The sequence below is a fragment of the Streptomyces xanthochromogenes genome (assembly GCF_014650455.1).
GTDB lineage: Bacteria > Actinomycetota > Actinomycetes > Streptomycetales > Streptomycetaceae > Streptomyces > Streptomyces xanthochromogenes.
This window is the reverse complement of record NZ_BMUZ01000013.1, coordinates 170,616-285,083: the sequence shown is the minus strand read 5'-3', so window position 1 is coordinate 285,083 and position 114,468 is coordinate 170,616. Positions and strand designations below refer to the sequence as shown.

Below are 114,468 nucleotides of genomic sequence, written 5' to 3'. Positions count from 1 at the left end.
ATGTCGTCGACCGCGCGGGCCGCGGCGTGCAGGGTGTCGAGCGAGCCGGGGTCCTGATAGTCGATCCGCAGCAGCAGCTTGCCCGCGTCGAAGCCGAGCCGGTCCAGGTCCTGGGCGCGGTGGCCGGTGAAGCGGTCGTCGAGCTCGAAGGCGGCGCCGGCGAGGCCGCCGCGGTTCATGGAGCCGATGACGACCTTGTCGTCGAGGGCACCGAGCAGCAGCAGGTCCTCCAGGACGTCGGCCCCGGCCAGCACGCCGTCGACGCCGGGCCGCGACAGGGCGAGCCGGAGCCGGTCGAGCAGATCGCCCCGGTCGGCCATGGCGAGCCCGTCGCCGCCGACACCGAGCGCGCCCCGGGCCGGATGGTCGGCGGCGATCACCATCAGCCGCCCGCCGTCGCCCCGGAGCAGCGGTCTGCGCACCCGGCGGGCGGCGGCCTCGGCGACGGCCCCGGGATGCCGGGCCCGGATCGCCGCGAGCCCGCCGGGCCCGAGGGCGGCGCTCACGCCCGGCCCCCTTCCAGGACGTGCTCGACCTCGGCGGGGAAGGGCATGGCGGCGGAACAGGCGAGCCGGGACGCGACGATGGCCCCGGCGGCGTTCGCGTACCGCATGACGCGTTCGAGCTCCCATCCGGCGAGCAGCCCGTGGCAGAGCGCCCCGCCGAACGCGTCCCCCGCGCCGAGTCCGTTGACCACCTCGACCGGCACCGGCGCCACCTCGGCGACGGTGCCGTCCCGGTGCACGGCGAGCACCCCTTCGGGCCCCTGCTTGACGACGGCGAGCTCGACGCCGGCCCCGAGCAACGCCTGGGCAGCGGCCCGGGGTTCACGCTCGCCCGTGGCGACCTCGCACTCGTCGATGTTTCCGACGGCGACGGTGGCGTGGGCGAGGGCGGCGCGGTAGTGGACCCGGGCTTCGGCCGGGGCAGTCTCGGCCGTGCCCTTCCAGAACATGGGCCGCCAGTCGAGGTCGAAGACGGTGAACGAACGAGAGCCGCCCCGGGCGGGTGCAGTGCCCCGCGCCCGCAGCGCCGCCAGCGTCGCCGTCCGGCTCGGCTCCGCGCACAGGCCCGTCCCGGTGACCCAGAAGATCCTGGCCGCCCGGATCGCGTCGAGGTCCAACTCCCCTTCCCACAGCTCCAGATCGGGCGCCTTGGGCAGCCGGTAGAAGTACAGCGGGAAGTGGTCCGGCGGGAACACCTCGCAGAAGGTGACCGGAGTGGGCAGCCCGTCCACGGGAGTGACCCAGCGCGCGTCCACCCCGAACTCGCCCAGTTCCTTGCGGAGGTAGTCACCGAACGGATCGCGCCCGGTACGCGTGACGACCGCGACGCGGCGGCCGAGCCGGGCCGCGGCGACGGCCACGTTGGAGGGCGAGCCGCCGAGGAACTTCCCGAACGAGTCGACCTCGGCGAGCGACACCCCGGTCTGCAACGGGTAGAGGTCGACCCCGATCCGGCCCATCGTGATCAGGTCATACGGAACCTCGTCCATGCACGTCCCCTCGGATCGCCGGCCGGACAGCCGGACAGCCGGACAGCGGAGTCGCTGATCGCCCGGTCGCCGGATCGCCGGTGACCCCAGGTCTAGCCGCCCGCTCCCGCCCCTGTCAATCTTTTGTCCTTACATTCGGACGTGGCCTTGACACCCTTCCCGGGCCCCCGGAAGGCTGGTCCCATGACGACGGCGAAGACCCGCATCCGGATCGGTTCGGCTCCCGACTCCTGGGGCGTCTGGTTCCCCGACGACCCTCGCCAAGTCCCCTGGCAGCGCTTCCTCGACGAGGTCTCGGGCGCCGGCTACCGGTGGATCGAACTCGGACCGTACGGCTATCTGCCCACCGACCCCGCGCGCCTCGCCGAGGAGACCGCCGCACGGGATCTGCGGGTCTCGGCCGGGACCGTCTTCACGGGGCTGCACCACGGTCCGTCGGTGTGGGAGAAGACCTGGGCGCACGTCTCGGACGTGGCCGCCCTCACCCGGGCGACCGGCGCCCGCCATCTCGTCGTCATCCCGTCCTTCTGGCGCGACGACAAGAGCGGCGAGGTGCTGGAGAACAGCACCCTGACCGCCGCACAGTGGCGTGATCTCGCCGGTCAGACCGAGCGCCTGGCCCGCGAGGTGCGCGATCGCTACGGCCTGCGCGTGGTCGTGCACCCGCACGCCGACACCCACATCGACAGCGAGGAGAACGTGGCCCGCTTCCTGCACGCCACCGACTCCGACCTGGTCTCGCTGTGTCTGGACACCGGGCACTACGCGTACTGCGGCGGAGACAGCGTCAAGCTGATCGAGACGTACGGGGAGCGGATCGGCTACCTCCACCTCAAGCAGGTGGACCCGGAGGTCCTGGCCCAAGTCCGCGCCGAGGGAACGCCGTTCGGGCCCGCCGTCGCGCGGGGCGTGATGTGCGAGCCGCCCCGGGGCGTGCCCGCGCTCGAACCGGTGCTGGCCGCGGCCCAGGACCTGGACGTCGACCTCTTCGCGATCGTCGAGCAGGACATGTACCCGTGCGACCCGGACCGGCCGCTGCCCATCGCCGAGCGCACCCGGGCGTTCCTTCGCTCCTGCGGGGCCTGACCGACCCCGGCCTCCCCACGACCCGCCCAGCACCCCGCGCCCCCGCGCGGGGTGTCGCCCGGCACCCCGCGGGCCCCGCCGGGCGACACCCGCGTTCACTCGTTCGCACCAACCGCCCTTTTCGTCACGTGCGTTACAAGGGTCTCCCTCCCGTCACACATGTCTCGATTACGCGGGTCTTGCGTCACAGGCGGTCGACAGGAGTCCCCCGGGCCTCACTCTCTGTCGTTCAACGGGCACAGGCTGAGTGATCGCCAAGCGTTGGCGCCGCAGCTCCCCCGACGACCGTCCGGCCGCCGCTGCGACGCACGCAGGGAGGTGCCTTACATGACCGACCGAAGGCTCTGGTCCTACAAGGAAATCGCCGCACACATCCGGGTGCAGCCCGACACCGTGCGCTCCTATCGCAAACACGGACTCCTTCCGGCCCCGGACCTCGTGGAGAACGGCAAGCCCTACTGGTTCGCGGACACGATCCGCACCTGGGTCGCCCGCCGCCCGGGCAACCGGGGCCGCCGCACCGACTGAGGGGGGTGCGCACCGGGGGCGGCGATCGCGTCGTTATCACCACGAAACGCCCCCGGCCGCGACCGCGTCGGTCGCTTTATACCCCCTAGGGGTATAACCTGGGGAGCGTGAGGGCGCCCCGGCCTCCCCGTGGCCCCCTCATGCACCATGGATTCGTACGCCCGTGAAGAGGAGAACGCCATGACCGCCGAGACCGAGACCACCGTCGCCGCGACCGGTTCCTGCTGCTCGCCCGCCGGTGGCTGCCACGGCGACGGGGTCGCCGACGTCCAGGTGGGCGCCGTCACCACCGTCTACAAGGTCTCCGGCATGAGCTGTGGCCACTGCGAGGGCGCGGTGTCCGGCGAGATCTCCGAGATCGAGGGCGTCGACTCGGTCAAGGCCGTCGCCGCCACCGGTGAGGTCACCGTGGTCTCGGCCGCCCCGCTCGCCGAGGAGGCGGTCCGCGCGGCCGTCGACGAGGCGGGCTTCGAACTGGTCGGCCTCGCCTGACCGGAGCGCGCCCCTTCGCTCACCCCTCGGGCCGCACCCGCCCGGCTGCCCGCCGGCACCGTGCGGCCCGGCCCGCTTTCTGGAGCCACCCGTGCAAACCCCCGACCCCGCCGCCCCCGCCCCGCACATCGAACTCGCCATCGGCGGAATGACCTGTGCGGCATGCGCGTCCCGTATCGAGAAGAAGCTGAACCGGATGCCGGGGGTGACGGCGACGGTCAACTACGCGACGGAGAAGGCGCGGGTCGCCTTCGGCGAGGGCGTGGAGGTCGACGACGTGATCGCCACGGTCCGGAAAACGGGCTACACGGCGGAGCCCACCCCGCCCGCACACCAACCCACCCCGCCCGACCGGCAACCCACCCCAGCCAGGCAGCAGCCCACCCCACCCGTATGGCAACCCACTTCAGCCCGTCCGGCGTTTGAGGACGAGCGCCCTTCAGGCGCGAACGGGGTCCGGGGCGGAGCCCCGGCAGCCACCGACCCGCAGACGCCGACGCCGAGCAGCACCCCGCACGGGCAGCGCACCCCACAGGAGCAGCCCACCCCGCACGGGCAGCGCACCCCACAGGAGCAGCCCACCCCGCACGGCCAGCGCACCCCGCAGGAGCAGCCCACCCCGCAGAGGATGCCCACCCCGCAGGGGGAGGCAGGGGCCCCGGCCACGCTCAGGACGCGGCTGAGGGTCACGGCCCTCCTCTCCGCGCCCGTCGTCGCGCTGGCGATGATCCCCCCGCTCCAGTTCGACAACTGGCAGTGGCTCTCCCTCACCCTCGCCGCTCCCGCCGTCGTCTGGGGCGGCCTCCCCTTCCACCGCGCCGCGTGGACCAACCTGCGGCACGGCGCCGCGACGATGGACACCCTCGTCTCCACCGGCACCCTCGCCGCGTTCGGCTGGTCGTTGTGGGCGCTGTTCTTCGGCACCGCCGGCCTGCCGGGCATGCGGCACGGGTTCGGCTTCGGCACCGGCCGCGGGGACGGCTCGGGAACCATCTACCTCGAAGTCGCCGCCGGAGTCGTCACGTTCATCCTGCTCGGCCGCCACCTGGAGGCCCGCGCCAAGCGGAAGTCCGGGGCCGCCCTGCGGGCCCTGCTGGAGCTGGGCGCCAAGGACGTCGCCGTGCTGCGCGAGGGCGCCGAACTGCGCGTGCCGGTGGGCGAGTTGCGCACCGGCGACCACTTCGTCGTCCGGCCCGGCGAGAAGATCGCCACGGACGGCACCGTCGTCGAGGGCGCCTCCGCGGTCGACGCCTCGATGCTGACCGGCGAATCCGTCCCGGTGGACGTGGGAGTGGGCGACCCCGTCACCGGCGCCACGGTCAACGCGGGCGGGCACCTGGTCGTCGAGGCGACCCGGGTCGGCGCGGACACCCAACTCGCCCGCATGGGGCGCCTGGTGGAGGACGCCCAGAACGGCAAGGCCGAGGCGCAGCGCCTCGCGGACCGCATCGCGGGCGTCTTCGTGCCGGTGGTGTTCCTGATCGCGCTGGCCACCCTGACCGGCTGGCTGCTCGCCACCGGTGATGCCACGGCCGCCTTCACCGCGGCCGTCGCCGTACTGATCATCGCCTGCCCGTGCGCACTCGGCCTGGCCACCCCGACCGCCCTGATGGTCGGCACCGGGCGCGGTGCCCAGCTCGGCATCCTGATCAAGGGCCCGGAGGTGCTCGAATCGACCCGCCGCGTCGACACCGTCGTCCTCGACAAGACGGGGACGGTCACCACGGGCCGGATGAGCCTGGCCGAGGTCCACACCGCCGACGACGTCGAGGAGAAGCAACTCCTGCGCCTGGCCGGGGCCCTGGAGTACGCGTCGGAGCACCCCATCGCCCGCGCGATCGCGTCCGGCGCCGAGGACCGGGCCGGCGCGCTGCCCGACACGGAGGACTTCCGCGCGCTGCCGGGCCGGGGCGTGGAGGGCGTCGTGGAGGGCCACCGGGTGTACGTGGGGCGGGACCGTGACCTGGTACTGCCACCCGGGCTCGCCGCGGCCGGGAGCGCGGCCGAGGCCCGGGGGCGTACGGCCGTCGTCGTCGCCTGGGACGGGGTGGCCCGGGGCGTGCTCGCCGTGTCGGACACCGTGAAGGAGACCAGCGCCGAGGCCGTCGCCCGACTGCGGGCCCTCGGGCTGACCCCGGTGCTGCTCACCGGCGACCACCGCACGGTCGCCCTCGCGGTGGCCGCGGAGGTCGGCATCGCGGCGGACGACGTCCACGCGGAGGTCCTGCCCGAGGACAAGGCCGCCGTGATCGAGCGCCTGCAGGGACAGGGCCGTACGGTCGCGATGGTCGGCGATGGCGTCAATGACGCGGCCGCGCTCGCCATCGCCGATCTGGGTCTCGCCATGGGTACCGGCACGGACGCCGCGATCGAGGCCGCCGATCTCACACTCGTACGCGGTGACCTGCGGGTTGCCGCGGATGCGATCCGTTTGTCCCGGCGCACCTTGGCCACCATCAAAGGCAACCTTTTCTGGGCATTCGGCTACAACCTGGCCGCCGTGCCGCTGGCCGCCGCGGGCCTGCTGAATCCGATGGTCGCGGGCGCGGCTATGGCGTTCTCGTCCGTGTTCGTGGTAACCAACAGCCTACGGTTGCGTTCCTTCACCTGACCTCCACAAAGAGATCTAGATCACAGAGGTTTTGAGGTAACCATCGGGAGGGGTCGGGAGTCTAAGTGTGCGATGCCGCGGATGTCTTGGGGGACGTCCATGGAATGTCTTGGGGGACGTTCCAGGCAACGCGTTGGCCGGGGCACGTACGTCGGGAGCTTTGAGCGGCCCACCCGACAGGTACGTACCCCGGCAGACCGCCTAGACCCCCGGCCGGATCCCGTGGGGGGAATCCGCACCGGGAAACAGGGAAGCGCCCCGACTGCCAACCCGTGGGGGGATTGGCAGCGGGGCGCTTTCCGACTTTCTGGCGCCGAACCGCCCGGGCGTCAGCCGAACCACCCCGGCGTTCCCGGGAGTTCGGCCGCGACCGGCGGGTCAGCGATGTGTCACCGGAGGGTCAGCGGCCCTCGACCGGCACGAAGTCACGCAGCACTTCACCCGTGTAGATCTGACGCGGGCGGCCGATGCGGGAGCCGGGCTCCTTGATCATCTCGTGCCACTGGGCGATCCAGCCCGGCAGGCGGCCGAGGGCGAAGAGGACCGTGAACATCTCGGTCGGGAAGCCCATGGCGCGGTAGATCAGACCCGTGTAGAAGTCCACGTTCGGGTACAGGTTGCGCGAGACGAAGTAGTCGTCGCTCAGCGCGTGCTCTTCCAGCTTCAGCGCGATGTCGAGCAGCTCGTCGGACTTGCCGAGGGCCGAGAGGACATCGTGCGCGGCGGCCTTGATGATCTTCGCGCGCGGGTCGAAGGACTTGTACACCCGGTGGCCGAAGCCCATCAGGCGGACGCCGTCCTCCTTGTTCTTCACCTTGCGGATGAAGGAGTCCACGTCGCCGCCGTTGGCCTGGATGCCTTCCAGCATCTCCAGGACCGACTGGTTGGCGCCACCGTGCAGGGGGCCCCACAGGGCGCTGATGCCCGCGGAGATCGAGGCGAACATGTTCGCCTGCGAGGAGCCGACCAGACGCACGGTGGAGGTCGAACAGTTCTGCTCGTGGTCCGCGTGCAGGATGAGCAGCTTGTCGAGCGCCGAGACGACGACCGGGTCAAGCTCGTACTCCTGCGCCGGCACCGAGAACGTCATGCGCAGGAAGTTCTCGACGTAGCCGAGGTCGTTGCGCGGGTAGACGAAGGGGTGGCCGATCGACTTCTTGTACGCGTACGCCGCGATCGTCGGCAGCTTCGCAAGCAGCCGGATCGTGGACAGGTGACGCTGCTTCTCGTCGAACGGGTTGTGGCTGTCCTGGTAGAACGTGGACAGCGCGGAGACCACCGAGGACAGCATCGCCATCGGGTGGGCGTCCCGCGGGAAGCCGTCGAAGAACCGCTTCACGTCCTCGTGGAGCAGCGTGTGCCCGGTGATCTCGCTCTTGAAGCTGGAAAGCTCGTCGACCGTCGGCAGCTCGCCGTTGATCAGCAGGTACGCGACCTCGACGAAGGTCGAGCGCTCCGCCAGCTGCTCGATCGGGTACCCGCGGTAGCGCAGGATTCCCTGCTCGCCGTCCAGGTAGGTAATGGCGGATTTATAGGCGGCGGTATTGCCGTATCCGCTGTCGAGGGTGACCAGTCCGGTCTGGGCTCGGAGCTTCCCGATGTCGAAGCCCTTGTCGCCGACGGTGCTGTCGATCACCGGGTAGGTGTACTCGCCATCGCCGAACCGCAGTACTACAGCGTTGTTCGCGTTCTCGCTCACGTCATCCCTCACCGACGTAGTGCCTCTTCTTCGAGGTGCCCTGACTGTCTCTACCATCCCCCATTTGGCTCAGCAGAGTGCACTCGGGGTCGCCCATTGGGCTTATTCACGGCACTCAGTGCCGTCAACCTGCTCATCCTGCCCCCTTCGCCCCGGTTAGGAAAGTCCGGGGTGAGGTTTCACACCAAAGTGCCCCCTGCCAGCCGGTGAGCCAGTGCGGTAAAGCGCCTGCCTGCGGAAACGGTACGCACCGCCTGACCGATCGCCCTGCGGGACCCCACCAGGACGACGAGCTTCTTGGCCCGGGTCACCGCCGTGTAGAGCAGATTGCGCTGGAGCATCATCCAGGCGCTGGTGGTGACCGGGATGACGACGGCCGGGTACTCGCTGCCCTGGGAGCGGTGGATCGTCACGGCGTAGGCGTGGGACAGCTCGTCGAGCTCGTCGAAGTCGTACGGCACCTCCTCGTCCTCGTCGGTCAGGACCGTCAGGCGCTGGTCGTCGAGGTTGAGCGCGGTGACCACGCCAACGGTGCCGTTGAAGACGCCGTTGAGGCCCTTCTCGTAATTGTTGCGAATCTGGGTGACCTTGTCGCCGACGCGGAACACCCTTCCACCGAACCTTTTCTCCGGCAGGTCGGGCCGGGCGGGTGTGATCGCCTGCTGGAGCAGGCCGTTGAGGGTGCCGGCACCGGCCGGCCCGCGGTGCATCGGGGCGAGCACCTGGATGTCGCGGCGCGGGTCGAGCCCGAACTTCGCCGGGATGCGGCGGGCCACGACGTCGACGGTGAGCCGGCCCGCGTCCTCCGTCTCGTCCTCGACGAACAGGAAGAAGTCGTCGAGGCCCGAAGTGATGGGCGGGGAGCCGGAGTTGATGCGGTGGGCGTTGGTGACGACGCCGGACTTCTGTGCCTGCCGAAAGATCCGGGTAAGACGCACGCTGGGGACGGGACCGCCCTCGGCGAGCAGATCGCGCAGCACCTCGCCGGCACCGACCGAGGGCAGCTGGTCGACGTCACCCACCATCAGCAGATGGGCGCCCGGGGCCACCGCTTTGACCAGCTTGTTGGCGAGCAGCAGGTCGAGCATGGATGCCTCATCGACGACGACCAGGTCCGCGTCCAGCGGCCGGTCCTTGTCGTACGCCGCGTCGCCGCCCGGCTTCAGTTCGAGCAGGCGGTGCACGGTGGAGGCCTCGGCGCCGGTCAGCTCGGCCAGGCGTTTGGCGGCCCGCCCGGTCGGCGCGGCGAGGACGACCTTGGCCTTCTTGGCGCGGGCCAGCTCCACGATCGAGCGGACCGTGAAGGATTTGCCGCAGCCGGGGCCGCCGGTGAGCACGGCGACCTTGCTGGTCAGCGCCAGCTTCACGGCCTCCTGCTGCTCGGGGGCGAGCTCGGCGCCGGTGCGTGCGGCCAGCCAGCCGAGCGCCTTGTCCCAGTCCACCCCGGCGAAGGACGGCATCCGGTCCTCGCCGGTCCGCAGCAGCCGGCCGACCTGGGCGGCCAGCGACAGCTCGGCGCGGTGGAACGGCACGAGGTAGACGGCGGCGACGGGCTCGCCCCCGTCGGGCCCCGGGACCTTCTCGCGCACGGCCCCCTCCTCGGCGATGAGCTCGGCGAGGCACTCGATGACGAGCCCGGTGTCGACCTGGAGCAGCTTCACCGCGTCCGCGATCAGGCGCTCCTCGGGCAGGAAACAGTGCCCCTGATCGGTGGACTGGGACAGCGCGTACTGCAGGCCCGCCTTCACCCGCTCCGGGCTGTCGTGCGGGATGCCGACGGCCTGGGCGATCTTGTCGGCGGTGAGGAATCCGATGCCCCAGACGTCGGCGGCCAGCCGGTAGGGCTGGTTCTTCACGACCGAGATCGAGGCGTCCTCGTACTTCTTGTAGATGCGCACGGCAATGGAGGTGGAGACCCCGACCCCTTGCAGGAAGACCATCACCTCCTTGATGGCCTTCTGCTCCTCCCACGCGGCGGCGATCTTCTTGGTCCGCTTGGGCCCGAGCCCGGGGACCTCGATCAGGCGCTTCGGGTCCTGCTCGATGACGTCGAGGGTGTCGGCGCCGAAGTGCTGGGTGATGCGGTCGGCGAAGACCGGGCCGATGCCCTTGATTAGGCCGGAGCCGAGGTAGCGCCGGATGCCCTGGATGGTGGCGGGCAGCACCGTCGTGTAGTTCTCGACGGTGAACTGCTTGCCGTACTGGGGATGGGAGCCCCAACGGCCCTCCATCCGCAGCGACTCCCCCGGCTGCGCGCCGAGCAGCGAGCCGACCACGGTGAGCAGATCGTTGCCGCCGCGGCCGGTGTCGACCCGCGCGACGGTGTATCCGCTCTCCTCATTGGCGTACGTGATCCGTTCGAGGACCCCCTCCACCACCGCCGCACCCGTGAGACTGGACATGCCCCCGACGCTACCGCCCCGCACTGACACCCCGGACAACACGGCTTCGGCGCAAGGGAGTCGGGGGTGCGGCGGGGGCCGGCCGAAGAGGCCCGGGAGACCTGAGAGGCCGGAGAGGCCCGAGAGGCCCGAGACGCGGCAGGGTGCTCAGAGGGCTGAGGGGGCTGAGGGGGCTGAGGGGGCTGAGGGGGCTGAGGGGGCTGAGGGGGCCTCGCGGGCCCACATTCGAAGGTCCGGTCCACCGGACTCACGGGGTCCGGTCCACCGGGGGCACGGGGTCCGGTCCGCCGGATGCGAAGGAGACCGGTCCGCGCAATTCAATTCAAGGGGGCCCGGTCCGTCGACCGGGCCCCTCGATTTCCCTCCCCGTCAGCGCTTCCCGAAATCCCCCCGGATCCCTCCCCTGAAGCACCGACGCCCCTTAGACCTCCGTCACCCCGGAAGGGTTGCACGACTGCGAGCGGTAATTTTTCCGGAGGTCCCGCGTACGCTCACCGCCCGCTCGACATGCCGACGAAGCGGGCCGAACGTAGCGTTTGCGGCATGAGCGACAATCCCTCCCCCACTCCTGATGGCGGCCCCTCGCAGCAGTCCTTTCACCAGGACGTCATGGACGAGCTGGGCGACGACGGACTCCAGCAGATCGCCGGACTGCTCGGCACGGACGCGGCGGGCGCGCAGGACGTGGTCGGCACGACGATGTCCGCGCTGTCGGGCGGGCTGCCCCCGGACACTCAGGAGGAGGTCCGCCAGGCGGTGGCGGAGGCTCCGCCGGAAGAGGCCCCCCTGCAGGGGGTGGCCACGCTGGGCGGCGGGCTCGGCGGCATGCTGAGCGGCGGTCTCGCGGCCGGGGTCCTGGCGAAGGTGGCCCGCCCGGTGGCGAACGCGGTGGCCAAGAAGACGGGTCTGCCGCCGGCCACGGTGGCCAAGGCGCTGGAAGTCCTGCTCCCGGTCGCGCTGGCCGTCCTGACCAAGCGGGCGGCGTCGAGGCCCACGGCATCCGGGGCGGCACCGGGTGCGGCGCCGGGCACGTCACCCGGCCCGGCCTCGGGCGCGAACGCGGGCGGCCTCGGCGACATCCTGGGACAGATCCTGGGCGGCGCGGGCAAGAAGTAGCGCGGGCGTCGGCGGGAAGCCGCCACCCGCGACGGGTCCTGGCCGGTACGCCGTGGCCGGAGTGGCGCGGCGCACCGGCCAGGACCGGTAAAGCTTCTCAGCCCGTTCCGCGCAGGAACGCGTCACCGTGTGCCGCGATGTGCGCCTCCACGGCCGCTAGGGCCAGCTGCGTGTCGGCCGGCGTGCCGCCCGTGTGCCGCTCGGCGTAGTACGCCGCGCCGAGCCGCTTCAACAGGTCGTTGCCGGCCCGCTGCTGCTGGACCTCGTCCACTTTCTGCTTGCCCTGGTTGAGGGCGCTCTGCGCCTGCTCCTTGGCCCGGTCGAGAAAACCTGCCATGACCGCCTCCGTTCGTGATCGTGCCCCGTCGTGCCATCACTTCCCCCATCCCTGCCGCACATGCTCCTGCGTACGCCCGATCGGTCCCGCGACCGGCAAGGGGCACCCCGCACCCCGTCTCGCACACCCGCGCGAATACCCTGACGCGCATGCCCGCCCCCGCCCGCCTCAGGGCCCACTCGCGTCACACCGTCACCGCGAAGGCATCCGTGCTGGCCCTCGGCGTCCTGCTGGCTTCCACCGCGTGCTCCGGGTCGCCGGCCGCCGCCCCCGCAGCCGTACGGTCCGCCCCGGCGGGCCCCGAGGCGGCGGTCGCCGTCACGGCCCAGCCCACGCCAGACCTGCCGCCGGGGACGATCACCCTCGCGTTCGGCGGGGACGTCCACTTCACCGAGCGGACGGCACCCCGTCTGAACGCGACCCCGGCGGACCCGGCCCTGGGCCCGATGTCCAAGACCGTCGCGGCCGCCGACTTCGCGATGGTCAACCTGGAGACCGCCATCACGACGCGGGGCGCGGCGGAGCCGAAGCTGTATCACTTCCGCACCCCGCCCAAAGCGCTGACCGCCCTTCAGGCGTCGGGCGTGGACGCGGTGTCGATGGCCAACAACCACGCCGTCGACTACGGCCCCGCGGGCCTGGCCGACACCCTCGATGCCGTGCACCACGCCCCCATACCGGTGCTCGGCATAGGCGCGAGCGAGGCCGAGGCGTACAAGCCGTACGTCAAGAACATCCGCGGGGTGCGGCTGGCCGTGGTCGCCGCGAGCCAGGTGATGGACCTGACGAACGACAAGTTCCGCGCCGGGCCGAGGAAGCCGGGCATAGCGTCCGCCCTGGACCAGGCGAAGCTGATCGCGGCGGTGAAGCGGGCGAAGGCGGAGGCGGACGTCGTCGTGGTGTACCTGCACTGGGGCACCGAGGGGCAGTCCTGCCCGGGCCCCGAGCAGAAGTCCATCGCCGCGAAGTTGTCGGCCGCGGGGGCTACGGCGGTGGTGGGTACGCATGCGCACGTGATGCTGGGGTCGGGGATGCTGGGCAGGTCGTACGTCAACTACGGCCTGGGGAACCTGCTTTGGTACGGGACGTCGCCCTACCCGCGCTCCAACGACAGCGGGATCGCGACGCTGACGATCGCTCATGGCAAGGTCGTGAAGCAGGCCTTCGCTCCTGCGGTGGTGGACGGCCGGGGGGTTCCGATGCCGCAGTCCGGGGCGGCGGCCAAGTCCGTCACGGACCGGCTGGCCTCCCTGCGGGGCTGCGCGGCCCTGTCCCCCGGGCCACAACCCTGACCCCTGGGGCTCCGCCCCAGACCCAGGGGGGTTTGCCCACCCGCCCGCCCGTCACTCGGGGTTGGTTGGTTCCGGCCCCTGGGGCTCCGCCCCAGACCCCTGCGGGGGCTCCGCCCCCTGCACCCCCGTTCGCGCCTAAAGGGCGCTCGTCCTCAAACGCCGGACAGGCTGTAGGTGCCCCAGCACCGAGCCTTTCAGGGGCGCGAGGAACTGCGCGGGAACCCACCACGGTGCGAGGCCGACGATGGGTTTTTTGGGGGCGCGGGGAACTGCGCGAAAAGCGACCACGGTTCGCAGCCGAAAAGGGGGGTGGGGGCGCAGCCCCTGGAAGCCGACCCACCCCCGGAGGGTTGCGGGAAGGGGCGGGGAGGGGCAAACCTCCGCCCCGGAAGGGGCACCCAGCGGCAGACCCGGGGCCCCAGGGCGTTGGCCCCCGGGGCCCGGGGCGCAGCCCCAGGCGGTTGGCCCCCGGGCCCAGGCCGCAGCCCCCACGGGGTTGGACCCCGGGGCCCGGGGCGCAGCCCCAGGGGTTGGCTGTGGCGGGTGGTCAGAGGGCGCGCGGCGCCGCCGTGGAAGCCCGCACCATCAACTCCCCGTGCACCGTCGCGATCCCCCCGGGCGGAGCCGGTTCGAGGCCGAGGGCGAGCCGGCCCGCCCGAGCCCCCGCCTCGTACAGAGGCAGCCGGACGGTCGTCAGCGCCGGCACCGCATCCGCGCTGAAGGGCAGATCCACGAACCCCGCCACCGAGACGTCCCCGGGGACGGAAAGCCCCCGGTCCCGCAGCGCCGCACACGCCCCCAGCGCCACCGTGTCGTTGGCGGCCACCAGCGCCGTCAACTCCGGCTCCCGCCGCAGTAGTTCGAGCGCCGCGTCGTATCCGGACCGGCGGTCGTACGACCCGTGCACCACCCGCGCGTCCAGCGTGCGCGCGAGGCCCGCCGCCTCCAGGGCGGCCCGGTGGCCCTCCAGGCGGTGCCGGGTCGTGGTGCGTTCCGTGGGACCGGCGACGTAACCGATCCTGCGGTGACCGAGGCCGATGAGGTGCTCGGTCAGGCGCCTGCCGCCGCCGCGGTTGTCGAAGGCGAGGGTCGCGGTGACGCTGTCGCCGGGCAGCGGCGGCCGCCCGCACAGCACGATGCGCGTCCCCGCGTCCGCGAGCCGCGCGAGCTTCGCCCCGACGGCCGCCTGGTGCGCGGGGTCTTCGAGCGCCCCGCCCGTCACGATGACGGCGGCCGCGCGCTGACGCTGGAGCAGCGTCAGATAGGTGAGTTCGCGCTCCGGAGAGCCCCCGGTGTTGCAGATGACGGAGAGCTTCTCTCGCGCCCCCCGCTCCTCGCCGATCGCCGCCTGGGCCGCCCCGGCCATGATGCCGAAGAACGGGTCGGCGATGTCGTTGACGAGGATGCCGACCAGGTCGGACGTGGCCGCGGCGAGCGAACTCGCGGGCCCGTTCAGGACGTAGTCCAGCTCGTCGACCGCGCGCAGCACGCGTTCCCGAGTGGCCGCCGCCACCGGGTAGTTGCCGTTGAGGACGCGGGAGACGGTCGCCGGGGACACCTGGGCCCGGGCCGCCACGTCCGCCAGGGTCGCTGTCATCTCTGCCTCCGCACGGGTCGGGCCGCGTTCGCACCGTTCAAGCTTTCGGCCTCTTGTCCGAGGCACTGTGCGCAGGCTAGCGTCCTGCCCAGTAGAAAGCGCTTGCTATCAGCATTCTCCCAGGTTCCGGGCGCCTTCCGCCTAGCCATGCCCGCCCGCGCACCACCGGGCACACCCCGTACCAGCTCGCCCCCGGAGGGATCACATGACGGAACGCAGGACCGTGCGGATCGCCATGAACGGCGTCACCGGACGCATGGGTTACCGCCAGCACCTCGTACGATCCCTCCTCGCCCTCCGCGAGCAGGGCGGCCTCGACCTCGGCGACGGCAGCACGCTGTGGCCCGAGCCGGTCCTGGTCGGCCGGCGCGAGCACGCGCTGAAGGCGATGGCCGACCAGCACGGCCTGACCGAGTGGTCGACCGATCTGGACGCGGTCCTCGCCGACCCGTCCGTCGACATCTACTTCGACGCCCAGGTCACCTCCGCCCGCGAGGAGGCGCTCGGCAAGGCCATAGCGGCGGGCAAGCACATCTACACCGAAAAGCCCACCGCCACCGGCCTGTCCGGCGCGCTGGACCTGGCCCGGCTCGCCCGTGCCGCCGGCGTCAAGCACGGCGTCGTGCAGGACAAGCTCTTCCTGCCGGGCCTGCTGAAGCTGAAGCGCCTGATCGACGGCGGCTTCTTCGGCCGCATCCTGTCCGTGCGGGGCGAGTTCGGCTACTGGGTGTTCGAGGGCGACTGGCAGTCGGCGCAGCGCCCGTCGTGGAACTACCGCCGCGAGGACGGCGGCGGCATCGTCGTGGACATGTTCCCGCACTGGGAGTACGTCCTGCACGAGCTGTTCGGCCGGGTCACTTCGGTGACCGCGCACACCGCCACCCACATCCCGCGGCGCTGGGACGAGCGGGGCGAGCCGTACGCGGCGACCGCCGACGACGCCGCGTACGGGATCTTCCAGCTGGAGGGCGGCGCGGTCGCCCAGATCAACTCCTCCTGGGCGGTACGCGTCAACCGCGACGAGCTCGTCGAGTTCCAGGTGGACGGAACGGAGGGATCGGCGGTGGCCGGACTGCGCAACTGCCGTGTCCAGCACCGCAGTTCGACACCCAAGCCGGTGTGGAACCCGGACCTTGCGGCCACCGAGCGATTTCGCGAGCAGTGGCAGGAGGTGCCGGACAACGACACGTTCGACAACGGGTTCAAGGCGCAGTGGGAGCTGTTCCTGCGGCACGTAGCGCTCGACGAGCCGTACCACTGGGACCTGCTCGCCGGGGCCCGCGGCGTCCAGCTCGCCGAACTGGGCCTGCGCTCCAGCGCGGAGGGCCGCCGCCTCGACGTTCCGGAGGTCGCGCTGTGACGCTACGGCTCCCGTCCCCGGACGGCACGACGAGGCCCTACGAGCCCCGCCCGACGCCGCTCACCCTCTCCCCCGGCCCAACTCCCCGCTCCCGTACGGCCTTTTCGGCGGCGCACGTCGTGGCGGACCCGTACGCGGACGTCTCCCCCGACTCCCCCGCGGCCGTCGACTGGGAGGCGACGCTCGCCTTCCGCCGCCACCTGTGGTCGCACGGACTCGGTGTCGCCGAGGCGATGGACACCGCCCAGCGCGGCATGGGTCTGGACTGGCCGGCGGCGGCGGAGCTGATCCGGCGAAGTGCCGCCGAGGCCAGGGCGGTCGGTGGGCTGATCGCGTGCGGAGTCGGGACGGACCAGCTCGGGCCCTCCGCCACGCTGCCCCAGGTGTGGTCGGCGTACGAGGAGCAGCTCGCCCTGGTCGAGGGCGTCGGGGCCCAACCGATCCTGATGGCCTCGCGGGCCCTGGCCGCGGCCGCCCGCTCCCCCGAGGACTATGCGGCGGTCTACACCGACCTCCTCCGCCAGGCGTCCGAGCCGGTGATCCTGCACTGGCTGGGCCCGATGTTCGACCCGGCGCTCGACGGTTACTGGGGCTCGTCCGACCTGGACGAGGCGACGGAGACGTTCCTGAAGGTCATCGCCGCGCACCCCGACAAGGTCGACGGCATCAAGGTCTCCCTCCTCGACGCCCGCCGCGAGGTGGCTCTGCGGCGTCGCCTTCCGGACGGCCTACGGTGCTACACCGGCGACGACTTCCACTATCCCGAACTGATCGCGGGCGACGAACAGGGCTTCAGCCACGCCCTGTTGGGCATCTTCGACCCCTTGGGCCCATTGGCGGCCGAGGCGGTCCGCGTACTGGACAAGGGGGACACGGCCGCCTTCCGCGCTCTCCTCGACCCGACGGTGGACCTGTCCCGCCACCTGTTCGCACCTCCAACCCGCTTCTACAAGACGGGCGTTGTGTTTCTGGCCTGGCTGTCCGGCCACCAGTCGCACTTCACGATGGTCGGCGGACTCCAGTCGGCGCGGTCGCTGCCGCATCTGGCACGGGCGTACGAACTGGCCGACGGGCTCGGCCTGTTCCCCGATCCGGCACTGGCCGCAGCCCGCATGACATCCCTGCTGACCGTATCCGGAGTCCCCCAATGACCCCTTCGACGCCTCCCCTGTCATCGCGCTTCAGCATCAACCAGATGACGGTGAAGCAGCTCTCCCTGCCGGAGCTCGTGGACGCGTGCGTACGGCTCGGGGTGCGCGGGGTCGGCCTGTGGCGGGAGCCGGTGGCGGACTACGGGCTCCAGGCATCGGCGAAACTGGTGCGGGACGCGGGGCTCGACGTCACCACGCTGTGCCGCGGCGGCTTCCTCACCGCCGTCGAACCGGCCGCCCGCGCCGCCGCCCTCGCCGACAACCGCGCCGCGATCGACGAGGCGGCCACCCTGGGCACGGACACGCTGGTCCTGGTCTCGGGCGGGCTCCCGGCCGGCTCCAAGGATCTCGCGGGCGCGCGGGAGCGGGTGGCCGAGGCGCTCGCCTCGCTCGGACCGTACGCCGCCGCGCGGGGGGTGCGGCTCGCGATCGAGCCGCTGCATCCGATGTTCGCCTCGGACCGCTGCGTGGTGTCCACGCTGAACCAGGCGCTCGATCTGGCGTCGGCCTTCCCCCCTTCCCAGGTGGGGGTGGTGGTCGACACGTACCACGTGTGGTGGGACGACGCGGCGCCGGGAGCGGTGGTGCGGGCGGGGGCCGCCGGGCGCATTCACGCCTTCCAACTCGCGGACTGGGTAACGCCGTTGCCCGCGGGCGTGCTGAACGGCCGGGGCCAGTTGGGGACGGGGTCCATCGACCTGGCGTGGTGGGCCTCGCTCGTCGAGCTGGCGGGGTATGCGGGGCCGGTCGAGGTCGAGCTGTTCAACGACGGGTTGTGGGCGGGGGACGGGGTCGCCCTCCTGGCCGACACGGCGTCCCGCTTCGCGCAGATCCTGGACTAGCCCCAGCCCCGGCCGGTCACCCCGCCCCGCGCCCCCGTGCGAGGGGTCGGATGCTTCGACCTCCTGGGGCTCCGCCCCGGGCCCCGGTTGTCTGCCCCTCCCCACCCCTTCCCGAAACCCTCCGGGGGTGAAGTGGGGTGGGCGGCCTTTCCGGGGGCTGCGCCCCCGGGCCCCCTGGTTCGGCTGCGGACCGCGCATGGCCGACCGCGCAGTTCCCCGCGCCCTTGGCGGTACCGGTGCCGGTCGGCGTTGGCGTCTTCGGCCTGCTCCCGGCGCCCCCAAACCCCTCTTTCGGCCTCGCACCGTGCGGGGCCGGTCGCGCAGGTCCCCGCGCCCCTGGGCGGTACTGGTGCCGATCGGCGCCGGCAACTTCGGCCTGCCCCCGGCGCCCCTAGCCGTACCGGCACTGGGGCACCTTCAGCCCGTCATGGGGGTCCCCCCTGGCCCTTAAGGCCTTGGGGGAGATTGAGGACGAGCGCCCTTCACGCGCGAACGGGGTCTGGGGCGGAGCCCCAGCACTCGACCAGTAGCCGGACCACACCCCCCGGAGGCCCCGCGGCGCAGCCGCAGAGTGTCACAGTGGGAAGGGGCGGGGTGGGGAAAGAATCCCCCAATCGAAAGGACCCGCACTATGACGCACAGACTCGCCCTCTCCACCCTCGGCCTCCCCGGCATGCCCATGCCGGACGTGGCCCGGCTGGCCGGCGCCTCCGGATATCAGGGCGTCGAGCTGCGGGCCCACCCCGAGGAACCCGTACACCCCGGCATCGGCGCACATGAACGGGCCTCCGCGAAAAGGGAGTTCGAGGCGCACGGCATCGAAGTCCTCACCGTCGCCGGCTACGCGAGGGTCACCCACCCCCTGGCCCCCCACGAGCTGCCCGAGCTCGTCCGCCTCGCCCACGACCTGGGCGCGAGCTACGTCCGCGTGTTCCCCGGCGGCGAGGGCACCCCGGATGCCGACGAAAGGGCCGTACAACAGCTCACCCGGGCCGCCCAGTTGGCGGAGGACAGCGACGTACGCATCCTCCTGGAGACCCACGACTCCCACCGCACCGGCGCGGCCGTGTCCGCCCTGCTCGACCGCGTGAACCGGAACGGGGTCGGCGCGATCTGGGACGTCATGCACACGTGGCTCGGCGGCGAGCCCCCCGCCGAGTCGTTCGCCCACCTCGCCCCCCACCTCGGCTACACGCAGGTGAAGGACATCGCGTCCGCCGAGGACACCACGCCCCTCCCCCTCGGCACCGGCGTGCTCCCTCTCGCCGAGTGCGTAGCCCTGCTCCCGGCGGACGGCTGGCTGTGCTGGGAGTACGAGAAGCGCTGGTACCCCGAGGCCGACCCCTTCCCGGAGCTGCTGGCGGCGGGCCGGGAGTACCTGGCGGGGCTGACCGGGGCGTAGGCCCTTGCCGCGAGCGGCGTCGCGGCGGTGTTCAGCCGCCGTCCAGGTCGCCCGCCCCGTGCAACCGGGCTTCCAGGTCACCCACCCAGGCGTTCGCCCGGACACGCAGGCTGGTCAGCTGCTCGGGGCTGAGACCGTAGTCGGTGAAGTCCTCGTCATCCCACCATTCGGCTCCGGCCAGACGGTCGCGGAGTTCCTGGAGGCTGACCTCGAAGCGAGCGTGGCGACGGCCCGGGCTCTCGAGTTCCGCGTTGGTGCGATGTCCCGAAGCCGCATGGACATCGATCAAGTCCCTGACCGCGCCACGGCCCGCGAGGGCCCGCACCTTGGTACCGATCACGTCGTCGAACGCCAGTACCGGCCCATGCTCGATGACGGCCGGGGGAGCCCAGAACGCCTCCTTGAGGATGTTCACCTCGCACTCCGCCCCGGTCGGGGGATCCACGGCGATGAGCCGACCGGACAAGGCTCCCGTCTCGATCTCGCGGACTTCCCAGCCACGCTGTGCAAGACCCTCGCCGACCGTCTGGACAATGTCCGCGAGGGGGCCGGGCTCTCCGTTGCCAGGTCGAGGTCCTGGCTGAGGCGGTCGACCAGGCCGTGCGCCTGGACTGCGTACCCGCCGGTGATGACCAGCGGGTAACGGGTGCCGATGGCGAGGACATCCGCCAGGAGCCGCCGGTGCAGATCGGTCAGGTTCACGCGGCCCGCACAGCTCCGGCCGCGACCAGCTCGGGGAAGGCGGCTTCCCAGACGTACCGGATCGGACGGCTGATCAGGGTGCGCAGCACGGGCCATTGGGCGATGAGCGAATCCCGGTTCAGGAAATCGATCAAGTCCTGGTACTGCCCCTCGGCGAGGACCGTGCGATACAAGCCCATCCGCGATTTGAGCCCGGCCAGGTCGTAAGAACAACGGCCCGACCACACCACGTGCAGCGGCAGCTCGACCGTGCCGTGGTCGGGGCCGGCCAGATCCTCCAAGCGGGCGGGCAGCCGCTTGGCATACTGCTCACACAGCGGCTCGAACGCGTTCGCCACCGGGAAACGAGAGGAAACCTCAGCCATCCCGTCAGTTTGGACCGAGGGGATGGAAGGGGTCACCTCGAACGTTCCAGCCCCCGCCCCGGGACCGCCCCTCCGAGCGGACGCCGCCCCCCAGCCAGGACGGCTCGCCGTGGGTCGGGCATACCCGGCGCGCCCCTCCCGGACCGAGTCGGCCGCACCAGCGACGTGAGCGCCACCCCGCCCACCAGGAGCGCCGCCGCACCCCACCGCAGCGGCGTCACCGGCTCCCCGAGCAGCACCGCCGCCGAGGACATCCCGAACACCGGGACCAGCAGGCTGAAGGGTGCCACCGACGACGCCGGGTAGCGGCGCAGCAGCATCCCCCAGGCCCCGAAGCCGAACACCGTGCTGAGCCACGCCACGTACACCAGCGCCCCCGCCCCGCTCCAGTCGAACCCGGCCAGCGCCTCGGCGTCCCGCTCCGGCCCCTCGAAGAGCAGGGAGAGGGCAAGCAGCGGGAGTACGGGGACGACGGACACCCACACCATGAAGTTCAGCGCGTCGGGCGGGGCCGCCCTGCGGGTCAGGACGTTCGAGGCGCCCCAGCACGCCGCCGCCCCCACGGTCAGCGCGAAGCCGAGCAGCGGCCCGCCCGAGCCCTCGTCCACCCCCGCCAGCACGATGCCCGCGAGCGCCACCACCATCCCCAACAGCCTTACTTTGCTGGGCCGTTCACCCAGCACGGCCATCGCCACGACCGCCGTGAAGACCGCCTGCACCTGAAGGACGAGCGACGAAAGACCGGCCGGCATCCCCTGGCTCATCCCGATGAACAGCAGCCCGAACTTCCCGACCCCGAGCACCAGCCCCACGGCCACGACCCACTTCCACGCGACCTTCGGCCGCCCCACGAAGAACACGGCGGGCAGCGCCGCGACCAGGAACCGCAGGGCGGAGAACAGCAGCGGCGGGAAGTGGCCGAGGCCCACGTCGATGACGACGAAGTTGATCCCCCACACGGCGGCGACGAGCACGGCGAGGGCGATGTGTACGGGACGCATGCGTCGAGGATCACGGTCCCCGACCATTCAGCACCAGCGCGGATTCGTTGATGATGAGCGGAAGCACTGCTTAATCGTCACCGTCACGACATCCGGGAGGACCCGTGCTCGACCTGGCCCGGCTGCGCGCACTGCACGCGGTCCACGTGCACGGCTCGGTCGCCGCCGCTGCCACAGCACTCGGCTACACCCCGTCCGCGATCTCCCAGCAGATCACCAAGCTGGAACGCGAGACCCGTACGACGCTCCTCGAACGCCGGGGCCGGGGCATCGCTCTCACCGACGCCGCTCTCCATCTGGCCGCCACGGCAAGGGAGTTGATGGCCATCGTCGAGCGCGCGGAGACCGCGCTCGAAGAGCGGCGCGGCCTGCCCACCGGGGTGCTCACGGTCGGCGCGTTCGCCACGGCCGCGCGCGGACTCCTTCCGCAAGCCCTCGCCGCCCTGGCCCGTGAACACCCCACCCTGGAAACGCGGTTGTCCGAAGTCGATCCGCACGTCTCCGTCGACCTCGTGGCCAAGGGCATCATCGACCTGGCCGTCGCCCACGACTGGGACATCGCCCCGCTGCCCGCCCCCGAGGGCGTCGAGTACGCGGCCATCGGCGACGACCACTGCGACGTACTGGTCCCGGAGGACCACCCCCTCGCGTCCCGCGCCGTGATCCACCGCTCCGACCTCGCCCAGGAACCCTGGATCTGCCAGCCGCCCGGCTCGGTCTGCCACGACTGGCTCGTCCGCACCCTGCGCGCCGACGGGCACGAGCCGTATCTGCGCCACCAGGCCGCCGAGTACCACACCCAACTCGCCCTGGTGTCAGCCGGTTTGGGCATAGCCCTGATACCGCGCCTGGGCCGGGGCCCACTCCCCGAGGGCGTAGTGGCCCTACCCCTCGACCCGGCCCCGACCCGCCGCCTCTACGCCCTGTGGCGCACGGGCGCGGCCCGCCGCCCCGCGATCACGGCGACGGTCCACGCCCTCCACGACGCCTGGGCCCGGCTCAGCGACTGAGGGCCCCCGCACCATCGCGTGCCGTCGGCGACGCATCCGACGCAGCCTCCGCTTGCCCCGTGACACAAGGAGTCCGATGTCCAAGCTCGTAGTGCTGCCAGGCGAAGGCGTAGGTAACGACCTCAACTGGTCGGCGACGAGCGCACTGTTCGATGACATCGTCGCCTTCATTCACCGGCGAGTCCGGGACGAGCGTGCGGCAGAGACAGTCACCACGCAGGCAGCATCCGGCTGCCTGTTCCTGGCAGAGCTGCCTGAACGTGTCCTGGCGGAGGTTCTCGCCGGGCTGCGCGATGACCTGCCCGCATACGTGAATGAGGTGATCTATCCCCCGGCAGCAACCCTCGCAATGGACTATCCAGAAATCTTCATCGCACGCGCCAAGTCCCTTGCTTGTCTGGCGGATCTCAGCATCGCTTTGCGCGGAGACGTGGACTCAAGCAGCCGTGGCTCCGAACAGGCCTCCGCAGTAGTCGCCCACGCAGAGCCCGGTATGCCTTTGCGGGGACGACTCCTGTATCAGGACGATGGAAACGTGGAATTCGTCTGCGCCCCGGAGGGCCGCACCGACAAGTCGGCGCGCACCGGATCGGACGGATCCGTGAGCCTGCGCATCGGCTCACTCCAGCTCGAAGTGGGCATCACAACCCGCCAGGTGCTCTACGCCCGGGGATACAGCCCGCGTGAGTCCTGGAACGCGGCAAGGTTCGACCTCCCGGACATGCCGCCCGGCGTGGTGTTCGCCGAACCCGACCGCCCCTTCGTCCCCGGTCAGCCCGTCGCGCTGGATCGCACGGAGGAATGGCCGATCGACCACGACGTCCGCTCGGGCTGGCTCCGCATCTCCGCACCCGGCAATGAAGGCAAAGGCACTCTCACACTGATTGCCGATGGCATCGCAGTCGGCACCTACGCCGAGGAGATCGTCTCGGTGTGGCTGCATACCGGTCCGTAGCCACATGGGGCGCACCGCGTGCACGGGAGAGGGGCAGGCAGGGGCATGGAGGCACCTCGTCGCTCTTCCGGCCTGGCTCCGGAGGCAAGCACCTCACGCGCGTAGGCCTCTGTCTGGAGGATTCCCGGCACCAGTTTCGCCGCGTAGTCGTGAATCACGGTCGTCTGGCCCTCGAACTCCAACGCCTCCGCGAGGGGTTGTCCTCGATAGCCACGACACCAACTCCCTTTCTTGCAGCACCCGTTGTCACCCTCAGTGCACTATCCAGCGCACGGAACACGACCCCAAGCTGTGAGCGATTCGACACACACGGGCGTACGTCGCCCACACCGGGACGGACGTGTACGGGCCCGGAAAGGTGATCGGCACGGACGGTGACTGGCGGCGCGTCCGGTTCGTGTACTTCGTCGCGACGATCGCCGCGCGTGATCTGCGCACCGCCTCCGCCCAGGAGGAGGGACAGGTGCGCGCATGGCTGGCGGAGAAGGCGGTCCGGCATGGGGGGCGCTGGTAGCGGGGCCGGCGCTCGCGCTGCGGGTGTCACGGGACGGCGGGCGGACGTGGGAGCCGTACGTCATGCCCCGCCCGGCACTGGCGGAAAGAATTTCGGCGGGGCTGTCACATTTCGAGGCCCTGCTCGGTCAGTGCAGTGAAGGCGAACGGAAACGCCGCCCACTACACACAGGAGCCACCGCCATGCAGGCACGTATGACGAACCCCGTCCAGGTCATCCCCAGCGCCCTGCCCGCCGTCCTCGGCGTGCTGAAGGCCGCGAAGGAGGGCGGGGTGGACGAGTCCACGCTGGAGCTGGTGCACCTGCGGGCCAGCCAGATCAACGGGTGCGCCCCGTGCATCGACCAGGGGGTGAAGCAGGCCCGCAAGGGCGGGGTGAGCGAGGAGAAGCTGGCCACGGTCGTGGCCTGGCGCGAGGCGCCGTACTTCACGGACGCCGAGCGCGCGGCCCTCGCCCTGGCCGAGGCCTCGACCCGGCTCGCCGACCGGCCGGACGCCGTGTCCGACGAGGTCTGGGACGAGGCCGCCCGGCACTACGACGAGAAGGGGCTCGCCTCACTGGTCCTCATGATCGGCGTGACCAACCTCTTCAACCGGCTCAACGCGACCACGCGGCAGATCGCAGGGGCGGCCTGGTAGTCCAGGGCACCGTGCGGGGGGAGCGATGCGCGCCACGGGGGTGTGCCGCATCGCCCCGCCCGGCACCCGCCTCCGACGCCGGTCCCCACGCCTCGACGCGGCTCGTGCGCATAGCCTTGACTGACAATAACTTTCCGGATATCGGTTCGGTTTGGAAGTTTCTTCCATTTCCTGGTTTCCCCGGGTACCACCGCCGGAAGGAGCGCACGTGCAGCACCGCACCTCAAGACGCAGCCTCCTGACCACCAGCGCCGCCGTGGCCGCCATGAGCGCCCTCGGCCCCCAGCTCCCCGCCCGCGCGTCGGATGCCGTGGGCGCCGACCGCCGCCTCCGTGCGCTCATCGCCCGCATGACGGTCGAGGAGAAGATCGGGCAGCTCTTCGTCACACGGGTCTACGGGCACTCCGCCACCGCCCCCGACCAGGCGGACATCGACGCCAACCTGCGCGAGCTGGGCGTGCGCGACGCCGCCGAGCTGATCGCGAAGTACCACGTCGGCGGCATCATCTACTTCAGCTGGGCGCACAACACCCGCGACCCGCACCAGATCGCGGACCTGTCCAACGGCATCCAGGCCGCCGGACTCGCCCAGCGCGTTCCGCTGCCGCTGCTCATCGCCACCGACCAGGAGCACGGCGCGGTGTGCCGGGTCGGCGCACCGGCCACGCTCTTCCCCGGCGCGATGGCGATGGGTGCGGGCGGGTCGACGGAGGACGCCCGCACGCTCGGGCGCATCTCGGGCGCCGAGCTCGCGGCGATCGGCATCCGGCAGGACTACTCCCCCGACGCGGACGTGAACATCAACCCGGCCAACCCGGTCATCGGCGTACGGTCGTTCGGCGCGGATTCCGCCGCCGTGGCCCGTATGGTCGCGGCCGAGGTGCGCGGCTACCAGGACTCCTCGGTCGCGGCCACCGCCAAGCACTTCCCCGGGCACGGCGACACCAGCGTCGACAGCCACACCGGGATTCCGGTGATCACCCACACCCGTGAGCAGTGGGACCGGCTCGACGCGCCGCCGTTCCGGGCCGCGATCGCCGCCGGGATCGACGCGATCATGACGGCGCACATCCAGTTCCCCGCGCTCGACCCGAGCAATGACCCGGCCACCCTCTCCCGCCCGATCCTCACCGGCATCCTGCGCGAGCAGCTCGGCTTCGACGGGGTCGTCATCACGGACTCGCTCGGCATGAAGGGCGTACGCGACAAGTACGGCGACGACCGGGTGCCCGTACTCGCCCTCCTGGCGGGCGTCGACCAGCTTCTCGATCCGCCCAAGCTGGACGTGGCGTTCAACGGGGTGCGTTCGGCGGTGGCGAGCGGCGAGTTGAGCGAGGCCCGCCTCGACGCGTCGCTCCTTCGCATCCTGCGGCTCAAGGAGCGCCGGGGGCTGTTCGCCCGGCCGTACGTCGGTGCGCGGGGCGTGGACCGTACGGTCGGAGTCCGGGCACACCTGGCCGCCGCCGACGGGATCGCCGAGCGCACCACGACCCTGCTCGCCAACCCGCGCGGGCTGCTCCCGCTGTCCCGGCGCAGCCACCGCCGGCTCCTGGTCGTGGGCGCCGACCCGGACTCCCCTTCCGGCACGACCGGCCCGCCCACCCAGGTCCTGGCCCGCGCCCTCACCGAACTCGGCTTCCGCACCACGGTGTTGAGCACGGGCACGCTGCCGTCCCAGACCCAGATCGACGCGGCGGTGCGGGCGGCTTCCGACGGGCAGGACGCGGTGCTCGTCGGCACGTACAACGCGGGGGCGGGCGGCGCGCAGAGCAGGCTGGTGGCCGCGCTCGGCGCGAGCGGGGTGCCGGTGGTCCACCTCGCGCTCCGCAATCCGTACGACATCGCGTACCTGAGCGGGTACGCGGCGTCGCTCGCCACGTACTGCTGGACCGATGTCGAACTCCGGGCGGCGGCAAGGGTGTTGGCGGGGCGGGCTCGTCCGCGCGGCCGCCTCCCGGTCGCCGTCCCCCGGGCCGACGACCCTACGCGCGACCTCTACCCGATCGGTCACGGCCTGACGTACTAGGCGTACGCCGGGAACCCGGCGCACCACCCCCAAGTGACCCAAAGCCCCCCGGCTGCCTGGCATGTGCCCGCCCCGCCGGGACAAGCTTGAGTCGTATCAGGGGGGAAGTATGCATACGTTCCGTTGGGCAGGATTGGTGTGCCTGTTGGTGCTCGTGGTGGTCGGGTGCCGGGGTGCCGGGCCGGTGGCCGAAAGCATGCCCTCACCGACGTCGGCGCCGAGCCCCGCGCCGACGTTCCTCGACACCGGCGGATGTGCCGCCCGCGAGGGCGCGGCGAACTCGCCGGCCTTCCTGGAGGTGTCCTGCACGAGCGAGCGGGCGGCGGCGAGGGTGCTGGTGCGGCGATCGGGGGCGGTGGTGGCGGGGGCGGCCGTCGACTGCCCGCTCGCCACGGACTTCGTGCTGTACCTGTCCGAGGGGGCCCCGGCCGTTCGGGGCTACGCCTGCATGCGGAACCTTGAACCCCCGCATCCCGGTGACCCCGGGGCCGGGGGCGGGCCCTTCACGGTGGTCGGGGACTGTGTGTACGCGGCGGGTTCCGACCAGGTTCGGGAGACGCCGTGCGACGGGTCGGGGTCGCATGCGCCCCAGCACAGGGTGGCGACGGCGGTCGCCCGCCGGGCGCTGTGCCCGCCGTCCACCACGCTGTACGTCCAACTGACCGGCCCCCAGCCCCCGGTGGGCTGCGCCCGGCGCGCCTAGCCCGCCGGGGGCGGTGCACTGGGGCTCCGCCCCAGACCCCGGTTCGTCCCCCACCCCGCCCCTCCCCTAGACCCTCCGGGGGTCAAAAGACCCTGGGGGCTCCGCCCCCAGACCCCCGTTCGCGCCTGAACGGCGCTCGTCCTCTAGCGCCGGACGGGCTGAAGATGCCGGTGCGGGCCGGCACCAGTACCGCTAGGGGCGCGGGGAACTGCGCGACCAGCCACGCACGGTCCACAGCCGAACGGGGGCCCTGGGCGCAGGCCCGGAAGCCCGCCTGTTCCCATTCCCCCGGAGGGTTTCGGGAAGGGGTGGGGCGGGGCGAACTCCCGGGGTCCGGGGCGGAGCCCCAGGAGGTTACGGGCGCAGGGCCGCCGCCCGGTTCAGCGGGGTCGCGTCCAGCTTCGCGTCGTACGGCGCCTGCGGCTTCGCGGGGGCCGGGCTCAGGCCCGCCCAGCGCAGGATCGCGGACGTCGCCGCGGCCTTCTGCGTGGCCGGCAGCAGGCCCACCTTCGAGCCGTGGTTGCCGCCCGGGACCGTGTACACGTAGGAGTCGCGTGCTCCCGAACCGAGAGAGAACCGCTCGGCACCCCACGGGTCGTTCTGGCCGTACACGTACAGCATGTGGTCGGCGTGGTGCTTGACCCACGCGTCGACGTCCGGCATCGCCCACGGCTGGAACCGCATCGGGATGTCCCGCGGCACGAAGTTGCGCGGCGGCTGGTAGCCGTAGCGGCTCAGCTTGCCGAGCCAGGGCTGCTTGATGGTGGGCGAGCCCAACTGCGTACCGGCCTGGTAGTAGTACGCCGTGTACGGGGCGAGGCCCTGGTCCGTGTAGAAGGAGTAGCCCGAGATCGTGTCGATCGAGTCCCAGATCGCCTGGTCGGTGGCGTGCGCCGCGTCCGCCGGGATCGTGGAGCACTCGGCCAGCAGGTGGTACTGCCAGAAGCCCCAGACGTAGTCGAGCACGACCGCCTCGTAGGCCTTGTCGAGGGAGCCGACCGTCGTGAAGGTGTAGCCGTTCGCGGTCGCGTACTCCTGGTACTTCTTCTCCAGGGACGTCCGCCGCACGAGCGCCTCGCGCTGCACGCCCTCCAGCTTGTCGCGGCACTCCTTGGTGCCCACGGTCCTGAAGAACCGGTCGTAGGCCGAATCCTCGTTGTTCACCACGTCGTTGGGGGCCACGTATGCGACGACCCCGTCCATGTCACGCGGGTAGAAGCGCTTGTAGTACGTGGCCGTCATGCCGCCCTTGGAGCCGCCCGTGGTCAGCCAGTTCTTCGAGTAGATCGGCTTCAGGGCCCGGAAGATGGCGTGCTGGTCGCTCGCCGCCTGCCAGATGTCGTCCTTGGACCAGTCGGTGGGCTGCGGCCGGGACTGCGGGAAGTAGCGGTACTCGACGGAGACCTGGTTGCCGTCGACGATCTGCGTCGGCTCGCTGCGGCTGGGGTTCGTCGAGACGTCGTAGCCGCTGGTGTACATCACCGTCGGGCGGTCGGTGTCCTTGTGCAGCAGGGTGAACCGCTGCTGGAAGGTGGCCCGGCTGTACGGGTTGTGGTGGTCGACCGGCTGCGTGATGGAGAGAACGAAGTAGCGGTAGCCGGTGTACGGCTTCTCTTCTATGAGACGTATCCCGGGTATCGCCAGGATGCGGTCCTTGATGTCCGGCTCGGCGGCGGTGGCCGCCCCTGCCGTGGCTCCCGTCGCGGTCAGCGTGCCTATCAGCACGACCAGCGACAACAGCCATCTGAACGCCTTGCGCATTCACACTCCCCTGTGGGGCCCCTGTGGGCTCGGAACGTGGCCTCGCGAACCTAGCGGTGTCAACACCGGCCCCGCCAGACCCAGTTGTTCCCCACGGGTGGCCTTCAGCGGCCGGTCAGCAGACCCAGCCCGTCTGCGCCGAGCCGCCACCCGCTATCGCGCCGGTGGCGCGGACACAGCGGCTGCCCGCGTGCACGGTGACGGGGCCCGCCAACTGCGTATAGGCGCCGGAGTCACCGGCCGGGGCGCTGCCGCGGGCCTGGATCGTGACCGACATCCGGCGCCGCGTCCCCGGGTTCTTCGCGGCGGTCACCGCGCACGCGTACCCGTTGCCCTTGTAGAGGCGCAGCTCCCCCGCGCCGAACCCCACCGCCTTCACCGGCCGCCCCGCGCACGGAGCCGCCGCGTCCGCGCTGCCGCCGGCCGGCCCGAACACGACCAGGCCGCCCGCCGCCGCGAGCACGGCCAGCACGGGCCCTGTGCGCCCCTTACCGCTCACCCCACCGAACACGCTTGCACCCTTCCGTCACGTGCGCGTACGTGGGGTGGGACGCGGTAAGTCGTCCGACGGTTCTCCGGTGCGGGTGCGCGTCCGGTGCCGATCGCCGACGGCACGCCGTGGGGACCGTTCGCGCAGTTCCCCGCGCCCCCAACCCCCTTTCGGCCTCGCACCGTGCGTGGCTGATCGCGCAGTTCCCCGCGCCCCCAACCCCCTTTCGGCCTCGCACCGTGCGTGGCTGATCGCGCAGTTCCCCGCGCCCCCAACCCCCTTTCGGCTGCGGACCGTGGTCGCTTCTCGCGCAGTTCCCCGCGCCCCTAACCCCGTTTTCGTCCGCGGGCCGTGCGTGGCTGGTTGCACAGTTCCCCGCGCCCCCAAAAAAACCCGTCGCCGGCCTCGCGCCGTGGTCGCTTTTCGCGCAGTTCCTCGCGCCCCTGAAAGGCTCGGTGCTGGGGCACCTACAGCCTGTCCGGCGTTTGAGGACGAGCGCCGTTCAGGCGCGAACGGGGGTGCAGGGGGCGGAGCCCCCGCAGGGGTCTGGGGCGCAGCCCCAGGGACCGGAACCAACCAACCCCGAGTGACGGGCGGGCGGGTGGGCAAACCCCCCGGGGTCTGGGGCGGAGCCCCAGGGGGTTGGGGGTCAGCGGGCTGCGAGCGGCTCGTCCTCGGGCTCGGCTTCGCCGATGAACGTGCGCCACAGCCGCGCGTACTTGCCGTCCAGGGCGAGGAGTTCGTCGTGCGTGCCGTCCTCGGCGACGCGGCCGTGGTCCATCACGATCACCCGGTCCGCGCGGGCCGCCGTGGTGAGGCGGTGCGCGACGACCAGCGTCGTACGGCGTCCGGTGAGCCGCTCGGTGGCCTGGTTGACCTGGGCCTCGGTCGCGAGGTCGAGCGCGGCCGTCGCCTCGTCGAGCAGCAGGACGTCCGGGTCGACGAGCTCGGCGCGGGCCAGCGCGATCAGCTGGCGCTGCCCGGCGGAGAGGTTGCGGCCGCGCTCGGCGACCTCGTGCAGATAGCCGCCGTCGAGCGTGGCGATCATGTCGTGGGCGCCGACCGCGCGGGCCGCCGCCTCCACCTCGGCGTCGCTCGCGTCGGGACGGCCGTAGGCGATGGCGTCGCGGACCGTGCCTTCGAAGAGGTACGCCTCCTGCGGGACGACGCCGAGCCGGTGCCGGTAGGCGGTGATGTCCAGGTCACGCAGGTCCGTGCCGTCGGCGGTGACCCTCCCGCCTGTCGGGTCGTAGAAGCGCGCCACCAGCTTGACGAGGGTGGACTTGCCCGCGCCGGTCTCGCCGACGAACGCGACGGTCTGCCCGGCCGGTATGCGCAGGTCGACCCCGCTGAGCGCCTCCTCCGGCTCGTCGGCGGAGCCGTACGCGAAGTCGACGTTCTCGAAGGCGATCTCGCCGCGCAGCGAGAGCACGTCGAGCGGCTCGGTGGCCGCGGCCGTGGACGTCTTCTCGCGCAGGAGTTCCTGGATGCGCTTGAGGGAGACCGTCGCCTGCTGGTAGCCGTCGAAGACCTGCGAGAGCTGCTGCACGGGGGCGAAGAACAGGTCGATGTAGAGCAGGTAGGCGACGAGCGCGCCCGTGGTGAGGGTGCCGGCGTCGACCCGGTGCGCGCCCACGATCAGCACGGCGGCCGCCGCCACCGACGACAGGAGCTGCACGAACGGGAAGTACACCGAGATCAGCCACTGGCCGCGCACCCGCGCCTGGCGGTAGTGGTCGCTGCGCCCGGCGAACCGCGCGGAGCCGTCGTGCTCGCGCCGGAACGCCTGCACGATGCGCAGGCCCGACACGGACTCCTGGAGGTCTGCGTTGACGACGCTGACCCGCTCGCGGGCCAGTTCGTAGGCCTGGACGCTCTTCTTGCGGAAGACGTACGTGCCGACGACGAGGAACGGCAGCGTGGCGAAGACGACGAGCGCGAGCTGGATGTCGATGACGAGCAGCGCCACCATGATGCCGAAGAACGTGACGACGGAGACGAACGCGGTGACCAGGCCCGTCTGCAGGAACGTGGACAGCGCGTCGACGTCCGTCGTCATACGGGTCATGATCCGGCCGGTCAACTCCCGTTCGTAGTAGTCGAGTCCGAGTCGCTGGAGCTGGGCGAAGATCTTCAGGCGCAGGGCGTACAGGATGCGTTCGCCGGTGCGGCCGGTGATCTGGGTCTCGCGGGTCTGGGCGATCCACTGCACGGCGACGCTGAGCAGGGCGAGCCCGGCCGCCGCCCACACCGCACCGAGCGCGAGCTTGGTGACGCCTTGGTCGATGCCGTGCCGGATCAGGATCGGCAGGATCAGCGACATGCCCGCGTCGACGACGACGAGGAGGAGCGAGGCGAGCAGCGGGAGGCCGAAGCCGTGCAGGAGCCTGCGCAGGCCGTAGGACTCCTCGGCCCGGACGGCCCTGGCCTCGTCTATCGCGGGCACGTCGGTCGCGGGCGGCAGGGCCTCGACCTGGGCGAGCAGTTCGGGGGTGGCCGGCATGCCGCCGGGAGCGGCCGACTCGGCCTTCTCCTCGCGGACCCACAGCGGCGGGGTGATGCCGCGCTCGACGTCGTACTCCGCGTCCAGCTCGTCCCGTACGGAGTGGTCCTCGTCCTCGGTGTGCGGGGCGGGCGGGGTGTGGCCCGGGGAGACCGCGCCGAGTTCGTCGGGGTCGGTGAGCAGGCGGCGGTAGAGGGCGCTGTCGCGCTGGAGCTCGTCGTGGGTGCCGATCGCGGCGAGCCGCCCGTCGTCGAGGACGGCGATGCGGTCGGCGAGGGCGAGGGTGGAGCGGCGGTGCGCGATGAGCAGGGTGGTGCGGCCCGCCATGACCGACTTGAGGGCCTCGTGGATCTCGTGCTCGACGCGGGCGTCGACGGCCGAGGTCGCGTCGTCCAGGACGAGCAGGCGGGGGTCGGTGAGGATGGCGCGGGCCAGCGCGACGCGCTGGCGCTGGCCGCCGGAGAGGGTCAGGCCGTGCTCGCCGACGGTGGTGTCGTAGCCCTTGGGCAGCTCGGCGATGAAACGGTCCGCCTGGGCGGCGCGGGCGGCCTTCTCGATCTCCTCCTGGGTGGCGTCCGGCTTTCCGTACGCGATGTTGGCGCCGACGGTGTCGGAGAAGAGGAAGGAGTCCTCGGGGACCAGCCCGATGGCGGCGCGCAGCGAGGAGAGCGTCAGTTCCCGTACGTCGTGGCCGCCGACGAGGACGGCGCCGTGTTCGACGTCGTAGAAGCGGGGCAGCAGCAGCGAGACGGTGGACTTGCCGGAGCCGGACGAGCCGACCACGGCGACGGTCTCGCCGGGCCGGATGTCGAGCGAGAAGCCCTTCAGGACGGGCCGCTCGGTGTCGTAGCCGAAGCTCACGTCGTCGAACTCGACGGTGGCGGGGGCGGCGGGCGACAGCTCCTTGGTGCCGTCCCGCATCGACGGCTCGGTGTCGATGAGCTCCAGGACGCGTTCGACGCCGGCCCGCGCCTGCTGGCCCACGGTGAGCACCATGGCGAGCATGCGGACGGGCCCGACGAGCTGGGCGAGGTAGGTGGAGAACGCCACGAACGTGCCGAGCGTGATCTGGCCGCGGGTGGCGAGCCAGCCGCCGAGCGCCAGCATGGCGACCTGGCCGAGTGCGGGGACGGCCTGGAGGGCCGGGGTGTAGCGGGAGTTCAGCTTGATCGTGCGCAGGCGGCCCGCGAAGAGCTTGCGGCCGACCTCGCGGAGCTTGCCGGTCTCCTGGTCCTCCTGGCCGAATCCCTTGACGACCCGGACCCCGGACACGGCCCCGTCGACGACTCCGGCCACGGCGGCGGCCTGGCCCTGGGCGTACCAGGTGGCAGGGAAGAGGCGGGTGCGGCTGCGCTTGGCGATGAACCAGAGGGCGGGGGCCACGGCGAGGGCGACGAGGGTCAGCAGGGGCGACAGCCACGCCATGATCCCGATGGAGATCACGAAGAGCAGGACGTTGCCGATGGTCATCGGCAGCATGAAGAGCAGGCCCTGGATCAGCTGGAGGTCGCTGGTGGCCCGGCCGACGACCTGTCCGGTGGACAGCTCGTCCTGGCGCCGCCCGTCGAGCCGGGTGATCGTGCGGTACATCTCGGTCCGCAGGTCGTGCTGGACGTCGAGGGCGAGCCGCCCTCCGTAGTACCGCCGTATGTAGGTGAGCCCGTACACCACCACGGCGGAGGCTATGAGCAGGCCGGTCCACACGGCGAGGGAGCGGGTGTGGGCGCCGATGACGTCGTCGATGACCACCTTGGTGATCAGCGGGACGAGCGCCATGACGGCCATGCCGCCGAGCGAGGAGCCGAGCGCGAGCACCACGTTGCGCCGGTATCGCCAGGCGTACCCGGTCAGCCTGCGCGCCCACCCCTGTTGCGCACCCTCCGTCACGGCATTCCTCCCGTTGGTACCTGTCCTGCCGCAAGCCCCAACACGGGGGCCTGCGGATTTCATCCCGCCGCAACAAATACGGGACGTAAGGACCAGGACCTGTCCGACGTCCGGCCGGGCCCGCCGCGGCGGCCGGCCCGGGCCGCAGACGCGCCTCAGAGGTGGGTCGGCGCGAACATCTTCAGGAGGGCGGGCAGCACGACCACCGAGGGCCCGGGGGCCGCCAGCGCCTTGGCCAGGTCGGCGGTCAGGGTGTCCGCGGTGGTGCGGACGGCCGGGACGCCGAAGGATTCGGCGAGGGCCACGAAGTCCGGCCGGGCCAGCTCGGTGGCCGTGGCCTCACCGAACGTGTCCGTCATGTACTCGCGCAGGATGCCGTAGCCGCCGTCGTCGACGATCAGCCAGGTGACGGGCAGGTCGTACTGCCTGGCCGTGGCGAGCTCGGCGATCGAGTACATCGCCCCGCCGTCGCCGGACACCGCGAGGACCGGGTGCTCCGGATCGGCGGCGGCCGCGCCGAGGGCCGCCGGGAAGCCGTAGCCGAGGCCTCCGGCGCCCTGCGCCGAGTGCATCGCGCCGGGCCACGCCGACCAGGCCCAGTAGGCCAGGATCGTCATGTCCCAGAAGCTGGGCGCCCCGGCCGGCAGCGCCTCGCGCACGGCGGCCAGGATGCGCCGCTCCTCGCCGAGGTCCTGGGCGTCGATACGGGCCCGGACCTGGTCGAGGACGGTCCGCACCCGATCGGCGGCCGTCTCGTCGGTGCGCTCCCTGACCGTTTCGAGCAGGGCCTGGAGCGCGATCCGGGCGTCCGCGTGGATGCCGAGCGCCGGGTGGTTGGACTCCAGCTTGCCGAGGTCGGCCTCGATCTGGACGATCCGGCCGCGCGGCTTGAACGTGTGGTAGTTCGACGACAGCTCGCCGAGACCGGAGCCGACGACGAGCAGGACGTCCGCGTCCTCCAGGAAGTCCGTGGTGTGCCGGTCCTCCAGCCAGGACTGGAGCGAGAGCGGGTGCTCCCACGGGAAGGCGCCCTTGCCGCCGAAGGTCGTCACGACCGGCGCGTCGAGGCGCTCGGCGAGCGCGAGCAGTTTGCCCGCGGCGTCGGCGCGTACGACGCCGCCGCCCGCGATGATCGCCGGGCGGGCCGCGTTCGCCAGCAACTCGGCTGCCACAGCGGTCAGTTCGGGGCGCGGGACGACATCCTCGGGGAAGGCGTCCATGGGGGTGACGACGGGCAGCGCCGTCTCCGTGAGCAGCACGTCCTGCGGGATCTCCACCCACACCGGCCCGTGCGGCGCGGTCAGCGCCGACTCCCAGGCCGCCGCGATCGCGGAGGGGATCTGCGACTGACTGCGTACGGTGTGGACGGACTTGACCACATCGCGGAACGACGCCTTCTGGTCGCGCAGTTCGTGCAGATAGCCGTGGCGTCCGCCGCCAAGTCCCGCCGTGGGAACCTGACTTGAGATCGCGACGACCGGGGACGAGGCGGCCGCCGCCTCCTGGAGCGCGGCCAGCGAGGTCAGCGCGCCGGGGCCGGTCGAGAGCAGCAGCGGGGCGGCCTCGCCGGTGACCCGGCCGTAGGCGTCGGCGGCGAAGCCCGCGTTGTTCTCGACCCGGAGGCCGACGTAACGCAGGTCCGAGCGGCGCAGCGCGTCGAACATGCCGAGCGCGTGCTGGCCCGGCAGCCCGAACACGGTGGTGGCGCCGAGCCCCGCGAGGGTCTCGACCACCAGGTCACCGCCGTTGCGCCCGGGCGGGGGGTTCAGGGCGGCCTCCACCTGGCGCGGCGTGGGCCGCAGCACGAGGTCGTGGTCGTGGGTCATCGCGTCCTCTCCTTGGAGTCCTGGGAGCTCGGCCCTTCGGCCCGGTGCCGGTCCCCCGTCCGCCGGGCCGACGCCGTTGATCGTTTCCCGGTCCGTTCCGCGCTCAGGCGCGGCCGGCCGCGATCTGCCGGGACATGATCGTGGTGAGCTCGTACGCCGTGTGGGACGCGGCGACCGAGGTGATTTCGGCGTGGTCGTAGGCCGGGGCGACCTCGACGACGTCGGCGGAGACCAGGTTGCAGGAGGCGAGGCCCCGCAGGATCTCCAGGAGCTCGCGCGAGGTCATGCCGCCGGCCTCGGGGGTGCCGGTGCCGGGCGCGTGGGCCGGGTCGAGGCAGTCGATGTCGATGGAAATGTAGAGCGGGCGGTCGCCGATGCGCTGGCGGAGCTGGTCGGCGACCTCGTCGGCGCCGCGCCGGTAGACGTCGGCGGAGGTGACGATGCCGAAGCCCATCTTCTCGTCGTCGGTCAGGTCCTGCTTGCCGTACAGCGGGCCGCGGGTGCCGACGTGCGAGAGCGCCTCGGTGTCGAGGATGCCCTCCTCGACGGCCCGGCGGAACGGGGTGCCGTGGGTGTACTCGGCGCCGAAGTAGGTGTCCCAGGTGTCGAGGTGCGCGTCGAAGTGGAGCAGCGCGACCGGGCCGTGCTTCTTGGCGACCGAGCGGAGCAGCGGCAGCGCGATGGTGTGGTCGCCGCCGAGGGTCATCATCCGGGCGCCGGTGCCGAGCAGGTCGTCGGCGGCGGCCTCGATGGTCTCGACGGCCTCGTTGATGTTGAACGGGTTGGCCGCGATGTCACCGGCGTCGGCGACCTGGGCCAGCGCGAACGGCGAGGCATCCTGCGCCGGGTTGTACGGGCGCAGCAGGCGCGAGGCCTCGCGGATGGCGTTGCCGCCGAAACGGGCGCCGGGCCGGTAGGAGACACCGCTGTCGAAGGGCACGCCGACCACGGCGACATCGGCGGTGCCGACCTCGTCGAGGCGGGGCAGCCGGGCGAAGGTCGCGGGCCCGGCGTACCGCGGAATGCGGGACGAGTCGATCGGACCGCGCGGCGTTTCGTTGCTGCTCATCTGAATTGCCCTTCGTTTCAGTGTTTATGCGCTTTATCAGTGTGACTCTAGCTGTGTGCCGGCGCCGCTTCGGCCGCCGCCGGCTCGTCCGCGTCCGGATGCGCCCCGCGGCCGGCCAGCCGCTCGCGCCAGGCGGCGAGCACCGCGGCGTCGGTCGGCTTCGTCGCGAACGACACGACGACGTACGCGAGGAGCGAGGCGAGCAGTCCGTAGTAGACGGGCTCGTTGGCGAGGATGCCGTAGCGCACCATGAGCGCGACCACCGCGAGGCCGCCGACGACGACCGAGGCGAGCGCGCCCGACGCGGTGCCTCGCTTCCACAGCAGCCCGCCGAGGATCGGCACGAGCAGCCCGCCCACGAGCAGGTCGTAGGCGACGGTGAGGCCCTCGACGACGCTGCTCAGCCGGGTCGCGATGACGATCACCGCGATCCCCATGATCAGGATGAAGACCCGGTTGCCCCGGACCTCGTCGTGGTCGGCGCCGCTCTGCCCGGACCTGCCCCGCAGCCGCGCCCAGATGTCGTTGTTGGCGACGGTGGCCGAGGCGATGAGCGCGCCGGAGGAGGTGGACATCACGGCGGCGAGGGCGGCGGCGAGCACCAACCCCCTTACACCGACGGGGAGTTCGGCCTTCACGATGGTGGCGAACGCGTCGTCGGCACTGGCGAGGTTCGGGTAGAGCACCTTGGCGGCGGTGCCGATGACCGCGCCCGCGACGGCGTACACCAGACAGTACGTACCGGCGACGGTGCCGCCGAGCCGGGCGACCTTGTCGCTGCGTGCCGTGAACACGCGCTGCCAGATGTCCTGCCCGATGAGCATCCCGAAGGTGTAGATCAGGACGTACGTGAAGATCGTCTCGCCGCCGATGCCCAGCGGGTCGAAGTAGCCGGTGGGCAGCTTCGCCTTCATCGCGCCGAACCCGCCGGCCTTGACCACGGCGATGGGCAGCAGGAGCAGCAGCACCCCGATCGTCTTGACGACGAACTGCACCATGTCGGTGAGCGTGATGGACCACATGCCGCCGAGCGTCGAGTAGGCGACGACGATGGCGCCGCCCAGGACGATCGCGACCGTGCGGTTCAGGTCGAAGAGGACGTCGAAGATGGTGGCGTACGCGATGGTCGAGGTGACCGCGAGCATCAGCGTGTAGGCCCACATCACGACGCCGGAGATGAGCCCGGCCCGGCCGCCGTAGCGCAGGTCGAGCATCTCGGACACGGTGTAGACGCGGAGCCGCGCGATGCGGGCGGAGAAGAACACGGAGAGCGCGAGCAGGCCGAGGCCGATGGTGAACACCATCCAGGCGCCGGACAGGCCGTACTTGTAGCCGAGGCCGACGCCGCCGATGGTGGAGGCGCCGCCGAGCACGATGGCGGCCATGGTCCCGGAGTACATCGCGGGCCCCAACCGCCTTCCTGCGACCAGGAATTCGGACTTCGAGCGGGCGCGGCGCATGCCCCACCAGCCCATCGCCAGCATTCCGGCGAGATAGACGACGATCACTGTGTAGTCGACGGCCATGCGGGGCCCTCCTTCGCGCTCACTCGGGGGCGTGTCGTGCGGGGGGACATCGGTGCCCCACGGAGGCACCGAGGTTCCGTCGGCTGTTCGCGGGGACATCCGCCCGTACCCGCGGCCTTCGGTTCGGCACGACCCTAGGTGGCCGGAAAGCAACGCTGAAGTGTACGTTTCCTCCACTCCCGATGCTGCTGATGGATGGATCGTCCACCATGCCGGACCAGACCGCTCCGCCCGCCCCGACCACTCCCCCCACCCCACCGGTCGCGCTCGCCGCGCTGCTGGCCCGCGCCGACCTCGGCCTGCGGCAGCTGGCGGGGCCCCCGGACGCGTCCATCCGCTGGGTGCACACCTCGGAGATGGCCGACCCGTTCCCGTACCTGCTCGGCGGCGAGCTCCTGATGACGGCGGGGGTGCAGCTCCCCGACCCCGAGGTCTACGTGGCCCGGGTGGCGGCCGCGGGGGCGGCGGCCCTCGGCTTCGGCGTGGCCCCGGTGTACGACGCGGTCCCGCCCGCGCTGGTGGAGGCCTGCGCCCGCCACGGCCTCCCCCTCCTGGAGGTGCCGCCGCAGACGACGTTCTCGGGGGTGGCCCGGGCGGTGTGGCTGCTGATGGCGCGGGCCCGGGAGGACGAGTTGCGGCGGGTGAACGAGGGCCAGCGGGCGCTGGCCACGGCTGCGGCCCGGCCCGAGCCGGTGGGTGCGGTGCTGCGGGTGCTGGCGGGGCGGGTCGGAGGGTGGGCGGCCCTGGTCACTCCGGCGGGGTCGGTGCTGGACGCGGCGGGGCCGGAACCGTCCGACGCCGTGGGGGCGGGGGTGCGGGGGCTGGTGCGGGTGGTGGCGCCTTCGGCGGATCTTCCCCGTCCCGCCCCTTCCCGCAGGCCGCCCGTGGACGACACGTCGGCCGCGGGCCGCCCTGCACGGGGCTCCGCCCCGGACCCAGGTCCCCAAAAAACTCCGGAGGGGCTGGAATGCGCGCCCGAGGCCCCCGGCGCACCCGCCGGGCGGCACCCGGAGCACCCATCCCCGGAGGGTCGCGGGAAGGGGCGGGGCGGGGGAGGCGCGCTCACCGCGAGCGACACCGTGGCCGGCACCCACCTCACCACCTACGCCCTCGCAGGGCCCCGGGTGCTGGCCCTCGCCACCCCGCACCGCGCCCCCGGCGACCACACCATCGCCGGCGTCGCGGCCGTGCTGCTCACCCTGCTCACCGCGGAGCGGCAGGGCGCCGACGAGGCCGCCCGTTCGGCCGCACTGGTGCGGATGATGCTGGGCGCCACGCCCGAAGAGGCCGGGCCGCTGCTCGGCCCGGGGCCGTGGACCGTGGTGCACGGCCGGGGCCAGGGCCCGGCCCCCGAGCTCGGGACCCCGCTGGTCGAGGCGGCGGGGCAGCACGTACGCGCCCTCGTGCCGGCCGGCCGCGAGATCGCCCCGCACCCCGGCTGGACCCTCGGCGTCAGCGCCCCCGCCGCGCTGGACGGCCTCGCCGTCGCCGACACCCAGGCCGCCCGGGCCCTGGAGCGCGCGGAGGCGACCCGCGTCACCCTCGCCCGGCACCGCCCCGCCGGTTTCGGGGGCCTCGTGGACCCCGGGGAAGCCGCCGCGTACGCCCGTGAACTGCTCGCCCCGCTCACCGAGACCCTGCGCACCACCCTGCGCACCTGGCTCTCGCTGCACGGGAGTTGGGACCGCAGCGCGGTGGCGCTCGGGGTGCACCGCAACACCGTCCGCCAGCGGATCGGCCGCTGTGCGGCGCTGCTCGGGAGCGACCTCGACGACATGGACGTACGCACCGAGCTCTGGCTGGCGCTCAGAAGTGCCGAGTCTCACTCTGGACAGTGCCGGTGACTGCCGGGTAACTTCGTTATTCAACCTGAGCAAGCGCTTAGACGAATGTGAGCCGAGGAGGGCGACCGTGCGCCGTACGGTATTCGACGAAGACCACGAGGCGTTCCGGGAGACCCTGCGCGCCTTCATCGAGGCCGAGGTCGTCCCGGTCTACGACGAGTGGTTCGCGCAGGGCATCGTGCCGCGCGAGTTCTACTACAAGCTCGCCGAGCTCGGCATCTTCGGCATCCGCGTGGACGAGGAGTTCGGCGGCGCCGGCATCGACTCGTACAAGTTCGAGGCCGTGATGTACGAGGAGACGGCCCGCGCGGGCGTCCAGTTCGGCGGCTCGGGCGTGCACGTGCTGCTCGGCCTCCCGTACATCAAGATGCTCGCCACCGACGAGCAGAAGAAGCGCTTCCTGCCGAAGTTCGTCTCCGGCGAGGAGATGTGGGCGCTCGCGATGACCGAGCCGGGCACCGGCTCCGACCTCGCGGGCATGAAGACCACCGCCAAGCTCTCCGAGGACGGCTCGCACTACGTCCTCAACGGCGCCAAGACCTTCATCACCGGCGGTGTGCACGCCGACCGCGTGATCGTCTGCGCCCGCACCGACGCCCCCTCCGCCGAGGACCGCCGCCACGGCATCTCGCTGTTCGCGGTGGACACCAAGTCCGAGGGCTACTCGGTCGGCCGCAAGCTCGACAAGCTCGGCCTGAAGACCTCCGACACCGCCGAGCTCGCGTTCGTCGACGTCAAGGTGCCCGCCGAGGACCTGCTCGGCGAGGAGAACAAGGGCTTCTACTACCTGGGCCACAACCTCGCCTCCGAGCGCTGGGGCATCGCGTTCGGCGCGTACGCCCAGGCCAAGGCGGCCGTCCGGTTCGCCAAGGAGTACGTCCAGGACCGTACGGTCTTCGGCAAGACGGTCGCCTCGTTCCAGAACACCAAGTTCGAACTGGCCGCCTGCCAGGCCGAGGTGGACGCCGCCGAGGCGGTCGCCGACCGCGCCCTTGAGGCGCTGGACGCGGGCGAGCTGACGCCGGCCGAGGCCGCGTCCGCGAAGCTGTTCTGCACCGAGGTCGCGCACCGCGTCATCGACCGCTGCCTCCAGCTGCACGGCGGCTACGGCTTCATGAACGAGTACCCGATCGCCCGCCTGTACGCCGACAACCGGGTGAACCGGATCTACGGCGGCACCAGCGAGATCATGAAGTCGATCATCGCCAAGAACATGGGGCTGTAGGGGCCGGCCACACCGACCTGTACAACTACCTTCATGCATCAGGCACTTGAGAACCTCCTCGATCTGCTCGACCTGGAGCGGATCGAGGAGGACATCTTCCGCGGCCGGTCCCGCTCGGCGGTCGTGCCCCGCGTCTTCGGCGGCCAAGTGGCCGCTCAGGCGCTGGTCGCGGCCGGCCGCACCGTGCCCGCCGACCGGATGGCGCACTCGCTGCACGCCTACTTCCTGCGGGCCGGCGACCCGGGCGCACCGATCGTCTACACCGTCGACCGCATCCGCGACGGCGCCTCCTTCACCACCCGCCGCGTCGTCGCCATCCAGCACGGGCAGCCGATCTTCCATCTCTCCGCGTCGTTCCAGACGTACGAGGAGGGCATGGAGCACCAGGCCGGGATGCCGCCCGCGCCGGACCCGGAGTCGCTGCCGACGGCCGCCGAGATGCTGCCTCGGTACGCGGACGCCTTCCGCGACGCGGGCGTGGTGGACCGGCTGATCGAGGCCCGCGCGGCCGTCGATCTGCGGTACGTGGACGCGCCGCCGTGGGGCAGCGTCGGCACCCCGCGCGAGCCGCGCTCGCAGGTGTGGTTCCGCACCAACGGCAAGCTCGCCGACGACCCGCTGCTGCACGTGTGCCTGGCGACGTACGTCTCCGACATGACGCTGCTCGACTCGGTGCTGCTCGCCCACGGGCGGGGCGGCTGGGCGGTCGGGGACGTGGTGGGCGCCTCGCTCGACCATGCGATGTGGTTCCACCGGCCCTTCCGGGCCGACGAATGGCTGCTCTACGACCAGGAGTCGCCCTCGGCATCCGGCGGACGCGGGCTCGGGCAGGCGCGGATCTACACGCAGGACGGGCGGCTCGCGATCACCGTGATCCAGGAGGGCGTCGTCCGCATCCCGCGCTGACATCGCCGGGCACGGGGATCGGACATACCGTCCGGGTATGAGCGCATCGGACGAGGGCGGCGGCGAGAGTACGGTCACGGTCGTCGTGGCGGCGGTCGCCAACCTCGGGATCGCGCTCGCGAAGGCCGTGGCCGGGGTGATCAGCGGGTCGAGCGCGATGCTGTCGGAGGCCGCGCACTCACTCGCCGACACGGTCACCGAGCTGCTCCTGCTGACCGCGCTCAAGCGCAGCGACAAGCCGGCCGACGAGGAGCACCCGCTCGGGTACGGGCCCGAGCGCTACATCTGGGCGATGTTCGCGGCGGTCGCCACCTTCGTCGGCGGCGCGGTGTTCTCGGTCTACGACGGCATCCACACGCTGGTGGCGGGCGAGGAGCTGGGCGACCCGCTCGTCTCCTACCTCGTCCTCGCGGTCGCCTTCCTCCTGGAGGGCTATTCGCTGCGGACCGGCATCCGCCAGGTGAAGGCGGAGGCGGCGCGGCTCGGGGCGCCGGTGGGCCGCTACTTCCGGCTGACGCCGGACACCGCGGTGGAGGCGGTGGTGATGGAGGACTCCGCCGCCCTGGTCGGCCTGCTGCTCGCGGCGGGCGGCCTGCTCGGCGGCCAGATCACGGGCTCCGGCGTCTGGGACGGTACGGCGTCCGTGCTGATCGGCGTGCTCCTGGTGTACGTGGCGTGGGAGCTGGGCCGCTCCAACGCGCGCCTGCTGATCGGCCGTCCGCTGCCGCGGGAGATGCGGGCGCGGGTGCGGGAGGTGTTGCTCGGGGTGCCGCACGTGGAGGCGGTCCTGGAGCTGACCACGCTCATCCAGGGCCCGGAGGAGATCCTGATCGCCGCGAAGATCGACTTCCGGGACGTGTCGACGGCGGCGGAGGTCGAGCGGGCCTGCGACGAGGCGGAGGCCCGCCTGCGCGCCCGCTTCCCGGCGGTCCGCCGCGTCTACCTGGACCCGACCCCCTCCGCCTAGAGCGGCGGGCCCGAGCCCATCGCTCCCCCGCCACGCGCGGGGCCGCTCGCGCGGTTCCCCGCGCCCCCAACCCCCTCCTCGTCCGTCCACCGTGCGTGGCTGTGCCGGCCCGCACCGGGGCATTTCAGCCCGTCCGGCGTTTGAGGACGAGCGCCGTTCAGGCGCGAACGGGGTCTGGGGCGGAGCCCCAGGGACCCGGAACCAACCAACCCCGGGCAACGGGCGGGCGGGTGGGCAAACCCCCCAGGGGGGTCAGGCCTCCAGGCCGGCCGCCGCGAGGAGGTACGCCGTCATGGGCTCGTAGAAGCGGGGGTCCACGACGTGGTCGTCCAGCGGGACCGTCACCTGGAGCAACCCCTCCGCCTCCGCCAGGAACAGCGCGGGGTCGTTGCAGTCCGCGTACCCCATGGAGTCCACGCCCCGCTGCCCCGCGCACCCCGCCCACCCGTGGTCCGCGACCACGAGGTCCGGCGGGGTGTCCAGCGCGTCCAGAATCGCCCGCATGGGCTCCGGCGAATGGGTGTGCCACAGCGACGCGCCCCGCTCGAAGACGGCCACGTCCGCGAACTGCACGACGTACCCCTCGTCCGCGGTGAGCCCGCCGGGGATGCGTACGATCTCGCAGCCCGCCGCCCGCAGCCCCGCCGCGGTCCGGCTGTGCACGTCGATGAGCGCACCGGGGTGCCCGGTGGCGAACAGCACCCGCTCCCGTCCCGCCGCTGCCTTGCGCAGCCGCGCCGCCATCCGGTCCAGGCCGTCCACGGTGAGCTCGGGGTCGATGGTGTCCTGGCCGGTGCGGTGCCCGGGGTCGTCCACCACGCCGCAGCGCTCGGCCATCACGGCGAGTACGTCCTGCTCGTCCGTCCAGCGGTCCCCCAGCTCAAGGCCCAGCCAGTAGTGGCGGTCGCCATTGGCGAGCTTGCGGTAGTGGGAGAGGTTGTTGTCGCGTGGCGTGGCGACGTCACCGGCGATACGGGTGCGGACGAGGTGGTCGACAAGGGCGGCACGGCTGGGTATCGGCATGCCGCCCATTCTGCCCCGAGCGCGCCGCGCACGACCGGCCCGTCCCGAGCAGCGGACCCGTACCGAGCGTGCGGCGGAACGCACGAAGGCCGGCACGGCGGCCCGCAGCGCCCATCCCCGCCGCACCCGCTCAGTGCCCGTCGAGCGAGGCGAAGGCCCCGTGCGCCAGGCGGCGGAGCAGCGTCTCGGTGGCGGTGCGGCCGGGCAGGCCCGAGCCGTGCGAGCCGAGGTGCGGGGTCGAGTTGAGCAGCCCGAACACGGCGTGCACCGCCCCGCGCACCTCGGCCTCCGGCACCGGCGGGTACAGCTCCCGTACGGCCCCGACCCACAGCTCGACGTACTGCCGCTGGAGCTGGCGCACCAGCTTGCGGTCGCTGTCGCGGAGCCGGTCGAGTTCGCGGTCGTGCAGGGTGATCAGCGACCGGTCGTCCAGGGCGAAGTCGATGTGCCCGTCGATGAGCGAGCCGAGCAGCCGCTCGGGGTCGCCCGCCGCCTCGGCGACCCGCTTGCGGCCGCCGTCGTACAGCCGCCCGCTGATGCCGACCAGCAGCTCGGCCAGCATCGCGTCCTTGCCCGCGAAGTGCCGGTACAGGCCGGGGCCGCTGATGCCGACCGCGGCGCCTATCTCGTCGACGCCGACGCCGTGGAAGCCGCGCTCGGCGAAGAGCCGGGCGGCCTCGCGCAGGATCTGCTCGCGGCGGGTGGGGGCGTCGGTACGGGTGCTCATGGGAATTCATTCTAGACAATGGGGTTAGCGCTCGTTAACCTGAAGGCAATGAGTTAACGGTCACTAACTTCCGTTGACTTCGCCGCGTACGGGCAAGGGGGCTCGACACGATGCAGCAGGCACCGGTCCTGGGGAGTGCGGAAGATCCCGCCTCCGAGGCCTGGCAGGCCAACGAGGCGGCCCATCGCGCGCTCGGCGACGAGCTGCGGGCCAGGCTCGCCGCGGCCCGGCTCGGCGGGGGCGAGCGCTCCCGCGCGCGGCATGTCGCGCGCGGCAAGCTGCTGCCGAGGGACCGCGTGGACACGCTCCTCGACCCGGGCTCGCCCTTCCTGGAGCTGGCCCCGCTGGCCGCCGAGGGCATGTACGGCGGGCAGGCGCCCGCCGCGGGTGTGATCGCCGGGATCGGGCGGGTGAGCGGCCGCGAGTGCGTGATCGTCGCCAATGACGCCACGGTCAAGGGCGGCACGTACTACCCGATGACGGTGAAGAAGCACCTGCGCGCCCAGGAGGTGGCCCTGGAGAACCGGCTGCCCTGCCTCTACCTGGTCGACTCGGGCGGCGCGTTCCTGCCGATGCAGGACGAGGTCTTCCCCGACCGCGAGCACTTCGGGCGGATCTTCTACAACCAGGCCCGGATGTCGGGCGCGGGCATCCCGCAGATCGCGGCCGTCCTCGGCTCCTGCACGGCCGGCGGCGCGTACGTGCCCGCGATGAGCGACGAGGCAGTGATCGTCCGCAACCAGGGCACGATCTTCCTGGGCGGCCCCCCGCTGGTGAAGGCGGCCACCGGCGAGGTCGTCACGGCCGAGGAGCTCGGCGGCGGCGAGGTGCACTCGCGGGTCTCCGGCGTCACCGACCACCTGGCCGAGGACGACGCGCACGCGCTCAGGATCGTCCGCAACATCGTGGCCACCCTGCCCGACCGCGGCCCACTGCCCTGGTCGGTGCAGCCGGCCGAGGAGCCGAAGGCCGACCCGTTCGGTCTGTACGGCGCGGTGCCGGTCGACTCGCGCACCCCCTACGACGTACGGGAAGTGATCGCCCGGGTCGTCGACGGCTCGCGCTTCCAGGAGTTCAAGGCCGAGTTCGGCCAGACGCTGGTCACCGGCTTCGCACGCATCCACGGCCATCCGGTCGGGATCGTCGCCAACAACGGCATCCTGTTCTCCGAATCCGCCCAGAAGGGCGCCCACTTCATCGAGCTGTGCGACCAGCGCGGCATCCCGCTGGTGTTCCTGCAGAACATCTCGGGCTTCATGGTGGGCCGGGACTACGAGGCGGGCGGCATCGCCAAGCACGGCGCGAAGATGGTGACGGCCGTCGCCTGCACCCGGGTGCCGAAGCTGACCGTCGTCGTCGGCGGCTCCTACGGCGCGGGCAACTATTCGATGTGCGGCCGGGCCTACAGCCCCCGGTTCCTGTGGATGTGGCCCAACGCCAAGATCTCGGTGATGGGCGGCGAGCAGGCCGCCTCCGTCCTCGCGACCGTCAAGCGCGACCAGTTGGGCGACGACTGGAGCGCGGAGGACGAGGAGGCCTTCAAGGCCCCCATCCGCGAGCAGTACGAGACGCAGGGCAACGCCTACTACGCCACCGCCCGGCTCTGGGACGACGGAGTGATCGACCCGGTCGACACCCGCCAGGTCCTGGGCCTGGCCCTGACCGCCTGCGCCAACGCCCCGCTGGCCGACCCCGCCTTCGGCGTCTTCCGGATGTGACGGCCTCGATGGATCGGACACCTGAGACGGCACCCACGTCGACTTCTACGTTGAGGGCTCCCATGTTCACGACAGTGCTCGTCGCCAACCGGGGCGAGATCGCGGTCCGCGTCATCCGCACGCTGCGCCGGCTCGGCATCCGCTCGGTCGCCGTCTTCTCCGACGCGGACGCCCAGGCGCGCCACGTCCGCGAGGCGGACACCGCGGTACGCATCGGCCCCGCCGCGGCCTCCGCCAGCTATCTGCGCCCCGAGCTGCTCATCGACGCGGCGCTGCGCACCGGCGCCCAGGCCGTCCACCCCGGCTACGGCTTCCTCGCCGAGAACGCGGGGTTCGCGGCGGCCTGCGCCGAGGCGGGGCTGGTCTTCATCGGGCCGAGCGCCGAGGCGATCTCCCTGATGGGAGACAAGATCCGCGCCAAGGAGACCGTGCGCGCGGCCGGGGTCCCGGTCGTGCCGGGCTCGTCCGGCAGCGGCCTGACGGACGATCAACTGGCGTCCGCCGCACGGGAGATCGGGATGCCGGTGCTCCTCAAGCCGAGCGCGGGCGGTGGCGGCAAGGGCATGCGCCTGGTGCGCGAGGAGGAACTGCTCGGCGACGAGATCGCCGCCGCCCGGCGCGAGGCGCGCTCCTCCTTCGGCGACGACACGCTGCTCGTGGAGCGCTGGGTCGACCGGCCGCGCCACATCGAGATCCAGGTGCTCGCCGACGGCCACGGAAACGTGATCCACCTCGGCGAGCGCGAGTGCTCGCTCCAGCGCCGCCACCAGAAGATCATCGAGGAGGCGCCCAGCGTCCTGCTCGACGAGCGGACGCGCGCCGCGATGGGCGAGGCGGCCGTCCAGGCGGCCCGCTCCTGCGGCTACTCGGGCGCGGGCACGGTCGAGTTCATCGTGCCGGGCAGCGACCCGTCCTCGTACTACTTCATGGAGATGAACACCCGCCTCCAGGTCGAGCACCCGGTGACCGAGCTCATCACCGGCGTCGACCTGGTGGAGTGGCAGCTGCGCGTCGCGGCGGGCGAGCAACTCCCCTACCAGCAGCGGGACATCACCCTCACCGGCCACGCCATCGAGGCCCGTCTCTGCGCCGAGGACCCCTCGCGCGGCTTCCTGCCGTCCGGCGGTACGGTCCTGGCGCTGCGCGAGCCGCAGGGCGACGGAGTGCGCACGGACTCGGGTCTGAGCGAGGGCACCGAGGTCGGCAGCCTCTACGACCCGATGCTGTCCAAGGTCATCGCGTACGGGCCCGACCGGGCGACCGCGCTGCGCAAGCTGCGGGCCGCACTCGCGGACACCGTCACGCTCGGCGTGCCCACCAACGCCGGGTTCCTGCGCCGCCTGCTGGCCCATCCGGCCGTCGTGGCCGGCGAGTTGGACACCGGCCTGGTCGAGCGCGAGGCCGATTCCCTGGTCCCCGACGGCGTGCCCGACGCGGTGTACGCGGCCGCGGCGGCGGTCCGGCTGGACGCGTTGCGGCCCGTCCCCGAGGGCTGGACCGATCCGTTCTCGGTGCCGAGCGGCTGGCGCATCGGCCGCGAGCCGGCCCCGCTCGCCTTCCCGCTGCGCATCGCGGGGCTCGAACCCGTTGCCCACCCGGCACCGGCGGCGGCCACGGTCACGGCCGACCGCGTCACCGTCGAGCTGGACGGCATCACCCACACCTTCCACCGGGCCGGAAGCTGGCTCGGCCGCGACGGCGACAGCTGGAACGTGCTGGACCACGACGCCGTCGAGGCCGCCCTGTCCGGCCGGACCCACGGCGGGGCCGACACGCTTGCCGCGCCCATGCCGGGCACGGTCACCGTGGTCAAGGTGGCGGTCGGCGACCAGGTCGACGCCGGGCAGAGCCTGTTGGTGGTCGAGGCGATGAAGATGGAGCACGTGATCTCCGCGCCGCACGCGGGCACGGTCACCGAGCTCGACGTCACGCCCGGCTCGACCGTGGCCATGGACCAGGTCCTGGCCGTCGTCACCCCGGCCGCCGAGGCCGGCTCCGCCGCACCCGAGGAGACCTCATGACGCTCCCCATGGTCGTACCGGCGCAGGACCTCCCGGCCCGCGTGCGCATCCACGAGGTGGGGGCGCGCGACGGGCTGCAGAACGAGAAGTCGGTCGTGCCGACCGAGGTCAAGGCCGAGTTCGTGCACCGCTTGGCCGCCGCGGGCCTGAGCACCATCGAGGCGACGAGCTTCGTGCACCCCAAGTGGGTGCCCCAACTCGCCGACGCCGAAGCCCTGTTCCCGCTCCTCGGCGATCTCGACGGCGTGGCGCTGCCCGTCCTGGTGCCGAACGAGCGGGGCCTGGACCGGGCGCTCGCGCTCGGCGCCCGTCGGATCGCGGTGTTCGCCAGCGCCACCGAGTCCTTCGCCAAGGCCAACCTGAACCGGACGGTCGACGAGTCGCTCGCGATGTTCGAGCCGGTGGTGACGCGCGCGAAGGAGCGGAAGGCGCACGTCCGGGGCTATCTGTCGATGTGCTTCGGCGACCCGTGGGAAGGCGCGGTGCCCGTGCACCAGGTGGTCCGCGTCGCCAAGGCCCTCGTCGACATGGGCTGCGACGAGCTGAGCCTCGGCGACACCATCGGGGTCGCCACCCCGGCCCACGTCCAGACCCTGCTCGCCGAGCTCAACGAGGAGGGCGTGCCGACCAGTTCCATCGGCGTGCACTTCCACGACACCTACGGCCAGGCGCTGTCCAACACCCTCGCCGCCCTCCAGCACGGAGTGAGCACCGTGGACGCGTCGGCCGGCGGCCTCGGCGGCTGCCCGTACGCCAAGTCCGCGACCGGAAACCTCGCCACCGAAGACCTCGTGTGGATGCTCCAGGGCCTCGGTATCGACACCGGGGTCGATCTCGGCCTGCTCACCGCCACCAGCGTGTGGATGGCCGGCCAACTGGGCCGACCCAGCCCCTCCCGCACCGTACGTGCCCTCTCCCACCAGGAGTCGTAGCCATGCCCCTCGACCACCGTCTCACTCCCGAGCACGAGGAACTCCGCCGTACCGTCGAGGAGTTCGCGCACGACGTCGTCGCCCCCAAGATCGGCGACTTCTACGAGCGCCACGAGTTCCCGTACGAGATCGTCCGCGAGATGGGCCGCATGGGCCTGTTCGGGCTGCCCTTCCCCGAGGAGTACGGCGGCATGGGCGGCGACTACCTCGCGCTCGGCATCGCCCTGGAGGAGCTGGCCCGCGTCGACTCGTCGGTGGCCATCACGCTGGAGGCCGGGGTCTCGCTCGGCGCGATGCCGGTCTTCCGGTTCGGCACGGAGGAGCAGAAGCGCGAGTGGCTGCCGAAGCTGTGCTCCGGCGAGATGCTCGGCGCGTTCGGCCTGACCGAGCCGGACTGCGGCTCGGACGCGGGCGGCACGCGCACCACGGCGGTGCGGGACGGCGACGAGTGGGTCATCAACGGCTCGAAGTGCTTCATCACCAACTCCGGTACGGACATCACGGGCCTGGTCACCGTCACGGCGGTCACCGGCCGCAAGGACGACGGCCGCCCGCTGATCTCCTCGATCATCGTGCCGTCCGGCACCCCGGGCTTCACGGTCGCGGCGCCGTACTCGAAGGTCGGCTGGAACGCCTCGGACACCCGCGAGCTGGCGTTCTCCGACGTGCGTGTCCCGGTGGCGAACCTGCTGGGCCAGGAGGGCCGGGGTTACGCCCAGTTCCTGCGCATCCTGGACGAGGGCCGCATCGCGATCTCCGCGCTGGCGACCGGGCTCGCGCAGGGGTGCGTGGACGAGTCGCTGAAGTACGCCAAGGAGCGGCACGCCTTCGGGCGGCCGATCGGCGAGAACCAGGCGATCCAGTTCAAGATCGCCGACATGGAGCTGCGGGCCCACATGGCGCGGGTCGGCTGGCGCGACGCCGCGTCCCGTCTGGTGCACGGCGAGCCGTTCAAGAAGGAGGCGGCGCTCGCGAAGCTGTACTCCTCGACGGTGGCGGTCGACAACGCCCGTGAGGGCACGCAGATCTTCGGCGGCTACGGGTTCATGAACGAGTACCCGGTGGCCCGCATGTGGCGCGACTCCAAGATCCTGGAGATCGGCGAGGGCACGAGCGAGGTGCAGCGCATGCTGATCGCCCGCGAACTGGGGCTGCCCGCCTGACCTTTGCGCTCCCGGGCCCCGGGTCCCCCGATGGAGTGGTGACGCCCGCGTCGCCGCCGCTCCGGGGCGCCCGGGGCCCCACCCTGTCAGGGTGAACCCGCCGAACTGCCCCAACTGCGCGAGCCGTCCCCCGCTGTGGAAGGACACCTCGGCCACGGCCCCGGGCGCCGCGGACCGCTGGCACTGGCACTGCACGGCCTGCCACCGCAGCTACGAACCGAGCGCCTCCCACAAAGTCCGCTTCACCTACGCCCCACTGACCCGGCAGGCGTCGCTGCTGGGCAGGTAGGGGCGGCGGGTATTCGTTCGACAGGCGCAGCCCGGCCCGGCAGAGTCCTTTCATGGAACCCCTGCTCACACAACCGCACCCCTGGTGGCCTTTGCACGACCTCCGCCTCCACACCCCGCGCCTCGAACTGCGCCTGCCCGACGGGGAGTTGCTGAACGAGCTCGCCCAAGTGGCGGCGGACGGGGTGCACGAGCCGGACCGGATGCCGTTCACTGTCCCGTGGACCGACGGCTCCCCCGGCGACCGCGGCCGGGCCACCTATCGAAACGTCCTGTCCACCATCGCGAACTGGTCCCCGGACAACTGGCACCTGAGCCTCGCCGTGCTGCACGAGGGAAAGGCGGTCGGCCGCCAGGACCTGATGGGACGGCGTTTCGCGGTCACTCGCGAGGTGGAGACGGGCTCGTGGCTCGGACTCGCCCACCAGGGCCGGGGCATCGGCACCGAGATGCGCGCGGCGGCCCTGCATCTGGCGTTCGCCGGGCTGGGCGCTCGCGCCGCCTTGTCTGCCGCGATGGTCGACAACCCGCGCTCCCTGGGCGTCTCGCGCCGCCTCGGCTACCGCGACGACGGGCTCACCACCGCCGTCGTACGCGACCGGCCTGCCACGCTGCGGCGGCTGCGGCTGGAGCGCGCGGAGTGGGAGAGGCTGCGGACGGTGGACGTCCGGATCGTGGGCCTCGACGCGTGCCGGGGGGAGTTCGGGGCCCTGTAGGACCCCTGGGGCTCCCGCGGCGCTGGGGCTGAAGATGCTCCCGCACCGGTACCGCCAGGCGCAGGGAGCAGCGCGACCAGCCACGCACGGTCCGCAGGCGGATGAGGGGGCCGGGGCAACCGGCGAGCTAAGGGTAGGCTTACCTTTGCACCCAGCCAGTGGCCGGTTCCCGGCACGTACGTAGGAAAGTGGACACCTTCATGCCCCTCCCCCGAGCGTCCCTGCCCACCCGTCGCGGCCTGCTGGCCATGGGCGGTGCGATCGGCATCGGTGCCGCCCTTGCCGCATGCGGTGGCGGCGACAAGAAGAGCGGGGCGGACGGGACCGCGGGAGCCGGCACGTCCGGGCCGTGGTCCTTCAAGGACGACCGCGGGAAGACCGCCGAGACCAAGTCCACGCCGAAGAACATCGTCGCCTACACCGGCACCGCGGCCGCCCTGTTCGACTACGGAATCCAGGTCAAGGGCGTCTTCGGGCCGACGAAGACCAAGGACGGCAAGGCCGATGTCCAGGCCGGCGACCTCGACATCAGCAAGGTCGAGATCATCGGCAACACCTACGGCGAGTTCAGCGTCGAGAAGTACGCGGCCCTGCAGCCCGACGTCCTGATCACGGACATGTGGCAGAAGGACGTCCTCTGGTACGTGCCCGACAACAGCAAGGCCAAGATCCTCAAGCTGGCGCCGAGCGTCGCCCTGTGGGCGGCCGACCAGAGCATGACCACGGCCCTCCAGCGCCGGGCCGACCTCGCCAAGTCACTCGGCGCGGACCTGAACGCGAAGAAGTTCACCGACGCGAAGGCCGCCTTCGAGAAGGCCTCCGCCCGGCTGCGCGCCGCGACCAGGGCCAACCCCGGAATCCGGGTGCTGCTCGGCTCGGCCAGCCCCGACCTCTTCTACGTGTCCGAGGCCAAGCGCAGCTGCGACACCCGCTACTTCCAGGAGCTGGGCGTCCGGTTCGTCACGCCGAAGGTCGACTCGCAGGGCTTCTTCGAGTCGCTCAGCTGGGAGAACGTCGGCAAGTACCCGGCCGATGTGATCCTCATGGACAACCGCACCGGCACCCTGCAGCCCGCCGACCTCGGCGGCAAGCCGACCTGGGCGCAGCTGCCCGCGGTCAAGGCCCACCAGGTGGTGCCGCGCCTGACCGAGCCGATCTACTCCTACGCGCGCATCGCGCCCATCGTCGACGCCCTCGCCCAGACCATCGAGAAGGCCAAGAAGGCCGCCTGACACACCCCCACCCCGCCCGGCACGAAGGTGCCGGGGCCCTGTGCGGGCCCCGGCACCTTCGTCCGGTCACGGGATGTCGGGCTACGGGATCACACCCAGGGCACCACCGGCGAGCGGTAGAAGTTGATGCCCAGCGCGGTCATCCGCGGCCCCTGCTGGGCGAGCCGCACCTTGTACGTCGCCCAGTCGTGCGTGGACTGCGGAGACCAGCCGATCTCGGCGATCCCCTGGAGCCTCGGGAACGCCATGTACTCGATCTGCGAGCTGTTGCTGAGCGTCTCCGACCAGATCGGGGCCTCCACCCCGAGCACGGCTTCGGCGGGCACGCCCTTGACGAAGGTGTCCGGGTCCCACGAGTAGGACTTGTCGACCTCGACGTACCCCGCCCAGTTGGTGCCGAGCGGGGACTTCGCGTCGTACTTCATGTCGAGGTACGAGCGGTTCGCCGGTGACATCACGAGCCGGGTGCCGGCCTGCGCCGCCGCGGCGACCTCCGGCTCGTTGCCGAGCGTGCCCCAGTACTGGGCGACGGCGCCCTCCACCGGAGTGGCCTCGGTGATCTGGTGCCAGGCCATCACGGTCTTGCCGTACTTGCCGACGACCGGCTGCGCCTTGTCCATGAAGGTGGCGTAGTCCTGCTTCGAGGTGGACTCCGCCTCGTCACCGCCGATGTGGACGTACCGACCCGGGGTCAGGGCGGCGACCTCGCGCACCACGTCGTCGAAGAACTTGTACGTCACGTCCTTGGGCACGCACAGCGAGCTGAATCCGACGCCGGTGCCCGTGTACAGCGGCGGCGCGACGCCGTTGCAGTTGAGCTCGGCGTACGAGGCCAGGGCCGCGTTGCTGTGTCCCGGGGTGTCGATCTCGGGCACGACCTCCATGTAGCGCGAGGAGGCGTAGGCGAGGATCGCCCGGTAGTCGGCCTTGGTGTAGTAGCCGCCCTTGCCGCCGCCGACCTGGGTCTGGCCGCCGTAGGTGGCGAGCCTCGGCCAGGAGTCGATGGCGATGCGCCACCCCTGGTCGTCGCTGAGGTGCAGATGCAGCTCATTGATCTTGTAGAGCGCCAGCTGGTCGACGTACCGCTTGACCTGCTCGACGGTGAAGAAGTGCCGCGAGACGTCGATCATCGCGCCCCGGTAGGCATAGCGCGGGGAGTCCTTGATCGTGCCGCCCGCGATCTGCCAGGGGCCGCTCTGCTTCGTCTTCTTCTCGACGTTCGCCGGGAGCAACTGCCGCAGGGTCTGCACCCCGTGGAAGAGTCCGGCCGGTTCGTTGGCGGTGATGGTGACCGAGCCCCGGGCCGAGGTGAGCCGGTAGCCCTCGTCGCCCAGGCCGTCGTCGTGGGCGCCGAGCAGCAGCCGGATGCCGTCGTTGCCCGCGGCCGAGGTGACCGGCAGGGCGTATCCGGTGGAGGGGCGCAGGACGCCCGCCAGGTAGGTGCCGATGCGCTGGGCCTCGGCCGAGCCCTTCGCCACACGGATGCTGGTGCCGGAGGCGATCGTGTACGGCGTTCCGCCGGGCGAGACGGAGGCGGGGGCGGGCACGATCTGGCCCAGTGGACGGGGGGTGCCCGCCGCGGCGGGGGCTGCCGACGCCCCGACACTGGCGAGCCCGGCGCCCGCCACCAAAACCAGCGAACCGAGGAGCCGGGCGAATGTCCTGCGCTGTCTCTGTCGCACAAGCGGTTCCCTTCCAAGGGGTCGCGCAACTGTGGGGGCTGAGCAACCGAGCACTTCCCATGGGACCCGCGGACCCAGCCGGGGTCAAGACCGCGGCCGGTGCGGTGGTGGGACTCAAGTAGCTCGATCATGGCCCAGCGGGGCGGTGGAACAATCCCTCCATGGCGGAAATCATCCAGAAGGACGGCACCTGGGCGTTCGACGGCGACACCCTGCGGATCGTGCCGGGCAGCGACAAGGCGGTCGGCCTCCTCCGCAGGACACTGGGCGAGGTCGCGGTGCCGCTGCGGGCGGTGGCGGGCATCGCGTACGAGGCCGGGCGCAGGAGCGGGCGGCTCAGGCTGCGGCTGCGGGACGGGGCCGATCCGCTGCTCCAGGTCACCGGCGGCAAGCTGCCGGACGGCTCGGACCCGTACGTCCTCGCGGTGGAGACCCGGACCGCGGGGGTGGCCGAATACCTGGTCGACGAGATACGCAACGCGCTGCTCCTCGACGAGGTGCCGGACGGGCCGGTCGACCGCTACCTCCTGCCCGGGCCCGCGCTGCCGATGACAGTGGGGGCCGGGGACGGCACGGTCACCTTCGACGGCCGCACGGTCCGGCTGGAATGGACCTGGCACACCGACGACAGGAAGACCGCGGCCGGGCCGGTCTCGCTGCCCCTGGAAGATCTGACCGGGGTGGTCTGGCAGCCGGCCCGCGGCCTGAGCGACGGCTATCTGCGCTTCATCACCACGCCGCACGCCCCACGCCTCGACCCGGCCCACGACCCGATGGCCGTGGAACTGAACGGCTTCAAGAAGGACCCGCTGATGGCGCTGCTCGCCTCTGCGGTCGTGGCCCGCCTTCCTCATCCGCACGCCCCGCGGCAGGAACGCGCCGCCGCGCCCAAGGCCCTGGAATCCGTGCGCGCGACCCCCGCGGCCGAGGACCACGACGTGCTGCTTCGCCGGCTGCGGGACCTCGGCGAGCTGCACCACAGCGGTGTCCTGACGGACGAGGAGTTCTCGGCGGCCAAACAGGCGGTCCTGAAGAGGCTGTGAGTGAAGAGGCTGTGAGGCCGAGGCGCATCCGTTCTGGTCCAGACCAGACCCATGATCATGAGAATCCTGCCCGGAATCGGGCAGGATTCTTGCGTACGGCCTCACCAGACCGCAATATCGACGGGTGCTCGAACGCCGCAACCCGTCGTCCCACGACGACCTCGTAGATCATCTGGTGCGCAGCACCGCGCTCCAGCGCGGTGAGGCCGCCCGGGTGGTGCTTGAGGTGCTGGCGTACTTCGACGAGACGTACGAGGAATTCGTCCGTCGGCGCCACCGTGAGCTGCAGTCCGGTGGAGCCGTCAACGCGGAGATCTTCGAGCGGATCGCGGCCGAGCTGCCGCACCGCGCCGTGGCGCCACCGGAGCTCTCGCTCCGGCAGCTGCGCCGCATCGTCTACGGCTGAGTACGGCCGAGTACGGCCGGGCGGCACACAGGAACTTTTGTACGTCGATGGAGGGGCAGAGACTCTATGTGCGGAATCGTCGGTTATATCGGTAAGCGTGATGTGGCTCCGCTGCTGCTGGAAGGCCTGCAGCGGCTGGAGTACCGGGGTTACGACTCCGCGGGCGTCGTCGTCAACAGCCCCAAGTCCGGGGCCCTGAAGATGGTCAAGGCCAAGGGCCGCGTCCGCGACCTGGAGGCCCGCGTCCCCAAGCGCTTCGCCGGCACCACGGGCATCGCCCACACCCGCTGGGCCACCCACGGCGCCCCCTCCGACGTGAACTCGCACCCGCACCTCGACCCCGAGAACCAGGTCGCCGTCGTCCACAACGGCATCGTCGACAACGCCGCCGACCTGCGCGCCAAGCTGGAGGCCGAGGGCGTCGTCTTCGCCTCCGAGACCGACACCGAGGTCATCACCCACCTGATCGCCCGCTCCGGCGCCGACTCCCTGGAGGAGAAGGTCCGCGAGGCGCTCAAGGTCATCGAGGGCACCTACGGCATCGCCGTGATGCACGCCGACTTCGCCGACCGCATCGTGGTCGCCCGCAACGGCTCCCCGGTCATCCTCGGCATTGGCGAGAAGGAGATGCTCGTCGCCTCCGACGTCGCCGCGCTGATCGCCCACACCCGCCAGGTCGTCACCCTCAACGACGGCGAGATGGCGACCCTGAAGGCCGACGACTTCCGGACGTACACGACCTCGGGCACGCAGACCAACGCCACCCCCGAGACCGTCGAGTGGGAGGCCGCCTCCTTCGACATGGGCGGCCACGACACGTACATGCACAAGGAGATGAGCGAGCAGGCCGAGGCCGTCGACCGCGTGCTGCGCGGCCGCATCGACGACCGGTTCTCGACCGTTCACCTCGGTGGCCTGAACCTGGACGCCCGCGAGGCACGCGGGGTGCGCCGCATCAAGATCCTCGGCTGCGGCACCAGCTACCACGCGGGCCTGATCGGCGCCGGCCTCATCGAGGAGCTGGCCCGCATCCCCGCGGACGCCGAGCCGGCCTCCGAGTTCCGCTACCGCAACCCGGTCGTGGACCCCGACACCCTGTACATCGCGGTCTCCCAGTCCGGTGAGACCTACGACGTGCTCGCGGCCGTGCAGGAGCTCAAGCGCAAGGGCGCCCGCGTCCTCGGCGTCGTGAACGTGGTCGGCTCGGCCATCGCCCGCGAGGCGGACGGCGGCACCTATGTGCACGCCGGGCCCGAGGTCTGCGTCGTGTCCACCAAGTGCTTCACCAACACGGTCGTCGCCTTCGCGCTGCTCGCCCTGCACCTCGGCCGCATCCGCGACCTGTCGGTGGCCGACGGCAAGCGGATCATCGAGGGCCTGCGCAAGCTGCCGGCGCAGATCGAGGAGATCCTGGCGATGGAGCCGGAGATCGAGAAGCTGGCCCAGGAGTACGCGGGCGCCCAGTCGATGATGTTCATCGGGCGCGTCCGGGGCTACCCGGTCGCCCTTGAGGCCTCCCTGAAGCTCAAGGAGATCTCCTACATCCACGCCGAGGCCTACCCCGCCTCCGAGCTGAAGCACGGCCCGCTCGCGCTGATCGAGCCCGCGCTGCCCACGGTCGCGATCGTCCCCAACGACGACCTCCTGGAGAAGAACCGCGCCGCCCTGGAGGAGATCAAGGCCCGCAGCGGCCGCATCCTCGCGGTCGCGCACCAGAACCAGGAGAAGGCCGACCACACCATCGTCGTGCCGAAGAACGAGGACGAGCTGGACCCGATCCTCATGGGCATCCCGCTCCAGCTCTTCGCGTACCACACGGCGTTGGCGATGGGCCGCGACATCGACAAGCCGCGCAACCTGGCCAAGTCGGTCACGGTCGAGTAGTCCGTACGCGTCCCGGCGCACAGCACTCGAAAGGGCGACCCCCGTCATCTCGACGGGGGTCGCCCCTGTGTGTGCCGGTGCTGCCCGGGCACCGGCCGCGGCTGCCGTTCAGCCGGTGGCCGTCACCCCCCGGCCGGCAGCGCGTCGGGGCAGGGCGGTCGGCCACTTGGCGAGCGCGGCCGTCGCCCCGTACCAGGCCACGGCGCCGGCGGCCACGGCCACCCAGCCGGCCGCCTTGCCGAGCGAGGAACTGGTGGCGAACTGGCCCACGGCGAGCAGCACCAGGGCCAGGCAGAGCAGTCCGTAGGTGCCCTGGCGCAGCAGCCCGGCACCGGCCGAGCCCGCCGCCAGGCTGAGCGCCAGAAGGGCGAAGAGGACCAGGAAGAGGCCTGCGGCGTTGGCCGAGAACTTGGTGTCCGCGCCGACCGCCCAGGTGAACCAGAAGGCACCGAGGCCGGCGAAGGCGGTGCCGGTGAACGCGTCCTGGTCCCGGAAGGCGAGGACGCCGAGGACGAACAGGCCGATGCCGCCGATGTAGGTGGCGATCGAGACCGAGTCGGCCACCGTCACGCCGTCGATCACGCGGGTGTTGCCGATGCCGAAGGCCAGCAGGGTGAGGCCGAGTGCGAGGTGACCGAGCGTGGAGGTGGTGCTTCCCGCGGGAACTTCGTTGTCCACGGCGGGCTCCCTTCATGTGCGCTTGTGCTGCTTCCCAGCGCCCCTTGTCTACCCTTCACAAGGGCACAATCCACCACCTACGCACGGGTAGATTCCCTATCGGGGCAAGGAAGTTGACGCTGGGTCAGACAAACCCCGGGCAGGTCACGACCCGGGCAACACCCGATTACGGGATGACGACGACGGGCCGCTGCGCGCGGCGCGCGAGGCGCCCGGCGACCGAGCCGAAGATCCGTCCGACGAGGCCGTGCGTGGAGCCCACCACGATGGCGTCCGCCGCGTACTCCCGCCCGACTTCTTCCAGTTCGTGGCAGATGTCGCCGCCGCGCTCCACCAGGATCCAGGGGACCTCGGCGAGATAGTCGGCGCAGGCGAGTTCGAGCCCGAGGACCTCGGTGCGGTGGTCGGGCACGTCCACGAAGACCGGTGGCTCGCAGCCCGCCCACACCGTGGTGGGGAGCCGGTTCGCCACGTGGACGATGATCAGCCCGGAGCCGGAGCGCTTGGCCATGCCGATGGCGTAGGCGAGGGCCCGCTCACTGGACGTAGAGCCGTCGAAGCCGACGACGACGCCGTGACGGAATGCGGGATCGCAGGAATGACGTGGTTCTGTCGCCGCCTGGAGGTCCGACGTGGGGTCGGCTACCTGCTTGCGGTCCGCGGGTTCGGAGAATTCGTGACCGGCCATGGGTGTCTCGGCGAAAGAGATCCTCAGTCGAGGGACAGCGGGGACTGGTGAGCAGCAACAACGAGTCGGCGGCGGAGTCGTGTCCGGGAATCATCTTCCCAACCCCATACCCCCAAGGGTACGGCGACACTCCTCTCCTGCCCAGAGCCGCCGAACCTACTCGGCGTTCCCCGGAGCATGCACGAGCCCGCCCCGGATGGCAATGCTCGATGCGCCCTACAGCAGTCCCCCTCGGGCCGGTCCCGGCCGCCGTATTGATGATCTTCCAGTGACCGGAGCGGCCGCTTCCGCGTTAGGCACGCGATCACCCCGACCCCGATCAGGAAGCACCTCCCGTGCCCCCTCCCCCGGTCGCCCACCCTTCCGCTCCCGCCGCGCCGTCCGGCTCCCGTCGCCGCCCGCCGTCCGCGGCCGAAACCGTACGTACCAACCGGTCCGTGAACGCCGAACCACTCTGGTCGGCCACCGCCCGTCCCCCGGCCGAGGCCGCCGGCGACGTCGTCCGCTGGGCCGCGTTCAGCTGTGTGCTCGTGCCCGTGGTGCTCGTCGTCTACGGGTCCTCGTTCGCCGGGGCGACGGGCTCCGCGCTGGGCCTGATGGCCGTGACGACGGTGTGCCGTCTGCTTCTCCGGCAGTCCGAACGGGCGGCCGCCGAGGAACGCGCCATGCGGTCGTTCCCCGCGCCCGCCCGACGCGGCCGGGCCGCGTCGGGCGGGCGGCACGGTGGGCGGCACGGCGGGGGCTGTACACCCGAAGGGTGATTCGTTCGCACACCTGGACCCGTATGTTTTCGGCCAACTTCCCCAGGTGGCGGATTCCTTGGGTAAATGGCCTGCCAACCCCCTTGCCACCAGGGGAGAAAGGACCAATGCGGCCTCTGGCACCATACGGGTACGGGCCATCCCTATGAGGCGCACTTCCCCTACGGGGCCCACGAGTGAAACGCTTCGTGATCGAAAGCTTCGCGCCAAGTTGCCTTGTCGACATAGCGCTGGGTGCCGGACTTGTCACGCCGGCGCCACGGGACGCAGTAGATTCGATCATGCGTATCGAAGGCTGGGGACTCGTGCAAAACCGAGGGGAAAAGTGCAGGAGCGACAGGCCCGACAAGAACGGGGAGCCGCGAACACCGAGGGGGGCTTAGCGCCATGAGCCAGGACTCCGCTGCCGCATCACCGGAGACCGCAAGGAAGCTGGCCGGCCGCCGACGCCGGGAAGTCGTCGCCGTACTGCTGTTCAGTGGCGGCCCCATCTTCGAAAGTTCCATTCCGCTCTCCGTATTCGGAATCGACCGACAGGACGCGGGAGTTCCGCGTTACAGGCTGCTGGTGTGTGCCGGTGAGGAAGGACCCCTGCGGACCACAGGGGGACTCGAACTCACCGCGCCCTACGGCCTGGAAGCCATCAGCAGGGCGGGAACGGTGGTGGTGCCCGCGTGGCGTTCCATCACCTCGCCGCCCCCCGCGGCCGCGCTCGACGCGCTGCGCCGCGCACACGAGGAAGGGGCAAGGATCGTCGGGCTGTGCACCGGCGCGTTCGTGCTCGCCGCGGCCGGTCTGCTCGACGGCCGCCCGGCGACGACGCACTGGATGTACGCGCCGACACTGGCCAAGCGGTATCCATCGGTGCACGTGGATCCGAGGGAGCTCTTCGTCGACGACGGGGACGTGCTCACCTCGGCCGGGACCGCGGCCGGAATCGATCTCTGTCTGCACATCGTGCGGACGGACCACGGCAGCGAGGCGGCCGGTGCGCTGGCCCGCCGACTGGTCGTGCCGCCGCGCCGCAGCGGTGGGCAGGAGCGTTATCTCGACCGGTCTTTACCGGAGGAGATCGGCTCCGACCCGCTGGCCGAGGTCGTCGCCTGGGCGCTGGAGCACCTCCACGAGCAGTTCGACGTGGAGACCCTGGCCGCGCGGGCGTACATGAGCCGCCGCACCTTCGACCGTCGTTTCCGCTCGCTGACCGGGTCGGCCCCCCTCCAGTGGCTGATCACCCAGCGGGTCCTGCAGGCCCAGCGTCTGCTGGAGACGTCCGACTACTCCGTGGACGAGGTGGCGGGCCGCTGCGGCTTCCGCTCCCCGGTCGCGCTGCGCGGGCACTTCCGCCGCCAGCTCGGCTCGTCCCCGGCGTCCTACCGCGCGGCCTACCGGGCCCGTCGTCCGCAGCCGGAACCCAGCCCGGGTCCCGTCGCGGTGCCGATGCCCGCTCCGGTGCCGGAGACCGTACCGTCCCAGGCGCTTCCCCAGGCCAGGCGGACGGCGGCCGCGAGTGTGGTGGGGCCGTCCGCGACCTCGCACACCGGGCCGGAGCCGGGGAAACCCAGCTCCGATCTGTACGCCTCCGGGTACACCGGTGGCCGTCCGAGTCTGCCCGGTCAGCGGAGTGCCCCGTAGGGTAAGACGCATGAACGACCGCATGGTGTGGATCGACTGCGAGATGACCGGGCTCTCGCTGGCGGACGACGCACTCATCGAGGTGGCCGCACTGGTCACCGACTCGGAGCTGAACGTACTCGGTGAAGGGGTGGACATCGTGATCCGTCCCCCGGACGCCGCGCTGGAGACCATGCCGGAGGTGGTGCGCACCATGCACACCTCCTCCGGGCTCCTCGACGAGCTGGCCGGCGGCACCACGCTGGCCGACGCCGAGGAGCAGGTCCTCGCGTACGTACGTGAACACGTCAAGGAGCCGGGCAAGGCGCCGCTGTGCGGAAACTCGGTCGGTACCGACCGGGGCTTCCTCCTGCGGGACATGCCGAGCCTGGAGTCCCACCTCCACTACCGGATCGTGGACGTGTCCTCCGTGAAGGAGCTCGCCCGCCGCTGGTATCCGCGGGCGTACTTCAACAGCCCGGACAAGAACGGCAACCACCGGGCGCTCGCGGACATCCGTGAATCCATCGCGGAGCTCCGTTACTACCGGGAGGCGGTCTTCGTGCCGCAGCCGGGCCCGGACTCGGACACCGCGAAGACCATCGCGGCGAAGTACGTCCTGCCTGCGGAGTAGCGCTCCACAGGGGGTCCGGGAGGGTGCCTCGAAACTTGTGCACGAGCACCCTCCCGAACCCTGTACACTTTTTCTCGGCCGGTAGGGAAGCCCCCAGGGACTTCTCAAGACCACAACAGTCCGGTCATGCATGGTGGGTATAGCTCAGCTGGTAGAGCACCTGGTTGTGGTCCAGGATGTCGCGGGTTCGAGTCCCGTTACTCACCCTGATGGAAGAAGGCCCGGGCCGCGCAAGCGGTTCGGGCCTTCTTCGCGTACCGCCTCCTTCACCGAGGTCCGCCGTACGCGCGCGTACGGAACTACGAGGAGGCCCGCACCACCAGTTCCGTCGGCAGCACCAGGCTCGGCCGGGTCGGGGTGGTGGCGGATATCTCGGCGAGGAGCAGCTCGGCCATCGCGCGGCCCATCTCCTCGATCGGCTGGCGGACGCTGGTCAGCGGCGGGTCCATGTGGCGGGCTATCGACGAGTCGTCGAAGCCGATCAGAGCGGTGTCCTCGGGGATGCGACGCCCGTGGTCGCGCAGCACCTGGCGGGCGCCGGAGGCCATCACGTCCGAGGCGGCGAAGACCGCGTCGAGGCCGGGGGCGCGGGCCAGGAGCTCGGCCATGGCACGGCGGCCGCCCTCCTCGGTGAAGTCGGCGTGCGCGGCCAGTTCGTCGAGGCCCGCGTCCGCGAGGGCGGCCCGGTAGCCGTCCAGCCGCCGTCGCGCTCCGTACACGTCCAGCGGCCCGGTGATCGTCGCTATCGTGCGCCGGCCGCCGGCCACCAGGTGGGCGACGGCGGCGCGGGCGCCCTCGAAGTTGTCGGAGTCGACCGAGGCGAGCGGCTCGTCCTCGGAGCGCCGGCCGCTGATGACGACCGGGATGCCGAGCTGTTCGAGCAGCTCGGGCAGCGGGTCGTCGGCGTGCACGGAGACCAGCAGGACGCCGTCGACGCGGTGCGAGGCGAGGTACTGGGCGAGCCTGCGCCGCTCCCGGTCGCCGCCGACCAGGGTGAGCAGGAGCTGCATCTCGGTGTCGGCGAGGGCGGCCCCGACCCCGCGCACGATGTCGGAGAAGTACGGCTCGGCGAAGAACCGGGCCTCGGGCTCCGGGACCACCAGGGCGATCGCGTCGGTGCGGTTGGCGGCGAGCGCGCGGGCCGCCCTGTTGGGTACGTAGCCGAGTTCGGCCACGGCGGCCTCGACGGCGGCGCGGGTCTCCTCGCTGACCCGGGGCGAGCCGTTGATCACCCGGGAGACGGTTCCCCGGCCGACTCCGGCCCGTGCCGCCACTTCCTCAAGGGTGGGCCGCCCCGCGCTCCGGGCCCTGACCGTGCGGGCTGCTGTCACGTCTGCCTCCCCAACTCGCGCAACTGACGGTGAAAGTAACAGCCCCCGCCGGACGGAGAACGTCATCCCCTGCCGTTGCGCGGTCCCTTGACAGTCCAACAGGGAGCCGCGAACCTTCAACACATCACGGCTGGGAGCGCTCCCACAGTAGTAGGTCCTTACACCTTCCGCATCCCTTCCGCCCGCGCCGACCCGCCTCAACTGGCTTGGCCCGGACGACAGTTGGAGGAAGCAATGCGCACGCGTACACGTATGTCCAGGCGGCTGGCGGCCCTCGCGGCCGTGGCCGCGCTCGGTACCGGGCTGCTCGCCGGCTGCGCCGACGACGGGAAGTCCCCGGCGGCCGACGGCTCGTCGGCGGGCGGCGGCGGGGGCGGCGGCAAGACCGTCCTGACCGTCGGCGTCTTCGGCGCCTTCGGCCTGAAGGAGGCCGGGCTCTACGACGCGTACATGAAGCTCCATCCCGACATCGAGATCAAGCAGACCTCGATCGAGCGGAACGAGAACTACTATCCGCAGCTCCTGACCCATCTCGGTTCGGGCAGCGGGCTCGCAGACATCCAGGCCGTCGAGGTCAGCAACATCGCGGAGGTCACATCGACCCAGAGCGGCAAGCTGGAGGACCTCTCCAAGGCGTCCGGCGTGAACAAGGACGACTTCCTGCCGTGGAAGTGGGCGGAGGCCACCACCAAGGACAGCAGGACGGTGGGTCTCGGCACCGACATCGGCCCGACCGGCATCTGCTACCGCAAGGACCTGTTCGCGAAGGCCGGTCTGCCGACCGACCGGGACGCGGTGGGCAAGCTGTGGGCGGGCGACTGGAACAAGTACCTGGAGGTGGGGCGGCAGTACAAGGCGAAGGCCCCTTCGGGCACCGCCTTCGTGGACGCCGCCTCCGGCGTCCTGAACTCGATCACCGGGTCGAGCGCCACCCGCTACTACGACGCCGACGGCAAGGTCGTCTACAAGACCAACCCGGCCGTCAAACAGGCCTGGGACACCGCGGCCGCGTTCGCGACCGACGGTCTGACCGCCAAGCTCCAGCAGTTCCAGCCGACCTGGGACCAGGGCTTCGCCAACGCCTCCTTCGCCACCGTCTCCTGCCCGGCCTGGATGCTCGGCTACATCCAGGACAAGGCGGGCGCCGCCGGCAAGGACCAGTGGGACGTGGCCGCCGCCCCCAAGCCCTCCAACTGGGGCGGCTCCTTCCTCACCGTGCCGTCCGCCGGCAAGCACAAGGCCGAGGCCGCCAAGCTCGCCGCCTGGCTGACCGCGCCCGCCCAGCAGGCCGTCCTGTTCGAGAAGCGCGGCAGCTTCCCGAGCGCCAAGGCGGCGTACGCCCTGCCCGCGGTCGGGAACGCCAAGCACGCCTACTTCGGCAACGCGCCGATCGGCCAGATCTTCGCCAAGGCCGCCGAGGGCACCCCGGTGCAGTTCCTCGGCCCGAAGGACCAGATCATCCAGCAGAACCTCTCCGACATCGGGATGCTCCAGGTCGAGCAGAAGGGCAAGTCGCCGCAGCAGGGCTGGGACGCCGCGGTGAAGGCGATCGACAACGCTCTGGACCAGTGACGATGGCGAGCGACACCACCGCCGCCGTGCCCTCCCCCGCCCCCGGCGGGCAGGAGGGCACGGCCCCCGCCCGGGCCCGCGCCGACGAGCGGCGCAGCCGCCGCTACCGGCGGGACATGCGCTGGAGCCCGTACGCGCTGATCGCGCCCTTCTTCGTGTTCTTCGCGGCCTTCGGCCTCTTCCCGCTGCTCTACACCGGCTGGGCCTCGCTGCACCAGGTCGAACTGACCTCGCCGAACGACATGACGTGGGTGGGCCTGAGGAACTTCTCGCGGCTGCTCTCGGACGACTTCTTCTGGAACGCGCTGCGCAACACCGTCACCATCGGCATCCTCTCCACCGTGCCGCAGCTGCTCATCGCGCTCGGCATCGCGCATCTGCTCAACTACAAGCTGCGCGGCTCGATGTTCTTCCGGGTCGCCGTCCTCACCCCGTACGCCACCAGCGTGGCGGCCGCGACGCTGGTGTTCGTGCTGCTCTTCGGGCGCGACTACGGAATGATCAACTGGGCGCTCGGGCTCGTCGGGTTCGACCACGTGGACTGGCAGAACGGCGGCTGGGCCCCTCAGTTCGCCGTCTCCACCATCGTCGTGTGGCGCTGGACCGGCTACAACGCGCTGATCTATCTGGCCGCGATGCAGGCGGTACCCGCCGATCTGTACGAGTCGGCCGCGCTCGACGGGGCCTCGCGGTGGCAGCAGTTCCGGCACGTGACGATCCCGGCGCTGCGCCCGACGATCCTGTTCACGGCAGTCGTCTCGACGATCGGCGCGACCCAGCTGTTCGGTGAGCCGCTCCTGTTCAACGGCTCCGCGGGCGCCACCGGCGGCTCGGACCACCAGTTCCAGACGCTCGGCCTGTACCTGTACGAGCAGGGCTGGGTGAACCTGCACCTGGGCCGGGCCTCGGCGATCGCCTGGGCGATGTTCCTGATCCTGCTCCTCATCGGCGCGGTGAACTGGCTCGTCTCCCGCAAGTTGCGGAAGGGGATGATGAGTTGAGGGCCCAGCGCGCCGGACGCCAGCTGCACGGCGGCCGGCTCACCTACGCCGTACTGACCGTGTTCACCGCAGGATCGCTCTTCCCGCTGATCTGGACGGCGGTCGCCGCCTCCCGTACCAACACCCGGCTCGCGCAGACGCCGCCGCCGTTCTGGTTCGGCTCCAACCTGTTCAGGAACCTCCGGATCGCCTGGACCGACGCCAACATGGGCACGGCCCTGCTCAACACGACGATCGTCGCGGGCTCGATCGCGGCCGGCACGGTCTTCTTCTCCACCCTGGCCGGCTTCGCCTTCGCCAAGCTGCGCTTCCGCTTCAAGAATCTCCTGCTGATCCTGGTGATCGGCACGATGATGGTGCCGCCGCAGCTCAGCGTCGTCCCGCTGTACATGCTGGTCGCCAAGCTGTCGTGGACCGACCAGCTCCAGGCGGTCATCCTGCCGACCCTGGTCAGCGCGTTCGGGGTGTTCTTCATGCGGCAGTACCTGGTGGAGGCGCTGCCGACCGAGCTGGTCGAGGCCGCCCGGGTGGACGGGGCGAGCAGCTGGCGGGTGGTGTGGCACATCGTGTTCCCGGTGGCCAGGCCCGCGATGGCGGTGCTCGGGATGCTGAGCTTCGTGATGGCGTGGAACGACTTCTTCTGGCCGATCATCGCGCTGACCCAGAACGGCAGCCCCACCGTCCAGGTGGCCCTCACCGGGCTCGGCCGCGGCTACATCCCCGACCAGTCGGTCATCATGGCCGGCGCCCTGCTCGGCACGCTGCCGCTGCTGCTCGCGTTCGTCCTGTTCGGGCGCCAGATCGTGGGCGGGATCATGCAGGGCGCGGTCAAGGGCTAGCCCCCTTCGGCCCCGGGGAGTCCCTCGGCGGCCTCAAGTCCCCTTACCCATCAGCTCGTTGGGAGTGCCGTATGTCCGACCGCTTTCCGCCCGGGTTCCTCTGGGGCGCCGCCACCTCCGCCTACCAGATCGAGGGGGCGGTGGCCGAGGGCGGCCGCACCCCGTCGATCTGGGACACCTTCAGCCACACCCCGGGCCGGACCGACGGCGGGGACACCGGGGACGTGGCCGTGGACCACTACCACCGGATGCGCGAGGACGTCGCGCTGATGGCTGACATGGGGCTCACCGCGTACCGGTTCTCGGTGTCCTGGTCGCGGGTGCAGCCCACCGGGCGCGGGCCCGCCGTCCAGCTCGGCCTCGACTTCTACCGGCGCCTGGTCGACGAGCTGCTCGACCACGGCATCCAGCCCGCGCTCACCCTTTACCACTGGGACCTGCCCCAGGAACTGGAGGACGCGGGCGGCTGGCCGGCCCGGGACACCGCCCACCGGTTCGCCGAGTACGCGGCGCTCGTCGGGGCCGCGCTCGGCGACCGGGTCGAGCACTGGATCACCCTCAACGAGCCCTGGTGCAGCGCCTTTTTGGGGTACGCCTCCGGAGTGCACGCACCCGGCCGCACCGAACCGGCAGCCTCGCTGCGCGCCGCCCACCACCTCAACCTGGCGCACGGCGAGGCGACTTCGGCGCTGCGCGCGGTGCTTCCCGCGCGCAACCAGGTCGCGGTGAGCCTCAACTCGGCCGTCATCAGGCCGCTTTCACCGGACCCGGCGGACCTGGCCGCGGTGCGCAGGATCGACGACCTGGCCAACGGGATCTTCCACGGGCCGATGCTGCACGGCGCGTATCCGGCGAACCTGTTCGCGGACACAGCCCCGGTCACCGACTGGTCCTTCGTGCACGACGGCGATCTGCGCGCGATCCAGCAGCCGCTGGACGCGCTCGGCCTCAACTACTACACGACCTCACTGGTGTCGGCGGCCGACTCCGGGCAGGCCGACGCCCGCGCCGACGGGCACGGGGCGAGCGCGCACTCGCCCTGGCCGGGGGCCACCTCGGTCGCCTTCCACCAGCCGCCGGGCGAGCGCACCGCGATGGGCTGGACCATCGACCCGTCGGGCCTGTACGACCTGCTCCTTCGCTACACCAAGGAGGCTCCGGGCCTGCCGCTCCTGGTCACCGAGAACGGCGCGGCCTGCGACGACGGGCCGGGCCCCGACGGATCGGTGCACGACCCGGACCGGATCGGCTATCTGCACGACCACCTCGCGACGGTCCGCCGGGCGATGGAGGCCGGCGCGGACGTGCGCGGCTACTACCTGTGGTCCCTGATGGACAACTTCGAGTGGTCGTTCGGGTACGGCAAGCGGTTCGGCGCGGTGTACGTGGACTACGCGACCCTTGCGCGCACCCCGAAGTCGAGCGCCCGCTGGTACGCGGAGCTGGCCCGAACGGGTGAACTACCGGCGGCGCCCGGGGCCTGACACCACGGCAGGAGCGGCAAGGGGGCGACGGCGGGGCGGCGGACCGGGGTGCCGCCGCCCCCGTCCGCTGTTAATTTCGCCTTTATGCACCTTGTGTCCATATGCGACCGAGTCGTTCCGTATGCCTCACGTGCCCCCCGGCTCGGCTGAGCCGCGATGGGCATCCTCAAGGACCACCCGGAGCTCGCCCTCTTCCTCTGCCTCGCGCTTGGCTACCTCGTCGGCAAGCTGCGGGCGGGACCCATCACGCTCGGCGGCATCTGCGGCACCCTGATCGTGTCGCTCCTGATGGGCGCCTGGGCCAAGGTGCAGGTCTCCGGTGACGTCAAGACGGTCTTCTTCGCCCTGTTCATCTTCTCGCTCGGCTATCTCGCGGGGCCGCAGTTCTTCGCCAACCTCAACCGCGGCAGCCTGCGCTTCTTCACGCTGTGCCTGATCGAGCTGGTCTGCGTCCTCGGCATCGCCTTCGGCCTGGCCAAGGCCTTCGGGCTCGACGTCGGCACCGCGTCCGGCATCCTGGCCGGCGCCGCCACCGAGTCCGCGGTCGTCGGCACCGCCACCGAGGCCATCGGCAAGCTCGGCGGCCTCAGCGCGGCCCAGGTCAGCGACTACCAGGGCCATGTCGCCACCGCGTACACGGTCTGCTACCTCTTCGGCCTCATCACCATCGTCATCTACACCAGCCAGATCATGCCGATGATGCTGCGCATCAACCTGCGGGACGCATCCCGGCAGCTGTGGGAGAAGATGCGCGGCGGCGGGGGCGAGCACGGCCTGGAGGCGGACGAGCGCGAGGCGCTGCCCGGCCTGGTGGGCCGCACCTACCTGGTGACGACGGCCGACGGGCGCACCATCGGCGACCTGGAGTCCTCACTCGACGGCCGGATCACCATCGAGGCTCTGCGCCGCGGCAGCCGCGCCATCACCCCGGAGCCCCATGTCGAGCTGACCCTGTCCGACCTCGTGCTCGTGGTCGGACGGCGGGCCAACACCATCGAGGCGGGCCGTGAGATCGGCCCCGAGACGCCCGGCATCCCGGGCCTCGACTCGCCGCTGGCCACCGCCCAGGTCGCGATGACCGAGAAGTCCGCCGACGGCAAGAGCCTCGACCAACTCCAGCGCACCCACCCGGAGTTCATCAAGCAGGGCGTGTACGTCACCGACGTGATCCGCAACGACCAGCACCTGCCCGCGACCCCGGACACCGTGCTGCGGCGCGGTGACGTCCTCACGCTGGTCGGTGCCCGGTCCGGGCTCAACAAACTGGTCGCGAAGATCGGCGCCGCGGTCAAGAACGACGCCACCGACTTCATCTACCTGGGCCTGGGCATCGTCTGTGGCTCGCTCCTCGGCCAGATCGTGGTCCGGGCCGGCGACATCCCGCTCTCGCTCGGCACCGGCGGCGGCTGCCTGATCTCCGGTCTCGTCTTCGGCTGGTTCCGCTCCCGCAAACAGACCTTCGGCGCGTTCCCGCCGCAGGCCGCGACCACCCTGAAGGACATGGGCCTGGCGGTCTTCATCGCCTGCACCGGCCTGGTGTCGGGGCCGCAGGCCTGGCCGCTGCTCAAGCAGTACGGGGCGTTGCTCCCGTTCGCCGGGATCGCGATGGTGCTGATCCCCGCCACCCTGTCGCTGCTGGTCGGACGCACGCTGCTGAAGATCGAGAAGCCGCTCCTGATCGGCGCCATCGCGGGCCAGCAGTGCTCGACGCCCGCCATCACTTCCATCACCCAGGTCGCCCAGAGCTCCGTACCGATGCTCGGCTACACCATCACGTACACGCTCTCGAACTTCCTGCTGCCCCTGACCGGTCCGGTCCTCGTCGGCGTCCTCGGAGCCTGAACATGATCGATTTCATCAACCGGAACATCTTCCAGCCGCACCCCGAGCTCCTGGTGTTCGTCACCATCGCGCTCGGCTTCCTGCTCGGGAAGGTCCGCTACAAGGCGATCGGGCTCGGCGCGGTCACCGGCTGTCTGATCGTGGGCCTGTTCCTCGGCGCCCAGTTCAAGGTGCCGATCGACGCGACCGTGAAGAACCTCTTCTTCACGATGTTCCTGTTCGCGCTCGGCTACCGGGTCGGCCCGCAGTTCTTCCGCGGCCTGAAGAAGGACGGCCTGCCGCAGGTCGCCAACGCGCTGATCGTCTGCGTCACCGGCCTGCTGGTGTCCTGGGGCCTCGCGTCGATGCTCGGGTACGGGCCCGGGCTCTCGGCCGGGCTGCTCGGCGGCGGGCTCACCCAGTCCGCCGTGATCGGCGTCGCCCAGGACGCCATCGGCAACCTGCCGGGCCTCAGCCCCGCCCAGGTCAAGAGCGAGGAGAACCTCGTCGCCATCGGTTACGCGGTCTGCTACCCGCTCGGCACCGTGTGCGCGGCGCTGCTCCTGGCCTCGGTGCTGCCGCGGCTCTACCGCAAGGACCTCGCCGCGGAGAGCGCCAAGCTCGCCCAGGAGCTGGACGCGCCCGGAAACGACCCCGACCTCGGCGCGGGTTACTACGAGGTGGTGCTGCGCGCCTACAAGGTGGAGCGCCCCGACATCGTCGGGCGCACCATCGACGACTTCGAGCAGCAGCAGAAGCAGCTCGGCCGCCGCGTCTACATCACCGCGGTGCGGCGCGACGGCACCGTGCTCCAGCACGACCAGCAGACGGTCCTGCACTCGGGCGACACCGTCGCCATCAGCGCGATCCGCGGCGACCTCGTCACCTACGACGCCCGCACCCACATCGGCGGCGAGAGCGACGACGTGGAGCTGCTCGGCTACCAGACCGAGACCCTGCACGTGGTGGCCTCCGAGAAGGCCCAACTGGGCAAGACCATCGGCGAGTTGCGGCAGGAGCCGTTCATGGTCGGGGTGTACGTGGACAAGCTGTACCGCTCGGGCACCGAGTTCCCCTACCGGCTCTCCACCCCGGTGGAGCGCGGCGACACCCTCATCCTGACCGGGCCCAAGCGGCTGGTGGGCCCGGCCGGCAAGGCGATCGGCAAGCCGGTGCCGACCAGCTTCGCCACCGACATGGTGTGGGTGGGCCTGGGCATCTTCCTCGGCGCCCTGATCGGCATCCCGGCCCTGAAGGCGGGCGGCGTCCCGATCTCGCTGTCCACCTCGGGCGGTGCGCTGATCATGGGTCTGGTCTTCGGCTGGATCCGCTCCAAGTACCCGACGTACGGCAATGTCCCGCCCGGCGCCCAGTGGTTCATGGACACCCTCGGGCTCTGCCTGTTCATCGCGGTGGTCGGCATCAACGCAGGGCCCGGTTTCACCAGTGGCCTGTCCACGGCGGGCTGGACCCTGCTGCTGTGGGGCGTGGTGGTCACCGTCGTGCCGCTGCTCGTCGGCTTCCTGGTGGGCCACTACATCCAGAAGATCCGCTTCCCCATCCTGATGGGCGTCCTGGCGGGCGGCGAGACCACGACCGCCGCGTTCGGCGCGGTCAACGAGGCGTCCAGATCGCAGATTCCCACGCTCGGCTACACGATCCCCTACGCGATGAGCAACGTGCTGCTCACCATCTGGGGTGCCGTGATCATCCTCCTCAACCACTGACGTCCTCAACTGCTCACACACGTAAGGAAGTCCCGTGCCCAAGACCACCTTCACCCGTGAGGAAATCCAGTCCTTCGCCCAGCTCTCCCCGTTCGAGCTGAAGGACAAGTTCATCCAGATCGCCCAGGCGGTACAGGAGGACGAGCCCGGCCAGAAGGAGAAGTCGGCACGGCAGATGCTCAACGCGGGCCGCGGCAACCCGAACTGGGTGGCCACCGGACCCCGCGAGGCCTTCTACGCGCTCGGCTACTTCGCCCTCTCGGAGTCCCGCCGGGTGTGGACCGCCGACAACCTCGGCGGCATGCCGGAGAAGCAGGGCGCGGCCGCCCGCTTCGACGCGTACGTGCGCCAGCACCCGGACCTGCCCGGCATCGAGCTTCTGGAGAAGTGCATCGCGTACGCCGTCGAGCGGTTCGGCTTCGACCGGGACGAGTTCGTGCACGAGCTCACCGACAGCTCGATCGGCGACAACTACCCGGTGCCGGACCGGATGCTGGTGCACGCCGAGAAGATCGTGCGCGGCTACCTCGCCGACGAGATGTTCGACAAGCGGCCGCCGCAGGACAACCTGTCGCTGTTCGCGACCGAGGGCGGCACGGCGGCCATGTGCTACATCTTCGACTCCCTGATGAAGAACGGCGTCCTGAAGAAGGGCGACCGGATCGCCCTGATGGTGCCGGTGTTCACGCCGTACATCGAGATCCCCGAACTCGACACCTACGAGTTCGACGTGGTGCGCGTCGAGGCGAGCCTGTTCACCGAGACCGGGGTGCGCGAGTGGCGCTATCCCGCCGAGGAGGTCGCCAAGCTCGCGGACCCGAGCGTGAAGCTGGTGTGCCTGGTCAACCCGTCCAACCCGCCCTCGCTGGCGCTGAGCGACCGGGTCTCCCAGCAGATCGGGGAGATCGTGGCCGGGCCGAACCCGAACCTCCTGATCGTCACCGACGACGTGTACGGCACGTTCGTGGAGGGCTTCCGCTCGATCGCCGCCGAGGTGCCGCGCAACACCCTGCTCGTCTACTCGTACTCCAAGCACTACGGCTGCACCGGGCACCGGCTCGGGGTGATCGGACTGCACGACGACAACGTGATCGACGAGCTGATCGCCGCGCTGCCGCGGTCCGAGAAGGAGCGCCTGGACAAGCGGTACGGGACGCTCAGCCTGGAGCCGTCGAAGATCAGGTTCATCGACCGGCTCGTCGCCGACTCGCGGCAGGTCGCCCTCAACCACACCGCGGGCCTCTCACTGCCGCAGCAGGTCATGATGAGCCTGTTCTCGCTGTTCGACCTCCTGGAGGAGGGCCAGGCGTACAAGCACCGCATCCGCGCGATCGTCAACCAGCGGCTCGAACTCCTGCTTGAGGGAGCCCAGATGAAGATCGCGGACGATCCGAAGCGGGCCGGGTACTACATCGAGCTCGATCTGCTCGCCGAGGCCGAGCGCGTCCACGGCAAGGACTTCGCGGCCTTTCTGGAGAAGAACTACGAGCCGGTCGACCCGCTGTTCCGGCTCGCCGAGCAGACCAGCGTGGTGCTGCTCAACGGCGGCGGCTTCGAGGGCCCCGAGTGGTCGGTGCGGGTCTCGCTCGCGAACCTCGACGACCTGGACTACCTGAAGATCGGCCACCACCTGCGGGCGATCTTCAACGACTACGCGGAGGAGTGGCGGACGTCGAGGGTGTGAGACGGGCGCGGGGCTTGAACCTCACGCGGCGTGAGGATGCACAGTGACGGCATGAGCACATCCACCTGGAAGGTGGGCCCCCTGGCCGAGGCCGCGGGGCTCACCGTCCGCACGCTGCACCACTGGGACGCCATCGGGCTGCTGTCCCCGTCGCGCCGTACACCGGCCGGGCACCGGGAGTACACCGAGGACGACGTCGGGCGCCTCTACCAGGTGCTCGCCCTGCGCGGCCTGGGCCTCGAACTCGACACCATCGCCCGCTGCCTGGACGCGGGCCTCGATCCGGCCCGGGTCCTGCGCGACCACCGCGAGAGCGTCGAGGCCCAGCTCGCGGCGCTCACCACCCTGCGGGACCGGCTCGCGGGCATCGAGGAGGCGCTGGCCGGCGGCCGGCCCCCGACGACCGCCGCGGTCCTCGACGCACTGCGCGCCACCGGCGCCGCGGAAGGCGCGGTGCGCCGCCATCTCGACGACGACCAGCTGCGGGCCCTCGCCCGGCACGGCGCTGCGGCCGGACCGGCCGCGCACTACCTGCTGGAGGTCGAGTGGCCCGAACTGTACCGGCGCGCCGAGGAGTTGAGGCTCGCGGGAACCGAGCCGACCGACCCCCGGGTACGCGGGCTCGTGGCCCGGATGGACGAGCTGAGCGCCCTGTTCAGCGGCGGCGACCGGACGCTCTCGGCGGGCGTACGGGCCGCGTGGCGCGAGGACCCGGCGGCGCTGTCCGGGGACGCGTCGGCGCGGCCGGGTCAGTGGGACGCGCTGGCGGACTACCTGGAGGCGGCGCGATGAAGGGGATGAACGTGAACCGGTACTCGCTCCTGCCCTTCCTGCTGATCGTGCTGCCGCTCGTGTGCGCGCTCGCGGCGTTCGGGGTGATCGGGTGGGGCGTGGTGGCCGCCGTAGTGGTGGCGGTGGGGGTACTGGCCCTGGTGGCGAAGGCACACTGAGGCGCCCCGGCCGACGTGGGGGAAGGTGCATACCGGCCGGGACGCTGGTTCAGTGGGGCCCAAGGGCCCTTCCGCGGTGGCTACTTGTAGGCGGCGAAGGCCTTGCTGAAGGCGAGCGGCTCCTGGGTGATCGAGGAGCAGGTGGGGTCGGCGGAGTTCTTGGCGCCGCCGGGGCACTCCTGGTCACGGGCGCCGGACCACATCGAGAGCCAGCCCAGGCCCTTGGACTTCGCGAAGTCGACGAGCTGGGTGGCGTCGGCGACGGTGAACTTCTCGACGTTGACGTCGTTGACGCCGATCATCGGCGTGACCGCGACGGCCTTCCAGGCGGCGGCGTCCGAAAGACCCAGAACTCCCTTGATCTGCGCCTGGGTCGCCGTGGCGGCCTGGATCGCGTAGTCGCCCATGTCGCCGCTGTAGGACGGCCCGTAGTCCATCGCCATGATGTTGACGGCGGACACCTTGACGCCGTTCTTCTTGGCATCGGCGACGAGGTCGACGCCGGGCTGGGTCAGACCCTCCGGCATCACCGGCAGCGTGAAGGAGACGTCGAGCCCGGGGTGGGACTGCTGCAGCTTCGCGACGGCCTGGGCGCGGCGGGCGTTGGCCGCGGTGTCCGGCAGAGCCGCGCCCTCGATGTCGAAGTCCACCTTGGTGAGCTTGTACGCGTCGATGACCTTGCCGTACGCGGCGGCCAGCTCGTCGGCGCTCTTGCAGACCAGGCCCAGTTCGGAGCCGGAGGCGCCGCCGAAGGAGACCCGGACGTCACCGCCCTTGGCGCGCAGCGCGCCGATCTGCGAAGCGACCTTGTCGCCCGGCAGGTCGGTGACCCCGCCCCACAGCGGGGTGCAGCCCCCGCCCGAGGTGACGAAGGCCAGGTTGAACTGCTTGACGCCGGTCTTGTCGGCGGTGCCGGCGAGGTCGTACGTCGGGTAGAGCGAGGTGTCCACGAACGGCGCGAAGCCCGCACCGCCCGCGGTGCCGCCGCCTCCGGAGGACGTCTTGCTCGGGGTGGGTATCGCGGTGGGGGTGGCCGTCTTGGAGGGCTGCGACGTCGGCTTGGTGGTGGGCTTGCCGCTCGCCGACGGGGAGGGCTTCGCGGTGGGCTGTCCGGTGGGGCGGCCGCTGGGCTGCGGGGTGGCGCCGGTGTCGACCGAACACTTCTCCTGGTCGATGAGACAGCCGGTCGGGTCGCCCGCGGCGCCGCTCGCGGAGGTGACGAAGCCGATGGTCACCGACTTGCCCGCGGCGAGGCCGCCCTTGTTCCAGCTCGGGGGCTTCACGGTGACGTGCTGTCCCTTGACCGTCTGGTCACCGTTCCAGAGGGAGGCGAGGGTGGTCCCGGTGGGCAGGTCGAACTCCAGGGTCCAGTCGGAGAGCGCCTTGCCGCTGTCGTTGGTGATGACGTACTGCCCGGTGTAACCACCGGTCCAGCTGCTGGTCTTGGTGTACGCCGCGCCGACCGAGGCAGCCTGGGCGGTGCCGGTGAGCGCGAAGGCTCCGCCACCGACGACCGCCGCGGCGACGAGGCCGCCGATCACCTTGGTCTTGCCGCTCGCCCTGCGCCGGTGCGTACTGGTGCCCATGCCGTGCCTGCCTCTGCGTTGCGGGGTTTTCTGGGGTGCGGGCAGCACGCTAGCCCGGTGGATCCGGACAAATGCCCAGTACTGGGCGGGGCTTGGGGATCTTAGGCTCCCCTTAAGGATGCGATGGGGGGAGGTTAAGCCCGGGTCCCCTGGGGCTCCGCCCCAGACCCCGGGGGTTTGCCCTGCGGCGGGGTTGCATCGACTGACCCCTGGGGCTCCGCCCCAGACCCCAGGGGTTTGCCCACCCGCCCGCCCGTCACTCGGGGTTGGTTGGGTTCCGGGCCCCTGGGGCTGCGCCCCAGACCCCGGGGGGCTTGCCCACCCTCCCGCCCGTGCGGCGGGTTGCATCGGCTGAGCCCTGGGGCTGCGCCCCAGACCCCTGCGGGGGCTCCGCCCCCTGCACCCCCGTTCGCGCCTGAACGGCGCTCGTCCTCAAACGCCGGACAGGCTGTAGGTGCCCCAGCACCGAGTCTTTCAGGGGCGCGAGGAACTGCGCGAAAAGCGACCACGGCGCGAGGCCAACGTCGGGTTTTTGGGGCGCGAGGAACTGCGCGAGCAACCACCCACGGCCCGAGGACGTAAACGGGTTTCAGGGGCGCGAGGAACTGCGCGACCAGCCACGCACGGCCCGCGGACGTAAACGGGTTTCAGGGGCGCGGGGAACTGCGCAAAAAAGCGAGCACGGTGCGCGCCCGAACCACCGGGCCCGGGGCGCAGCTCCGAAAGCTCTCCCGGCCCTCCCCACCCCCGGAGGGTTGCGGGAAGGGGCGGGGAGGGGCAAAAAAACCGGGGTCTGGGGCGGAGCCCCAGGGCCGGGCCTCGCGGGGCTAGGCGGACACGCCCCGGCGGCGGAGGCGGTGGCTGCGGCGGGTCGGGGCGGGACGGCCGAGCCCGATCCAGAGCCGGACCTCCGTGCCGCCCAGCACGGAGTGGCCGATCCGGACGTCGCCCCCCGTCGACTCCGCGACCCGGCGGACGATGTCGAGGCCGAGCCCGGTCGAGCCGGGCCGCCCCCCGCTGTTGCCCCGGGCCAGCGCCGCCCGGGGATCGGAGATGCCCGGGCCCGCGTCGGAGACGAGCACGATCACCGCGTCCTCCCCGTTGTGGACGTCCACCGAGAACGCCGTCCCCTCCGGCGTGTGCCGGAACACGTTGCCGAGCAGCGCGTCGAGCACGGCCACGAGATCGGTCCGGGCGACCGGGATGCGCACGGGCCGGTCCACCCCGGCGAGCCGCACCTCGCGCCCCTCGTCCTCGGCGAGCGCGGACCAGAACTCCATCCGCTCCAGGATGACTTCGCAGGCGTCGCAGCCGGCACCCGGCCCGGCCGGCTGTGTCTTGGGCTTGGCCTCGCGCGCCGTGCGGATGATCGTGTCGACCTCCCGCTCCAGCTGCTCGACCGCCGCCCGGGTCTGGTCGGCCGCGGGCCCGTCCCCGAGCGAGGCCGCGTTCAGGCGGAGCACGGTGAGCGGCGTGCGCAGCCGGTGCGAGAGGTCGGCCGCCAACTCGCGCTCGTTCGCGAGGAGTTGGACGACCTGGTCGGCCATCGAGTTGAACGCGACGGCCGCCGAGCGCAGTTCGGTGGGCCCCTCCTCGGGCACCCGCGCCCCGAGCTTGCCCTCGCCGAGGTCCTGCGCCGCGCCCGCGAGCCGCTGGGCCGGGCGGACCATCCGTACGCCGAGCCGGTCGGCGACCGCCACGGAGCCGATGATCAGGCCGATGCCGACGCCCGCGAGGACCAGCCAGGCCGTCGCCACTCCGTTGGTGACCTCGGCCTCCGGTACGAACACCTCGACGATGGCGATCTGGCCGGAGCTCAGCGCGGTCGGCTGGAGGAGGGTCGAGCCGCCCGAGACGTCCGATATCGAGGCCTTGATCACTTTCCGGGTGGCCACGAGGTCCTTGTCCGCGGCCCGCTGCGTGCCGATGTCCACCGGCCCGCTGCCGGGCACGGCCGGGTCCGCCGGGACGTGCACCGCCATCCGGTTCTCGGCGCCTGACTGGGTGGAGGCGACCGCCCGCTCCAGGGCGTCGCGGTCGGTGGTGATGGACAGCGTCGGCCCGATCGCCGCGGCCTGCCGCTCCGCGTTGGAGAACGCCCGGTCGCGGGCCATCTCCTTGATGACCATGCCGAGCGGCACCGCGAAGGCGACCACGACCATCACGGTGACCGCGAGACAGACCTTGACCAGCGCCCATCTCATCGCGGCGGCTCCAGCTTCACGCCGACGCCCCGCAGGGTGTGCAGATAACGGGGCCGGGCGGCCGTCTCGCCCAACTTCCGCCGCAGCCAGGACAGATGGACATCAATGGTCTGGTCGTCGCCGTACGACTGCTGCCACACCTCGGCGAGCAGCTCCTTGCGCGGCACGACCACGCCGGGCCGCCCGGCGAGGAAGGCGAGCAGGTCGAACTCCCGCCGCGTCAGGTCCAGTTGAGCGCCGTCGAGTTCGGCCTGGCGGCGCAGCGGGTCGACGCGGAGCCCGCCGACCTGGAGCACCCGCGAGGGCGGTTCGGCCCCGGCCGCGGCACGCGCCCGGCGCAGCACGGCGGCCATCCGCGCGGAGAGGTGCTCCACGGAGAACGGTTTGGTGAGGTAGTCGTCGGCGCCGTCGTTGAGCAGCCGCACGATCTCCGTCTCGTCGTCCCGCGCGGTCGCGATGATCACCGGTACGTCGGTGATGCCGCGCAGCATCTTCAGCGCCTCGGACCCGTCCAGATCGGGCAGCCCGAGGTCCAGGATGACCACGTCGAAACGGAAATGGGCCACTTCGCGCAGCGCCTCAAGTGCCGTGCCGACGCTCCGTACCGTGTGGGAGGCCTCGGCGAGGTGGCGGATGAGGGCGGAGCGGACAAACTGGTCGTCCTCGACCACGAGCACACTTGCCATGGCCCGCACCGTACGCCATCCGGAGGACCGGAGTCCCCCGCGGGAGTGGAGTCGGCGCTGGTGGGACACGGGTGGGGCTCGTGGTGCAGTATGGCCCGGATGCACAGAGGACTCGTACACGGTTTGGCGTGGTCGCTCGCCACCGGAGCTTCGGTGACGCTCTCCTGGTGGGGCGTCCACACGGTGATGGCCGGCACGGCGTACGACCCGCCCCGCGCGCTGCCGATCAGCGCCGACGCGCGCGCCAACCAGGGCTCGTCGCCGGACGCGTCGTCGACCCACCGGCCCCAGGAGACCCCGCCCTCGCCGACGCCTTCCGCGTCCCAGAAGCCGTCGAAGAGCCCCGGGAGCGGGAAGCCGCCGAGCAGCCGCGCCCCCTCGTCCGAGCCGTCCGGCGGCAAGCCACCCTCGGCGTCCGACAGTTCGGGCAATCCGGCCAATTCAGGCGCGGTGCAGGGCTACAACGTGGCGGGCGGCCGGGTCGTCTTCGATCTCGGTGAGACCTCGGCCCAACTGGTCTCTGCGACGCCCGCGTCCGGCTGGCGCATGGACCGCTGGATACAGACGGAGTGGATACGGGTCACCTTCACGCGCGGCAGCGAGACCGTGTCGGTGTTCTGCACCTGGAACGGCCATCCGCCCTCGGTGGAGATCAACAACACCTGACCGGGCGGCCCCGGCTCAACGGAACGCGGAGGCGGGCGGGGCCGGCGAGGGCTTCGCGCTCGCGTCGCTCACCGCGACCGCCCCGCCGGTGAAGTCGGCGAGCTCGCGCCCGTGCTGGACGCGCCCGGGGTGCGGGTCGCCCGCGATCCTCCGGGTCAGCTCGGCGACCGGCAGCGGCCCGGCCGAGCAGACGAGTACCGCGTTCCCGAACCGCTTGCCGCGCAGCACCGTCGGGTCGGCGGCGAGGGCCAGCTCGGCGAACACCCCGGCGGCGGTGGCGATCTGGCCCCGCAGGTGCGCGAGCGGCGGCCCGTCTGCGAGGTTCGCGGCGTACGTGCCGGACGGCTTCAGGACCCGGCGCACGTCGGCGAGGAACTCGGTGCTGGTCAAGTGGGCCGGGGTGCGGGCCCCGCTGAACACGTCCGCGATGACGAGGTCGGCCCAGGCGTCGGGCAGCTTGGCGAGCCCCGCCCGCGCGTCCCCGCCGCGCACCCGGATCCGGGCCCCGGGGTCGAGGGGCAGCTCCCGGCGTACGAGCTGGACCAGCGCCGCGTCGAGCTCCACGACCTGCTGGGTGGAGCGGGGGCGGGTGGCCGCGACGTAGCGGGCCAGGGTGAAGGCGCCGCCGCCCAGGTGCAGCACGTTCAGGGCCTGGCCGGACGGGGCCGCGAGGTCGATGACATGGCCGAGGCGGCGCTGGTACTCGAAGGTCAGCCGGTCCGGCGCTTCGAGGTCCACGTGCGACTGGGGCGCACCGTCCAGCAGCAGCGTCCACCCGCCGGCGCGGTCCCGGTCGGGTATGAGTTCGGCGAGGCCGCCGTCCACCGTCTCGACGACGGGCTCCGGCCCGCGCCGCCTGCTGCTCTTCGCCATCCGGCCATTATCGACCGCCCGGACGGGTGCCGCCTTCCCGGGCCGGGGCCGCCTCAGCGGCCCTCGGCCTCGCGGATGCCGTCGGCAGCCTCGATCATCCGGGCCGCCTCACCCAGGGCCGCGCGCAGCAGGCCCGGGTCGGTGACCTCGGTGGTGTTCGGCGGCAGGAGCCAGCCCGAGCCGGTGACGGGCGGCTCGACCGGCAGGCCCTCGATGCGAAGCCCGCGCCCGTTGGTCTCCGTACACGCACTGCCCGGCACGTCCCAGGCGGCGGCGGTGCCGGACGGCACCAGGAAGCCGAGGGTGTCACAGGCCCCGTCGTGCAGGACCGGGCCCACGGCGGCCGGGGCGGCGCCACGACGGATGATGTCGACGGCCTCCAGGCCCTGCCGGGCGGGGACGGTCACCAGGTCGCAGGGCTCCTCCGCGGCGCCGCACGCGGCGGCCGGGGGTGCGCTCGCCTGCGGTGAGTGCGGGTGGCGGACGGTCGTCGTCTGCGTAGCCGAGACGGGGAAGTCGAGGTCGGTGTCGGTGTTCACGCAGTCCTCCAACAAGGCAAGCCCTCCGCGTCGCGCGGTGTTCTGGTGCTCTCCACAGGGTTCAACGCCCTTGCGCGTCAAGGGGAACGGCGGCACGCCGCCGCAAAGGATGGCAGTTCATGGCGGATCGCGGGTGAGATATCCGTTTTGTAGGCAAACGCTGTGTGAGCGACCCGTCACAGCAGGTACGTTCTTGCTCCGCATCACCCCGCCAGAGAGAGCTGTCCAGCCATGGCGTCGTCACCAGATCCCCAGGCAGACCCCCGGGTGAACACGCGGACCCCGCAGAGTCCGGGCCGGCTCACCCGCGAACCCAACCTGGCCTTCCGGCAGTTGAGGGGCGCCCGCTCACCGGGCGAGTTCGCGGCCGCGGTCCGCCGCGCCGCGCGCGAGATCGGCGAGCAGGTCGCCTGCGACGCCCGCTACATCGGACGCGTGGAGAACGGCGAGATCCGCTGTCCCAATTACGCCTACGAACGGGTCTTCCGGTTCATGTTCCCGGGTTTGACCCTTGCGGATCTGGGGTTCTCGGCGAGAGAAACGGTACGTGGACGGGGGGCGCGGCCGGCCTCCGGCACAGCAGCCCTGCTCCACCTCACGCCCCGCCCCACCGAACCGCCCCCGCACGACTCGTCCCACCAACACCACCAGAACCACGAGGAGAGCGACGTGCTGCGTCGCGCATTCATGACGGGCTCCACCGCCACCGTGGCGGCCGTCTCGCTGGGCCTCGGCCCGGCAACCGCCCATGCCACCCAGCGCGTCGGCGAGGCCGAGGTGAGCGCCGTCGAGGACGCGGTGCGCAGGATCAGGCTCCTGGACGACCGGCACGGCGCCGACGGGCTCTACCAACGGGCCGCCCAGCCGCTGCGCACCGCCTACGCCCTGCTCGACGCGAGCGCGTCCCGGCCCTCCACACAGGAGCGGCTGCACACCGGCGCCGGTGAACTGGCCATCTCCGTGGGCTGGTTGGCGCACGATTCGGGCCGCTTCGGCGAGGCCCAGTCGCACTACGCGGAGGCGCTCGCCACGTCCCGGCTCGCCGGCGACCCGGGCCTTGAGGCGCACGCGTTCTGCAACATGTCGTTCCTGGCCCGGGACATGGGGCGGCCGCGCGAGGCGATGCGGGCGGCGCAGGCGGGCGAGCGGGCCGCCCGGGCGCTCGGTTCGCCCCGGCTGCTGTCCCTGCTCGCGCTGCGCGAGGCCGGCGGGTGGGCGGGGCTCGGCGACCGCTCGGCGTGCGAGGAGTCGCTCACGCGGGCCCATGCCCACTTCGCGCGGGGTGCCACGGATGCCGACCCGGAGTGGATGACCTTCTTCGTGGAAGCCGAGCTGGAGATGCTGCAGGCACAGTGCTGGTCGGCGCTCGGCGACTGGTCGCGGGCGGCCCGTCACGCCCACCGGGCGGCGGCCCTCCAGGACCCGCACTTCGCACGCAACCTGGCGCTCTACCGGGCCGAACTGGCCGACGACCTCGCCCGGGCCGGCGCCCCCGCCGAATCCGCGGCGGCCGGGCAGGCGGTCCTCGACCTCCTCAGCCAGGTCCAGTCCACCCGAATCCAGGCGATGCTGGCCGACACGTCCCGCATCCTGGCCCCCCACCGGGCGTCCCCCGAGGTGGCCGCCTTCCTGGAACGCCGGTCGGCGGTGGCGGTGTAGCCCCCGCCCACCCCGCAGGGAGCGGCCGAGCGCGGTCACCGTAGGGCCGTTCGCGCAGTTCCCCGCGCCCCCAACCCCGCCTTCGCCCGCGGACCGTGCGTGGCTGATCGCGCAGTTCCCCGCGCCCCTGGCAGTACCGGTACTGGGGCACCTACAGCCCGTCCGGCGATTGAGGACGAGCGCCGTCCAGGCGCGAACGGGGTCTGGGGCGGAGCCCCGAACGGGGTCTGGGGCGGAGCCCCAGGGCTCAGCTCATCCAACCCGCCGCACGGGATGGGGGTCCCCCCTGCTCATTAAGAGCTTGGGGGAGGGTGGGCAAACCCCCCGGGGCCGAGGTAAACCCCCCCCCGTTGCTCACCGCTCAAGGTGCCCCGTGTCGTTCCACCGCTCAACCGCCGGCTCCCCGTACGCCCACCCGAGCACCGACAGCGACGTCGGGTCGAGCCGGATGCGGGCCGCGAAGGACACGTCCTCGCCCAGCCACCGCGCCGCGATCACCCGCAGGATGTGCCCGTGGGCGAACACCAGCACGTCCCGCCCGGCAGACCGCGCCCAGGCGACCACCTCGTCCGCCCGCGCCGAGATCTCCGCCAGGGTCTCCCCGTCCGGCACCCCGTCCCGCCAGATGAACCAGCCGGGCCGCACGGCCTGGATCTCGGGCGGCGCCATGCCCTCGTACGCGCCGTAGTCGAACTCCATGAGCGCGTCCCACGGCTCGGCCCGCTCCCCGAAGCCCGCGAGCTCGCACGTCTCGGCCGCCCGCACGAGCGGGCTGGTGCGGACCTCGACCCCGGGCAGCCCGCCCCACGGCTCGCGGTGCAGCCGCTCGCCGAGCAGCTTCGCGCCGCGGCGGCCCTCCTCCAGGAGGGGGATGTCGGTCCGGCCGGTGTGCTTGCCCGCGAGCGACCACTCGGTCTGCCCGTGCCGGGCCAGCAGGATGCGCGGTGCGGCGGCTGCCATGGGTGTTCTCTCCCGATCCGTACGAAATGTTCCCTATCCATCATCGCGCACGTCCCGAAGCAACCAAGAGCCGGACCTGGGCGTCTGTCCCGAACGCCGGGGTGCTGCGTGAAGGCCATCACTTACACCGTACGGTTGAACGCACGTCGAAAACCCGGAGGCCCCCAGCGGGCAGCCCGAGGACCAGTTGGGGGAACCTGCCGGATGCAGCCGCCGCAGCACGCCACGCGACCGCGCTGGTGGACCGAACTCCCACTCATCGCGCTCATCTACGGGGCGTACACGCTCGGTCGGCTGATCGTACGCGGTGACGAGGCGCGGGCCGTCGAGCACGGTCTGTCCATCCTGCGCCTGGAGAAGGCCCTCCACCTCAACGCCGAGCACCCGCTGAACCGGCTGTTCACGCACACCCCGGCCCTGGGCATACCCGCCGACTTCATATACGCCTCACTGCACTACGTCATCACCCCGGCCGTCCTGATCTGGATGTTCCGCCGCCGCCCCACGCAGTACCGGGCGGCCCGCGGCTGGCTGATGACCTCGACCCTGCTCGGCCTGATCGGCTTCACCTTCCTGCCGACCTGCCCGCCCCGGCTGCTCCCGGCGGTCCACGGCTTCACCGACACGATGGCCCAGTACAGCTCGCACGGCTGGTGGGGCGGCGAGGCCAGCGCGCCGCGCGGGCTCGGCGGCATGACGAACCAGTTCGCCGCGATGCCCAGCCTGCACGTCGGGTGGGCCCTGTGGTGCGGGGTCATGCTGTGGCGGTTCGGCGGCAGCCGGATCACCAGGATCGCCGCCGTCGCCTACCCGCTGACCATCACGTTCGTCGTGATGGGCACGGCCAACCACTATCTGCTCGACGCGGTCGCGGGCGTCGCCGTGATGGGCCTCGGTCTGCTGCTCTCGCGGCCCCTGTTGCGCCTCGCGGAGCGCGTACGGACCCGCTTCGCACCCGCCTCTTCCACCACTGGCTCCTCGATTGTCAGTGCCGGATGCGAGACTTCGGCGGGTGAGCGAATCCCTGGGCAGCGGACGTCCTCCGGCACCCGAGCAGAAGCCGACGACGGCGCTCCGTCGACGGCTCGCTGAACTGCGCGGCCCGGCCACCCCGGCCCGGCCGCTGGACGCACGGGCACTCGCGGCCCTCGCCGCGAACCCGGGCTGCCGCAGACGCGCCCTCCTGGACGGCGCCGGTGTCGACAAGGGCGCGCTCGCCGAGGCGATCGGCTCGCCGTCGGCGGCCTTCGGCCAGTCCCAGTTCGCCTTCATGCGCGGCAATGCCTTCGAGGCCAAGGTGAAGGGCGACGGCGGCACCGAACTGCTGCGCCTGCTGCACGAGCGGATGGGCGAGGGCGCCGAGCCGCCGGGCCAGGCCCCCACCCCCGATCTCGCGGCGGCGGGCCCCGAGGGCCGCGCGGCCCGCACCGCGCTCGCCCTGCGCGAGGCCACCGAGGCCGGCGGCTGGGCGCTGCTCGACCATCCGATGCTGGCCCTGGAGGTCGCGGGCTCCCCCGCCTACCTGGAGCCGGACGCGGTGGTGGTCCACCCCGACGGCCGCTGGACGGTCGTCGAGATCAAGTCCTTCCCGATGATCGACGCGGCGGCCGACCCGTCGAAGGTCGGCGCGGCCGCCCGCCAGTCCGCGGTGTACGTGCTGGCCCTTGAGCGGGTCGCGGTGCTCACCAAGGGCGCCTCGGTGGACCATTCGGTGCTGCTCGTCTGCCCCCGGGACTTCTCCAACCTGCCGACCGCCTCCGTCGTCGACGTGCGCAAGCAACTCGCCGTGACCCGGCGGCAGTTGACGCGGCTGTCCCGGATCGAGGACATCGCGGACGAGCTGCCCCCGGGCACCACGTTCGACCTCGACGGCCAGTCCGGCGCGTCCCTCGCCACCGCCGTCGAGGCCGTGCCCGCGGTCTACGCGCCGGAGTGCCTGGCCGCCTGCGAGCTGGCCTTCCACTGCCGCGGCCGGGCCCGCGAACAGGGCACGGTGACCGCGCTCGGCCGCTCCCTGCGGGGCGAGCTCGGCTCCCTGACGACCGTCGAAGAGGTCCTCGCGGCCGCGCGCGGCGAGTCGGGCGACCCGGCGGACCCGACGGTGGCGGCGGTCCGCCGCGCGGCCGCCCTGCGCGCGGAGGCGGGTGCCCCGTGTCACTGATCGCCACGCTCGCCCGTCTGGAGGCCGTCGAGTCCGGCCGTGCCCAGCCGCTGGCCACCGTCCGCCACCGCCATCTGAGCGAGCGGCCCCTCGTGTTCGTGCCGCTCACCACGGCGGGCGAGGCGGGCGCCCCGCTCGGCGCCCTGGTCGGCACCGACCGCAACGCGCCGACACTGCTCGTGGTCCCCCAGCCCCGGGACCGCGACCTGCGCTTCACGTTCCTGGCCGACCTCGCCGAGGCCGTACTGCCGTACCTTGACGCGTACGCGGCCGACATCGAGCTCACCGAGCGCTCCGAGACCGACCCGGAGACCGGAAAGAAGACCAAGGTCGAGGTCGAACTGTGCGCCGACGCGCCGCAGTTGATCGTCCCCGGCCGGGCCGGTGTCGACTTCGTCCGCCTGCTCGGCCGCTCGATGCGCTTTCGCCGCACCGCCGAGCAGGACCCCGACGCGCCCTACCCGGCGCCGCCCCGGGTCCCCCTGCTCGGCCGCTGGTTCACGCACTACGCCGAGCGCGCCCGTACCCCCGGCGCCGCGCTGCTGCTCGCCGCGACCGACCTCCTGAACCGGCACTGGGCGACCGGCCAGTCCAGCCTGGAGGACCAGCACCTGGGTGCCCTGCTCGCCTGGATCGACCCGCCCGCCGGGGAGCCAGGGGCCGAGGCGGCGCTGCGGGCCGAGCTGGCCCGGGGCGCGGACGGCCAGCTCCTGTGCCCGCCGGCCGGCCCGGCCACCGACCCGGCCTTCGACAACCGGCTGCTCGCGCCCGCCGTGGAGCGCTACGACCGGGCCCGCCAGGCCCTGCAGGCGGCCGAGGACGGCCTGGCCGCGGACGACCGCCTCGGTCAACTGACCGCGGCGGAGCGGGAGATCCGCCGTCTGCTCGCGGCCCAGCTCATGCCGACCTGGTCGGCGGTGTGGCGCGCCCTCGATCTGCTCCGCGAGCTCCCCGAGGGCGACCGGGCAGCCGCGCGCTGGACGAGCGACCGCTGGTCGTTCACCGGGCACCGCGACCGGATCACCGCGGGCGAGCCGCCCCAGCCCCGCCGCGACGACGCGGTGACCGCCGCCACCAAACTGCTGCGCCGCGAGCGCGCGCAGGCCGAGCTGGAGGCGGGCGAGGCCTTGGACGACCCGCTGGTGATGGCGGGCCGCAGGCTCTCGGGCGAGGCGTTCGCGGGCGAGGTCGTCGAGGTGACCCCGGCCTGGTCGGAGTCCAAACGCCCGAGCCCCCGCCCGCTGCTCACCCTGCGCACGGACGACGCCCCGCACCTCGCCGAGGGCGCGAAGGTCTACCGCTCGCTCGACGGCAAGCCGCAGAAGGCCGAGTTCGTGGCGTACGAGCCCGGCGGCGCGCTCGTGCTGCGCGTCCTGGACAAGATGGGCCGCGCCAAGGACCCCGCGCCCGGCTCCGTCCCCGAGAAGGGCGACCGGATCTGCTGGACGCTGTTCGAGCACGAGCAGCGCGGCGCACCCAAGCTGCCCGACCCCGAGGCCACCCCCTGGACGCACGGCGGGCCGCCCGGCGCCGCCACCGCGGAACAGCCCGACGCACCGACCCCCGAGGACCTCCTGTGACCGTCTTCGATCCCGGGGCCGCGGCGACCGCGGCCACCGAGGCGATCCTCGCCGACACCCTGCACGGCTCGGCGCGCGGCGTCGTCGTCGACTCGCCGCCGGGCGCGGGCAAGTCCACGCTCGTGGTCCGCGCGGCCCTCGAACTGGTCGCGGCGGGCCGCCCGTTGATGGTGGTCGCGCAGACCAACTCGCAGGTCGACGACCTGGTGGTGCGCCTCGCCGAGAAGGCACCCGGGCTGCCGGTCGGCCGGCTGCACAGCAGCGACAGCGACCCGTACGACAAGGCGCTCGACGAGCTGGAGAACGTCCGCAAGTCGTCGAAGGCGGGCGATCTCGCGGGGCTCGACGTGGTGATCTCGACGGCCGCGAAGTGGGCGCACGTGAAGGACGTCGAGCCCTGGCGGCACGCGATCGTGGACGAGGCCTACCAGATGCGCTCCGACGCGCTGCTGGCCGTCGCCGGGCTCTTCGAGCGGGCGCTGTTCGTGGGGGACCCGGGCCAGCTCGACCCGTTCGCGATCGCCGACGCCGAGCAGTGGGCGGGGCTCTCCTACGACCCGTCGGCGAGCGCGGTCTCCACGCTGCTCGCGCACAACCCGGAGCTGCCGCAGCACCGCCTGCCGGTGTCCTGGCGGCTCCCGGCGTCGGCGGCGCCGCTGGTCTCGAACGCGTTCTACCCGTTCACGCCGTTCCGCAGCGGCACCGGTCACGGCGACCGGCGGCTCGCCTTCGGCGTCGCCTCGGACGGCTCGGCACCGGACCGCGCGCTGGACGAGGCGGCCGAGTCGGGCTGGGCCCTGCTCGAACTGCCGGCCCGCCACACCCCGCGCACCGACCCGGAGGCGGTCCGCGCGGCCGCCCAGGTCGTACGCCGCCTCCTGGACCGGGGCGGCGCCGCGACCAGCGAGCGCTCCCCCGACCCGGTCCCGCTCACCGCCGACCGGATCGCGGTCGGCACCGCGCACCGCGACCAGGCGGCCGCGATCCGGGCGGCGCTGGCGGAGCTCGGCGTGAGCGGGGTGGCGGTCGACACCGCGAACCGGCTCCAGGGAAGGGAGTTCGACGTGACGGTCGTCCTGCACCCCCTCTCGGGCCGCCCGGACGCGACGGCCTTCCACCTGGAGACGGGCCGCCTGTGCGTCCTGGCCTCACGGCACCGGCACGCCTGCATCGTGGTGTGCCGCGCGGGTGTGACCGACCTCCTGGACGACCACCCCTCGACGGAACCGGTCCAGCTGGGCGTGACGGTGAAGTTCCCGGACGGGTGGGAGGCAATGATGTCCACATGGGATCACTGGTCCGAACACCGGGTGGTCTGGCGACCCTGACCGGCGCACCGGGCATCTGGTCGGCGGGCGTCCGGCCCGGCACCGCCCCCTCGCCGGACGGAGTCCGGCACGCCGCCGGAGGCGGCCGAGGGTGACAGCCCCGGACGGGTGGGAGGCGAACCACGCGGTCCTGGCCCATCTCGCCGAGCAGCGCGTCACCTGGCAACCCTGACCCACACCAGCTCCCGCACGCCGGGCGGCCGGCGGGCACGAGGCTCGGCCCGCCGCGGCCACCGGCGCACACCCGTTCCGATGGGGGGATTCGAATGCGCGGGGGCAGCTCCGGGCAGAGGCCCCCGGAAGGCCCCCTTGCGCGGGGGCGGGACAATGGACGGTGGCCCGGGCGCCCCGGAGCCCGAGCGTCGAGCTGCCCGTGGGAGGACAGACATGCCGGAGCACGAGCGGAAAGAGGAGCGGCAGCGGCTGAGGCCGGCTCCGCTGCTCTTCGAGCCGTCCGAGGCCACCGCCGACCCGGAGCACTTCTTCGACCTGGAGTCCATGGAGGACCCCCGGGCGCTCCTGACCCGCTCGACCGAGCTGGCCCTGGCCTTCCGGGCCGCGGCGGACCGGGCGGTCGAGTTCCAGGCGATCGCGGCGGCGCAGCTCGCCGACCCCCGCCGCTTCGACCGGCTGACCCCCGCCGACGTTGCGGAACGGGCCCAGTGGACCGAGGACTACGCGAAGAAGATGATCGAGTTCGGCCGCGATCTGCTGCGCGGCGGCGAGACGCCCTGAGGCGGTCCGGGACCGTTCGACCACGAGCCCGGGGCATATGCCGGAGCGCAAGATACGCCCTCCCGCCGTGCCCTGTCCCGGTTTCCGCCAAGCAGCCGGAGGCGGACGTGGCCGCCCGGTAGACGTAGAGCATGAGCAGTGACAACGGCAGGGGAAGCGGCGTTCACGGGACGGCGACGGGCGGCGGCCCGCTCACGGCGGTCGGCCGCCGCGAGGCGGCGCCCGGGGGCGAGGACGAGCTCGACATCTTCCGGCGCCTGCGCGACGAGGACGGCCACCAGGTCGGCGAGGTGACCGCGGCCGGCGCCGCCTGGCTCTCGTCCGCGGCCACCCACCCGCGCAGCACCCTCGCCCTCTGGGAGGGCCGCCCGGTCGCACCCGGCGTACTGCCCTGCGGCACGGTCTTCGACGTCGTGAACGTCCCCTCGATGTTCGGGCGCCGCATGCTCGACCACCTGTGGACCGAGGGGCCCGGCTCGGGTCCGGTGGCGGTCCACCGCGGGCGGATGCTCCTGTTCGCCGCCCCCGGCACCGCACAGCGCCTGCCCTCGCTCCTGGAGTGGGAGGAGTGGCACGGCTCGGACGTCGCGGTCCCGCCGCTCCTGTGCCACGGCTCGGGCGACGCCGTCACCGTCCCGGCGCTGGTGCGCCCCGGCCCGGACAACACGGGCGCGGCCCGCTGGCTGGTGGCGCCCGACACCCGCCGGCCCTGGCTGCCGGGCCCCGACGTCCTGCTGTGGGCCTGTGTCCGGGCCGCCAGGAACGAGCCCACGGACGCTCCCCGCATATCGATTTTTCCTCGCGCGGATCAGGATGCTAATGTCTACGACGTCAGCAGGCGCCGCTAGCTCAGTTGGTTAGAGCAGCTGACTCTTAATCAGCGGGTCCGGGGTTCGAGTCCCTGGCGGCGCACAGACAGAAGAAGCCCCTCGCGCGAGCGGGGGGCTTCTTCGTGTGCCGACGGCCCGGCCTCAGTGCGAGATCTTGACCGTCCAGGCGCCCGACTTCGTCCGGCCCTCGGCCTCGATCCGGATGCCCTCGCCGGGCACCGTGAACGTCTCGCCGAGCGCGACGGGCGCGTCCGCGAGCGCCGGGTAGACCGACCTCTCCCAGCACGCCTCGGTGTCCGGGTGCGCGTCGAGCACCTCGACCGGCCCGCCGCCCGAGCCCGACCCGCTGCGGACCCGGTAGACGAGCAGGCCCTGGTCGCAGCTGGCCCGGTCCAGGCCGCCCGAGTCCCGTACCTCGATCGCGATCGCCCGGTCCTCGCCGGTGCGCACCACCGCGAGGCGCTTGCCCGCGAGGCCCGCCTTCGCGGGGGACGCGGAGAGGGGCTCCAGGGTGAAGCGGCTCGTGCCGTCGCCCGTCACACAGGTGACCTCCCGCCGGTCGAGCCAGCCCAGCTTCCACTTCTGCCAGCCGAACAGGTCGGGCGCCGTGCCGAACTGACTGCCCATCACATCCCAGTCGCCGACGTAGGTGTCCCAGTCGCCGTTCTTGCCGTCCTGCGGCCGGTGGTAGAGGTCGGGCAGGTCGAAGACGTGTCCGGTCTCGTGGGCCAGCACGTTGCGGTCCGGCGGGTGGTGCTCGAAGACGGTCACGACCCGGTTGATGTCCCGCCCGTCCGCGCGCACCGGCCGGTCGAAGTTCACGACCTTCGTCGCGTCGGAGTCGACCCCGGGCGCGTCCGGGTCGGCGACCAGATAGACGATGTCGTACTTCGAGAAGTCGGTGGTCGGGTCGGCCGCCTTGATCGCGTCCATCAGATAGCGGGTGCGCTGCGCCGGGTCCCAGTCGCGCTCTATGCGGTACGAGGTGGACGCGGAGGGCATCCGCACCCAGCGGCGCTGCGGCTCGGCATTCAGATGGAACTTGCCGTACGAGGCCTGCTCGAAGAAGCGGCTGGTGGCGGGGAAGTAGTCGGCCGCCAGGTCATCGGGGGCGGTGGCGGGCTTCGAGTCCGGGAAGGACAGGAAGACCATGACGGCGTTGAGGGTGCGGACCGGGCGCGGGTAGGCCGCGTTCCAGGTGTCGACGCCGAGCGAGTGGTGGGCGTCGGTCCTGGGCAGGGCGCACGGCGTGGCCGAGCTCACCGCGACGGCGGGCCCCGACACCAGAGAGATGGCGGCGAGCGCCGTGAGGGAGGTGAGCGCCGCCACGGCTCCGCGCAGCCGGACACGCTCCACTCCCCCGGGTGTCTGCTGACGCTGCACGTCGACCTCCGGGAGCGGGATGCGGAACATCCCGCCCACTTTGTGCAGGTTTCTACCGATACGCCCTGTTTTGCTGCCCCGGAAGGGTGAGAGGGCCGACACCCCGATGACTTACCCAAAGTCACGACCGATCACCGAAGGCCCGAGCCCGGCCAGACCCGCGCAGAAACGATCGGTCAGCGATCGACACACGACTCCGGGTGCTCTTGATCACCAGGACGAAGCTGGATCGCGCCTTGCGCCAGCCTCTATGATCGGCACACTTTCCTGCGTGGACGCGGCCTCCCGGGGCGTCGTCCACCTCGGCCGAAGACCCCGAACCACTCCGTACTACCTCTGCACAACTTCGATGCACTGCGGGAGCCAGCGGTGAGCGGAACCTCCGAAGGACCGGGTCAAGCACCCGGGACCATCCGGCCGCCCGTCACAGAGCGTCATGCGGACCGCATCTCGGGCGCCTTGGCGGAACGCCCTGCGGAACGCGCCGGAAACCCCCTGCCCGAGCACCCCCGGGAACCCCGGGGACAGAGCGGCCCCCCACCGGACTCCCCCGCACAGCGACGGGCCCGCTCGCTCGCCGCCCGGGCCGCCCAACTCCTCGACGGGCTGCGGGCCGAACAGAGCGCGCGGTACGCGGTCGGACCCGGCGCCGCCGAACCGAGCGACTACCGGGCCGCGTTCAACGCCGCCCACCTCGCGATGGCGATCGTCGACCGCGAGGGCGTGGTCGTCGCCGCGAACGACGCGCTCGCCGAACTGCTCGGCACCGACCCGGCATCGCTGCACGACCAGGACGCCGCCGACCTCGTCGACCTCGCCGCCGACAACCGCGGCCGGCACGCCTACCACGAGGTGCTGCGCGGCGCCCGCGACCGGTTCCGCTGCACCCGCCGCCTCAAGCACCCCGACGGGCAGTCGCTCTGGGCCGAGGTGACCGTCGCACCCGTACCGGACGGCTCCAGCGTGCTGCTCTCGGTCGCGGACATCAGCGACCGGCGCGAACTCCAGGCCCGCCTGCGCCACCTCCAGATGCACGACCCGGTGACCCGCCTGCCCAACCGCACCCTGTTCTTCGAGCGGCTGACCGCCGCGCTCGAAGCGTCCGCGTACGACGGCCACGGCACCGGCCGCATCGGGATCTGCTACCTGGACCTCGACGGGTTCAAGGCGGTCAACGACACGCTCGGCCACCGGGTCGGCGACCGGCTGCTGAGCGCGGTGGCGGGCCGCCTCACCGAATGCGCCGACCAGGCCGGGTACGCGCGCAGCGGCGGCCACTTGGTGGCGCGGCTCGGCGGCGACGAGTTCGCCGTCCTGGTCGAGGACTCCACGGGTACGGAGCAACTGGCCGAGCTGGCACGGTCCGTGCTGCACGCGCTGCAGCGGCCCTTCGACCTCGCGGGCCAGCGCCTGTCGGTGTCGGCCTCGATCGGGGTGGTGGAGCGGGCCAGCGCCGGCACCACCGCGACCGGCCTGATGCAGGCCGCCGACACCACGCTGTACTGGGCGAAGGCCGACGGGAAGGCCCGTTGGACGCTCTTCGACCCCGAGCGCAACGCCCACCGCATGACCCGGCAGGCGCTGTCCTCCACGCTCCGCCCGGCCGTGGAGCGCGGCGAGTTCACGCTGGAGTACCAGCCGCTCGTCGGAATGGCCGACGGGGTGGTGCACGGAGTCGAGGCGCTGGTCCGCTGGAATCACCCACAATTCGGGATGCTTCCGCCGAATCGGTTCATCGGGATCGCCGAGGAGGACGGCTCCGTGGTGCAGCTCGGCCAGTGGGTGCTGCGCACCGCGTGCCGACAGGCCAGACGCTGGCAGGTCGAGCACCCCGATGTGCCGCCGGTGTTCGTCAGCGTCAACGTCGCCGTGCGCCAGGTGTGGGACTCCGACCTGGTGGCGGACGTGGCGGAGATCCTCGCGGAGACCCAACTCGCGCCCCATCTGCTCCAGTTGGAGCTCACCGAGTCCGCGGTGATGGGTTCGGCGGGCCGCCCGCTCCAGGCCCTTCAGGCGCTGTCGGACATGGGCGTGCACATCGCGATCGACGACTTCGGCACGGGCTACTCCAACCTCGCCTACCTCAGCCGACTGCCCGTCTCCGTCCTCAAGCTGGACGGCTCGTTCGTGCGCGGCTTCCAGTACGACGAGGGCGGCGCGCACCCCAACCCGGCCGACGAGACCATCGTCGAGGCGCTGGTCCAGCTCGCCCACCGGCTCGGGCTCACCGTCACCGCCGAGTGCGTGGAGAGCGCCGAACAGGCCGACCGGCTCGCCCGGATCGGCTGTGACACCGGACAGGGCTGGCTGTACTCGCGGGCGGTCACCCCGGACCGCATCGCCAAGATGATCACGCGCAGCCCGCAGCAGGTCTGACGGGCGGCACGATGACGGCCGCCCCGCTCCTCCACAGGGTGAGGAGCGGGGCGGCCGCGTGTGCGGGGGCCGGGGTCAGCAGGCGCCGAGGTCCTGCCAGACACCCCAGTCGCCGGTGGTGCCGGGCTGCTCGCCCTGCGTCCACCACTTGGCCTTCCAGTTGTGACCGCCGTACGAGACCGTCGTACCGCCGACGTACGTCCCGGCCTTGTCCCACGCCGTGGCGGTGCAGCCGCCGGGCGTCGGGGACGGGCTGTTGGTCGCGGTGGGCGTCGGCGACGGGGAGTTGGTGGCCGTCGGCGTCGGGTCCGGGGTCGAGGAGGGCGAGGAGCCGACCGCGGTCACGATCTGGTTGAGCAGCGTGGTCTTGTCGTCGAGGCCGAGCAGGCTGTACATCATCGCGCCGGCCAGACCGCGCTGGTGGGCGTAGTCGGCGCGGGCCTGGATGGACTTCTGGTCGAGGCCGGTGAAGAACTCGCCGTCCTTGTAGAAGTACGAGGCCTTCGCGTCCGCGTCCCAGAAGGTGGTGGCCGGGTTGTCGACGATGCCGCCGAGCTCCTTGTAGAGCGCGGTGCCCGCGACCTGGCTGGTGGGCCGGGCGTTGGACGGCCCGGTCGCGGTCTGGGCGAGCCCGTTGTTGGTCGCCGGGACGCCCTTCCAGCCGCGGTAGTAGAACTCGTACCCGAGCGTGATCTTGTTGGCGGGGAAGCCGCCCGCGATGCCGTAGGCCGCGTTGCCGTCGATCCAGGAGTCGATCGCGTTGGAGATCGAGTACTTCTGGGTGCCGGGCTTGATGACGTCCGTCGGGTCGTTGGCGGGCGAGACCAGCGGGGACTGGTGGTAGGCGGGGCCGGTCGCGTTCCAGGCGCCGTGCATGTCGTACGTCATGATGTTCGCGTAGTCGAGGTACGCGCCGATCTTGTCCGTCTCGATGTTCTTGATCTTGTCCTGGCCCGCCGGGAGCGCCGCCGTCAGGAGGTAGTGCTTGCCGCCGTGCGCGCTGCCGTACGCGTCCAGCTGCTTGCGGAACTCGGCGAGCAGGGCGGTGTAGTTGGCCTTGTCCTCGGCGCCGTAGTGGTTGCCGAGGTGACCGTCGGGCGAGCCCGGGTACTCCCAGTCGATGTCGACGCCGTCGAAGATCCCGGCCGCCGCGCCCGCGCCGCCGTAGCCGCCGTCGACCGGGAGGTTGCCGGCGATGTACTGGTCGATGCAGGAGGACACGAACTTCTTGCGGCTGGCGTCGGTGAGGGCGGCGTCGTGGAAGTACTTGGAGTACGTCCAGCCGCCGATCGAGATGTTGATCTTCAACTTGGGATACTTCGCCTTCAGTTCCTTGAACTGGTTGAAGACGCCCACGATCGGCTGGTTCCAGGTGTCGGCGACGCCGCTCACGCTGTCGGCGGCCCCGAACGACTTCTGGTAGTCGGCGAACGAATCGCCCGCGCCGTCACCGGCGTTGGGGTTGTTGTCGTCGCCCGCCGCCTTGTTCGCCTCGAAACAGGTGAGGTTGGTGGGGTCGATGTTGCCGAACGAGTAGTTGATGACGTCCAGCTTGCCCGCGATGCCCCGGGTGTCGAGGTGCTTGGGGTAGAAGGCGTTCCCGTACACGCTCCACTGGTCGTAGTACGCGATCTTCACGCCGCCGGTCGAGGGGGCGGCGGCGCTTGGGGCGGTGGTCGCGGCGGATGCGGTGCCGAGGCCCGCGAAGGCGGCCAGGGCGCCGGCGGCGAGCACGGCGGTGCTCAGGGCTGCGACAAGGGGTCTGCGGCGTTGCAAGACGGCCTCCGGGGGGGGTGGAGCACGGGGTGCGGTACGAGTGGGTGAGGAATTGATAGCGATCCCGTCCCGGCCACGTCAATGGTCTGAACCAAATTGAGGACTAGACCAATCCGGGGGCGAATCCCCTTGTCAGGGGCCGAGTTGACCCCCTTTGGCCCTCCGGCCCCCCACAAACAACCGGCCACCCCGCGACTCAAGACCCGCTGTACCACTCCCACCCGATCTCTCGGCCGAGCACCATCACGACCCCCGGCAGGACTCGCGAGGGAGGCACCTGCCGGCCCTGTCAGGGGCGCGGGGAACTGCGCGAGCAGCCCACGGCGGCGCGCACCCGACCACACGACATGCGGAAGAGACCCCTTGCTGCCGGGCACGCCGCAAAGGACCGCTTCCGCATGGGTTCATTTCGCCCGCAGACCGTGCGGGGGCCGGTCGCGCCCGCGCGGCGGAGCCACGCCTGTCGCAGCCCCGCGGCCCCCAGGGGTCAGAGCTCGGGCAGTTCGTACGCGTCGGCCAGCAGCGCGTAGGAGCGGAGGCGGGCCTCCGGGCTGTGCGCGTTGGCCGTCAGCATCAGCTCGTCCGCGCCCGTCCGCTTCTGGAGGTCGTCCAGACCCACCCGCACCTCGTCCGCCGTACCGGAGATCACGTTGGACAGCCAGCTGTCCACGAACTCCCGCTCCAGCGCGCTGAATTGGTAGGCCTCGGCCTCCTCCGGCGTCGGCACGAGCCCGGGGCGCCCGGTGCGGAGCCGGACCATCGAGAGCGCGTTGGTCAGCGTCTGGCGCCGCGCCTCGCGCTCGTCGTCCGCGGCCAGCGCCGAGACACCGATCAGGGCGTACGGCGCGTCCAGGACCGCGGACGGCCGGAAGGAATCCCGGTAGAGGTCGAGCGCCGGGACGGTGTTCGCCGCCGAGAAGTGGTGGGCGAACGCGAACGGCAGCCCGAGCGTGCCGGCCAGGCGGGCGCTGAAGCCGGAGGAGCCGAGCAGCCAGATCGGGGGGCGGCCCGAGGGGCCCTGCACGGGCCCGGGAACCGCGTGGATGCGGGCGTAGGGGTGCCCGTCGGGGAAGTCGTCGTCGAGGAACCGGGTCAGCTCGGCGAGCTGTTGCGGAAAGTCCTCGGCGCCCTCGTTGAGCCGGTCCGTGCGGCGCAGCGCCGCCGCGGTCGCCCCGTCCGTGCCGGGCGCCCGGCCGAGCCCGAGGTCGATACGGCCCGGCGCCATCGCCTCCAGCGTGCCGAACTGTTCGGCGATCACCAGCGGCGCGTGGTTGGGCAGCATCACGCCGCCCGAGCCGAGCCGGATGCGCGAGGTGTGGGCGGCGAGGTGGGCGAGGATCACGGCCGGCGCGGACGAGGCGACGCCCGGCATCGAGTGGTGTTCGGCGACCCAGTGCCGGTGGAAGCCGCGCCGCTCGGCCAGCTGCGCGATCTCCACGCTGGTGCGCAGGGCACGGTTGGCGGTGTAGCCGTTGCCCACGGTCACCAGGTCGAGCACCGACAGGGGCACCGGCGCGGTCCCGGCCGCCGTCCCTCGAATCGCATCCACGTCCACCGGTCCACGCCTCCAGCTCGTCACGTCGTTCGCACCGTGCGTACGGGAACGTACGCACATGGTCAGCTAACAGGAGGGTCTCTCCGTTTTATTCCCGGCGCCGACGCCCCACGTGGCGGGCCGTCGGGATGGGTACGACACCCCTCATGACCGAGCCGAGCGCACTCACCGACCTGACGGCACGTCAACTCCTGTCCGGCTACCGGGCGGGCACCTTCTCACCCCTCGAAGCGACCCGAGCCGTACTGGCCCGGATCGAGGAGATCCAGCCGCGCCTGAACGCGTTCGTGCGCGTCGACACCGAGCCCGCCCTGACCCAGGCCCGCGCCGCGACCGAGCGCTGGCGCGCGGGAGAGCCGAGGGGGCTGCTCGACGGGGTGCCGGTATCCGTGAAGGACACCCTCCTCCAGGCCGGCGGGCCCACCTTGAAAGGGTCCAACACCACAGAGGAGAGCGGCAGTTGGGACGTCGACTCGCCCGCCGTCGCGCGGCTGCGCGAACACGGGGCGGTGCTGATCGGCAAGACGACGACACCCGAGTTCGGCTGGCAGGGCGTGACCGACTCGCCGCGCACCGGCATCACCCGCAATCCGCACGACCCCGCCCGCACCTCGGGCGGCTCCAGCGGCGGCAGCGCGGCGGCGGTCGCGGCCGGGGCGGGGCCGCTGTCGCTCGGCACCGACGGCGGCGGCTCGATCCGGATACCGGCTTCCTTCTGCGGGGTGTTCGGCCTCAAGCCCACCTACGGCCGGGTCCCGCTGCACCCCGCGAGCCCGTTCGGCACGCTGTCCCACGTGGGCCCCCTCGCCCGGGACGCGGCGGACGCGGCGCTGCTCCTCGACGTGATCAGCGGCGCGGACCCGCGCGACCCCACCGCCCTCGAACCGCCCGCCCGCTGCTACGCCGAGGCCCTCGCCGAGGACGCGGCGGCCGGCGTGAAGGGGCTGCGCATCGCCTATTCGCCCTCCTTCGGCGGCCAGGTCGCGGTGCACCCCGAGGTGGCGGCCGCCGTACGGACGGCGGTGACCCGGCTCGCGGACCTCGGCGCCCACGTGGAGGAGGCCGACCCCGACTTCGCGGACCCGATCGACGCCTTCAACGCGCTGTGGAACGCCGGAGCGGCCCGCCTCGTGGAGCAACTGAGCTCGGACACAAGGCAGTTGCTCGACCCCGGACTGCGTGCGATCGCGGCGCGGGGTGCCCGCCTCTCCGCCCTCGACCTGCTCGCCGCCCAGGAGGCCCGGATCGAGCTCGGGCGGCGGATGGCCCGCTTCCACCAGCGCTACGACCTGCTCGCCACCCCGACGCTGCCGATCACCGCCTTCGAAGCCGGCCGGGCCGCCCCGCGGAGCTCAAGGCCCCATCGTTGGACAGGCTGGACGCCGTTCACCTACCCGTTCAATCTGACCCAGCAGCCCGCGGCGACGGTCCCGGTCGGCACGGACGCGAACGGCCTTCCCGTGGGCCTCCAGCTGATCGCCGCGCGCTACGGGGAGCGGACCGTGCTGCGGGCGTCGGCAGCCCTCCAGGGCCGTCCGGGCAGCTGAGTCCGGCGGGCGGCCACGCGGGACGCCCGGAAAAATGGGGGGCATGGGCCGCGTGAAGTCGGGTAGCCGCGCCGCCATGGCTCGAGCTACCTCACGCCCCAGACCCTCCATACCCAGGCGCACCCTGCTCACCGGCACCGCCGCCGTCGCCCTCACCGGCGCGGCGGCCTGCTCCCGCGTTCCCCACGGCAACGCCCTCGCCCGCCTCAAGTCCCAGGGCACGGTGCGCCTCGGCATCGCCGGCGAAGTCCCGTACGGGTATGTGAACGACCAGGGCGAGTTCACCGGCGAGGCACCGGAACTCGCCAAGGTGATCTTCAAGCGGCTCGGCATCGGCCACGTCCAGCCCGTGGCCACCGACTTCTCCTCGCTGATCCCCGGCCTCAACTCCCAGCAGTTCGACGTCGTTTCGGCCGGTATGTACATCAACAAGGACCGCTGTTCGCAGGTGTTGTTCGCGGACCCCGAGTACCAGATGCTGGACGCCTTCATCGTCCGCAAGGGCAACCCGAAGAACCTCCACACCTACGAGGACGTGGTCCGCAGCAAGGCCAGGTTCGCGACCGGCACCGGTTACGCGGAGATCGGCTACGCCACCGCCGCCGGCTACCCCGAGAAGAACATCGTCATCCTCCAGGACCAGGTGGCGGGCCTGAACGCGGTCGAGTCCGGCCGCGTGGACGTCTTCGCCGGCACCGCGCTGACCGTGCGCGAGGCCGCCAAGAAGAGCGCGAAGGCCGAGGCCACCCAGCCGTTCGCGGCGGTCGTCGACGGCAAGAAGAAGATCGACGGCGGCGGCTTCGCCTTCCGCCCCACCGACGGCGCCCTGCGCGACGCCTTCAACGCCGAGATCCACCGCATGAAGCAGAGCGGCGAACTCTTCCGCATCCTGAAACCGTTCGGCTTCACCCAGGCCGAGATGACCAAGTTGACCGCCAAGGAGCTGTGCCGATGACGGCGGGACTGTGGCAGCACTGGGTGCTTCCGGGCATCTGGATCACGATCCAACTCACCGTGTACAGCGCCGCGTTGGCCGCCCTCGTCGCCTTCGGCATCGGCCTGGCCCGCACCCACCGCTCGCGCCTGGTGCGCTTCCTCGCGGCCGCGTACACGGAGATCTTCCGCGGGACCTCGGCCCTGGTCCTGATGTTCTGGCTGTTCTTCGTGCTGCCGCCGCTGGCCGGCTGGCAGCTGGTCCCGATGTGGGCCGCGGTGCTCGCGCTCGGGCTTTCCTACGGCGCGTACGGCGCGGAGATCGTGCGCGGCGCGCTGAACTCGGTGCCGCCCGCCCAGCGCGAGGCGGGCATCGCGCTCAGCCTCACGCCCTGGCAGCGGATGCGGCTCGTGCTGCTGCCGCAGGCGGTGCCGGAGATGATCCCGCCGTTCTGCAACCTGCTGGTCGAGCTGCTCAAGGGGACGGCACTCGTCTCCCTGCTCGGCGTCGGCGACGTGTCCTTCGCGGCGTACCTGGTGCGGCTCGCGACCCAGGACAGCGCGCAGATCTACTCCGTCACCCTCGTCATCTACTTCGTCCTCGCCTTCGCGATCACCCGCGGAATGAAGGCGCTGGAGCGCCGCACCAAGGCGAACCTCGGGATCACCACGGCCGATCCGGGGGGCGGGGCCCGCACCCCCGCCAAGCCACGCAGGCCCGCCGCGGTCGGCGGCACGACAGCAGTGCGAGGTGACCTGCGATGACCTGGGACTGGTCCGCCGTCCGGGACTTCATGCCGCGCTTCGGGGACGGCGTGGTCACCACGTTGGAGATCCTCGCGCTCGGCTCGCTCATCTCCTTCACCCTCGGCCTGGTGTGGGCGCTGGCCTTCCGGGCCCCGACCCGCTTCGTGCGCTGGCCGGTCAACCTGATCACGGAGTTCATCCGCACCACCCCCCTACTGGTGCAGCTGTTCTTCCTGTTCTTCGTGCTGCCGGAGTGGGGCGTGAAGTTCTCCGCGCTGACCACCGGCATCCTCGCCATCGGCCTGCACTACTCGACGTACACCGCGCAGGTCTACCGGGCCGGCATCGACGCCGTGCCCAAGGGCCAGTGGGAAGCGGCCACCGCGCTGAGCCTGCCCGCGCACCGCACCTGGTTCGCCGTGATCCTGCCGCAGGCCGTCCGCCGCATCGCGCCGGCGCTCGGCAACTACGTCATCTCCATGCTGAAGGACACCCCGCTGCTCGCCGGGATCAGTGTCCTGGAGATGCTCCAGCAGTCCCGCCTGGCGGGGGCGAGCACCTTCCAGTACACCGAGCCGCTGACCGTCGTCGGCGTCGCCTTCATCCTCATCGCCTATCCGGCTTCGCTGTTCGTACGAGCCCTGGAGCGCCGCCTTGTCCGCTGACACCCAGATCGAGATGCCCGTGAAGAAGCAGGGCGGCACCGAGCTGATCCGCTTCGAGAACGTCACCAAACGCTTCGGCGACAACACCGTCCTCGACGACCTCTGCTTCAGCGCCCGCAAAGGCAAGCACGTCACCCTGATCGGCCCCTCGGGCTCCGGCAAGACCACCATCCTGCGGCTGCTCATGACCCTGGAGACCCCGGACTCCGGGACCATCCAGGTCAACGGGAACCGGCTGTACCCGGCCGGCGAGAAGGAGCGCAGGGAGGCCCGCAAGAAGATCGGCATGGTCTTCCAGCAGTTCAACCTGTTCCCCAACATGAGCGTCCTGCGCAACATCACCGAGGCCCCGGTGCGCGTGCTCGGCCTGGGCGCCGACGAGGCCGAGGAGCGGGCGCGCGAGCTGCTGGACCTGGTGGGACTGGGCGAGAAGCGCGACGCGAAGCCCTCCCAACTGTCCGGCGGGCAGCAGCAGCGCGTCGCGATCGCGCGGGCGCTCGCGATGCGGCCCGAGGTGCTGCTCCTGGACGAGGTGACCTCCGCGCTCGACCCGGAGCTGGTCGCGGGCGTCCTCGACCTGCTGCGCGACATCGCCCGCACCACCGACATCACGATGCTCTGCGTCACGCACGAGATGAGCTTCGCCCGGGACATCTCGGACGAGGTGATGATGTTCGACGCGGGCAAGGTCATCGAGTCCGGGCCGCCCGGGAAGATCTTCGGCGACCCGGAGCACGAGCGGACGCGGGAGTTCCTCGGAGCAATTGCCTGACCACGCGCTGTGCACGGCGCTGACCTCACGGTCCGGCCCGCCGTGCGCTCCCGATCGTGACTCTGGCATATGCCACGGTGGCGCGTCCCAGCGTAGAGCACCTGGAACGCGCCACCAATCTTGTCAACACCCCCACCGCGAAGGGGTCTTGGCGGCTATCGTGGAACGGCAGACCTGCCACCTTCACAGCTCGACGGGCTAGGGGGAAAACGTGGCGCTGAAGCCAGAGCCGACCGCGCCGTTCCATTCGGTGCAGTACGTCCTCCGCGTCCTCGAAGCGATCTCCCGGCACGGCGGGGGCGTGACCGATGTCCAGATCGCTCGCGAAACGGGTCTGCCCACCGCCCATCTGGCCTCCATGCTCCTGATGCTGCGCCGCGAGGGCTATGTCGAGCAGGTGGCCGACGGCGCCTATGTGATCGGCGACTCGATGGTTCTGCTCGGCTCGGGCGCCGCCCGCCAGCAGGCCCTGGAGACCAAGCTCCAGGACACCCTGATGTCGCTGCGCGACTCGGTGGGTGCGGCGGTCTACATCAGCCGCTACATCGACGGCGAGGTCAAGATCACCCAGTACGCGGACGGGCCGCGCGCCCCGAAGGTCAACGAGTGGGTCGACTTCAAGTCGGCGGCGCACGCGAGCACGGTCGGCAAGTGCCTGCTCACCCAGCTCGACCAGAACGGCCGCCGCGACCATCTGTCCCGGCACAAGATCGCCCGGCTCACCTCGCGCACGATCACCAGCGAGAAGGTCCTGTTCTCCAAGCTCGACAGCCAGCCGGCCACCGTCCCGGTCCTCGACCTCCAGGAGTACGCGGTCGGGACGGTCTGCGCGGCCGTCCCGCTCACCGCCGGCTCGGCCGTGGGATGCCTCGCCCTGTCGATGCCGATCGAGCACGCCCACCGCCTGCGCGCCGCGGCCGACACCCTCAACCGCCGGGCCGCCCCCGTGGTGCTCTCGCTGGCCATCTGAGGCGCCCGGCGCACCCCGGTCCGGGTGGCCGGGGGGTGGTCGGCGGGTGGTCGGTAGCACCCCGCCGGACCAGGTAGTATTTTCTCTGTCAGCACGCGCCGCTAGCTCAGTTGGTTAGAGCAGCTGACTCTTAATCAGCGGGTCCGGGGTTCGAGTCCCTGGCGGCGCACAGACGGAAAAGGCCCCTCGCGAAAGCGAGGGGCTTTTTCGTGCGCCCACACCCATGGCCCACCATCCGGGCCCGCGAACACCCGTGCCCCGCACCCATGACCGCGCCCGACCCGCGCCCGGAACAGCGCCCATGCGCCCGGCAGTCCGCTCCACCCCCACCTCCACCCCACCCCACCCACCCTCTCGGCACATCCAGACATTCGTTTTACACATCCGTACTAGACAAGCGTTTAAGACGCCCGTACATTCGCTGTCATGACGAACTCGACGAGCACCACAGCGAGCTCCACCGGCGGCCCCTGCCTCCGTGCCGGGCGCAGGGAATGGACCGCCTTCGTCGTCCTCCTGCTGCCCCTCCTCCTCGTCTCGATGGACGTCTCCGTCCTCTACTTCGCCCTGCCCTCCATCAGCCGCGAGCTCCACCCCTCGGCCACCCAGCAGCTGTGGATCGTGGACGTGTACGCCTTCGCGCTGGCCGGGCTGCTGATCACGATGGGCTCGCTCGGCGACCGGATCGGCCGGCGCAAACTGCTCCTGATCGGCGCGGCCGCGTTCGGCGTCGCCTCGGTGACCGCCGCGTACGCGACCAGCGCGGACATGCTCATCGCCTCGCGCGCCCTGCTCGGCTTCGGCGGCGCGACCCTGATGCCCTCGACGATGGGCCTGGTCCGCAACATGTTCCGCGACGACAAGCAGCGTGGGCAGGCCGTCGGCATCTGGTCCGGCGCCATGGCGGGCGGCATCGCCCTCGGCTCGGTGCTCAGCGGGGTCATGCTGGAGCACCTGTGGTGGGGCTCGGTCTTCCTGATCAACGTGCCCGCGATGGTGCTGCTGCTCGTCCTGGCGCCGGTGCTCGTGCCGGAGTTCAAGGACCCGGCGCCCGGCAGGTTCGACCTGCTGAGCGTGCCGCTGTCGATGGGCGCGGTGCTGCCGGTGGTGTACGGGCTGAAGAAGTTCGCGGCCGACGGGTTCTCCTCCGCACCCGCGGTGTGTGTCGCCGCGGGGCTGGTCGTCGGGGCGGTCTTCGTACGCCGCCAGCTCACCCGGCGCGACGCACTGATCAGCCCTGAACTCTTCCGCCCCGGGCGGGGGTTCGGCGCCGCCATCTCGCTCAACAGCATCGCCACGTTCGCCATGATGGGCTCGGCCTACTTCACCACCCAGTACATCCAGTCGGTGCTCGGCATGAGCAGCCTGCGGGCCGCGCTCTGGAGCGTCGCCCCGTCGCTGGCCGTCGGAATCGCGGCCCCGACGGCGACCGTCGTGGCACGGAAGGTGAACCGGGCCTACGTCATCGCCACGGGCTTCGCCCTGGCCGCCGTCGGCTACGTCCTGCTCGCGCTGGCCGGCACCGATTCGCTGTGGACGGTGCTCGCGGGTGCGGCGGTCATCGGCATGGGCATCGTGACGGTGATGGCCCTGGTCTCCGACATGGCGCTGACTTCGGCCCCCGTCGAGAAGGCGAGTTCGGCGGCCTCGCTCCTGGAGACGGGCCAGGAGTTCGGCGGGGCGCTCGGGATGGCGGTGCTCGGTTCGATCGGCACCGCGGTCTACCGCGCCGACATGCCCGACTCGGCCCCGGCCGCCGCCCGCGAAACCCTGGGCGCCGCCCTGGCCGGAGCCGACCACACCCTGGCCGCGCTCGCCCGGGAGGCCTTCGTGCACGGCATGCAGTACGCGGCGGTCGGCGGCTCGCTGATCCTGGTCGTCGCCGGGGTGCTGGCGGCATGGATGCTGCGGGGTCCTGCGGCCGAGGCGCGGCCGGCGGAGACGCGGGGGGCGGAGGCCGAACTCGTGGCGTGAGCGCGCACCCGCAGGACGAAGGGCCGGTCATCGCACGATGACCGGCCCTTCGCGGCTGTCGCTCGCCCCTCAACTCCCCAGTGCGTGCAGCACCGTCGCGGCCTGGTGATCGGCGCCGAGGCGGTTGGGGTGGAAGGGGATGGCGAGCCCGGGCGGGTTGGTGGACAGCGGTGCCAGGCCCTCGACCCACCTCGTCCCCTCGGGCTGGCAGACGTCGTGCCCGACGCTCCCCGCGTACGTGTCGACGAACGTGGCCCCGCCCTCGTCCGCGGCGGAGGCGAGCATCCCGTTCAGCTCCTTCAGCCGGGCGCCGAGCCAGGTGAGGTCCTCGTCGAGGACGGGCACCAGCGGGTAGCAGCCGCGGTTGGCGGCGACGCCCGCCAGATAGTCGACGACCAGCACGGTGGCCCTGGGCGAGCGCTGGTGAATGCCCTCCAGGACGCCGGCGATCCGGGACCTGGTGTCCGCGATCCGCCGGGACATCACGTCCCGCCCGTCGGCCCCGGCGAACCGGGTCCGGCACGGGGTGCCCAAGGGGGCGGGCAGCGGGTTGACGCAGCCGATGACGGCGGCGGCCAGGCCGATGTCGTTGCCTCCGATGCCGACGGTGACGAGGTCGGTGGAGGGGGTGAGCCGGTCGAACTGGGCCGGGTTCACGCCCTGCGCGAGCAGCGGTACGTGGCCGACGTCCTGGGGCGCGGTCATCTCGGCGGTGGTGGCGCCGCCGCACGTCGCGTCCCGGAAGGTCTTCACACCGAGCCGGGCGGCGACCTGCTTGGGGTAGTTCCAGGTGCTCTGGGCGCAGCCGGAGGGGGCGTAGGTGTGATCGATGCCGAGCACGGTGACGTCGGCGGACCAGGAGTCGCCGAGTGCCACGTACTCGTGGAAGCCGGTGTGGGCGGTGGCGGGGGCGGGGCCGGCGAGGAGCGTGGCGGTGGCGGCGAGGAGCGCGGCGAGGAGGAGGCGGGGGTTCACGTGCCCATCCACGCACTGTGGCGGGGGTGCGCGGGGGATGCTGGCCGACAAGTCACCCGTTCCGGGCATGTGTTGGCCGGCCCGCGGTCCGCGCGGCGGTCCGGGGATCCGCCCGCAACCCCTGTTCGGCCGCGCGCCGCGCAGGCCTGCCGACCGTGCGGAGCCGATCACGCAGCCCCCGCGCCGCCGGCCCCGTCTTCGGATGCGGACCGTGCGTGGCTGATCGCGCGGTTCCCGCGCCCCTGGAGGCCTCGGGCGCCGGGGACGTCCGCGGGGGTCAGGGGGCGGTAGCCGGGGGCGCCCGGGGGGCGCCACCACACCGGGCCGCCGGACCAGAAGCCCTCCCCCCGCAGCACCCCCCGCCGCACCTTGTTCGTCGCCGTGACCGGCAACCCCGCAAGCACCCGGACGAAACGCGGCGCCATCTTCGTGCCCAAGTCCGGTTGGGCGCAAAGGAATTCGGCGAAGCCCGACGGGTCGAAGTCCAGCCCCTCGCGGAGCGAGAGCGCCGCCATGACCTGGTCCCCCGTCACCGGGTCGGGGACGGCGTACACCGCCACCCCCGTCACCCCCTCCCACCGCGCGAGGATGTTCTCGATCATCGAGGCGGCCAGGTTCTCGCTGTCCACCCGGATGCGGTCGTCGGTCCGCGCCGCGAAGTAGAGGAAACCGTCCGCGTCGCGATAGAAGAGGTCGCCCGTCCAGTACCAACCGCCCCTGCGGCGTTCCGCGTCGGCGGACGGATTGCGCCAGTACCCCTCGAACGGATTCGGCGCCCTGTTCACCAACTCCCCTATCGCGGCACCCCCATTGAGCAGCCGCCCGACCCCGTCGAACCGCGCCCGCTCGCACTCGCGGCCCGTCTCCGGGTCCACCACCGCGAGGTCGCCGCCCGGCGCGGCCCGGCCTATCGCACCGGCCGGTGTGCCCGGAGTGCGCTGGATCGCGGCGCCGCCCTCGGAGGACCCGTACCCCTCGACGAGCCGTACCCCGAACCGTTCGGCGAACCGGTCCGCGTCCACCGCCCCCGCCTCCGTACCGAACCCGATCCGCAGCCGGTGCTCCCGGTCGTCCGGCCGGGCGGGCGTGGCGAGGAGGTACTGGACGGCCCGGCCGACGTAGGTGAAGTACGTGGCGCCGTGGGCCCGTACGTCGTCCAGGAACCGCGACGCCGAGAAGCGGTCCCGCAGGGCCACGCCCGCCCCCGCCACGAGCGCGGGGGCCCAGTTGGCGATCACCGCGTTGCCGTGGAAGAGCGGCATGCAGATGTAGTGGACGTCGTCCCGGCCGAGCCCGAAGTGGGTGACGAGGGATTCGCCCGCCGCCGCGAGCCGCCCCTGCGTGCAGATCGCGGCCTTGGGGGCGCCGGTCGAGCCGGAGGTGAAGTACAGCAGGAGCCGGCTCGCGGGACCGACCGGGCCCGCCGCCGCCTCCACCTCGCCCGGCTTCGCGCCCTCGTACGGCGCGAGGAGCCGGGCGAACTCCTCGGTCCCGGTCACCACGACGCGTACGCCCGGCAGTTGGAGGCCGTCGAGCAGGGGAAGGTGGGCGTGCGCGGTGACCAGGACCCTGCATTCGGTGTGCAGGATGTCGCGGGCCAGCTCGGGCCCGCGCCGGGTGGGGTTGATGCCCGCGACGGCGGCCCCCGCGAGGGCCGCCGCGCCGAGCCAGAGCGGGAACTCCGGGGTGTTGTCGAGCAGTACCCCGAGGTGTGGCTCCACACCCCGGGGCAGCAGCTCGGCGAGGAGCGCGGCGCGGGCGGCGGCACCCGCGGCGATCTCGTGGTGGGTGAGTTCCAGATCGCCGTACCGCAGTCCGGTCCGCCGGTCACCCCACTGGCGCTGTACGTACTCCGACACGGTCGGCACACGCTTCGTCATGGCGCCGCACGGTAGTTGACGTATCGTCAGAACTGAACGCCCGGTCGGGTACGGACGCCGTTCCCGGCAGAACCGGACGTGCGGCCGGACGCCGGAGTCCTGCCGTCAGAACTTGACGTCCGAGCAGGCGTAGAAGGCGTTGCCGGTGTCCGCGATCGTCCACACGGCGACGATGACCTGGTGCCCGGTCCGACCGGTGGGGATGGCGCCCTGGTGCGAGACCGTGCCGGGAGGCTGCTTGCCGCCGTAGGGCACGACCAGGAACGGCTGGGTGTCGAGCGCGGCCCGGGTGAGCTTCTTGGTGGGGTCCCAGCCCTGCTTGGTGAGGTAGTAGCGGAAGTCGGTCGTGGCGTGCCGGGCCGTGAACTGCCAGCGGAAGGTGTAGGTCTGACCACCCGTCAACTGTGTGGTGGGCCAGCCGGTACCGCCACGCGGGTCGTCCAGTTCGGCGAACCTGCTGTTGCCGCCGGCGCATATCGCGCCGTCGGCGGGGCCGGACGCCGGGAAGCCCTTGGGTCCTTCGACGGACTGCGGCTCCCACTGGATGTCGCCGCAGTTGGTGACCGTGCCGTTGGCACACACCTTCTGCCGGCTGATCGGCTGGTCGGTGTAGCCGTGGCTGCTCGCACTGCCCGTCGCGAGCAGGGACGCGCCGGCTACGGCGAGTCCCACCACAGCGGCGCCGAGCCGCTGCTTCTTTCGCATGCTGTCACTCCTGGAGAACGTGGGGGAGTTCCGGGGATGGAGCTGCACGCGCGCGGTATTTCATGTTCCGGTCTAGACCAAGTCCCAGATTATTGACGGGAGTTGGACGTGTCCAGGCCAACGTCGAAACAACTTCGGCCACCCCGTCGGCGCCTCAGCCGCTCTCCCCCGACCCCCGGCCCGTGTAGAAGGCCACCGTCAGGTCCTTCACCAGGGCCTTGCGCTCGTACGCGTCGAGCTCCACCAGGCCCCGCGAGGTCAGCCGGTGCACGGTGTCGTCCACGGCGTCCACCACCGAGGTCAGCACCGCGTCCCGGTGCCGGGCGTCGATCGCCGCGACCCGCTGCCGGCGCATCGCCGCCGCCACCTCGGGCGCGTACTCGATGCGCGTCGGCTGCGCCGAGTACAGCTCGATGCCGACCGGCTCCGTCTCCGACTTCAGCATGCGGGTCAGCGCGTCACCGACGGCCTCCGCGTTGCGCAGCGTGGGCGCGTCCTCGTGGAAGGCGTCCGCCGGGAGCTGCGAGAGGACCCGGGCCATCGCCGCCTCCACCTGCTGGCGCAGGTACTGCTCGTGGTCGGCGACGGCGAGCGTGGCCCGGGCGGTGTCCCGGATTCGCCACACCACCAGGACCACCACCCGCAGCGCGGTCCCATTGGCGTCGACCGCACCCATCGGCTCGCTGCGCCAGTGCCGCAGCCTCAGGTCGACCCGGCGGCGGAGCAGCAGCGGGCTGATCCACACCAGGCCGGTGCGGCGCACGCTGCCCCGGTAGTCGCCGAACAGCGAGAGCACCCAGGCGAAGCCGACGCGGCCCCGGCCGAGCCCGCCGAACGCGAGCACCGCCACACCCACCCCGAGGGTGAGCAGCGCCCACTGTTCGAGCCGGATGCCCTGGTACGGGCGGCCGGGCAGGTGCAGCAGCGCGGTCAGGGCCCGGGGCAGCGCCCCGGTCCACCAGATCACCGCCCCGCAGCCCAGGAGCGCGAGGATTCCGGCGGCGACGGCCGCCCCACCGGTCACCATCGGGCCGGGCCGTTCCACGATCCCCGGGTCGACGGGGGGCGCGGGCCTGGCCGGGGCCGCGGCGGTGGTGCGGGCGCCCGCCTGCTGGGGGGGCCGGGCGACCGGGCGCACGGCCGGCGGTTCGGGGGCGGGGACGGCCGGGACCGGCCCGGTGTCGTCGCGGAACAGCAGGTGGACCGGGATCTCGGCGGTGTTCTCGCTGCGGATCACGGCCACCCGGCGCCCGGTGTCCGCGCTCGCGGGGGCGGGAGCGCGGGGCCCGTCGGGGGCGGGTGGGGTCGGGGTGAGCATGCGCGTGTTTCCCTCCGTCGTTCCCTGCGTCTTTCGCTGCGTCATGCGAAGAGCCGCCGCCAGGTCTCGGGGCCGGGATAGCCGTCGGCTTCGGCACCGGACCAGCCCTGGGCACGCTGGAACGCCTCGACATTGCGCCGGTCGGCCTCGCCCCAGCGTGATCCGGGGCCCGAGGCGTAGTAGCGGCCGAAGCCCTTCTCGACGAGCCGCCGGCCGAGCTGGGTGACGTACCAGCTGTCCTGCCCGGGCCGGAACCAGCTCGGGCCGGGATAGGCGGGCCGCGCGACCGGGCCGGGGGCCGAGACGGGGACCGGGCGCGTGACCGGCCCGGGACCGGCCGCGGCGGGAGGAATGTCCTTGCCCCTGCCCTGGACGAGCAACGCCCAGGTCGCTTCGCCGGGAATCCCGTCCGCCTCCGCGCCGGTCCAGCCCTGGGCCTGCTGGAACGCACGGGTCGCGTTCAGGTCGGCCGTGCCCCAGCGGGGTCCGGGGCCCTCGGTGTAGAAGCGGGCCCCGCCCCGCTTCACCAGCATCTGCCCGAGCTGGGTGACATGGACGTTGTCGGCGCCGGGCCCGAACTGCGCGACCCCCGGAAAGGCCGTCGGCACGCTCTCGGCCCCGGTGTCGGTGGAAGCGCCCGTGGCGGTGCCGGGCTCCCCGCCGCTCGTGCCGGCCGCGAGGCCCTTGTACCGGTAGGGCACGTAGTTGGCCGAGTTCTTCCAGTACGCGTACGGGGTCGCCTGCTTGCGGGTGCCGGGCGGGGTCTGCTCGTAGGCCGTGTAGTAGTTGTGCGTGTAGTCGGTCCAGCCGCCGAAGATCACGACGTGCGAACCCTTGTTGGGGTTGGCCGGGTTGTGGAAGAGCAGGATGTCGCCGGGCTGCAGCTCGTCACGAGTTATCCGCACGGCGAACTTCGCCAGGCTGCCCGTCCACTCGTTGGTACCGAGGTCCCACGCCATGGACACGTAGCCGGAGCAGTCCTGCCGGTACCCGTCGGTCCAGTACGCCTCCATGTTGTACGGGACGGCCGCGGTCACCCAGGTCTTGGCCCGGTTGATGATCTCGGCGCGGGTGATGGACCGCAGCTGCCCGGGCCCGTTGCCCGCCGGCTGCCCGGGCGCGCCGTGCAGCCCGCTCTGGACGCCCTGCTCGGTGGGCGGTCCGGGGTCGGCGGCCCGGTTCGCGCCGGGGCCGCCGAGGGCCGGGGCGGGGGCGGCCGCGGCGACCGCGCCGCCGCCGAACACCACCGACGCGGCCGTCGCCGCCACCAGTGCGCGCCGGGCGCCGCCGCTCGCCGCCGGGTGGCCACCGTCGCGCACCGGGAGCAACCGCGTCCGGCGCCGGTCGGCGCAGCCCGGGCAGCCGCACGCCCCTGCGGGCTCGTAGTCCTCGAACACCGGCCCCGGTGTACTGGCATCCATGCGCTGCCCCTCCCGCTCGTTCGCTCTCGGAGACTTCGAAGATCTTTTCCGCGCTTCCGCCGGGACAGAGGTGTCCCCACTGTCCCCACATGGGGCATTTTGACGGAACGAAACGGATAAAACGAACATCTGACAGCGTGGCGCTGGTCAAAACCACCCTCCGGAGTCCGGTAAAGTTTTCCGAGTCAGCAGGCGCCGCTAGCTCAGTTGGTTAGAGCAGCTGACTCTTAATCAGCGGGTCCGGGGTTCGAGTCCCTGGCGGCGCACGCACCACCGAGGCCCCTCGCTCAGCGCGAGGGGCCTCGGTCGTTTCTCCGTAGCGGGCGGCGTCGGCTGCCGCGCCCGCGCCTCAGCCCGTGTTCTCCGCCAGACCGAGCGCGTACCGGGGCCACCACGCCCCGGCCGGCGGGCCGCCACGGCACGGGCCGTCCGATTCGCCCGGGCGCTTCACCCACACGTACGCGTCGACCGCGCCGCCCCCCGCATCCGTCGTCGGGCGTTCGCCCAGGGCGCGGCCCGGCGGGTTGCACCAGTTCTCGGCGGGGTCCCCTTCGGTGTAGGGGCCGTTGCCGTTGCGGCTGGTGTCGATCACGAAGTGCTTGCCGCCGACCTTCGCCGAGAGCCGCTGCCCGAACTCCCGGCTCGCCCGCGTGGTCTGGAAGTTGGACACGTTCACCGCGAACCCGTCGGCGCTCTGGATGCCCGCCCGCCGCAGGGGTTCGTCGAGGGCCTCCGGGGAGCGCCACCCCGCGTTGCCCGCGTCGACGTACACCTTCGTCGTGGACTGGCGCTTGAGCCGCTCGACCGCCCCCTTCAGCAGGGCGTACCGCGCCTCGTGGAACTGCTGGGGCGTGCAGCCGTCGACCAGGTGCAGGATGGCGTCCGGCTCCAGGACGACGGTGGTGGGGCGCGCGCCGATGCCCCGGGCCACCTGCTCGACCCAGTCGCGGTAGGCGTCGCTGTCGGGGGCGCCGCCCCGGGAGAACTGGCCGCAGTCGCGGTGCGGGATGTTGTAGAGGACGAGCAGCGCCGTGCGCCCGGCCCGGGCCGCCGCCTCGGTGTAGCCGCGCACGGTCGCCTCGGGGTTCGGCCCGCCGATCCACTCGCCCACCGGCTGCTCGGCGATCTTCCGGATGAGCGCGGCGTTCCGGCTGTCCCCGGCCCGGGTGTACGCGGCCAGCTGGCGCGCCGCGTTGGTGTTCGGGTCGACCCAGAACGAGCTGGTGGACGCGGCCGGTCGGGCCTGCCCGGACGGGGCCTGGCCGTCGCTCTCGGCCGGTGCGGGAGCGCCGTCCGCGGCGCCGCACCCCGCGGCCAGCAGGGCCAGGGCGACGCCCGGCAGCACGCCGGCCCGTACCGCCCGGTTCCCTCGAACCCTCCAACTCCCGTACATCACAGTCCCCTTGGCCGGATTGAGTACGCCCTCGCCGGGCGTGTCCGAAGCTTCCTCGACTCTGCGCGTTCACCTGGCGACTTGGCGTCATATCGACCTAGGCCCGGGGCACGCGGTGGTTCTAGAGTGGTCTGGCCGACCCCGGACCCGGTCGTCGCAGGACCACCCTGACCCTCCCGCATCAGTGCCGGGCTTCTCCCGCGGCCCGAGCCCCGGCGGTCGAGGGCCGGCCCGGTCGGCGGTTCCGGGGGGAGCGGACCGCCGGCGGGGCCAGGCGTCCGCCGCCCGTCCGGGGCCGGTCCCCCGCCCCGCCCGGTCAGGGCTTCGGCGGCTTCGAAGGGGCCGCTTCCCTCGCGTCGGTCAGATAGGCCGAGACCACCACGTTCGCGGTGTACGACTTCGTCGTGCGGTCGTACGTTCCGCCGCAGGTGATCAGCCGGAGTTCGGCGCGGCCGCTCCGGCGGGGTCCGTACACCTTCGCCGCGTCGAAGTGGCTGCGCGGGAAGACCTGTACGTCGTCGATGGTGAACTCGGCGACCGTGCCGTCGGCGCCGGTCACCTTCACGCGCTGGCCGGCGCGGGCCGCACTGAGGCCGTAGAACACGGCGGGCTTGCTCTCGGTGTCCACGTGCCCGACCAGGAGGGCCGGGCCCGCCTCGCCCGGCCGGGGCCCGTCGCCGTACCAGCCGACCGTGTTGGGGGTGGAGTACGGCGGCGGGTCGACCGCGCCGTCGCCGTCCAGGCCGCGCCGCACCACCGGCGCGGCGACGCCTATGGAAGGGATCTCCACCCGGCGCGGCGTCGCGCCCTTGAGCGGATCGTGGGCCGGCGGCAGCGGCACGCCGAGCGGCCGGCCCACCGCGGCTATGTCACCGGTGGTGGGCGACGACGTACCGCCGGGGCCGTCGCTGACGTCCCGGCCCCACAGCCACAGGCCGAGCAGCAGCAGGGCCCAGGCGAGACCGGTGACCAGGCGGCCACTGCCCCGTGCCGAGGACATGTCAGTCGCCGCCGCTGCGTCGGCGCCGCACGCTGCGGGACGCCACGGCCACCGCCGCGACCGCCGCGAGCGCGAGGCCGATCACCGCGTGGCGGGTGCCGGGGCCCTGCTCCTTGGCCTCGTCGGCGGCGAGCGTCGCCGCTCCGCCGCCGCCCGCGTGCACGGGCCGGTACGGCCGGGAGTGGTCCCAGTCGCGGTCGTGGTCGCGGTCCCGGTCGTGATCGCGACCGTGCACCACGGTGAGCCGGCCGCTCGCCTTGCCCGAGCTGTCCTTGCAGTTGACCCAGATGTCGTAGTCGCGGTCCTGTGCGTCCGAGCGGATAC

The 114,468-nt window shown here is 71.9% G+C and carries 96 protein-coding genes, 4 tRNA genes and 1 pseudogene (2 of these 101 running past the window's edge); 62 read left to right on the top strand and 39 right to left on the bottom strand.

The window, feature by feature from the left end:
- Positions 1 to 506: the 5' portion of a Cgl0159 family (beta/alpha)8-fold protein gene (locus tag IE267_RS31095; protein WP_167153092.1), read on the bottom strand. The gene continues 382 nt to the left of window position 1, outside the view; only the first 506 of its 888 coding nucleotides appear in the window; it begins with the start codon at positions 504 to 506; the stop codon falls past the left edge of the window.
- Positions 503 to 1,495, bottom strand: a complete 993-nt coding sequence (gene iolC / locus IE267_RS31090) for a 5-dehydro-2-deoxygluconokinase (protein ID WP_189765456.1) — start codon at positions 1,493 to 1,495, stop codon at positions 503 to 505. The genes IE267_RS31095 and iolC overlap by 4 nt, the downstream gene beginning before the upstream one ends.
- Before the next feature lie 183 nt (positions 1,496 to 1,678).
- On the opposite strand from iolC, the gene IE267_RS31085 reads away from it, so the two are divergent.
- The 4 genes from IE267_RS31085 (at position 1,679) to IE267_RS31070 (ending at position 6,212) form a co-directional block, all read left to right on the top strand.
- Positions 1,679 to 2,581 carry a sugar phosphate isomerase/epimerase family protein gene (locus IE267_RS31085; RefSeq protein ID WP_189765455.1) on the top strand — a complete coding sequence of 301 codons (903 nt, stop codon included), beginning with the start codon at positions 1,679 to 1,681 and terminating at the stop codon, positions 2,579 to 2,581.
- A gap of 327 nt (positions 2,582 to 2,908) precedes the next feature.
- Positions 2,909 to 3,109 carry a helix-turn-helix transcriptional regulator gene (locus IE267_RS31080; RefSeq protein ID WP_161253648.1) on the top strand — a complete coding sequence of 67 codons (201 nt, stop codon included), beginning with the start codon at positions 2,909 to 2,911 and terminating at the stop codon, positions 3,107 to 3,109.
- 180 nt (positions 3,110 to 3,289) lie between these two features.
- Positions 3,290 to 3,601, top strand: coding sequence for a heavy-metal-associated domain-containing protein (locus IE267_RS31075; protein ID WP_189765454.1), 312 nt, complete (start codon positions 3,290 to 3,292; stop codon positions 3,599 to 3,601).
- Between the two features lie 148 nt (positions 3,602 to 3,749).
- Complete coding sequence (locus tag IE267_RS31070) at positions 3,750 to 6,212, top strand: heavy metal translocating P-type ATPase (RefSeq protein ID WP_189765489.1); 2,463 nt, start codon at positions 3,750 to 3,752, stop codon at positions 6,210 to 6,212.
- Positions 6,213 to 6,612: 400 nt separating this feature from the next.
- Here IE267_RS31070 and IE267_RS31065 read toward each other — a convergent pair whose 3' ends face one another.
- Together IE267_RS31065 and recD2 are read right to left on the bottom strand one after the other, a co-directional pair.
- Positions 6,613 to 7,911 (bottom strand): citrate synthase, encoded by a 1,299-nt coding sequence (locus IE267_RS31065; protein WP_100578456.1) that lies wholly within the window; start codon positions 7,909 to 7,911, stop codon positions 6,613 to 6,615.
- Positions 7,912 to 8,090: 179 nt separating this feature from the next.
- Positions 8,091 to 10,313 carry an SF1B family DNA helicase RecD2 gene (gene recD2 / locus IE267_RS31060; protein WP_189765453.1) on the bottom strand — a complete coding sequence of 741 codons (2,223 nt, stop codon included), beginning with the start codon at positions 10,311 to 10,313 and terminating at the stop codon, positions 8,091 to 8,093.
- 543 nt (positions 10,314 to 10,856) lie between these two features.
- Between recD2 and IE267_RS31055 the strand changes: the two genes are divergently transcribed.
- Positions 10,857 to 11,429 carry a DUF937 domain-containing protein gene (locus IE267_RS31055; RefSeq protein WP_167153088.1) on the top strand — a complete coding sequence of 191 codons (573 nt, stop codon included), beginning with the start codon at positions 10,857 to 10,859 and terminating at the stop codon, positions 11,427 to 11,429.
- 97 nt (positions 11,430 to 11,526) lie between these two features.
- On the opposite strand, the gene IE267_RS31050 is transcribed toward IE267_RS31055, so the two are convergent.
- The gene (locus IE267_RS31050) at positions 11,527 to 11,766 is read right to left on the bottom strand and encodes a hypothetical protein (RefSeq protein WP_161253636.1); all 240 of its coding nucleotides are present in this window, start codon (positions 11,764 to 11,766) and stop codon (positions 11,527 to 11,529) included.
- A gap of 149 nt (positions 11,767 to 11,915) precedes the next feature.
- On the opposite strand from IE267_RS31050, the gene IE267_RS31045 reads away from it, so the two are divergent.
- A complete protein-coding gene (locus IE267_RS31045; RefSeq protein WP_268251603.1) occupies positions 11,916 to 13,058 on the top strand; it encodes a CapA family protein in 1,143 nt (380 codons plus the stop codon).
- Between the two features lie 547 nt (positions 13,059 to 13,605).
- Here the strand turns inward: IE267_RS31045 and IE267_RS31040 are convergent.
- A complete protein-coding gene (locus tag IE267_RS31040; RefSeq protein WP_167153087.1) occupies positions 13,606 to 14,655 on the bottom strand; it encodes a LacI family DNA-binding transcriptional regulator in 1,050 nt (349 codons plus the stop codon).
- A gap of 205 nt (positions 14,656 to 14,860) precedes the next feature.
- Here IE267_RS31040 and IE267_RS31035 point away from each other — a divergent pair, with 205 nt between their 5' ends.
- From IE267_RS31035 to IE267_RS31020, 4 genes are all read left to right on the top strand, one after another.
- Entirely contained in the window at positions 14,861 to 16,015 is a 1,155-nt protein-coding gene (locus IE267_RS31035; RefSeq protein ID WP_189765452.1) for a Gfo/Idh/MocA family protein, read from the top strand.
- On the top strand, positions 16,012 to 17,166 hold the full coding sequence (locus IE267_RS31030; protein ID WP_189765451.1) for a dihydrodipicolinate synthase family protein: 1,155 nt from the start codon (positions 16,012 to 16,014) through the stop codon (positions 17,164 to 17,166). The genes IE267_RS31035 and IE267_RS31030 overlap by 4 nt, the downstream gene beginning before the upstream one ends.
- Positions 17,163 to 18,008, top strand: coding sequence for a sugar phosphate isomerase/epimerase family protein (locus tag IE267_RS31025; RefSeq protein WP_189765450.1), 846 nt, complete (start codon positions 17,163 to 17,165; stop codon positions 18,006 to 18,008). The genes IE267_RS31030 and IE267_RS31025 overlap by 4 nt, the downstream gene beginning before the upstream one ends.
- A 631-nt stretch (positions 18,009 to 18,639) precedes the next feature.
- Complete coding sequence (locus tag IE267_RS31020) at positions 18,640 to 19,410, top strand: sugar phosphate isomerase/epimerase family protein (RefSeq protein WP_189765449.1); 771 nt, start codon at positions 18,640 to 18,642, stop codon at positions 19,408 to 19,410.
- A gap of 31 nt (positions 19,411 to 19,441) precedes the next feature.
- On the opposite strand, the pseudogene IE267_RS31015 reads toward IE267_RS31020, so the two are convergent.
- The 3 genes and pseudogenes from IE267_RS31015 to IE267_RS31005 all read right to left on the bottom strand — a co-directional run bounded on the left by IE267_RS31015 (position 19,442) and on the right by IE267_RS31005 (position 21,478).
- Positions 19,442 to 20,112 (bottom strand): annotated as a pseudogene (locus IE267_RS31015) (nucleotidyl transferase AbiEii/AbiGii toxin family protein).
- Positions 20,109 to 20,477, bottom strand: coding sequence for a hypothetical protein (locus IE267_RS31010; RefSeq protein WP_189765448.1), 369 nt, complete (start codon positions 20,475 to 20,477; stop codon positions 20,109 to 20,111). Before IE267_RS31010 ends, IE267_RS31015 begins: the two are co-directional and overlap by 4 nt.
- 32 nt (positions 20,478 to 20,509) lie before the next feature.
- Positions 20,510 to 21,478 (bottom strand): EamA family transporter, encoded by a 969-nt coding sequence (locus IE267_RS31005; RefSeq protein WP_189765447.1) that lies wholly within the window; start codon positions 21,476 to 21,478, stop codon positions 20,510 to 20,512.
- Positions 21,479 to 21,582: 104 nt separating this feature from the next.
- Here IE267_RS31005 and IE267_RS31000 point away from each other — a divergent pair, with 104 nt between their 5' ends.
- Positions 21,583 to 22,488, top strand: a complete 906-nt coding sequence (locus IE267_RS31000) for a LysR family transcriptional regulator (RefSeq protein ID WP_189765446.1) — start codon at positions 21,583 to 21,585, stop codon at positions 22,486 to 22,488.
- A gap of 76 nt (positions 22,489 to 22,564) precedes the next feature.
- A complete protein-coding gene (locus IE267_RS30995; RefSeq protein WP_189765445.1) occupies positions 22,565 to 23,443 on the top strand; it encodes a hypothetical protein in 879 nt (292 codons plus the stop codon).
- Here the strand turns inward: IE267_RS30995 and IE267_RS40310 are convergent.
- Positions 23,398 to 23,625 (bottom strand): Scr1 family TA system antitoxin-like transcriptional regulator, encoded by a 228-nt coding sequence (locus IE267_RS40310; RefSeq protein WP_308428859.1) that lies wholly within the window; start codon positions 23,623 to 23,625, stop codon positions 23,398 to 23,400. The genes IE267_RS30995 and IE267_RS40310 overlap by 46 nt on opposite strands.
- A gap of 158 nt (positions 23,626 to 23,783) precedes the next feature.
- Between IE267_RS40310 and IE267_RS30990 the strand changes: the two genes are divergently transcribed.
- From IE267_RS30990 to IE267_RS30975, 4 genes are all read left to right on the top strand, one after another.
- Positions 23,784 to 23,957 carry a hypothetical protein gene (locus IE267_RS30990; RefSeq protein WP_229861504.1) on the top strand — a complete coding sequence of 58 codons (174 nt, stop codon included), beginning with the start codon at positions 23,784 to 23,786 and terminating at the stop codon, positions 23,955 to 23,957.
- Between the two features lie 182 nt (positions 23,958 to 24,139).
- Positions 24,140 to 24,595, top strand: coding sequence for a carboxymuconolactone decarboxylase family protein (locus IE267_RS30985; RefSeq protein ID WP_167153078.1), 456 nt, complete (start codon positions 24,140 to 24,142; stop codon positions 24,593 to 24,595).
- Positions 24,596 to 24,860: 265 nt separating this feature from the next.
- Positions 24,861 to 26,621 carry a glycoside hydrolase family 3 protein gene (locus tag IE267_RS30980; RefSeq protein ID WP_373304615.1) on the top strand — a complete coding sequence of 587 codons (1,761 nt, stop codon included), beginning with the start codon at positions 24,861 to 24,863 and terminating at the stop codon, positions 26,619 to 26,621.
- Positions 26,622 to 26,817: 196 nt separating this feature from the next.
- Complete coding sequence (locus tag IE267_RS30975) at positions 26,818 to 27,324, top strand: hypothetical protein (protein ID WP_229861503.1); 507 nt, start codon at positions 26,818 to 26,820, stop codon at positions 27,322 to 27,324.
- 354 nt (positions 27,325 to 27,678) lie between these two features.
- Here IE267_RS30975 and IE267_RS30970 read toward each other — a convergent pair whose 3' ends face one another.
- From IE267_RS30970 to IE267_RS30945, 6 genes are all read right to left on the bottom strand, one after another.
- On the bottom strand, positions 27,679 to 29,085 hold the full coding sequence (locus IE267_RS30970) for a S28 family serine protease (RefSeq protein ID WP_189765442.1): 1,407 nt from the start codon (positions 29,083 to 29,085) through the stop codon (positions 27,679 to 27,681).
- A gap of 115 nt (positions 29,086 to 29,200) precedes the next feature.
- Positions 29,201 to 29,557 (bottom strand): hypothetical protein, encoded by a 357-nt coding sequence (locus IE267_RS30965; protein ID WP_161257218.1) that lies wholly within the window; start codon positions 29,555 to 29,557, stop codon positions 29,201 to 29,203.
- A 667-nt stretch (positions 29,558 to 30,224) separates the two neighbouring features.
- Entirely contained in the window at positions 30,225 to 33,965 is a 3,741-nt protein-coding gene (locus IE267_RS30960) for an ABC transporter ATP-binding protein (RefSeq protein WP_167153075.1), read from the bottom strand.
- A gap of 155 nt (positions 33,966 to 34,120) precedes the next feature.
- The gene (locus tag IE267_RS30955) at positions 34,121 to 35,791 is read right to left on the bottom strand and encodes a thiamine pyrophosphate-binding protein (protein WP_189765441.1); all 1,671 of its coding nucleotides are present in this window, start codon (positions 35,789 to 35,791) and stop codon (positions 34,121 to 34,123) included.
- A gap of 103 nt (positions 35,792 to 35,894) precedes the next feature.
- Positions 35,895 to 36,860, bottom strand: coding sequence for an agmatinase (gene speB / locus IE267_RS30950; protein ID WP_167153073.1), 966 nt, complete (start codon positions 36,858 to 36,860; stop codon positions 35,895 to 35,897).
- A gap of 47 nt (positions 36,861 to 36,907) precedes the next feature.
- A complete protein-coding gene (locus tag IE267_RS30945) occupies positions 36,908 to 38,386 on the bottom strand; it encodes a sodium:solute symporter family protein (protein ID WP_167153072.1) in 1,479 nt (492 codons plus the stop codon).
- A gap of 209 nt (positions 38,387 to 38,595) precedes the next feature.
- Here IE267_RS30945 and IE267_RS30940 point away from each other — a divergent pair, with 209 nt between their 5' ends.
- From IE267_RS30940 to IE267_RS30925, 4 genes are all read left to right on the top strand, one after another.
- Positions 38,596 to 40,230, top strand: coding sequence for a PucR family transcriptional regulator (locus tag IE267_RS30940; protein WP_229861502.1), 1,635 nt, complete (start codon positions 38,596 to 38,598; stop codon positions 40,228 to 40,230).
- Positions 40,231 to 40,297: 67 nt separating this feature from the next.
- Positions 40,298 to 41,455 carry an acyl-CoA dehydrogenase family protein gene (locus tag IE267_RS30935; protein ID WP_167153070.1) on the top strand — a complete coding sequence of 386 codons (1,158 nt, stop codon included), beginning with the start codon at positions 40,298 to 40,300 and terminating at the stop codon, positions 41,453 to 41,455.
- A gap of 33 nt (positions 41,456 to 41,488) precedes the next feature.
- A complete protein-coding gene (gene tesB, locus IE267_RS30930; RefSeq protein ID WP_167153069.1) occupies positions 41,489 to 42,361 on the top strand; it encodes an acyl-CoA thioesterase II in 873 nt (290 codons plus the stop codon).
- Positions 42,362 to 42,398: 37 nt separating this feature from the next.
- Entirely contained in the window at positions 42,399 to 43,328 is a 930-nt protein-coding gene (locus IE267_RS30925) for a cation diffusion facilitator family transporter (RefSeq protein ID WP_189765440.1), read from the top strand.
- A gap of 252 nt (positions 43,329 to 43,580) precedes the next feature.
- On the opposite strand, the gene IE267_RS30920 is transcribed toward IE267_RS30925, so the two are convergent.
- Positions 43,581 to 44,351, bottom strand: coding sequence for a phosphatase (locus tag IE267_RS30920; RefSeq protein WP_167153067.1), 771 nt, complete (start codon positions 44,349 to 44,351; stop codon positions 43,581 to 43,583).
- Between the two features lie 130 nt (positions 44,352 to 44,481).
- Entirely contained in the window at positions 44,482 to 45,078 is a 597-nt protein-coding gene (locus tag IE267_RS30915) for an SACE_7040 family transcriptional regulator (protein WP_167153066.1), read from the bottom strand.
- A 110-nt stretch (positions 45,079 to 45,188) separates the two neighbouring features.
- Here IE267_RS30915 and IE267_RS30910 point away from each other — a divergent pair, with 110 nt between their 5' ends.
- The 7 genes from IE267_RS30910 to IE267_RS30880 all read left to right on the top strand — a co-directional run bounded on the left by IE267_RS30910 (position 45,189) and on the right by IE267_RS30880 (position 53,148).
- Positions 45,189 to 46,796 carry a carboxyl transferase domain-containing protein gene (locus IE267_RS30910; protein ID WP_189765439.1) on the top strand — a complete coding sequence of 536 codons (1,608 nt, stop codon included), beginning with the start codon at positions 45,189 to 45,191 and terminating at the stop codon, positions 46,794 to 46,796.
- Positions 46,797 to 46,858: 62 nt separating this feature from the next.
- Positions 46,859 to 48,817, top strand: a complete 1,959-nt coding sequence (locus IE267_RS30905) for an acetyl/propionyl/methylcrotonyl-CoA carboxylase subunit alpha (RefSeq protein WP_189765438.1) — start codon at positions 46,859 to 46,861, stop codon at positions 48,815 to 48,817.
- Positions 48,814 to 49,749 carry a hydroxymethylglutaryl-CoA lyase gene (locus IE267_RS30900; protein ID WP_189765437.1) on the top strand — a complete coding sequence of 312 codons (936 nt, stop codon included), beginning with the start codon at positions 48,814 to 48,816 and terminating at the stop codon, positions 49,747 to 49,749. The genes IE267_RS30905 and IE267_RS30900 overlap by 4 nt, the downstream gene beginning before the upstream one ends.
- Before the next feature lie 2 nt (positions 49,750 to 49,751).
- Positions 49,752 to 50,912, top strand: a complete 1,161-nt coding sequence (locus IE267_RS30895; RefSeq protein ID WP_161254589.1) for an acyl-CoA dehydrogenase family protein — start codon at positions 49,752 to 49,754, stop codon at positions 50,910 to 50,912.
- Between the two features lie 91 nt (positions 50,913 to 51,003).
- The gene (locus tag IE267_RS30890; protein WP_167153061.1) at positions 51,004 to 51,201 is read left to right on the top strand and encodes a hypothetical protein; all 198 of its coding nucleotides are present in this window, start codon (positions 51,004 to 51,006) and stop codon (positions 51,199 to 51,201) included.
- A gap of 52 nt (positions 51,202 to 51,253) precedes the next feature.
- Positions 51,254 to 51,916 carry a GNAT family N-acetyltransferase gene (locus tag IE267_RS30885; protein WP_189765436.1) on the top strand — a complete coding sequence of 221 codons (663 nt, stop codon included), beginning with the start codon at positions 51,254 to 51,256 and terminating at the stop codon, positions 51,914 to 51,916.
- Positions 51,917 to 52,116: 200 nt separating this feature from the next.
- Positions 52,117 to 53,148 (top strand): ABC transporter substrate-binding protein, encoded by a 1,032-nt coding sequence (locus IE267_RS30880; RefSeq protein WP_189765435.1) that lies wholly within the window; start codon positions 52,117 to 52,119, stop codon positions 53,146 to 53,148.
- A gap of 89 nt (positions 53,149 to 53,237) precedes the next feature.
- Here the strand turns inward: IE267_RS30880 and IE267_RS30875 are convergent, their stop codons facing one another.
- Positions 53,238 to 54,830, bottom strand: a complete 1,593-nt coding sequence (locus IE267_RS30875) for a beta-N-acetylhexosaminidase (protein ID WP_189765434.1) — start codon at positions 54,828 to 54,830, stop codon at positions 53,238 to 53,240.
- Between the two features lie 161 nt (positions 54,831 to 54,991).
- Between IE267_RS30875 and IE267_RS30870 the strand changes: the two genes are divergently transcribed.
- The 3 genes from IE267_RS30870 (at position 54,992) to glmS (ending at position 58,163) form a co-directional block, all read left to right on the top strand.
- Positions 54,992 to 55,873, top strand: a complete 882-nt coding sequence (locus IE267_RS30870) for a DUF4429 domain-containing protein (RefSeq protein ID WP_189765433.1) — start codon at positions 54,992 to 54,994, stop codon at positions 55,871 to 55,873.
- A 124-nt stretch (positions 55,874 to 55,997) separates the two neighbouring features.
- Complete coding sequence (locus IE267_RS30865) at positions 55,998 to 56,279, top strand: hypothetical protein (protein ID WP_100578421.1); 282 nt, start codon at positions 55,998 to 56,000, stop codon at positions 56,277 to 56,279.
- Positions 56,280 to 56,345: 66 nt separating this feature from the next.
- Positions 56,346 to 58,163, top strand: a complete 1,818-nt coding sequence (gene glmS / locus IE267_RS30860; RefSeq protein ID WP_161254604.1) for a glutamine--fructose-6-phosphate transaminase (isomerizing) — start codon at positions 56,346 to 56,348, stop codon at positions 58,161 to 58,163.
- 108 nt (positions 58,164 to 58,271) lie between these two features.
- Here glmS and IE267_RS30855 read toward each other — a convergent pair whose 3' ends face one another.
- Both IE267_RS30855 and IE267_RS30850 read right to left on the bottom strand, forming a co-directional pair.
- Positions 58,272 to 58,841: a GPR1/FUN34/YaaH family transporter gene (locus IE267_RS30855; protein WP_100578419.1), complete on the bottom strand. Its 570-nt coding sequence runs from the start codon at positions 58,839 to 58,841 to the stop codon at positions 58,272 to 58,274.
- Positions 58,842 to 59,007: 166 nt separating this feature from the next.
- On the bottom strand, positions 59,008 to 59,529 hold the full coding sequence (locus tag IE267_RS30850) for a universal stress protein (RefSeq protein ID WP_114036721.1): 522 nt from the start codon (positions 59,527 to 59,529) through the stop codon (positions 59,008 to 59,010).
- A 437-nt stretch (positions 59,530 to 59,966) separates the two neighbouring features.
- Between IE267_RS30850 and IE267_RS30845 the strand changes: the two genes are divergently transcribed.
- The 4 genes from IE267_RS30845 to IE267_RS30830 all read left to right on the top strand — a co-directional run bounded on the left by IE267_RS30845 (position 59,967) and on the right by IE267_RS30830 (position 62,744).
- Positions 59,967 to 60,290: a hypothetical protein gene (locus IE267_RS30845; protein ID WP_189765432.1), complete on the top strand. Its 324-nt coding sequence runs from the start codon at positions 59,967 to 59,969 to the stop codon at positions 60,288 to 60,290.
- Between the two features lie 387 nt (positions 60,291 to 60,677).
- Positions 60,678 to 61,925: a helix-turn-helix domain-containing protein gene (locus IE267_RS30840; RefSeq protein WP_161254613.1), complete on the top strand. Its 1,248-nt coding sequence runs from the start codon at positions 60,678 to 60,680 to the stop codon at positions 61,923 to 61,925.
- 10 nt (positions 61,926 to 61,935) lie between these two features.
- On the top strand, positions 61,936 to 62,538 hold the full coding sequence (gene orn / locus IE267_RS30835; RefSeq protein WP_161254616.1) for an oligoribonuclease: 603 nt from the start codon (positions 61,936 to 61,938) through the stop codon (positions 62,536 to 62,538).
- A 133-nt stretch (positions 62,539 to 62,671) separates the two neighbouring features.
- A tRNA-His gene (locus IE267_RS30830) sits at positions 62,672 to 62,744 on the top strand.
- Between the two features lie 93 nt (positions 62,745 to 62,837).
- Here the strand turns inward: IE267_RS30830 and IE267_RS30825 are convergent.
- The gene (locus IE267_RS30825; RefSeq protein WP_229861501.1) at positions 62,838 to 63,869 is read right to left on the bottom strand and encodes a LacI family DNA-binding transcriptional regulator; all 1,032 of its coding nucleotides are present in this window, start codon (positions 63,867 to 63,869) and stop codon (positions 62,838 to 62,840) included.
- Between the two features lie 252 nt (positions 63,870 to 64,121).
- Between IE267_RS30825 and IE267_RS30820 the strand changes: the two genes are divergently transcribed.
- The 9 genes from IE267_RS30820 (at position 64,122) to IE267_RS30780 (ending at position 74,947) form a co-directional block, all read left to right on the top strand.
- Positions 64,122 to 65,441: an ABC transporter substrate-binding protein gene (locus IE267_RS30820; RefSeq protein WP_229861500.1), complete on the top strand. Its 1,320-nt coding sequence runs from the start codon at positions 64,122 to 64,124 to the stop codon at positions 65,439 to 65,441.
- Positions 65,442 to 65,443: 2 nt separating this feature from the next.
- Entirely contained in the window at positions 65,444 to 66,442 is a 999-nt protein-coding gene (locus tag IE267_RS30815; RefSeq protein WP_189765485.1) for a carbohydrate ABC transporter permease, read from the top strand.
- Positions 66,400 to 67,281 (top strand): carbohydrate ABC transporter permease, encoded by an 882-nt coding sequence (locus IE267_RS30810; RefSeq protein WP_189765484.1) that lies wholly within the window; start codon positions 66,400 to 66,402, stop codon positions 67,279 to 67,281. The genes IE267_RS30815 and IE267_RS30810 overlap by 43 nt, the downstream gene beginning before the upstream one ends.
- 71 nt (positions 67,282 to 67,352) lie before the next feature.
- The gene (locus tag IE267_RS30805) at positions 67,353 to 68,765 is read left to right on the top strand and encodes a GH1 family beta-glucosidase (protein ID WP_189765431.1); all 1,413 of its coding nucleotides are present in this window, start codon (positions 67,353 to 67,355) and stop codon (positions 68,763 to 68,765) included.
- Between the two features lie 156 nt (positions 68,766 to 68,921).
- Positions 68,922 to 70,607 carry an aspartate-alanine antiporter gene (gene aspT / locus IE267_RS30800; RefSeq protein ID WP_167153051.1) on the top strand — a complete coding sequence of 562 codons (1,686 nt, stop codon included), beginning with the start codon at positions 68,922 to 68,924 and terminating at the stop codon, positions 70,605 to 70,607.
- A 2-nt stretch (positions 70,608 to 70,609) separates the two neighbouring features.
- Positions 70,610 to 72,313, top strand: a complete 1,704-nt coding sequence (gene aspT / locus IE267_RS30795; protein ID WP_167153050.1) for an aspartate-alanine antiporter — start codon at positions 70,610 to 70,612, stop codon at positions 72,311 to 72,313.
- Positions 72,314 to 72,347: 34 nt separating this feature from the next.
- Positions 72,348 to 73,997 carry a bifunctional aspartate transaminase/aspartate 4-decarboxylase gene (locus tag IE267_RS30790; protein WP_189765430.1) on the top strand — a complete coding sequence of 550 codons (1,650 nt, stop codon included), beginning with the start codon at positions 72,348 to 72,350 and terminating at the stop codon, positions 73,995 to 73,997.
- 51 nt (positions 73,998 to 74,048) lie between these two features.
- On the top strand, positions 74,049 to 74,789 hold the full coding sequence (locus tag IE267_RS30785) for a MerR family transcriptional regulator (protein ID WP_189765429.1): 741 nt from the start codon (positions 74,049 to 74,051) through the stop codon (positions 74,787 to 74,789).
- 11 nt (positions 74,790 to 74,800) lie between these two features.
- Entirely contained in the window at positions 74,801 to 74,947 is a 147-nt protein-coding gene (locus tag IE267_RS30780; protein WP_189765428.1) for a hypothetical protein, read from the top strand.
- Positions 74,948 to 75,027: 80 nt separating this feature from the next.
- Here IE267_RS30780 and IE267_RS30775 read toward each other — a convergent pair whose 3' ends face one another.
- The 3 genes from IE267_RS30775 to IE267_RS30765 all read right to left on the bottom strand — a co-directional run bounded on the left by IE267_RS30775 (position 75,028) and on the right by IE267_RS30765 (position 79,423).
- Positions 75,028 to 76,533, bottom strand: coding sequence for a cellulose binding domain-containing protein (locus IE267_RS30775; protein ID WP_189765427.1), 1,506 nt, complete (start codon positions 76,531 to 76,533; stop codon positions 75,028 to 75,030).
- An 827-nt stretch (positions 76,534 to 77,360) separates the two neighbouring features.
- Positions 77,361 to 78,737: a sensor histidine kinase gene (locus IE267_RS30770; RefSeq protein WP_161252090.1), complete on the bottom strand. Its 1,377-nt coding sequence runs from the start codon at positions 78,735 to 78,737 to the stop codon at positions 77,361 to 77,363.
- Positions 78,734 to 79,423 (bottom strand): response regulator transcription factor, encoded by a 690-nt coding sequence (locus IE267_RS30765; protein WP_161252092.1) that lies wholly within the window; start codon positions 79,421 to 79,423, stop codon positions 78,734 to 78,736. Before IE267_RS30765 ends, IE267_RS30770 begins: the two co-directional genes overlap by 4 nt.
- A gap of 99 nt (positions 79,424 to 79,522) precedes the next feature.
- Here IE267_RS30765 and IE267_RS30760 point away from each other — a divergent pair, with 99 nt between their 5' ends.
- Positions 79,523 to 80,089 (top strand): superantigen-like protein SSL4, encoded by a 567-nt coding sequence (locus IE267_RS30760; RefSeq protein WP_189765426.1) that lies wholly within the window; start codon positions 79,523 to 79,525, stop codon positions 80,087 to 80,089.
- A 15-nt stretch (positions 80,090 to 80,104) separates the two neighbouring features.
- On the opposite strand, the gene IE267_RS30755 is transcribed toward IE267_RS30760, so the two are convergent.
- Positions 80,105 to 80,962 (bottom strand): spermidine synthase, encoded by an 858-nt coding sequence (locus IE267_RS30755; protein ID WP_189765425.1) that lies wholly within the window; start codon positions 80,960 to 80,962, stop codon positions 80,105 to 80,107.
- A gap of 53 nt (positions 80,963 to 81,015) precedes the next feature.
- Positions 81,016 to 81,501 (bottom strand): hypothetical protein, encoded by a 486-nt coding sequence (locus IE267_RS30750; RefSeq protein ID WP_373300115.1) that lies wholly within the window; start codon positions 81,499 to 81,501, stop codon positions 81,016 to 81,018.
- A gap of 231 nt (positions 81,502 to 81,732) precedes the next feature.
- Between IE267_RS30750 and IE267_RS30745 the strand changes: the two genes are divergently transcribed.
- Positions 81,733 to 83,160, top strand: coding sequence for an NsdA family TPR-like regulatory protein (locus IE267_RS30745; RefSeq protein WP_373304612.1), 1,428 nt, complete (start codon positions 81,733 to 81,735; stop codon positions 83,158 to 83,160).
- Positions 83,161 to 83,514: 354 nt separating this feature from the next.
- Here the strand turns inward: IE267_RS30745 and IE267_RS30740 are convergent, their stop codons facing one another.
- Positions 83,515 to 84,120, bottom strand: a complete 606-nt coding sequence (locus IE267_RS30740; RefSeq protein WP_167153043.1) for a histidine phosphatase family protein — start codon at positions 84,118 to 84,120, stop codon at positions 83,515 to 83,517.
- Between the two features lie 204 nt (positions 84,121 to 84,324).
- Between IE267_RS30740 and IE267_RS30735 the strand changes: the two genes are divergently transcribed.
- The 7 genes from IE267_RS30735 to IE267_RS30705 all read left to right on the top strand — a co-directional run bounded on the left by IE267_RS30735 (position 84,325) and on the right by IE267_RS30705 (position 90,836).
- On the top strand, positions 84,325 to 85,212 hold the full coding sequence (locus IE267_RS30735) for a phosphatase PAP2 family protein (protein WP_161245361.1): 888 nt from the start codon (positions 84,325 to 84,327) through the stop codon (positions 85,210 to 85,212).
- Positions 85,133 to 86,281 carry a hypothetical protein gene (locus IE267_RS30730; protein ID WP_189765424.1) on the top strand — a complete coding sequence of 383 codons (1,149 nt, stop codon included), beginning with the start codon at positions 85,133 to 85,135 and terminating at the stop codon, positions 86,279 to 86,281. The genes IE267_RS30735 and IE267_RS30730 overlap by 80 nt, the downstream gene beginning before the upstream one ends.
- Positions 86,272 to 87,861, top strand: coding sequence for a hypothetical protein (locus IE267_RS30725; protein ID WP_189765423.1), 1,590 nt, complete (start codon positions 86,272 to 86,274; stop codon positions 87,859 to 87,861). Before IE267_RS30730 ends, IE267_RS30725 begins: the two co-directional genes overlap by 10 nt.
- Positions 87,858 to 89,189, top strand: coding sequence for an AAA domain-containing protein (locus IE267_RS30720; protein WP_189765422.1), 1,332 nt, complete (start codon positions 87,858 to 87,860; stop codon positions 89,187 to 89,189). The genes IE267_RS30725 and IE267_RS30720 overlap by 4 nt, the downstream gene beginning before the upstream one ends.
- Positions 89,190 to 89,576: 387 nt before the next feature.
- Entirely contained in the window at positions 89,577 to 89,924 is a 348-nt protein-coding gene (locus IE267_RS30715; protein WP_161245365.1) for a DUF8844 domain-containing protein, read from the top strand.
- 131 nt (positions 89,925 to 90,055) lie between these two features.
- Entirely contained in the window at positions 90,056 to 90,772 is a 717-nt protein-coding gene (locus IE267_RS30710) for a bifunctional DNA primase/polymerase (protein ID WP_189765421.1), read from the top strand.
- A tRNA-Lys gene (locus IE267_RS30705) sits at positions 90,763 to 90,836 on the top strand. The genes IE267_RS30710 and IE267_RS30705 overlap by 10 nt, the downstream gene beginning before the upstream one ends.
- A gap of 59 nt (positions 90,837 to 90,895) precedes the next feature.
- Here the strand turns inward: IE267_RS30705 and IE267_RS30700 are convergent.
- Positions 90,896 to 92,167: a M6 family metalloprotease domain-containing protein gene (locus tag IE267_RS30700; protein ID WP_167153039.1), complete on the bottom strand. Its 1,272-nt coding sequence runs from the start codon at positions 92,165 to 92,167 to the stop codon at positions 90,896 to 90,898.
- 576 nt (positions 92,168 to 92,743) lie between these two features.
- Here IE267_RS30700 and IE267_RS30695 point away from each other — a divergent pair.
- Positions 92,744 to 94,513: a putative bifunctional diguanylate cyclase/phosphodiesterase gene (locus IE267_RS30695; protein ID WP_229861512.1), complete on the top strand. Its 1,770-nt coding sequence runs from the start codon at positions 92,744 to 92,746 to the stop codon at positions 94,511 to 94,513.
- Positions 94,514 to 94,588: 75 nt separating this feature from the next.
- On the opposite strand, the gene IE267_RS30690 is transcribed toward IE267_RS30695, so the two are convergent.
- Positions 94,589 to 96,289 (bottom strand): glycosyl hydrolase family 18 protein, encoded by a 1,701-nt coding sequence (locus tag IE267_RS30690; protein WP_167153038.1) that lies wholly within the window; start codon positions 96,287 to 96,289, stop codon positions 94,589 to 94,591.
- A 487-nt stretch (positions 96,290 to 96,776) separates the two neighbouring features.
- Complete coding sequence (locus IE267_RS30685) at positions 96,777 to 97,904, bottom strand: LLM class flavin-dependent oxidoreductase (RefSeq protein WP_189765420.1); 1,128 nt, start codon at positions 97,902 to 97,904, stop codon at positions 96,777 to 96,779.
- An 86-nt stretch (positions 97,905 to 97,990) separates the two neighbouring features.
- Between IE267_RS30685 and IE267_RS30680 the strand changes: the two genes are divergently transcribed.
- The 8 genes from IE267_RS30680 to IE267_RS30645 all read left to right on the top strand — a co-directional run bounded on the left by IE267_RS30680 (position 97,991) and on the right by IE267_RS30645 (position 105,452).
- On the top strand, positions 97,991 to 99,391 hold the full coding sequence (locus tag IE267_RS30680) for an amidase (RefSeq protein WP_189765419.1): 1,401 nt from the start codon (positions 97,991 to 97,993) through the stop codon (positions 99,389 to 99,391).
- Positions 99,392 to 99,467: 76 nt separating this feature from the next.
- Entirely contained in the window at positions 99,468 to 100,346 is an 879-nt protein-coding gene (gene ehuB, locus IE267_RS30675; RefSeq protein ID WP_161245608.1) for an ectoine/hydroxyectoine ABC transporter substrate-binding protein EhuB, read from the top strand.
- A complete protein-coding gene (gene ehuC, locus IE267_RS30670) occupies positions 100,343 to 101,089 on the top strand; it encodes an ectoine/hydroxyectoine ABC transporter permease subunit EhuC (protein ID WP_167153035.1) in 747 nt (248 codons plus the stop codon). The genes ehuB and ehuC overlap by 4 nt, the downstream gene beginning before the upstream one ends.
- Positions 101,086 to 101,736 carry an ectoine/hydroxyectoine ABC transporter permease subunit EhuD gene (ehuD, locus tag IE267_RS30665; protein ID WP_161245610.1) on the top strand — a complete coding sequence of 217 codons (651 nt, stop codon included), beginning with the start codon at positions 101,086 to 101,088 and terminating at the stop codon, positions 101,734 to 101,736. Before ehuC ends, ehuD begins: the two co-directional genes overlap by 4 nt.
- A gap of 13 nt (positions 101,737 to 101,749) precedes the next feature.
- Positions 101,750 to 102,508 carry an amino acid ABC transporter ATP-binding protein gene (locus IE267_RS30660; RefSeq protein ID WP_167156181.1) on the top strand — a complete coding sequence of 253 codons (759 nt, stop codon included), beginning with the start codon at positions 101,750 to 101,752 and terminating at the stop codon, positions 102,506 to 102,508.
- 211 nt (positions 102,509 to 102,719) lie between these two features.
- Positions 102,720 to 103,478 (top strand): IclR family transcriptional regulator, encoded by a 759-nt coding sequence (locus IE267_RS30655; RefSeq protein ID WP_189765418.1) that lies wholly within the window; start codon positions 102,720 to 102,722, stop codon positions 103,476 to 103,478.
- Positions 103,479 to 103,573: 95 nt separating this feature from the next.
- Positions 103,574 to 103,647 (top strand) — tRNA-Lys (locus tag IE267_RS30650).
- 257 nt (positions 103,648 to 103,904) lie between these two features.
- Positions 103,905 to 105,452, top strand: coding sequence for an MFS transporter (locus IE267_RS30645; protein WP_189765417.1), 1,548 nt, complete (start codon positions 103,905 to 103,907; stop codon positions 105,450 to 105,452).
- Between the two features lie 69 nt (positions 105,453 to 105,521).
- On the opposite strand, the gene IE267_RS30640 is transcribed toward IE267_RS30645, so the two are convergent.
- From IE267_RS30640 to IE267_RS30620, 5 genes are all read right to left on the bottom strand, one after another.
- Positions 105,522 to 106,427 (bottom strand): SGNH/GDSL hydrolase family protein, encoded by a 906-nt coding sequence (locus tag IE267_RS30640; RefSeq protein ID WP_189765416.1) that lies wholly within the window; start codon positions 106,425 to 106,427, stop codon positions 105,522 to 105,524.
- 167 nt (positions 106,428 to 106,594) lie between these two features.
- The gene (locus IE267_RS30635; RefSeq protein WP_189765415.1) at positions 106,595 to 108,307 is read right to left on the bottom strand and encodes an AMP-binding protein; all 1,713 of its coding nucleotides are present in this window, start codon (positions 108,305 to 108,307) and stop codon (positions 106,595 to 106,597) included.
- 105 nt (positions 108,308 to 108,412) lie between these two features.
- Positions 108,413 to 109,012, bottom strand: coding sequence for a lytic polysaccharide monooxygenase auxiliary activity family 9 protein (locus IE267_RS30630; RefSeq protein WP_189765414.1), 600 nt, complete (start codon positions 109,010 to 109,012; stop codon positions 108,413 to 108,415).
- 154 nt (positions 109,013 to 109,166) lie between these two features.
- A complete protein-coding gene (locus tag IE267_RS30625; protein WP_373304611.1) occupies positions 109,167 to 110,330 on the bottom strand; it encodes an SPFH domain-containing protein in 1,164 nt (387 codons plus the stop codon).
- A 41-nt stretch (positions 110,331 to 110,371) separates the two neighbouring features.
- On the bottom strand, positions 110,372 to 111,751 hold the full coding sequence (locus IE267_RS30620) for a peptidoglycan-binding protein (protein WP_189765412.1): 1,380 nt from the start codon (positions 111,749 to 111,751) through the stop codon (positions 110,372 to 110,374).
- A gap of 192 nt (positions 111,752 to 111,943) precedes the next feature.
- Between IE267_RS30620 and IE267_RS30615 the strand changes: the two genes are divergently transcribed.
- Positions 111,944 to 112,017 (top strand) — tRNA-Lys (locus tag IE267_RS30615).
- Between the two features lie 83 nt (positions 112,018 to 112,100).
- On the opposite strand, the gene IE267_RS30610 is transcribed toward IE267_RS30615, so the two are convergent.
- The 3 genes from IE267_RS30610 to IE267_RS30600 form a co-directional block, all read right to left on the bottom strand.
- Positions 112,101 to 113,144 carry a glycoside hydrolase family 6 protein gene (locus IE267_RS30610; protein ID WP_229861499.1) on the bottom strand — a complete coding sequence of 348 codons (1,044 nt, stop codon included), beginning with the start codon at positions 113,142 to 113,144 and terminating at the stop codon, positions 112,101 to 112,103.
- A 316-nt stretch (positions 113,145 to 113,460) separates the two neighbouring features.
- Entirely contained in the window at positions 113,461 to 114,144 is a 684-nt protein-coding gene (locus tag IE267_RS30605) for a class F sortase (RefSeq protein WP_161246976.1), read from the bottom strand.
- 1 nt (position 114,145) lies between these two features.
- Positions 114,146 to 114,468, bottom strand: partial view of a hypothetical protein gene (locus tag IE267_RS30600; RefSeq protein WP_189765411.1) — the 3' portion only. Its footprint extends 259 nt past the window's final position; 323 of the gene's 582 nt are visible here — the last part of the coding sequence; its start codon lies off the right edge, out of view — the gene reads right to left on this strand; its stop codon occupies positions 114,146 to 114,148.

Excerpts from the sequence above, each read along its gene's own strand:
- IE267_RS30820 (WP_229861500.1), top strand. The coding sequence starts at position 64,122 with ATGTCCAGGCGGCTGGCGGCCCTCGCGGCCGTGGCCGCGCTCGGTACC.
- IE267_RS31055 (WP_167153088.1), top strand. The coding sequence starts at position 10,857 with ATGAGCGACAATCCCTCCCCCACTCCTGATGGCGGCCCCTCGCAGCAG.
- IE267_RS30900 (WP_189765437.1), top strand. The coding sequence starts at position 48,814 with ATGACGCTCCCCATGGTCGTACCGGCGCAGGACCTCCCGGCCCGCGTG.
- IE267_RS30610 (WP_229861499.1), bottom strand. The coding sequence starts at position 113,144 with ATGTACGGGAGTTGGAGGGTTCGAGGGAACCGGGCGGTACGGGCCGGC.
- aspT (WP_167153051.1), top strand. The coding sequence starts at position 68,922 with ATGGGCATCCTCAAGGACCACCCGGAGCTCGCCCTCTTCCTCTGCCTC.
- IE267_RS31020 (WP_189765449.1), top strand. The coding sequence starts at position 18,640 with ATGACGCACAGACTCGCCCTCTCCACCCTCGGCCTCCCCGGCATGCCC.
- recD2 (WP_189765453.1), bottom strand. The coding sequence starts at position 10,313 with ATGTCCAGTCTCACGGGTGCGGCGGTGGTGGAGGGGGTCCTCGAACGG.
- IE267_RS30760 (WP_189765426.1), top strand. The coding sequence starts at position 79,523 with ATGCACAGAGGACTCGTACACGGTTTGGCGTGGTCGCTCGCCACCGGA.
- IE267_RS30765 (WP_161252092.1), bottom strand. The coding sequence starts at position 79,423 with ATGGCAAGTGTGCTCGTGGTCGAGGACGACCAGTTTGTCCGCTCCGCC.
- orn (WP_161254616.1), top strand. The coding sequence starts at position 61,936 with ATGAACGACCGCATGGTGTGGATCGACTGCGAGATGACCGGGCTCTCG.
- IE267_RS30975 (WP_229861503.1), top strand. The coding sequence starts at position 26,818 with ATGCCCTCACCGACGTCGGCGCCGAGCCCCGCGCCGACGTTCCTCGAC.
- IE267_RS30925 (WP_189765440.1), top strand. The coding sequence starts at position 42,399 with ATGAGCGCATCGGACGAGGGCGGCGGCGAGAGTACGGTCACGGTCGTC.
- IE267_RS30850 (WP_114036721.1), bottom strand. The coding sequence starts at position 59,529 with ATGGCCGGTCACGAATTCTCCGAACCCGCGGACCGCAAGCAGGTAGCC.
- IE267_RS30770 (WP_161252090.1), bottom strand. The coding sequence starts at position 78,737 with ATGAGATGGGCGCTGGTCAAGGTCTGTCTCGCGGTCACCGTGATGGTC.
- tesB (WP_167153069.1), top strand. The coding sequence starts at position 41,489 with ATGCATCAGGCACTTGAGAACCTCCTCGATCTGCTCGACCTGGAGCGG.
- IE267_RS30985 (WP_167153078.1), top strand. The coding sequence starts at position 24,140 with ATGCAGGCACGTATGACGAACCCCGTCCAGGTCATCCCCAGCGCCCTG.
- IE267_RS30880 (WP_189765435.1), top strand. The coding sequence starts at position 52,117 with ATGCCCCTCCCCCGAGCGTCCCTGCCCACCCGTCGCGGCCTGCTGGCC.
- IE267_RS30920 (WP_167153067.1), bottom strand. The coding sequence starts at position 44,351 with ATGCCGATACCCAGCCGTGCCGCCCTTGTCGACCACCTCGTCCGCACC.
- IE267_RS30980 (WP_373304615.1), top strand. The coding sequence starts at position 24,861 with ATGAGCGCCCTCGGCCCCCAGCTCCCCGCCCGCGCGTCGGATGCCGTG.
- IE267_RS30700 (WP_167153039.1), bottom strand. The coding sequence starts at position 92,167 with ATGTTCCGCATCCCGCTCCCGGAGGTCGACGTGCAGCGTCAGCAGACA.
- IE267_RS31080 (WP_161253648.1), top strand. The coding sequence starts at position 2,909 with ATGACCGACCGAAGGCTCTGGTCCTACAAGGAAATCGCCGCACACATC.
- IE267_RS30915 (WP_167153066.1), bottom strand. The coding sequence starts at position 45,078 with ATGAGCACCCGTACCGACGCCCCCACCCGCCGCGAGCAGATCCTGCGC.
- speB (WP_167153073.1), bottom strand. The coding sequence starts at position 36,860 with ATGAGCAGCAACGAAACGCCGCGCGGTCCGATCGACTCGTCCCGCATT.
- IE267_RS30910 (WP_189765439.1), top strand. The coding sequence starts at position 45,189 with ATGCAGCAGGCACCGGTCCTGGGGAGTGCGGAAGATCCCGCCTCCGAG.
- IE267_RS31050 (WP_161253636.1), bottom strand. The coding sequence starts at position 11,766 with ATGGCAGGTTTTCTCGACCGGGCCAAGGAGCAGGCGCAGAGCGCCCTC.
- IE267_RS30635 (WP_189765415.1), bottom strand. The coding sequence starts at position 108,307 with ATGACGAAGCGTGTGCCGACCGTGTCGGAGTACGTACAGCGCCAGTGG.
- IE267_RS30620 (WP_189765412.1), bottom strand. The coding sequence starts at position 111,751 with ATGGATGCCAGTACACCGGGGCCGGTGTTCGAGGACTACGAGCCCGCA.
- IE267_RS30645 (WP_189765417.1), top strand. The coding sequence starts at position 103,905 with ATGACGAACTCGACGAGCACCACAGCGAGCTCCACCGGCGGCCCCTGC.
- IE267_RS31045 (WP_268251603.1), top strand. The coding sequence starts at position 11,916 with ATGCCCGCCCCCGCCCGCCTCAGGGCCCACTCGCGTCACACCGTCACC.
- IE267_RS30630 (WP_189765414.1), bottom strand. The coding sequence starts at position 109,012 with ATGCGAAAGAAGCAGCGGCTCGGCGCCGCTGTGGTGGGACTCGCCGTA.
- IE267_RS30685 (WP_189765420.1), bottom strand. The coding sequence starts at position 97,904 with ATGTGCGTACGTTCCCGTACGCACGGTGCGAACGACGTGACGAGCTGG.
- IE267_RS31035 (WP_189765452.1), top strand. The coding sequence starts at position 14,861 with ATGACGGAACGCAGGACCGTGCGGATCGCCATGAACGGCGTCACCGGA.
- IE267_RS31070 (WP_189765489.1), top strand. The coding sequence starts at position 3,750 with ATGACCTGTGCGGCATGCGCGTCCCGTATCGAGAAGAAGCTGAACCGG.
- IE267_RS30735 (WP_161245361.1), top strand. The coding sequence starts at position 84,325 with ATGCAGCCGCCGCAGCACGCCACGCGACCGCGCTGGTGGACCGAACTC.
- IE267_RS30940 (WP_229861502.1), top strand. The coding sequence starts at position 38,596 with ATGCCGGACCAGACCGCTCCGCCCGCCCCGACCACTCCCCCCACCCCA.
- IE267_RS30680 (WP_189765419.1), top strand. The coding sequence starts at position 97,991 with ATGACCGAGCCGAGCGCACTCACCGACCTGACGGCACGTCAACTCCTG.
- IE267_RS30995 (WP_189765445.1), top strand. The coding sequence starts at position 22,565 with ATGTCCAAGCTCGTAGTGCTGCCAGGCGAAGGCGTAGGTAACGACCTC.
- IE267_RS30625 (WP_373304611.1), bottom strand. The coding sequence starts at position 110,330 with ATGCTCACCCCGACCCCACCCGCCCCCGACGGGCCCCGCGCTCCCGCC.
- IE267_RS30905 (WP_189765438.1), top strand. The coding sequence starts at position 46,859 with ATGTTCACGACAGTGCTCGTCGCCAACCGGGGCGAGATCGCGGTCCGC.
- IE267_RS30660 (WP_167156181.1), top strand. The coding sequence starts at position 101,750 with ATGCCCGTGAAGAAGCAGGGCGGCACCGAGCTGATCCGCTTCGAGAAC.
- IE267_RS30955 (WP_189765441.1), bottom strand. The coding sequence starts at position 35,791 with ATGACCCACGACCACGACCTCGTGCTGCGGCCCACGCCGCGCCAGGTG.
- IE267_RS30870 (WP_189765433.1), top strand. The coding sequence starts at position 54,992 with ATGGCGGAAATCATCCAGAAGGACGGCACCTGGGCGTTCGACGGCGAC.
- IE267_RS30970 (WP_189765442.1), bottom strand. The coding sequence starts at position 29,085 with ATGCGCAAGGCGTTCAGATGGCTGTTGTCGCTGGTCGTGCTGATAGGC.
- IE267_RS30710 (WP_189765421.1), top strand. The coding sequence starts at position 90,056 with ATGAGCAGTGACAACGGCAGGGGAAGCGGCGTTCACGGGACGGCGACG.
- IE267_RS31005 (WP_189765447.1), bottom strand. The coding sequence starts at position 21,478 with ATGCGTCCCGTACACATCGCCCTCGCCGTGCTCGTCGCCGCCGTGTGG.
- IE267_RS31040 (WP_167153087.1), bottom strand. The coding sequence starts at position 14,655 with ATGACAGCGACCCTGGCGGACGTGGCGGCCCGGGCCCAGGTGTCCCCG.
- iolC (WP_189765456.1), bottom strand. The coding sequence starts at position 1,495 with ATGGACGAGGTTCCGTATGACCTGATCACGATGGGCCGGATCGGGGTC.
- IE267_RS30785 (WP_189765429.1), top strand. The coding sequence starts at position 74,049 with ATGAGCACATCCACCTGGAAGGTGGGCCCCCTGGCCGAGGCCGCGGGG.
- IE267_RS30755 (WP_189765425.1), bottom strand. The coding sequence starts at position 80,962 with ATGGCGAAGAGCAGCAGGCGGCGCGGGCCGGAGCCCGTCGTCGAGACG.
- IE267_RS30805 (WP_189765431.1), top strand. The coding sequence starts at position 67,353 with ATGTCCGACCGCTTTCCGCCCGGGTTCCTCTGGGGCGCCGCCACCTCC.
- IE267_RS30605 (WP_161246976.1), bottom strand. The coding sequence starts at position 114,144 with ATGTCCTCGGCACGGGGCAGTGGCCGCCTGGTCACCGGTCTCGCCTGG.
- IE267_RS31075 (WP_189765454.1), top strand. The coding sequence starts at position 3,290 with ATGACCGCCGAGACCGAGACCACCGTCGCCGCGACCGGTTCCTGCTGC.
- IE267_RS30740 (WP_167153043.1), bottom strand. The coding sequence starts at position 84,120 with ATGGCAGCCGCCGCACCGCGCATCCTGCTGGCCCGGCACGGGCAGACC.
- IE267_RS30745 (WP_373304612.1), top strand. The coding sequence starts at position 81,733 with ATGGCGTCGTCACCAGATCCCCAGGCAGACCCCCGGGTGAACACGCGG.
- IE267_RS30945 (WP_167153072.1), bottom strand. The coding sequence starts at position 38,386 with ATGGCCGTCGACTACACAGTGATCGTCGTCTATCTCGCCGGAATGCTG.
- glmS (WP_161254604.1), top strand. The coding sequence starts at position 56,346 with ATGTGCGGAATCGTCGGTTATATCGGTAAGCGTGATGTGGCTCCGCTG.
- IE267_RS31010 (WP_189765448.1), bottom strand. The coding sequence starts at position 20,477 with ATGGCTGAGGTTTCCTCTCGTTTCCCGGTGGCGAACGCGTTCGAGCCG.
- IE267_RS30840 (WP_161254613.1), top strand. The coding sequence starts at position 60,678 with ATGAGCCAGGACTCCGCTGCCGCATCACCGGAGACCGCAAGGAAGCTG.
- IE267_RS31085 (WP_189765455.1), top strand. The coding sequence starts at position 1,679 with ATGACGACGGCGAAGACCCGCATCCGGATCGGTTCGGCTCCCGACTCC.
- IE267_RS30815 (WP_189765485.1), top strand. The coding sequence starts at position 65,444 with ATGGCGAGCGACACCACCGCCGCCGTGCCCTCCCCCGCCCCCGGCGGG.
- ehuC (WP_167153035.1), top strand. The coding sequence starts at position 100,343 with ATGACGGCGGGACTGTGGCAGCACTGGGTGCTTCCGGGCATCTGGATC.
- IE267_RS31025 (WP_189765450.1), top strand. The coding sequence starts at position 17,163 with ATGACCCCTTCGACGCCTCCCCTGTCATCGCGCTTCAGCATCAACCAG.
- aspT (WP_167153050.1), top strand. The coding sequence starts at position 70,610 with ATGATCGATTTCATCAACCGGAACATCTTCCAGCCGCACCCCGAGCTC.
- IE267_RS30895 (WP_161254589.1), top strand. The coding sequence starts at position 49,752 with ATGCCCCTCGACCACCGTCTCACTCCCGAGCACGAGGAACTCCGCCGT.
- IE267_RS30885 (WP_189765436.1), top strand. The coding sequence starts at position 51,254 with ATGGAACCCCTGCTCACACAACCGCACCCCTGGTGGCCTTTGCACGAC.
- ehuB (WP_161245608.1), top strand. The coding sequence starts at position 99,468 with ATGGCTCGAGCTACCTCACGCCCCAGACCCTCCATACCCAGGCGCACC.
- IE267_RS30775 (WP_189765427.1), bottom strand. The coding sequence starts at position 76,533 with ATGGGCACCAGTACGCACCGGCGCAGGGCGAGCGGCAAGACCAAGGTG.
- ehuD (WP_161245610.1), top strand. The coding sequence starts at position 101,086 with ATGACCTGGGACTGGTCCGCCGTCCGGGACTTCATGCCGCGCTTCGGG.
- IE267_RS30715 (WP_161245365.1), top strand. The coding sequence starts at position 89,577 with ATGCCGGAGCACGAGCGGAAAGAGGAGCGGCAGCGGCTGAGGCCGGCT.